The organism is Mucilaginibacter litoreus (assembly GCF_042676805.1).
Lineage (GTDB): Bacteria > Bacteroidota > Bacteroidia > Sphingobacteriales > Sphingobacteriaceae > Mucilaginibacter > Mucilaginibacter litoreus.
This window is the reverse complement of record NZ_JBHTHZ010000002.1, coordinates 288358-403700: the sequence shown is the minus strand read 5'-3', so window position 1 is coordinate 403700 and position 115343 is coordinate 288358. Positions and strand designations below refer to the sequence as shown.

Genomic DNA, 115343 nt, shown 5'->3' with positions numbered 1-115343 from the left:
AAATTGGTTATTAATACTAACATTATTTACACATTAACTGTTATTCAAATATAATTATTATAAAAAACAGTATGCATAAATAATTATTAAAATAATACATATAATTGCAAGTGTTAAAGTAATACGTTAATCTCTTACCGGATATATGTGGACTTTATAACGGTAATAAACTTGCTTGGTTTTTTTGTTTATTCTTTTTTAAGAATAAGTAAGCTTATGAAAAGCCACAGACAGAAGTTTTATATATTGATAATCAACAAATTATACTTTAAAACAAATTAGTGTTTTTTTTACAATAAGTTAATCATACTTTTAAGCCAATTTTAAAAACTTATTTTATGATCATAATTGCTGACGGTGGCTCAACCAAAACCAATTGGTGCTTAGTTACCGAAGAAGGTAAAAAGGTGTATTTTAACACCGAAGGTTACAACCCTTATTTTTCAGGCACCGAATACATCATTCAATCATTAAGTGAAAGCCTGCCTACCGATCTTGAAAAGGAAAACATCACCGAAGTGAATTATTACGGTGCAGGTTGTTCTACCCCAGAAATGCGAAAGATCGTGGAAAATGCCATGCAGGCGGTTTTTACAAAATCAAAAATTTATATTGGGCATGATCTGCTTGCGGCAGCACGAGCATTACTTGGTAACAACGAAGGTTTTGCAGCTATTTTAGGCACAGGCACAAACACCTGCCTGTACGATGGTAGAGACATTACTCATAACATTGATTCTGGTGCTTACATCCTTGGCGATGAAGGAAGCGGTTGTTACATTGGCAAAAAGTTATTGACAGATTATCTGCGCGGTTACATGCCTGAAGCTGTACGTAAAATATTCTGGGAAGAATTTAAACTTACGCCAGATGATATTAATGAAATAGTTTATACACAACCACGCGCCAATCGCTTTTGCGCAAGCTTTAGCAAATTTGTTTATGATAACAACGTAAACATTGAATACTCGCGCAACCTGGTGCGTACATCATTTGAAGATTTCTTTAAAAATCTGGTTACTCATTATCCAAATTACCAAAAATATACATTTAACTGTATCGGCTCGGTAGGCTACAATTTCCGTAACGTGCTGGAAGAAGTAGTAGTTGAAAACGGGATGACCGTTGGCAGCATAATCCGCTCGCCTATAGATAACCTGGTTAAATATCACCTGGAATTAGCTACAAGCCAGTTATAATAAAGCTTAAAGCGCAATTGCAATAAAACAAAAGCCTGAATGATAGTATCATTCAGGCTTTTGTTTTATTTATTAAAGTTTTATATTCAGCTAACTTATAGTTTAGTGTTTAGCCTTACACTTTAACCTTTCAGCTCGAAAATCTAATCCAGGTTCAGTTCGTTTTGAAATATTTTACTGTATTTGCGGCGATCAAATTTATACAGCTTTGCGGCGCGATAAGATACCCCCTTTTGCTTCTCATCAAGTTCTTTTAAAAACCCGTAACTCAACATCTTTTTTCTGAAATTACGCTTGTCCAGCTTTTTATTGAGCACAGCCTCGTAAAGAGATTGCAATTGTGTCAGCGTGAATTTTTCAGGGAGTAACTCAAAGGCAATTGGCTGATAGTTTAATCTGCGGCGGATCTTGTTGAAACCGGTCTGAAATATCTCGCTATGGTCAAAGGCAAGCTTAGGCAAATCATTAACAGGATGCCAGAAAGCGCTTTTAGCATATTGCGTTACCGGTTTTAACTCTTTTTGCCCGTTGATACGGATAAGCGCATAATAAGCCACCGTGATAACCCTTCCCTGCGGGTGGCGGTTTACTTCGCCAAAGGTATGAAACTGCTGCATGTGCAGGTCGCGCAGGCCGGTAAGTTCGTACAATATACGTTCGGCAGCGTCATCAATACTTTCATCCTGTTCAACAATATAACCTGGCAGAGCAAGCCAATCTTTATACGGCTCTTCGTTACGCTCAATAAGCAGTATCTTTAATTCTCCCGCCTCAAATCCAAAAATCACACAGTCGATAGAAAAAACTGAGTTAAATGTAGGTAACTTTACTTCCAAGGTCAGATGTATTTAGGTTAGCTGGTTTAATATTCCTTAAATATAAATCTTAAATTTAATTGTAAAAATAAAAAATAAATTTAATGGTGTAATTTTGACACAGTATATTCGCACCTACAAATTTACTTGTGTAAAGATGCAGAAACTTTCAAAGATAGCAGTTCTTACATCAGGTGGCGACGCCCCGGGCATGAATCCTTGTATAAGGGCTGTAGTACGTACCGCAATTTATAATGGCCTGCAGGTGGCAGGCATCCGTCAGGGTTACCAGGGGCTTATCGATAACAACTTGTATGAAATGAATACAAGATCGGTAAGCAACATTTTAAACCTGGGCGGCACTATATTAAAAACGGCCCGCTGTATTCCTTTCCGTACCGATGAAGGTATGGAAACCGCTTATCAAAACCTAAAAGCAAATGGCATTGAAGGTTTGGTAGTTATTGGCGGCGATGGAACATTTACAGGTGCGCTTCGCTTTTCAAAAAAATATCCTGATATAAAAGTTATAGGCGTTCCGGGTACTATTGATAATGACCTTTACGGCTCTACATATACACTTGGTTTCGATACGGCAACCAACACAGTAATAGAGGCGATAGATAAAATTCGGGATACTGCCGACGCGCATGACCGGCTTTTCTTTATAGAAGTAATGGGCCGCGACTCGGGCGCTATTGCCTTGCGTGCAGGTATCTCCTGCGGGGCTGAAGCCATTTTACTTCCTGAGCGTGATACCGTAATCGGCAATCTGATTGAAAATCTGAAAAAGGGCCAGTACAATAAAAAATCTTCAAGCATTGTAATTGTTGCAGAGGGCGATAAAAGCGGAGGCGCGTATGACCTGGCCGAGGCTGTAAGGCAGCAAATTAAGTTTTACGATATAAAAGTTACTATATTAGGCCACCTGCAACGCGGAGGCAGCCCCTCTGCTTTCGACAGGATATTGGGTAGTCGCCTTGGTTTTGCTGCTGTAAATGCCCTTATAAATGGTGAAACTCAAAAGATGGTAGGTTTGGAAGCCAACCATATCAAACTGACCGACCTTGAAGAAGCCTTAACCCAACATCAGTTTAAGCTGGAGGACGATCTGATGCAGATGGCTGATGTTTTATCGATATAAATGATTGCAGTTGTATATAGTGGATCAAACAATGCCGGCTGGCGATTAGCGTATAAAGGGCGAACAATTGCATCATTTAATACTAATGCCATTAACCCTTATTTTAATGATCAGAAACATATTATACAACTTTTCAACAAAAATATTAACCTTATACATCACGCTGAAGAAATAAAGCGTATTCATTTTTTTGGCGCGGGTTCATCAACGCCCGAGCTCAGGCAAATTGTTTATGATGCTTTTACAGCCTTTTTTAAGTTTGCAAAAGTTACAGTAGGGCATGATATTGAAGGGGCGGCAATTGCCTGCTGCCGTAATGCACCGGGCATAATAAGCATTTGCGGAAGTGGAAGCAATGCAGCCTGGTATGATGGAAAAAAAGTGAAACCAAACAATTACGGTTTGGGTTATATATTGGCAGATGAGGGCTCGGGCAATTGGCTGGGCAGGCAACTAATTAAACGGTTTATGAACGAAACATTACCGGCAAATATCAAGCAAAAATTCATTCAGCGTTATGATGCCGACCGTAAAACACTGCTTGAGAAAGTTTATCGCCAAAAACAGCCGGCTTTGTTTTTAAGTTCTTTCAGCGATTTTTTCCTGGAAAACAAACAGGACCCTTACATACGTAACATTGTTACAACCGGCTTTGATAAACTGCTGGACACTTATGTAGTACCCTTGCAAAGAGAACACCCGGAGGCATCTGTACATTTTGCCGGCTCTGTTGCGTTTAACTTTCAGGATTATTTGCGTGAAGCCGCAGAAAAGAATGGCATTATTATAAATGATATTATTAAAGAACCTATCAACCATTTATTGACATATTATTCAAATAAAAATTAGAAAATCATGAAAATAGGAATCAACGGCTTCGGCCGTATCGGTCGCTTAGCTTTTAGGGCCGCAATTGAAAGACCAGATGTTGAAGTAGTAGGTATCAACGACCTTGTTGAACCTGATTACATGGCTTACATGTTAAAATACGATTCAACCCATGGCCAGTTTAATGGTACAATTGCTGTAGAGGGCGGCCACCTGGTAGTAAATGGTAAAACTATCCGCGTAACAGCAGAAAAAGATCCGGCTAACCTTAAATGGAACGAAGTTGGTGCAGAAGTTATCATTGAGTCTACCGGTTTATTCTTAACTCAGGAAACTGCTCAGAAACATATTGACGCCGGTGCTAAAAAAGTAGTTATGAGCGCACCTGCAAAAGATGATACCCCTACTTTTGTAATGGGTGTTAACCACAAACAATTAAAAGCAGACCAGAACATCGTTTCAAACGCTTCATGTACTACCAACTGTTTAGCGCCTGTTGCTAAAGTGTTAAACGATAAATTTGGTATCGAAGAAGGCTTGATGAGCACTATCCACGCAGTAACTGCTACTCAAAAAACAGTTGACGGCCCATCGGCTAAAGACTGGAGAGGCGGCCGTGGTGCTTACCAAAACATCATCCCTTCATCAACCGGTGCTGCTAAAGCGGTTGGCCTGGTATTACCTGAACTGAAAGGCAAATTAACCGGTATGTCATTCCGTGTTCCGGTTGCCGACGTATCTGTAGTAGATTTAACTGCCCGCTTAAAAACTCCTGCTACTTACGAGCAAATCAAAGCTGCTATGAAAGAAGCATCAGAAGGCGAGCTTAAAGGTATTTTAGGTTACACTGAAGACGAAGTGGTATCTGAAGACTTTAAAGGCGACTCTCGTACATCTATCTTTGATGCTAAAGCAGGTATCGCACTTAGCGAAAACTTTGTTAAAGTAGTATCATGGTACGATAACGAATGGGGTTATTCAAACAAACTGATTGACCTTGTACAGGAAATTGGTAAACTGTAAGCTTAACCACTTATAATCAAAAGCCTGCCGGAATGTTCCGGCAGGCTTTTTTTGTTAATGATGGAAAGCATAATTACAATAAAGTTGATATGATATCCTGTTTTGTTCACGAACACACAGGTGAACAGTGTGAACACTCATAATTGACTAATTATCAAACCTATGACAATTTCGCTGACAAAACACTGTCAGCGAAAGAATAAAGCATCATTGCAATGACTTGACTTATACTGGGTCAGTCTGAGCTTGTCGAAGACTTGTGCGCTTTGTTAATGGTTCGACAGGCTCACCATGACACTTGAGCTAAGATTTCTACAACAACACTTCTAAATCCACCCCTAACTTCTCCAGGGAAGGGAATTTTTACTGCTGCTACTGCAATAAGAAAGAAATAAAAACATCATTGCAATGACTTGACTTACTGGGTCAGTCTGAGCTTGTCAAAGACCTGTGCGCTTGGTTAATGGTTCGACAGGCTCAGCATAACACTTAGCTAAGATTTCTACAACACGGCTAAACCCACCCCTAACCCCTCCCTGGAGGGGAATTCTTACTGCTGCTACTGCAATAAGAAAGGGATAAAACATCATTGCAACGACTTGACTTATACTGGGTCAGTCTGAGCTTGTCGAAGACTTGTGCGCTTGGTAGATAAACTACCATGGTGTTACACCATAATCGCTAAAGTAGCCGCCTGTAGGGCCGTCTTTATCAATCATGGCGTATTCAACAATCGGCGCTGCGCCATCTTCTACGCTTTTATAGCCCTGGTTATGATTAAAATCGGTTTTGGTATAGCCGGGGTTTACCGCATTCACTTTAAACTTGTCTTTTAACTCATAAGCCAAAGCAAGGGTATAATTATTCAACGCGCTCTTGGACGGGCCGTAAGCAGCTGTTTTTACATCATAATGCTTCCAGGTTGGGTCGCTGTGCAGGGTAAGCGAGCCAAGGTCTGATGTAACGTTAACAATACGCGGATTGGGTGCGTTTTGCATAAGCGGTACAAATATTCTGGCCATGCGGGCCACACCTATCAGGTTTACTTCAAATACCTCCCTGAATATCTCGTCGGAGGTAGTCAGTGCTGATTGCATATAGGTGCCAAGTACGCCGGCATTATTGATCAGCACATCCAAATGGCTTATTTTGCCTGATAATTCTTTATAAGCCTGCTGTACCGATTCTTCGCTTACTACATCTAACAATAATAATTCAACATCTGTTAAACCTTCTTTATGCAGTAACGATGCGGCTTCTTCGCCACGTTCTTTATCGCGGCAGCCCAGGTAGACGTAATAGCCGGCCTTGGCCAGCTGACGGGCAGTTTCCAGGCCAATACCTTTATTGGCACCTGTAATTAATACTGTTTGTTTTTCCATAACACAAAGTTATGGAACAGCCCTATTGCTATTACTGTACTTAACAAGGCATTAACTGTACATTTCACGGATTTGCTGGCGATAGCTTACAGGGGTTGTATCGGTAAGTCGCTTAAAAAAACGGTTAAAGTAGGCCGCGTCTTCAAAGCCAAGCTCGTCTGCAATTTGTTTTACAGATAAGTCGGTATGCAGCAACTTACGTTTAGCCTCCACAGCCAGGCGGTTATGGATATGACTAATGGCGGTTTTACCGCTTTGCTGCTTAACAATATCATTTAAATAGCCAGGTGTTATATTCAGCAGGTTTGCATAGGCTGTAACATCATGCAGTTGCTTATGGTGGTCACCTATCAATTCCTGGAAACTTTTAAGCAGGCAGTAGCTTTTAGTAATACAGTGCTCCCCAAACTGTTCGTTATACAACCGGCTCAGGTAAATAACCAAAACACGCAGCCATGATGTAAGCATCTGGTTATGCCAGTCGCCGCCATGTTGTTTTTCGGCAACCATTTTAGCCATCACATCTTTAATATAAGCAATATCCTGCCGATTCAATACAAGCTCGTGGCCGCCCGCCGGGTTTTGTATAATAGGTAACCGTCTTAGCATACGGTTTTCTTCAAGCATCAAAAACTCCTCGGTAAAACTTGCTACAAAGCCTTTAATGGGTTTGCTTTCCTCTTTAAGATGCACCTGATGCGGAACGGTAAAATAAAAATGCCCCGGCTTAATGGTATAAGCCGTAAAGTCGACCCAGTGGCGGCTGTTTCCTTCCTCAACAAATGCAAAAAAATAATAATCCTTTCGGTGTGGTTGTAAAAAAGCGGTATCAATAATTACATCGCGGCCGTTTGCTTCATAAACAACAATTTGTGCAGGGTCACCCTGTAAGGTTGTTAAAGGAAAACGGCGTATATCAACTTTTTCGGCGGCAGCTATAGCGGGCATATTGCAAATTAGCACTTATTTAATGTATATGAAAAGAGCAAGTGCCATTAAAGCGTAATCTCATTTTACTCAAATATATAACCTTACATTAGTTCGCCGTCTTTTTTTACATGGTACGTTTTATAAGCCATATAATAAAGGCCAATTGTTGGTATAAAATAAAATAAAGCCCCGCTGTTATCAATATTAGGGTAAGCGGTTACCGCTGTGTAAATAAGTAACAGCAACGCGATGGTGCCGCCAATTAAGGTATAAATAAAAGAATTTATTACTCATAACTCATCTCTTTTAGCTGCTTCTCCTGCTTTAACTTTGCTTTGCTTTTTTCCTTTAGCTACTGCTTTGGAAACCTTTGTTATAACTGATGGCTCGCGCTTGAAGATTACAGCCGACAACGGTGGGATAGTAATTTCTACCGAGTCGTCGCGGCCTTGCCAGGCTGTTGGTTGGGAAATTAACGCTTGCAGGTTGCCAACGCCGCTACCCCAAAAAGCTTTATCATCAGAGTTAAATACTTCGCACCACTCACCAGCTGCAGGTACGCCTATGCGGTAATTATGATGAGGCACTGGTGTCATGTTAAGCACTACTACCAGGTCGTTAGCGCGGTCAGCCCCTTTTCTTAGGTAAACCAGTACAGACTGCTCCGCATTACCGGCATCTATCCATTCAAAGCCTGTCCAGTCGAAGGATTTTTCATAAAGTGCCGGCTCTGTTTTGTACAGCATATTAAGGGCCTTTATGGTTTCTTTCATGCCAAAATGGCTCTCATGCTCCAGCAGGTGCCAGTCTAACGACTGCTGAAAATTCCACTCGTCGCTTTGCGCAAATTCACTGCCCATAAACAATAGTTTAGTACCCGGGTGGGTATACATATAGCTGTATAACGTGCGCAGATTGGCAAACCTTTGCCAGCCATCGCCGGGCATTTTGCCTATCATGGAGCCTTTGCCATACACCACCTCATCATGCGAAAACGGAAGCATAAAGTTTTCGGTAAAGGCGTATACCAGGCTAAAAGTAAGCTGGTTTTGATGATATTTACGATAAAGCGGATCGCGAGAGAAATAATTAATGGTATCATGCATCCAGCCCATCATCCATTTCATGCCAAAACCAAGGCCGCCTGTATATACCGGCCTGCTTACACCCGGAAATGAGGTCGACTCTTCTGCTATAGTTTGTACATCCGGATAATTGCTGTAAATTGTAGAATTGAATTCCTTAAGAAAATCAACGGCTTCCAGGTTTTGATTACCCCCTAATGCGTTTGGCTCCCATTCGCCATGGTTACGAGAGTAATCAAGGTATAACATGGATGCTACCGCATCAACGCGTAAGCCATCGATATGGTAGCGGTCTAACCAGAACAAGGCGTTGCTGATCAGAAAGGCGCGTACCTCATTGCGGCCGTAATTAAAGATGTATGATTTCCAATCGGGATGAAAGCCTTTGCGCAGGTCCTCATGCTCATACAGGTGCGTGCCGTCAAATTGATATAAGCCATGCACATCGCCCGGGAAGTGCGAGGGTACCCAATCTAAAATAACACCGATGCCCGCCTTATGCAATTCCTCTATCAGGTACATCAGGTCCTGCGGCGTTCCGTACCGCGAACATGCAGCAAAATAGCCTGTTACCTGGTACCCCCAGCTTGGATAATACGGATGTTCCATCAAAGGCATGAACTCCACATGTGTAAAGCCCATTTCCTGCAGGTATGGCACCAGCTTTTCGGCCAGTTGGCGATAGCTTAGGAACTCATCAGGGCTTTCCGGGCTACGGGCCCATGAGCCTACATGCATCTCATACACAGAAAACGGCTTGTTAAGCGCATTATGCTGATAGCGGTTGGCCATCCAGTTACCATCGTTCCATTCATAATAGGTATCGGCCACAATAGAGGCCGTACGGGGCGGCAATTCCCAGCGAAGGGCAAACGGATCGCTCTTTTCAAAATCCTCGCCTGTAGAGGCTTTAATAAAGTATTTATAGGTTTCGCCAACGCCTACATGGGGTATAAAACCTTCCCATATACCAGATGCGTCCCAGCGATAGTTAAGCGAGTGCGAGCCGGCATTCCAGCCATTGAAATTACCTATTACAGCAACATACTGGGCATTAGGCGCCCATACCGCAAAATAGGTACCTGTAACGCCCTTGTATTCCACCACGTGCGAGCCAAGTTTTTCGTACAGCCTGAAATGCTTGCCTGATTTAAAAAGCTCTATATCAAAATCGGTAAAGCGGCTGTAAGGCTCAACAGCTTTTAACTCAGTATTTTCAATAATGTTAATTGATGGAGCACTATTCGTCAGATCCTGATTCTCTGTAAGTGCCTGATTCTTAAGCTTTCTTTTTATCGCAGGCTTTTTAACAGAAATATCCTCCGATTGCGGCCAGGTATCTTCTTTCTTTTTGGTTGTAACCGGCTTTTTTGTTTTTATTGGTTGAGATTCTGTCAGGTCGGCAGATAATTTTTTTGATTGCTTTGCCATAGTATAGCTTTTAGCTTAAGATAATAACGGGTGGTTAAATGTAAGTTTAATAACCCAATATATCATTAAAGAACATACATTGGCTGCAGTTGTTTCTTATTCACAAAAAAAGGCCCTTTCGGGCCTTTCATATTATTTGTAAATCTCTATTTGCTTAAAATTTTTTGTAAACTTAAACTCGTATGTTTTGTCGGCGTTTGAGCTGATGGTTGGTACCTCTTTACCATCGGCTACAATTCTTGACGGTACAAACGGCAGCCCGTTCACTTTAAAATGATAGCCTTCGTAACGCGGGGTATATAAGCCTTCCATAGTTTGTTTGATGGTCAGTTTACGTTCATCGCCCTTTACTACAAATTTCTTTTCCAGGTAGATATCCTGTTCATAAGCAAAGGTTTCGCCATAATCTTCAAACAGGAAGGATTTGACTTCGTAATCGCTGTAATAAATATTCAGCTTAACTTCTTCTATTTCGGTTTCGCCGGTATACTGCATCACCGGGTATTCCGGAATAACCGATCCTGCCTTAACAAATAACGGCATAATATCCAGTGGTGTAGGTACGGTTATTTCCTGCGCTCCCTCTACCATATCCAGTGTCCAGAAATTATACCATTTGCCTTTGGGCAGGTAAACATTGCGCGTTTGCTGGCCTGGGTGTAATACCGGGCAAACCAATATCTTATCGCCATAGGTAAATTCATCCTGCCGAAAGTGGTTCATCAACACATCCTGCTCCTGCATAACCACCGGCCTTAATATCGGGAAACCATAACGGTGATGCTCCCAGAAAGTAGAATACAGGTAAGGTATCAGGCGGTAGCGTAACTCAATAAACCTGCGGTTGATAGATGTAAACGGCTCGCCAAAGCTCCATGGTTCACGCTCTTTGGTATCACCGGCAGAATGCGCCCGCATAAAGGGCGAGAACGTACCCATCTGTATCCAGCGGGTAAACAGCTCACCGTCGGGCTCACCGCTAAACCCGCCAATATCTGTACCGCAAAATGAGATCCCTGATACCGAAAGTCGTTGTAATTGTATATTACCTAGCTTTAAATGCTCCCATGTGGCTACATTATCGCCAGTCCATACCGATGAATAGCGCTGCACGCCAGCGTACCCCGCGCGGGTAATGGTAAACGGCCTTTTGTTTTTAAGCTGCTTGCGCAAGCCCTCATAGGTGGCGCGCACCATTTGCATGCCGTAAACATTGTGCGCCTTACGGTGCGAACCGCGGTACCCATCGTACTGGTGACGAACATCATCCGGAAACGAGCCTGATCCAAAAACGGCAGGTTCATTCATATCGTTCCAAACCCCTGCAACACCGGTTTCTACAAGGCCATCAAACAGGTCGCCCCACCAGGCGCGAACCTCGGGATTGGTAAAATCCGGGAATTGGCAGCGGCCCGGCCAAACGTGGCCCTCCATAAAGTAGTCGTCGCAGCGGCGGCAAAAATATTTCTTTTCCTTGCCTTCCTTAAACACCCAGTAATTATCGTCAACACGTATCCCCGGGTCAATGATAACTACCGTTTTAAAGCCGTTTTCGGCCAGGTCGGCAATCATCTTTTTAGGGTTAGGGAAGTATTTGGGGCTCCAGGTAAAGCAGCGGTAGCCGTCCATGTAATCTATATCCAGGTAGATACCATCGCAGGGTATGCGGTTTTGGCGAAAGCCATTGGCAATCACCCTTACTTTATTTTCAGGGTAATAACTCCAGCGGCACTGATGATAACCTAAAGCCCACAGTGGCGGCATTGGGTGAGTGCCTGTAAGCAGGTGGTAGTTTTTTACCACATCCATCATGTGCGGGCCGTGAATATAGTAATACTGCAACTCGCCGCCATCCGCCCAAAAGCTGGTGCGGTTACGGTCTTCGGCCGCAAAGTCGAAATAAGCTTTAAAAGTGTTATCAAAAAATATCCCGTGCGCTACATTGTCGTTCAAACTGATGTAGAAGGGAATGGACCTGTACAGAGGGTCCTGATTAAAGCTGAAGGAATAGGCGTCGGTATTCCAGTTTTTCAGGCGTTTGCCCCTCAGGTTAAATTCGGTAGCTTTATCGCCCAGGCCAAAAAAGCTCTCCTGCTCCTGGCACGTTTTAGTACAAAAAACGTAGTATCCGCCAAACTGGGTGTTTTCTTCCCAGTGCATCGGTACGGCGTCGCTACTGGTGATCGTATCATTTTTATCAGAAAAAGATATAAAGAAGTCCTGCTTGCGGATGTGGCAATTGATTACAGGTGTAGCTACAATATATTCCTTATCATTCTCCAGCAAGGTAAACTCTACATGCCTTTGCGGAAGCTGCGGAACGGCATAGGAAAACTCCTCTAAGAACACACTGTGCGGCGCCAACCGCACGCGGATGATCTCGTTGGTGACTACCAGTATCTCTACTTTTGCATCCCCATCGCTAAAGAATATCTTATTGCCGGATTGTTCTGAATGATTAGGTGTGCCCAAATATTTTTTTACAATGGGCTTTATGCTTTCAGCAGGATTGTTTAAATGGTGAAATTCTTCCTCATCAACTGCAATTTCCTCCACCTGCAGTAGTTTGGCGGTTAACAGCTCGGGATTTGGGTCAGGTACATTTTCTGCCATACTCATCAAAAATAAATCAATATGCCAGCTGATTTTATGCAGCAGGTCATGATAAAAAATATCAGCTAATTAATTAGTAACAGCTAATAAACGATTAATTATTGACTTTTACCGCTATAATTAAGCCAAAGTTGCGGCGTAGTTAAAGAATTATAATTTTAATAATAATCCGCTCATTGGTTTAATTTTTACAGGAATGCCGGCGCTTACATCTGCCGTAACAATGGTTTCGCCTGTTAACAAATCGGTAAAACTTTGCCCGCCGGCCAAACCAAATTCTGTAAGCAAAGCCCCGGGTATCTGCAGGTTGATATCACGCTCCTCGCGGTTAAAGTTTGTTATCACCACTACCCTTTCAGTATGGGTATAGCGCAGGTATAAATAAAGGCGGGTATCAAACCAGTGCTCATGCTCGTTTGACATCATAAGCTCATAAAACTGTCCGTCGCTTAATGCTTCACTGTTTTTTACAATATTGAGCAATGAGGAGTAAAAACCCCTTAACTCTTGTTGCGACGCGGACAGTTTGCCGCCGTCAAAAACCCCTCCGTTCATCCATTTCTGATGTTCGGGGACGCCCCAGTAATCAAATATTGTGGTGCGCCCATCATCTCCCCTAAAGCCGCAGGCACCAACAGCAGGTTCGCCTACCTCCTGCCCCGAATACACCATTACAGGGCCAACGTTAAGCGTAGCGGTTACAATCATCCCGGGTACGGCCAGCCAGGCATCGCCTGCAAAAAATCTGCTGGCTATGCGTTGCTCGTCATGGTTTTCCATAAAGCGCAGCATGTGCTGGTCTATCCCCCGGGTATGGTGGTTCCAAACGGCATTAATTTCCCAGGTACTGCTGCCCGGCTCGTTGCAGGTAAGCCTGCGGATGGCCTCATAAAGGCCTACCTTATCGTATAAGTAATCAAATCCGCCATCGTTAATGTATCCGGCATATTTACTCTTATCGTAGGCTTCGCCGATGAATATCAGATCGGGATGGGTGGCTTTCAACTTAGGGATGATCCATGCCCAGAATTCAACAGGCACCATCTCTATCATATCACAACGAAAACCATCTACACCCATTTCGCACCAATAGGTTAGTATATGGTGCAGCTTATGCCACAAAGGGGGTACATGGCCCAGGTATGTCTTCCTTCCGTCGAGATAGTAAACACCGTAGTTAAGTTTAACGGTCTCAAACCAGTCGTTTATTGAGGGCGCCTCGTTGAATACGTCGTTACCGGTAGCTTTAGCCGGAAATTCTTCAAACTTTCCATCCTTAAGCGGCGAAATAAATTCATCACCCCCTGGATTATAATCGGCAGGTGCAACAAAATGCTTATCGGGTATATAATAAAAATCATTGGCTATGCCACATGCCAGGTTGGTGTCATCATCCTCTCCAAAATCTTTTACACCGGTTGGGCGGGCATCTGATGCATAGGTACGCGCCACATGATTAGGTATAAAATCCATGATCACCTTTAAGCCGCTGAAATGTGTACGGATAATGAGATCCTGAAATTCATTCAGCCGGTTATTTACGTCAACCGCCAGATCAGGCGCCACATCGTAATAATCCTTAACGGCATAAGGCGACCCCGCCCGGCCTTTTACCACATCAGGATCATCGGGCTTGATACCATAAGCAGAATAATCCGTCATAGTGGCATGTTCCAAAATACCCGTATACCAAACATGTGTAAAGCCCATAGCGCTTATCTCGCTTAGTGCTTTATCGGTAATATCGTTGAATTTGCCTGTACCGTTTTCTTCTACTGAACCATAAAACTTATTTGTAGTATTAGTATTGCCAAAAAGCCGGGGCAGCAGCTGATATATGATCAGCTTGTGTTTGTTGATTTTAAACATCCGTTAATGTAAAGGTTTTATTGGTACAGCGGTTTCCGAAGACGGGGAGATCAAATAGCCATTATCATAAACATTAACGGTTAGCGTTTGATTGGATTGATTTTTAATTAATATTTCATTTTTGCTTACAAGCACCTTTAACGAGATCCCCCTGAAACCTATACGAAACGAAAATGCTTCCCACCCGGCAGGCAAAAGCGGGCTGAATGACAATGCACCGTCCTTAATACGCATACCACCAAAACCCTGAACTACCGACATCCATGTACCAGCCATTGATGTGATATGGCAACCATCCTCGGTGTCGTTATTATAATCGTCAATGTCCAGCCGGGATGTACGCAGATAAAATTCGTAAGCCCTGTCTATATCGCCAAGTTTAGCAGCGATAATGGAGTGCACACATGGCGATAGCGACGACTCGTGCACGGTGCGCGGCTCGTAAAAATCATAATTACGGCGTATGGTTTCCACATCGTAATCATCCTCAAAAAAATACAGCCCCTGCAATACATCTGCCTGCTTAATAAATGGCGACCGTAATATCCTGTCCCAACTCCACTTCTGCACCAGCGGCCGGTCAGTTTCGGGCAGGTCTTTAACCAGTGTCTGCTCCTTATCCAAATACCCATCCTGCTGCAAAAAGATCTGCAGGTTATCATCATAAGGCAGATACAACTTGCTGATGATATCCTTAAACTTTCCGCATTCCTGTTCATCCTGGAAGTTTATTTTACTGGTAAGCGAGTTATACTTACCTGTATCAAGCCTCTTTACATCATCAATAACCTTAAGTGTATATTTAAGGCACCAAACCGCTATGGTGCTGGTATACCAGTTGTTATTTACGTTATTTTCATACTCGTTGGGCCCGGTAACACCCAGCATTACATACTGCTGCCGCTGCGCCGACCAGTTGACCCGCTGCGCCCAAAAACGGGATATGGCTATTAGCACTTCCAACCCATAGTCTGCCAGGTATTGCTCATCGCCGGTATAGCGCACATAATTAAAAATAGCATAGGCTATGGCACCGTTACGGTGGATCTCTTCAAAGGTTATTTCCCACTCGTTGTGGCACTCGGTACCATCCATAGTGACCATTGGATACAGCGCCGCCCCGTTGTTGAAACCCAGCAGCCTGGCATTGTCTATTGCTTTGCCTAATTGCTTGTAGCGATATAAAAGCAGGTTACGAGCTACCTTTTGCTCTGCTGTGGCCAGGTAAAAGGGCACGCAGTAAGCTTCGGTATCCCAATAGGTAGAGCCGCCATATTTTTCGCCTGTGAAGCCCTTAGGCCCAATGTTCAAACGGTCGTCTTCGCCGGTATACGTTTGGTTAAGCTGGAATATATTAAAGCGAATGCCCTGTTGCGCCGCCGCATCGCCTTCAATAACAATGTCATTATGCTTCCATTTTTCGGCCCATGCAGCCGCCTGTTCAGCAAGCATCGTATCAAACCCTTTATGGCAAACGGCATCCAAAACGTTTTTGGTAAGCTCTACCAAATCTTCTTTAGGGTGGTTTTGCGAAGATAGGTTGGCGGCATACTTATACAATGTAATGCGCTGGCCTTCTTCTATGTTCATCCGTATTTCGGCTCCCACATATTTTTCACGAGTTACCGGCTGGGTGTCAATACGTTTGGCCTGGCCATCAAGGGCTACATGATATTTCATCCCGGTAGCCACCTCAAAGCCGGTTTTACGCGTACGCATTTGCAGCACGGCACCATCGTCCCAGGTATTTTTAGCTACCTCATCCCAAAACTTTTCATCATAGTTGGCATCCTTGTTAACCACATCACCATCTACAAAAGGTGTTAACTTGATATACCCTCCAAAATTCAGCGGATTAATACTGTAACAGATCGCACCGGTTTCATCATCAACCAGGCTATTAAAGCGAATGGCCTCTACCTCCACTTCCTTACCTGTGGCTGTACGTGCCCGAAAATTTCGCTTAAGATATCCCTCTTGCATATTTAGTTCGCGACGAAAACCCAACACTTTACATTTAGCCAGGTCCAGCTGTTCACCGTTCAGCGAGATATCAATACCTATCCAGTTAGCCGCGTTAAGCACTTTTGCAAAGTATTCGGGGTAACCGTTTTTCCACCACCCCACACGTGTTTTGTCGGGATAGTAAACACCTGCTACGTAATTGCCCTGCAGCGTATCGCCGCTATAGGCTTCCTCAAAGTTGGCACGCCCACCCATGCGGCCGTTACCCAAACTGAAAACGCTTTCGGCTACCTTATTATGAGCCGGATCAAAGCCTTCTTCAATTACTTTCCATTCGTCAACTTTAAAATACTGTTTCATAGCAGATTTATAGATGCGCTAAAATAAAACAAAAGCGTTACCGGGCTTCATTGTTTTAAAATTTTGAGCGTAAAGCCTTTTATTGACTCACCCCCTTCCCCCTCTCTGCTACGCAAAGAGGGGAGTGTTTTCTTTTTAGTTTTTTCTTCACCGCTGGTAAGTAGCCTCTCCTAAATCCTCTCCGAAGGAGAGGACTTTACAGAACACCCCTCTTTCCGCTTGCGGAGAGAGGGGCGGCGAGCGGTAGCGATGCCGGGGTGAGTCCACTGGCAAATGGCCTCTCCTAAATCCTCTCCGAAAGAGAGGACTTTACAGAACACCCCTCTTTCCGCTTGCGGAGAGAGGGGCGGCGAGCGGTAGCGATGCCGGGGTGAGTCCACTGGCAAATGGCCTCTCCTAAATCCTCTCCTTCGGAGAGGACTTTACAGAACACCCCTCTTTCCGCTTGCGGAGAGAGGACGGCGAGCGGTAGCGATGCCGGGGTGAGTCCGTTCTTGCATCTTACAACTAATAGCTTTACCTTGCATTACCTGTTTATGAAAAATACTGTTCTTATCATTGGGGCCGGGGCCGCTGGTTTAATGGCGGCATATACCTTAAGCAAAGCCGGCAAACACGTTACCGTTTTAGAGGCCCGCAACCGTACAGGTGGGCGCATACACACCCTTAACAAGGAGCTTTTTTTTAAAGAGACCGAACTGGGTGCAGAGTTTATACATGGCGATCTGCCTGTTACCAAACAACTGCTTAAAGACGCTGGCATAAGCGGCCGCAACGCTAATGCCGAGATGTGGAGTTACAAAGATGGTAAGTTTGAGCGCAACAGTATTGTTGCAGGCGACTGGGATGCGCTGACCGAAAAACTTGATTATTTACAGCAGGATATCCCTATCTGGGATTTTCTTTTAAAGGAATTCCCTGGTGATGAGCACGGGGAGCTTCGTAAATCTTTATGGGCTTATGTTTCGGGGTATGACACTGCCGACCCGCGCAAAGCAAGTACTTTTTCTTTACGAAAGGAATGGGAAAATGAGGACCAGGATGCGCAGCAGCGCATTGAGGGCGGCTATTGCGCAGTAATCAACTATTTGGCAGGCGAATGCAAAAACAAAGGAGGCCAGGTATTTTTGAATGCAATTGTAAAGCAGATACAGTGGCAAAAGGGGCTGGTTAAAGCAATAACTGAAGATGGCATGGAATACGAGGCCGAACAACTTGTAATTGCACTGCCTTTAGGTGTTTTAAAGGTTAAAGCAGGTTCCAACGGAGCAGTTGTATTTGATCCACCCATACATCAGCATGCAAAAGCTATACAGCAAATGGGCTTTGGTGCAGTCATTAAAATATTGTTTGAGTTTAACACCCCCTTTTGGCTGGATGAACAAACCAAAAAAATGGCAGGTGATGAAATTGAACAGATGGGTTACCTTTTCAGCGAAGAAGAAATACCCACATGGTGGACACAGGCGCCCAATAAATCGAATGTACTGACCGGTTGGATAGGTGGGCCGGCAGCTGAAGAAAAAGCTGATATACCTGATAAAGAAATATTGGAACAGGGTTTACAATCGCTGGCTAACATTTTCAATAGAGATTATAATGATTTAAAAGGGAAGCTTAATGCTTATCGCATTATGAATTGGACGGCCGACCCTTATACACGTGGTTCTTATGCTTATGATACGGTAGAAGCGCCCCAGGCCAGAACAATTTTGAATACGCCTATAGATAATACCATCTATTTCGCCGGTGAATACTTGTATGAGGGTACGGCTATGGGCACTGTTGAAGCCGCTTTAAGCAGTGGATTGGAAGCGGCTAAGAAAGTGCTGAAATAATTACAATGCTGCCTGAAGGGCTAAGTGAACGAGTTTCCTCGTCGCCCCGTGCTCAAGCCTTTGCCTGCTCACCCGGAATGACAACTTGATTAAGGCATTGTTGTTATTATTATACTGAAGCCACCATTGCATAAACATCCAAACAATCACCCCATGAATTGAGCGGCGTTAAGGCGCTTAAACTTGCGTTCGTTAAATATCCAATTGATGGCTGATAGCAACATGCCCGTAAAGAAACCTACACCATAACACTTTACCATGTAGTTGATCATATCAGAAAATTCTGGAAACTGCCTCCCCTCGGGTGCAGCTTTTGGAAAAAAGCTAAAAGATATGAACAGGAAAATCAAAGAGCCAAGAAATATGCCGCCGTTAAATAAGATATATTTTAACAAGCCGTTATCTTTTTTTTGCTTCCATTCCTGCACGAACTTCATATTACTGATATCTGCAGGTGTGAGGCCACGTTTTTTAAGATCATCATTCTTTTTCGACTCAGCAATTGCATCGTTATAAAATGAAGCTGAGCTTATCAGGATGATTATAGTTGCATATATCAGGAAGCCGGTATTATGCGTGAATGAACCATGAAGGTTATTATAAATAACTAAGCTATGTAATACAGTTAAAACAATTAATGCCGATAGGCAAAGTACAATGTATAATATAGTGGCTTTGGTTTTGCCACAGCTTATCAGCCGCTCTTTTAAAGTATTGTACTTTGACTGTTTCATACCGTTTGCCCAGCCAGCAGGTATAGCACCGCCATACGTATGGCCACACCGTTTTCCACCTGATCCAGTATGATAGATTGCTTGCTATCCGCTACGTCGCTGGTAATTTCCACGCCCCGGTTAATTGGGCCCGGATGCATTACTGTGATCTCTTTATCCAGGCTATCCAGTATCTGTTTGTTAAGGCCAAACATCATGGTATACTCACGTAGCGAAGGAAAGTATTTGATATCCTGCCGCTCTAACTGAATGCGCAGCATATTGGCTACATCGCACCAGTTAAGCGCCTTTATCAGGTTATGCTCAACTTTTACCCCTAACGAGCCGATGTATTTCGGGATTAATGTTGTAGGGCCGCAAACCATTACTTCCGCCCCCAATTGTTTTAGGCAAAGTATGTTTGACAGGGCCACCCGCGAGTGTAATATATCCCCTACTATAACTACTTTTTTACCGGCTACATCGCCATAGCGTTCGCGGATAGAAAAAGCGTCAAGCAGGGCTTGTGTAGGATGCTCATGGGCGCCGTCACCGGCATTAACAATCTGCGCGTTGACGTGTTTGGACAGGAATATGCCTGCGCCGGCATACGGATGGCGCATCACCACCATATCCACCTTCATGGCTAATATGTTATTAACCGTATCTATAAGCGTTTCGCCTTTACTTACTGATGATGATGAAGCCGCAAAATTAACTACATCGGCAGATAGCCTTTTCTCGGCAAGCTCAAAAGATAAACGGGTACGGGTAGAGTTTTCAAAAAATATATTGGCAATGGTAACATCGCGCAACGATGGTACTTTTTTTATCGGCCTGTTAAGCACCGTTTTAAAATTATCGGCGGTTTCAAATATCAGTTCGATATCTGAGCGGTTCAAATCTTTAATTCCTAATAGATGACGTGTGCTTAGTCCTGCCATTATATGTATTGATTTCCTTACTTTTTATTGCGAGCGATAGCGCAGCAATCTCTTAGTATACTTAAACTTTCATGCGTTGTTATGAGATTGCTTCGTTGTACCTCCTCGCAATGACATGATTTTTTGATCCGTAAATCTAAAATTGTAAATCGTAATTACTCCTCTTTTGTCTCCGATACCAAAACGATCTTGTCTTCACTATCGGCTTCTTTCCAGCTTACCACTACTTTTTGCGATGCAATGGAGTCGACCTCGATACCCACATAATCGGCAGATACCGGGATGTGGCGCGAGTAACGCCTGTCTACCAAAGCAAGCAACTCTATCTTTTCGGGGCGGCCAAAGGCTTGCATGGCGTCCATAGCGGCACGAATGGTGCGGCCTGTCCACAGCACATCGTCCATCATCACTACTTTTTTACCTTCGGTAATAAAATCAATTTTAGTTTGATTAGGCACCAGTGGCGAACCCTGCCGGCGAAAATCGTCGCGGTAAAAGGTAATATCCAGGTCGCCCTGTTGTATAGTACTGTCGGGTAATATCTTTCTCAGTTCTTCGGCAACACGTTTAGCCAGGTATATGCCACGTGGTTGGATGCCAATTAAAACAGTATTCGAGAAGTCGTTATGATTTTCAATTAACTGTCTACATAAACGCTGAATAGTGATCTGAAATTTTTGTCCGTCGAGCAGCGTCAGGTTTTGCATCGTTTGGTTGGATTTGGGCAAAGTTAAAAATTTTTAACGAGTAGCAAACAGTTTTAAAGTTTATCTGCCTTGCTGTAACACTACAAACAAAAAGCCCTCCTGGTTTACAGGAGGGCTTATATTTAAAGCTTAATGATGCTTATTCTTCGTCAGCAGAAGCTTCAGACTCGGTTGGTTTAGCGGCAGGTTTTTTTGCTTTATTTTCAGCACCTTCCATTTGCTCTTTTAATTGAGCAAGTACGCTAAGATCACCTAAAGTTGATTTTTCTACAGATTCTTTCACTTTCTTAACCGCGTTGCTGGCAGTTTTTGCCTCTTTTTTACGGTTTTCGAACTCTTGTACACGAGCATCAGCGCGGGCTTCTTCCCATATACGTGAGTGTGAAATCACGATACGTTTGTTCTCTTTGTTAAACTCGATGATCTTGAAATCAGCGGTTTCTTCAGCTTTGATAGATTTGCCGTCTTCTTTAACCAGGTGTTTGGTTGGGCAGAAGCCTTCAACACCGTAAGGTAAAGCAACGATAGCGCCTTTATCAGTTACTTTGATTACTGTACCTTCATGTATCGAATCGATAGTGAAGATAGTTTCGAAAGTATCCCAAGGGTTTTCTTCAAGCTGTTTGTGGCCTAAGCTAAGTTTACGGTTCTCAACGTCAAGTTCTAATACCACTACGTCTAATTTTTCGCCAACCTTAGTGAATTCGTTAGGGTGGTTTACTTTTTTAGACCATGAAAGGTCAGAGATGTGGATCAAACCATCTATACCGTCTTCAAGCTCAACAAACACACCAAAGTTGGTCATGTTTTTAACAGTTGCAACGTGCTGAGTGCCTATAGCATATTTCTCAGAAGCGTTTTGCCATGGGTCTGGCGTTAATTGCTTGATGCCTAATGACATTTTGCGCTCTTCGCGATCTAAAGTTAAAACCTGGGCTTCAACTTCATCACCTACTTTCAGGAATTCCTGAGGGTTACGCAGGTTTTGTGACCACGACATTTCTGATACGTGGATCAAACCTTCAACACCAGGGATGATCTCAAGGAATGCACCGTAATCTGCAACGGTAACAATTTTACCTTTTACTTTAGAACCCACCTGAATGTTTTCGTCAAGCGACTGCCAAGGGTGCGGTGTAAGTTGTTTCAAGCCCAGAGCGATACGTTTTTTCTCGTCATCAAAGTCAAGAACAACAACGTTGATCTTCTGATCCAATGACAGTACTTCGCGCGGATGCTCGATACGGCCCCAAGATATATCAGTAATGTGCAGTAAGCCGTCAACACCGCCAAGATCGATGAATACACCAAAGTCGGTAATGTTTTTAACGGTACCTTCCAATACCTGGCCTTTTTCAAGGCGTGCAACAATTTCAGTTTTCTGGTTTTCAAGATCGTCTTCGATAAGCACTTTGTGCGATACCACAACGTTTTTAAACTCGTGGTTTATCTTAACAACTTTGAATTCCATTGTTTTACCAACGTACACATCGTAATCACGTATAGGTTTGATATCGATCTGTGAACCTGGTAAGAAGGCTTCAACGCCCATAATATCAACAATTAAACCACCTTTAGTTCTGCTTTTAACAAAACCTGTGATGATCTCATCATTATCCAGAGCTGAATTAATGCGCTCCCATGATTTTTGTGTTTTAGCACGTTTGCGTGAAAGTACCAACTGTCCGTTAGCATCTTCCTGCGACTCAACAAATACTTCAACACTATCGCCTACCTTAAGATCAGGCGTATCACGGAATTCAGAAACAGATACCAAACCATCAGATTTAAAGCCGATGTTCAATACCACATCTTTATTATTGATACTTACAACTGTACCGCTGATTATCTCACCTTTATTGATAGAGCTGAAAGTGCCATCATAAAGTTTCTCTAATTGTTCGCGGTCAGTATCGCTGTAGTTACCAAATTTTTTATCATCAGCATCCCAGTCAAAATCAGCCGGAGGTGGAGATGAAAGTTGAGATTTGATGTCTTCAATTGATATTGAATCAGCTTCTGATTCAACCGTTTCTTTTTCAGCAGCTGTTACTGTGTCCAGTTCAGCCTGCTTTGCTTTTAATTCTTTTTCTGCTTCTTGTTTTTTTGCCATTAAAAATTTTTTCTCCTTTTTCCCAATTAATTGGGACTGCAAAGGTACGTATATATTTTTGGTATATAAAAGAAAAATATATGTTAAATATTGGTTTTTAAGCACTTTTGTCTAAAAAACAAATGCATTTCAATAGCTGTTCGGGCTTAAGGCAGCCAATACCCGCGGCATTTTTTTAAAATCGCTCAGTATAATTCTAAATTTCTGTTGCTGTCTGCTTCGAGCTTCAGCGTAATTTCGTCGAAAATCGACATAAAACTATTCATAAGGCTCAGTCGATAGGCAAGCAGTATGCCGGTCATATCCTCCTCCTGCTTTTTGGTAAAAGGATGTTGCCAAACACGCATGCATATCCGTTTAAGCGCATAGGTGATCTGGTCAATGTTAATATAGGTATGCAGGTAACGGCTTTTCCTGAACTCGCTGTAAAACTTAAAAAAAACATCAGGTTGCTTCATGCCGGCAAACACTAAAAATTCGCCTATTATTTTTTCGCTGCAGCTATCCAGGTGTTCATAAAATTGGTTTACACTTATCCCGCCGGTGGTGATAAGCAGGTTATCCAGTATTAGCTCAATAGCAATATGCCCTAAAAAAAATGGCTTTACCGGCGAGCCCTCTATGGCTGGCATCAGGTCCAGTTTTAATTGATGCGAGTGTGTAAGAAAAAAATTGGCCGAATGAAAGTATTTATCAACCAGCAAGTGCTTATTCCATCCGGAAATGACAGCATTGACATGCCTGTCGGAATGGTTTAATTTTTCGGGGTGCAATACTACGTTTTTATCGGCATTTTTCAACAGGTCGGGCAGTACCGTTCCTAAAGTAAAGTAACAGTTAGTGGTATGGCGATCAAAGTAGTAATGTGATAAAAAATTCATAGCTATTCATGCCAATATACCTTTAAACGCCCGGATGTACAAATTTCGATGTGCAGATTTCAGATATGCACATTTCCGGATGAATTTAGAAGTGCAAAATATTGACTGGATTACTTAATGTACTTGCCGGTTCGCTTGTACATCTGCACATTTGAAATCTGCACATCTGCACATCTTTTTAATTTGCATATTTGCACATTCTCATTTTTGCACACTTATTATATATGAACTTTGTTGAAGAACTACGCTGGAGGGGCATGCTGCATGATATTATGCCCGGAACTGAAGATCTACTGAATAAAGGCATGGCTTCGGGATATATAGGTTTTGACCCTACTGCCGACTCACTGCATGTAGGCCACCTTACCCAGATCATGACGCTGATACATTTTCAGCGGGCGGGGCACAAGCCATATGCTTTGGTTGGCGGCGCTACCGGTATGGTGGGCGATCCATCGGGTAAATCTGCGGAGCGTAACCTGCTGTCTGAGGATGTGCTGCAGCACAACCTGGAGTGCGTAAAGGAGCAGCTTAAAAACTTCCTTGATTTTAACAGCGGTGCCAACAGCGCCGAAATGGTAAATAATTATGACTGGTTTAAAAATTTTACCTTCCTGGATTTTATTCGTGATGTAGGTAAGCATATCACAGTGAACTACATGATGGCAAAAGACTCGGTTAAGAAGCGCCTTGAGGGTGATACCGGCATGTCTTTTACAGAATTTACTTATCAGCTGGTGCAAGGCTATGACTTTTACTACCTGTGGAAAAATAACAACTGCGTATTGCAAATGGGCGGCAGCGACCAATGGGGTAACATTGTTACCGGTACAGAGTTTATACGCCGTAAGGATGGTGGCGAAGCTTATGCATTAACTACGCAGCTTATTAAAAAGGCCGATGGCACCAAGTTTGGCAAAACCGAAAGCGGCGCTGTATGGCTTGATCCTGCGCGTACTTCACCATACCAGTTTTACCAGTTTTGGTTAAACACTACTGATGTTGACGCAAAATCATACATACGCATTTTTACACTGTTTGACCGTAACACCATTGAAGCTATGGAGACAGAGCATGATGCTGCCCCACACATGCGTATTTTGCAAAAAGCTTTGGCAAAAGATATTACTATACGTGTACATGGCGAAGCTGAATTTTTAAAGGCCCTTAAATCAACTGAATTTTTATTTGGTAATACCGGCATTGAATTTTTGAATGAGCTAACCGATGCCGAAGTGCTAAGTTTGTTTAGCGGGGTACCTAACTACACCGTTGCTAAAGCAGGGTTTGAAACAGGTATCAACGCTACCGAACTACTTGCGGGTGCAACCAGTGTATTCCCCTCTAAAGGCGAAGCAAAAAAAATGATACAGGGTGGCGGGGTATCTGTAAACCGTATTAAAGTAAATACCCCGGATGATGTTTACCTGGCTGCAAACCTCATTAACGGTAAATTTATGGTAGTACAAAAAGGCAAAAAGAATTATTTTTTAATTATTGCCGAATAATTTGCGAAACCGACATTTTGTATTTATTTTTGGATAAATGTCGTACAAAACAAAACATATCACAAAAAACGAGGTTAATGAACCAATGGCACTATATGTTACCCAAGGTTCAGTAACCCCGTTTTATAATTTGCTTGGCACCAAACCGGCCAGGGCAGCTTCTGAGTTTGATATTATTAAACTTGCGCGGCAGGGTTTTCCTAAAAAAACACTGCTGGCTTTGGCAAAAAAAATATCTTTAAACATCCAGGAGCTGGCCAACATCTTGCATATCTCCGAGCGCACGTTGCAGCGCTATGAAGATGATGCCATTATTAAAACAGAGTACGCAGAAAAAGCCGTTGAGCTTGCCCGCCTTTACACCCGTGGCGAGGAAGTATTTGGTTCGATGGATAAATTTAAGCTTTGGATAAAAACACCAAGCCTGGTATTTAACGGCGAGGCACCTTTAAGCATATTAGATACCTCTGCCGGCTTTGATATGGTTTTTAGGGAGCTTGGGCGCATAGAGCATGGTATTTTTGCCTGATGATACTCTATCGTATTGCTAAATGCAATTATATTAATGATTTAACAGGTACCGGCGCACGCTTATACGGTGGCCGTTGGAATACTGAGGGCAGATCAATGGTATACCTGGCATCTTCAAGGGCGTTAGCTGTATTAGAGGTTTTGGTACATCTGCAGCCCTTATTTACACCCACCGATTTTTGCCTTGCCGAAATTAAGGTACCCGATAATGATATACTGACACTTGACGTAAACTCGCTGCCGCACAACTGGAAAGATATCTCCCCTCCGGCTGCATTGAAACAAATTGGCAACCAGTTTATAAAAGAAACCAAACACCTGATGATGAAAGTGCCCTCTGTTGTTGTGCCACAGGAATTTAACTACCTGCTTAATCCCTGGCATCCTGATATTAAAAAGGTAAGCATTGCAAATATCCAGCCTTTTAACTTTGACGACAGACTGGTATAAGTGTAAATAAAAGGGGAATTATTATTGATGCGAATAATTGAATGATTCGCTGATATATTGCAATCACAAATATAGCTGTAATTAACAGGTATAAGTTATAAGAAAGAAGTTTTAAACTTATAGTACACAAGCAATGTTATTACTATATTAATACAAATATTTTCTTTATAAGAAATTATTTGTATATTTGTATCAATCTACGGTACCAATATAACTACGGTACGAATAAACCTCAGATCTTACAGTCAATCCATTTAAGTATTGTTAAATAAGCCGATGACCCCATCCGCCAACCAGGCGAATACATCAAACTAGTTATCCTCCCGGAAATTTTAAGTACCGTTTTTCAACAGTTCAAATTAAAGTACTAGTGCTTAGGTCAAGATCCAAAATATAACATAAACAATAATCTTCTTTTTAAAATTCTCTTTAATAGCTAATTCAAACGCTTACAGTAGTTTTCAAAAAAACTTTCTAACCACCTGATAATTAATTTTTAGAATCATTTCAATAAGTACTTCGCTGTATTGGTAAACACAGCATAACTTATAATGCTTATAAAAATTTGCAGCACAACTTCGCAACCAGCGTTGTAAAAAACAGAATCACAGCGACCGGCTTATAACGGTAAACGCATCCTCGCTATCACATTTATATTGGATAGTATCTGCTAAAATTCATTTCAATCAAACACTAAATAATAATGAAAAGGTTAATCAATTTTCTTTTAGTACTTTTTATTTTTTCTACATCTATGGCACAGCAAAAGCCCGTTTACGAGCGAAGCAACATAGATCAGGTACTGAGCGATCGAGCTACATGGTCGCAGTCTTTACTGGCCTTACCACATGGGCCTACTCCTTACATTCCGCTTTACGTTCCGGATAGCTTGAAATGCGGAGGTTTGCTATTTTATAAAACAGCACCGGCAGATACATCGGTAGTTATTTACAACTGCAGTACAGGTAACTGGGATAAACTTACAGTTACAGCCGATTTAGTACATAAAGTTGACAGCTTAAGTGCATTGACAGTAAAGCTTGCAGGTACTCAAACAGTATTTGGCTTAAAAAGCTGGTATTCGCCAATACATCAAACCTCTACCATTTTAGATGGTTCGAGAGTCTACTTTTATTCAGACAACCTGGGGAGCGTTGGCTATTTTGGCTTCAATGAGGTCACAGGAAGAATTGAATTTAACTTTCCTGGTAGCAGAATAGCCACAAACAGCCGGATAAGCGGCGCCGACGCTACATCCAGCAATGAATTTACAACTAAAAAACAATTGGACAGCTTGGGTCAAGGTTATGACATGATTGTTATTTTAGGTCAAAGTAATAATGTGGCACCGGGTGACAGTACCCTTTCTGTAAGCGCCCCAATTAACAAGGTAATACAATTTCATGAAGGGATTTTGCAGCCAGTAGACAGGAACGTTGGTGATGGTACGGGTAATTCATGGCCTGCGTTTGCTGCTGAATACTACAAATTAACAGGTAGAAAAATAGTTTTTGTACCAGCAGCAGTTGGCGGTACCGCTTTGCTACAAATAAATGATAGTGGTAATGGTAATTGGTCACCAACAGGTACATTATACTCCGCAAGTTTAGCAAAAATCGATAGTGCAAAAAAGCTGATGACGGTTACAGGCAGGCATATCGACCGCATCATTTTGATGTGGGCACAGGGAGAGCAGGATGCTAATAATGTGTACAACAATGTGCCCGGCTCATCACCGGCTGAATTCAAAGCAGCTTTACAACAACTAATAGCTAATTACCGAACCGCGCTAAACGAACCTGAATTACCTTTTTACATAACAAGATTAGGAAAAAGGCCCGGTTCGCCTGATCGTTGGAAAACAGTTAGAGGAATACAGGTTGATGTAGCAGCATCTGACCCATGGACACAGATCAGCTATTTTGAAACAATGGACTTTTATACAAGGGGCTTATTAAAAGATGATGATTTGCATTATAGCCAAAAAGGGCAGAATTTAAGAGGTTTAAGCGAAGCGCAACAAGTAGTACAGGGAAAAAAATATACTTATATCTATGAGGAAAGTGGCAAGGTAGGTGTAAATATTACCGAGCCCTCTGCTTACTTACATCTGCCTAAAGCTGACACTATTCCGGCGCTTAGGATTGAACCTGGCCTATCAAATTCTATTCAAAAGAACTCAGTAGAAAACAGGGGTGATTATTTATATTATACCGATAGTTTAGCATCTGCAAGACAGGCTATTTTAACCACAACCAATAAGGCAACTATAAGTGGCAAAACGCTAAAAGATATAGTTACGGTAACATCAACATCGGGTTCAGGTTTTAATTTTACCAATACTGCATTAAACGCCAGAACATTTACACTAACCAATACAGGCGATTACTTGCATTTTGGGGGAGCAAACACAAGCACAGCAGGTGTTAGGTTTGGAACTTCTACAAGCGCTTATGCCGCGCGTATAGATTATGGTGCGCCGAATAATTCGTTTGTAGTGCAATCTACCGGAGCAACTGGTTTTGGTGTAAATACCAATACAACCATATATTCCGGAGCATCGATGTTTGCAGGTATCACGCCAAAGATACAGGTTAATTCATCTCCAGCTACCAGTACCGATCCCTGGCAGGACATAGAAATAATGCGTACCCAATTATCTGCTGTTCCTGTAAAAAAAGTACTGGCAAAGGTATTCGCATTTTCAACATCAGAAGCGAATGATACAGAATCAAAGAAAAAAGTTGCGTTTGGTGGCTCAACGGTTATGGCTAATGGCAATCAACCCTATGCTTTTATAGCCACTGCTAATCAGGAGCGGGTTAATATTGATTTTCTTGGACGAATGTATTTAATGAATACAAGGACGGGCACCACAGCTGATAGCGTTATGGTTAAAGATCCTGCAACACATGAGATTAAAGCAGTGCCGTCAACTACTTATACACTAACCTTTTCATCTAATGTGACACTTGCTGCGGATGGCAACACAGCAACCTTTAACATTACATATAACAATCCAGGCTATACACCATCAAACATTGTATGGATACCAACAAGCAGCACTGGTTCTAACGGGTATTACATCACTAACATAAGTAATACCAGTTTCACTGTAAATTTCAACACCCCTCCTGCTGCAGGCACAGCAACTGCAAAATATACCTTAATAAGGTAGCACAAAGCCTTTCATACCTCTATAAGCCCCGTTCAACACTTAACATACCTGCTAAAGAGTATGTATAGGATATGTTGGTTTATTTGTATCCTTATACTGTAATTAACATAGCGGTATTTGAAGTATAATAAATGCAAGAAATGTGTTTCAGCTACGATATTTTTTATGAGTTGGTAGTAAGTACTCTGGCTTAGTTTAGCCCCAATTAGAACCAACAACTATAATTTAAAGGTAGATCTTTTTGCTAATACACTGCTTGCTTTGCAAGTAAAACCACCTAACAATGTATCCATATTCGGGTTAACTATCAACGGCTCAATTCTTATTCTGTGCCATAAGATGATAATTAATAAGTAGATAGAATTACCCATAAAAAAACAAACCCGCAAAAGCGGGTTTGTTTTTTAAAAGTCGCTCAATAGCTCTAATTTCTTCTGATTGTAATCCTCCTGGGAGATCAAACCGTTTTCAAACAAGGTTTTAAGCTTTTTCAGCTTCTCTGTCAATTCGTCTTTTTTGGGTTCTTCAGGAGGGGTAACGACCGGTGCAGGCACAGGAGTAGCAGGCGGTTGCTGAGCTACAGGAGCTGTTGGCTGAAACGCCGACTGTGCCGGATGCTGCTCCATTTGTATTGAGCCAGACTCGGCACGCTTCTCTTCCAGCTCACGCAGGCGGCGCGCCTCGCGCTCTGCTTCTTTGCGTTCCTGGGCATACTGGTACAACTTACGGGCTTGTACCTTGGGCAGATAGTCTACTCCCATCTCGGTACCTATGGTAGTTTTAACGCTAAATACGGCGCCAATAATTTCTTCTTTTGTAAATACGTCAACCACATCTTTCCAAACAAAATCAACAAATTTTATAGAAAGGCCCAGGTTAGCCGGTGTAAAAAACAATACACGTTTATTAGTAATGGCTATACAATCCGGAAAAAGGTTTACCAATGGCTTTTTTTGTACCGCTATGTAAATGATCTCCTCACCGGTGGTGAGCAGATCTATCAAACGCGAATAAACTTTTTCAACTGCTTTAGGGTCTTGTTCTTCCCTTAAAAATTTATCTATCATATTACTGATGTATTGATGGCGGCAAAATTAAGTTATTATAGATGATTCAGCAAAGCAAATATAGTATCGTTATCTTATAAGGGTAACCCAGCCTTTTTTTGTAGTAATGGTTGCATCACCCATAATATAAGTACATACCCAATAATACACGCCGGCAGGCGCAATACTCCCTTTGTAATTACCATCCCAACCGTTAGATGTGCTTTTGGTTTGAAAAATCTGCTGCCCATTACGGTTAAATACTGTCAAAGTATATTTTACAGGATTACTGTCCTGATTGGGGCGGAATACATCGTTCATGCCGTCGCCATTGGGTGTGAAAGTGTTTGGAAAATCAACCGGGTTACATTCGTCCTGATCAATACTTACATCAATTTCATCTAAAACACAATCCTGCTCGCTTAGTATGGTAAAGTGATGCGGGCCTACTGCCAGATCACTTATTTGCTGGCCTATCTTATATACATTGTTTTGAAATAAAATTTTGGCCGCATCTTTAATATCGCCGTTAGGTACAAATTTAACTTTACCGGCAGCAGTACACACCGCATTATTTATAATCACTGATAAGGCCGGTTTAATAATAGGTTTAAAATCTGGTACAATTACTTGTTGCTGATAATTATCCCCACCTGCAGATTGAATTACAAGATTATAGCTACCCGGCAGCAGGTTTGCAAACACACCGCTTGTATTGCTTGTGCCGCCGAGCGTATAAGTATAATTATCGGGATGCGGTTCGGTTAGCACAGTTACGGTTCCTGCCCCATAGTTATCACAGTCGGCAGCAATGTTAATGGCTTTTATCGTTATCGGCGGGCATACCTCTTGAGTTAATGTATAGCTCTTTTCGGCAATTATACAGCCCGCAGTGGTAATTATGTTAAAATCATAATTTCCAGGCAGCAGATTGTTAAACTGATGGCCGTTTTCATAAATGCTATTATTAACTTTAATTTTGTATCCGCTTACTGCTACCTGAAGTTTTACAGAACCTTTCAGATCGCAAACCGGATTTATAACAGTTGCGTTTATTATGGGAACATCCTTACTATAATCAGGCACAATAAAGGTTCTGCTTACTGGCGCCTGTCCGTTGTCGGCTTTTACAGTTACCTGGTACGTACCCGGCGCCAGGTTATCAAATGTGCCTGTCGCATTACTTAAACCATTATTTAGTGTATAGATATATTCACTTGCATGTGCCTTTGTAACTATCTCGGCCATCGCCCGGTTAATTACATCGCAACTGCGGGATACCTTTACATCCAATATTTCAAGTGGTGGCTCAATGCCCGATTCCACCGCACTGCCCGCATCATACACAGTAAATGGTAAAGTGCCTGCGCTGCCTTTCAACAGTCTGTTTTTTAAATCAAGTTCCAGTACGTTGGTACTGAAACCACTCCCTGTAAAGGCGTATGCTTTTATGTTACTGTTTACTGCTGCAGTTGCCAGGCCGTAAATAGATTCGTTTTCAATTTGCACCCACATTTCGGCCTTTGATGGGTCATCCAGCGGAATTTTAACTATCCCGCCGTAGCTCGCCATATAAAGCTCATTATTATAAAAAAGCAGGTCGCCGGAGGGTGCGTACTGCATTATACCAAGGCTGTTACTTATGCCCGTTACCGGATTAACAGCAAACAATTCGGTGCCAGAAACATAATAAATTTTACCGTCCTTATCTACCGTTAACGCGTTCCCATAAGTCTGTGTATTCATGTAGGTACAGTTAGCCAGTGTTGGCGCACCGGTGCCAGCATCTATCAGATCGGCTCGGTAAAGGTTAGATCCATCATTATAATAAAATTTATTATTGTCTACAGCTATTGAAAAAAAGGCCCCAGAGCAGCCGCCTACCTGCTGCGTTTGTAAACCGGTTTGGGTAACGGTTACTTTATATACTGTAGCACTACTATTACACACGTAAAAACTCTGCGCGTAGCAAGTAACACTAACAGTGCAAATAAAGCACAACGCTAAAAGCAGTGCTTTGATGATTAAATTGATATAGGGTTTAGACACAGTATTGTGCCTAAAGGTATATTAATATCAGGATACAAGCAAATTACATCCTCTGATATCCGAATTATCAAATCGCCCGATGATCTCAAAAGAGCCATCCTCGTAAACCCTGCCCAAGTCCTGCGTGGCGATGAACGAACAGGAGTTAATATTTGCCAGATCAATGATATTAACGCCCCCTGTTTTGTTTATCCCGGTTAAACTAAGCGGATCATTGGTATCACGGGTGATGATACGCATCCAGGGTGGACAGTTAAATATTCCTCCGCCCTTTGAATATGCCTGCGATAACAACTCTGTCATCCCATATTCCGAATGAATGTGCGGTACGCCAAAACCGGCACATAGCACGCCATGCAATTCTTCGCGGATCATTTCCTTACGTCGCCCCTTCATGCCGCCGGTTTCCATTACTATCAATTCGGGGAAATCGATCTGGTAATTATCTACAAAATCAAGCAGGGCAAAAGTTACGCCTAACAGCAATGTAGGCTTGTGGATTGCCTTTTGCTGCTGTAATTTCTGATAAAGTTCCTGGTGATTATACAAATAAAACCCACTATCGGCGCATTGCGATCGCTGTATCAGATCCTGCGCCATATAAATCAGCGACGAACCTTCACGTTCCAGATAGGATGGCAATAATGCAAGCACGGTATACCCGGTGATATCTCCATAAAACAGCTTAAACGCCCTGCGAAAACTTTCCTGATACCAGCTTACATCATTTACGTAATGGCTGCTGGTTACCACACCAGTTGTGCCCGAACTGGTAAATACAACCTCAGCTTCGCCATCTGCAGAAACAACGGTGTGCGACTTAAAAAGCTCCACCGGCAAAAAAGGGATTTGCTCAATATTTTCAACTTCATCCGGCTTGATATGCAAGCCTTTGATGAATGCGCCATATATAGGGTTATGCCAGGCTTGGTATCTGAAAGTTTGCAGCGCAGTGTGCTTAAACCCGGCATCATCGGCTATAGAAAATACTTGCTGTTTTAGGGGCTTTATCATAGTTATGGCAAAGATAATAAGTTAGGGCCAAGCATGCGAAAATTGCTTTTTTAGCGTTAATAATTACATTTTCAATACAAACAAACATTCCGGAAAGGAGTTATGAAATTGATATTTATGCCCATACATTAAATTAATTAACAACCCTATGAAAACATTAAAATTTTTGAGCCTGCCGCTTTTGTTAAGCGCATTTATAGTTTTTGCTTCGGCAGTGCCGGTGCAGGACAAAGGTGTAGCCAAAATCAATGAGGCGACAACCGTGTTAAGAGATTTCAGTAAGATGAAAGAAAGCATCCCACACCAACTATTTGAAGAATATGAAGGAGTGGTTATTATCCCGAAACTGATCAACGCGGGTTTTGGTATAGGTGGTAAACGCGGACAAGGTTTAGCTATGGTAAAACTTGGTGACGGCAAATGGAGCGACCCGGTGTTTGTTACCCTTACAGGTGGCAGCATTGGTTTCCAGATAGGCGTACAATCTGTGGATATGGTTCTGGTTTTCCGTAATAAAGGAGTTTTGACCGAAGTTAAAGACGGCGATTTCACCATTGGCGGTGATATATCTGCCGCTGCAGGCCCGGTTGGCCGCAGTTCAACCGCAAGCACCGACTATAAGCTGCAAGCCGAAGTATATTCTTACTCGCGCAGTAAAGGCTTGTTTGCGGGTATCAGCGTAAATGGCTCTAACCTGGCCATCAATAAATCGGCCAATGCAGAGTTTTACGGTGATGATGCCATTGCCGGTGATATTTTTAACAGGGCAACCAGCACAAACGCTGCTGTAGCCAAACTGAAAGCCACATTGGCTTCATTTAAGTAAGAAGGTAGCTCATTTAAGCAAAAAGCCCGGTTGTGTATACAGCCGGGCTTTGTTGTTATAGCAATGTTAGTGACCGCTTACCAATCCATAAGGTAAAAAGATACAATCATGAGGATGAAGCCAACAACAAAAAAAGCAATATGTTGGGCAGTTGTCTTTTTAGGTTTTTCGCCTGCTACTTCTTTGTTTGTATTAATAAAGGCTTTTGTAGAAATTGTTGAACTAACAATAAACAAGACATAACCGAGTATCTTCATAATTTAACCAATGAGGAATTTTTCATTTGTGGGTTGCACCGTTATGGTATTACTACTCATGATATTACTCTGATACTTTATAACTTACCACGAAATAATGTGGCGAGTTTTCAAGCAATTCTTTTGTGGCAGCCTGGTTGTTGGATAAATCCACAGCGCCGCATGACCGCTCAATATCAAATCTTTTATCGTACCATGAGGATGAATAGATCAGCATAGGTGTTTTGGTGTTCAATGCCCAGTTAGTTACGCTATACCTTCTCCACGAATAGAACTGATACTTTCTCTCCGAGTGCTTTTTTAGTTTTATGCCACCAGTAGTATTACCCATTACATTGACCGATAACACAGAAAGGCTGTCGACATCCCGCGATATGAATTTGATCTTGTTGATGTAATCGGCATATTGCTTTTCCCCTTCCCAAAAGAAATAAATATTCTTTTCGTTCGGAGAAACGCTTTTGGTACCAACCATTTTACCGTTTACATATTCGTCAACGTCTATTACCAGTTTATAGCTTTTAGTGAACCGTGGAAGGATATTACAATTAAATACCCTTACTCCTAAACTATTCATGGCGCTTAACAGGTCCAGCTTACTTATTTGCCCTGCCTGGTACTCGTCCATAAAGTCGTCCTTCAGGCTATCCGGCCTCATGTCTTTTTTAAAAGTTTGCGAGTAAGCGTGGAGAGATAGTATCAGAAAAGCTATAAGTAGTGATAGTGTCTTAGTATGATTTGTCATTATATATATTAATCAGTTTATAGTGTAATTGTTGGTGTCAACATATTTTTGTAGGTTTTATAATTCCTTCCTTGGGAGGGGTGAAATTGATACCTTGGTGGCAGGGTAGGTTGTCCGCATTTACGTTAACCTTGATTGCTGATTAACCCCTACCTCCTCCTTCCCCAGGGAAGGAATCGCACAAATTCCTACGCTGTTTTTGCCTCCCCTTTTTCAAATACCCGTTTTACCATCAAGCCTGATAAGGCGGAAAAGCCGCCGGCTATGCCGCCTATTGCTACGGTAACGGCAAGTATCATTTTCCAACCCGACAGATGAAAGATATGGGCTACCCTATCAGCCAGTATGTGATCATTAGGGATGCTTTTTAAAAGCGCTAGTGCCAGCCAGGCTAAACCTATGCCCCCAAAGCCCGACCAGAACGCCTGCGCCGAAGTTTTACCTAAAAATATGGCTGTTATGAACGCCAGGGCACATGCAACCCACCAGGGAATAATGTAGCCGCATACAAAGGCCAATAAAAGTATAATACCGAACAGCATAATGTTATTTGCTAATGGTTAAGGTTGTTTTAATGCGTGGTGATTTCTCTGTTGCCGATTGCAGGTACAATAACTCATGCAGTTTGCCCTGCTGCCAGGTTTTAAGCAGATCGTCGTAGTAAAAGCTGCCGGGATTGCCAGATTGGCCGCCCGGAAGTATACCGTACCCTTTTGGCTTTGGCCCAAGTTGCACCACCATACGCCACGATGGCCCATGCCCGTCTATCAATGCATTAACTGTTGAGCCTGCACCGCCCGACTCAAAGTTACCTGAGCCGAGCCCCGGTACATGACCCAGGTGGGCCACCTCAAATGCTTTTACTTTGCCCCAGCGCCAGTTTACGCCGATGTTGCCATATTGTTTCTGCAATTCGTCAACCGAGGCTGTAAAGGATGCCATCAACACATCAGCAGCGGTCTCGATGGCTGGTGTACGTTTGTTATCAAACCAAACAGAAGAAGGTGTTTTTATCAATAATGCTTCAGTCCTGTCCATTGTAGGAAAATAAAGCAAGGTGTCTTTGTTTTCAAAGTTATCGCGCCAGGTAAAATTGTAGAATTTAGCCCACCATGTTTGGAATATACTTGCGCCAACCGACCTTGCCGTATAATGTTTATCCCATTGTTTAAGCGAATCCAAAGCGGCGGCTTGAGTTTTGTCCAGCTTAGTGGCATCCAGGTATTTTAACATGGTTGGCAATATGTCCTGGGCACGTATACTATAATCGTCCGTCTGCAGTATGCGCATACTATCAACAGTGGCGTTTTTCATAACAGCAAGCCTGTCGTTGATGCGCTTACCGCGTTCATAACCCTCAAACTTCCAGTTGATGTAATACGGATAAGTCTGATCGGTTGAAGACTGGTTTGCAGAGCTAACAAAACCCCTTGCCGGGTTTTTAACCGTTGGGTTATGCGCATAAGGTATCCAGCCATGCCAGTCGTTAACCGGGTCGCTTCCATCCAGAATAAATTTGCCCTGATCTTTATACTTTAAAGGCAGTTTGCCATTAGGTGTGATGGCTACATCATTGTCTGCCGAAGCAAAAACAAAATTTTGGGCGGGGGCAGTATAAAACGTCAAAGCCTTACGGTAGTCATCATAGTTTTTTGCACGGTTAAGCAGGTAGAATGTTTTAAATTCATCGCTTTCGTCATGTGCTATCCATCGCAGCGCATTACCAACAGGTATGTTCGGCCGGCCCTTTTTTGCCATAGCAACATTATCATATACTATCGGGCCATGGTGCGTGTACAATACTGTATCTACAACATCTTTGCTGCCCCTGATCTTTATTATTTCTGTTTTGCGCTCTACTTTGTTCCACTTGCCATTGTACCAGTATTCCTTGCGGGATGCGTCCTTAAATTTCACCTGATACCAGTCTAAAACGTCGGCATCTACATTGGTTACACCCCAGCTTACTTTTTGATTGTAGCCAATAACCACACAGGGGGCTCCCGGCAACGTTACTCCATTTACATTTACACCCGGTGCAACCATTTGCATTTGATACCATATAGATGGCAAAGTAAGGTTAAGATGCGGATCGTTTGCCAATATCGGATAACCCGTAGCCGTTTTTGAACCGCTTATAGCCCAGTTGTTACTGCCAATACCTTCTATCTTCTCCCTGTTCTGCATTCCGGCCAGCAACTGCGCTTTGAAAGCAGCCGGTGGTTGCGGTAAAGGAAGCGGTTTAAAATCCCATTTGGTACCTGCCGGGATGATAGGATCTTCGTGCATAGGGTAATCCGGAAACAGGTCATTGGTTATTTTTGCACCGAATTTGCTGAGCACATTGGTTATGCCCAACTCATTTGAGCCACCTGCCAGCGTTTCAGACATGAGTTTAAGCAAGTAGGCCGAGTTAACCGGCTTCCACTCTTCAGGCTTGTAAGCAAGCAGTTTAAACTCAATAGGGTAGCCTCCGGGCTTTAACTGTTTGATATAGGCGTTAACACCATCGCTGTATGCCTGTATAACCTGGCTCATAACAGGGTCTTTCATTATCCCTTTCAGCGTATTTTCGGCCCCGTAAGTCATGCCCATGCGGCGGTGGTATCGGTCGAGCTCCAAAGCTTTGTCTCCCACCACTTCTGATAGCCTGCCTGCAGCGCTGCGTGTTTGTATATCCATTTGCCACAACCGTGCCTTAGCGGTAAGATAACCTTGAACATAGTAAAGGTCGTGGTCGTTTTTGGCAAATACATGCGGAATACGATTGTCATCATATTGCACAATCACCTCGTTTTGCAGGCCAGGCAATTTCAATTTTTCATTTGATAAGATGTTTTTGCTTTCGGCGTTCTGCCAGAAACCGGTAGAAGGATTTAGAAAGTCGCCCAGGGGCGGCACATCGCCAAATTTAGTTTGTAGTGCCCATATAAGCGCCAAAGTAAACGCAACGGATATAATTGCCTTAAATACTTTCATTTTTGAGTGTGAGTATCTGCAAGCAAGATAAGTAATGTAAGCCGTATTTAAAAAGCGACCGTATCCCGGTGCTTACGGCTGCGGCGCTTTTTATAAGTGCGTTTGGTTTTCCTGCTCTTTTTTTCGGTGCGCTGCTGCTTTTCGCCTTTTCTGAAATTCCATGGCGGTGTTGGGTTGGCGTCCTGCCACAAGCCAAGGCGATTTAAGCGCGCCTGCTGCTCAAGCATAGCCAGTTCCATGCTTTTTGAGTATGCACGGTACTGCCAGGCGTAACCGTTTTTTACCAGTTCTTTATTAACGCTGGTACCATCTTCCAGTTGCACCTCCCCTACTGTGCGGCCGTAACGGTCTTTATTGTTTGCTATTAGCTTTACCATTTTACCAAAGCATAAAGTGCTTGTAAACTGCTTTGCCGATTGCCCAAAGGCCTGGTCTTTCTCTGGGCAATCTACCTCGGCAAGGCGCACCGTCACTGTTTGATTTTCGGGGGACAGCAGCACCATCGTATCACCATCCTTTACACCAACAACCCTATACAAGTCGGTATTGCGGTTACAGGCGATCAACAGACAGAAGATACAGAGATAAAAGATAAAGGACTTTTTAGGCATGTGGCGAAGATAGGAAATGAGGTGTTGATTTTCTGTTCAATAATAACGCAATTAAGAATCGTCATTGCGAGGTACGAAGCAATCTGTTCAGTGCTCCGTTAGGAACGGCTGTACGGTATCATCGTTAGTGGATGTTACTTTCTTTGGCCGTCAAAGAAAGTAACCAAAGAAACCTCGCGGCTGCGCCAGCTTGCTTTGAAAGGCAGTAGTATAGCAGTGCCAGTACTACCCGCAATCTGCCAATGCCGCATTTTAAAAAAGGTGGTGTTAGGTTGTCAGACTCGTTTTTACTTAATTCCATCCACTCAAATATTATCCAAGAGCGGTGGGCCGACGAAAAACCGGGGCCGATGGGTGGGGCTGTGCGGAGGTAGGATTTTTTCGTCTTGAACTTTGCTTCTTTCTTTCAAGAGAAAGAAGTAGCCTCCGCGGCAATGAGCGGAACAAAGTTCACTATAGCACTAACGATAATATTAGTCCTCTGTTAGGAATGGGTGTATTGTATTTATCGTTAGTGAATGTTCATTTCTTTTTTTCCGCAAAAAGAAACGAACCAAAGAACTGAGCGATAGCGAGCTGATTAATACCTTAAAAAACAATAACTTATTAATAAAAACCTCGCGGCTGCGCCAGCTTGCTTTGAAAGGCAGTAGTATAGCAGTGCCAGTACTACCCGCAATCTGCCAATGCCGCATTTTAGGAAGGTGACGTTTGGTTTGTTAGGCAACTAATTATTTGCCATGCAAGCTCCAGGCGTTGCCATCCGGATCTTTTACAGTGGCAAAACGGCCCCAGGGAGTTTGGTCGGCGTTGCCCACTGTTATACCTTTAGCGGTAAGCTCGGCTATAGTGGTATCCAGATCATCGCATTTAATAACATAACCAGCAATGCTGCCAGGCTTAAGCTGTGGAAACCAGTTTACCAGTGTTATAGATGTACCGCCATCGGGTAAACCCATTTGAATCCAGTTCGAGCCGTTTTGAAACGGGTTTTCAACAATCAGTTTAAACCCGAACTTCAGGTAAAATTCCTTTGCTTCCTGCTGGTTGGTTACCGGTATGGATATGATCTCTATAGCTTTCATAGGTTTTTAGGATTTAAATGTTCAGGACGATAGGTTATCAGCTTATCAAAAATAAAGCTGATATTTGTAAGTTCATAGTCCAAGTAAATAAAGAAAAGATGGGTAAGTTTCCTGTTCCGGATAAAGTTTTATTTGTGTGCACCGGTAGCAAATGCAGTAAACGCGGTGGTAAGGATATGTATAAAACCGCAAAGAAATTCGCTAAATACAGCGGGCAAGATATAGAAGTGATACGTATAGAATGCACAGACCGGTGCGATTGGGCACCGGTCTGTACGTTATCTCCGGGTAATATATGGTTGAAAGAATACTCGGAAAAAGATGTTTTAAAGCTGCTGACGGATTAATTAGCTTCGCTGTCGTATTTGATTTTTCCAACGTGCTTGTCAATTTCCCAGCGGCCGGTACCTTCTTCGCCGATAACTTCAAACAGTTCAAGCGCACGGCGTGCTTTGTACTCTTCTTCACGCTGCTCTCTCAGAAACCAGTTTAGAAACTCGTTGGTCACAAAATCCTGCTCTTTTAAGCAACGTGCGTATATGTTTTTGATAGATTGAGTAACACTGATTTCCTGGTCAAGCGCATCCTCAAATACTTCGCGGAATGAATTGTATTCCTGCTTGATACCGGTAACTTCAGGCGAAATAGCGCTTCCGCCCATATCCAGGATATATTTATAAAATTTAAGCTGATGCTCTCTTTCTTCTTCAGCTTGCTTAAAAAAGTATTCGGCTGAGTAATCGAAGCCATTACGGTTGCACCATGATGCCATGGCCAGGTATATAGATGAAGACAAGGCTTCTTTTTTGACTTGCTGATTTAAAAGCGCTTCAACATCGGCCGATAATAAGCTTTTTATGCGGATAAGATCTTTCATTTCTTTGTGTGTATTTTTTAGTTAAAACAGGGCAACAAGCGTGCCGATTTAAATACTCACACAATAATACGACGATAATAAGCCGTTAGTTGAAAATAAAGGCAATATGAATTCAGTCTAAATTACTAATATGCAGTGCGATGCAATGTATCGTGCAATATATTATTTAGCTGTAGCATTACAAATGTGCCTTCCAGTATTTCTTTTAAGGCGATGATTTGCAAAAGGGTGAGGATATAAGTGTGGTCGCAGGCGCAGATAAAAATAATCTCTACATCAGGATCTTTAGATGTATTAAGCAGTTTGGCTTCAATATCTACATTGTAAACCGCGTTTTTAAGCTTCAATAAACAACGGTAATCAAATTTAGCTACTTTACCGGCAAAATCTACGTACCAGCAACGCTCCTGGTCGCATTGGTAAATACCACCATGCTTTGTGTTAAACACATCAACCCAACCAACTAATTCTTCTTTTAACTGCGTAGTAACCATTTGCTTTACAAATGTTGTATTTATTTATAATTAATCCAAATAATGTTTAAAATTATTTACCATGGTTTTAACAAGCAAGCAATACCTTTACAAAATGAATATCAAAGCTTGCATATTTGACCTGGACGGAGTTATTGTTAATACTGCAGTTTATCACTATAAAGCCTGGAAACGGCTTGCTAATGAACTTGGGTTTGATTTTACCGAACATCAGAATGAGCAATTGAAGGGCGTAAGCCGCATGGCCTCGCTTAATTTGATATTAGGCTGGGGAAACATTACAGGTTTAAGCGAGGCACAAAAAAACGAACTGGCCGACCGTAAAAATAACTGGTATGTTGAAATGATCAACCAGATGACCCCTGCCGAGGTCTTGCCCGGCGCCCGCGAATTTGTCCGGGCATGCCGCGACGCTAGTATTAAAACAGCTATTGGATCGGCCAGTAAAAACACACCAACCATATTGAACAGGTTACAGCTTACCCCGCTTTTTGATGCCATAGTTGATGGAAACAGCGTAAACACACCAAAGCCCGACCCGGAGGTGTTTCTGAAAGGCGCTGAACTATTAAGTATAGCCCCAGCAAATTGTGTGGTATTTGAAGATGCGATTGCAGGTATTGAAGCTGCAAAAAGAGGCGGTATGAAAGCCGTGGGCATTGGGTTGGCAGATACTTTAAAACAAGCCGATATGGTGGTAAGTGGCTTAGCACAGATGACTATAGATACACTTTCACACCTGTAAAAAGGCAACGCCCCGCCACCCTCGCGGCACGGGACGTATACACACTCAAATTGAAACTCAAACTTCTGTTATCGGTTTAACTTAGCCCGCTCTTTGATGATAGATTTTACTGCGTGGGCCAGGAAAGCGCTTTGCTCATTGCTAAGTTTATTAATATAGCTTTCGCCGTTAAAACTGTAAACTACGCTGTTATGCACATCACTTTCTGCGCGTAGCTCTTTCCCGTTTTCGTTAAAGTATATGTATCCGTTTTTTGATATATGGGCAATAGCGCTTGAGTCTGCAGTAAACGCTACTTTTCCCCAATATTTTATTTCCTGCTTATAACCATCACTTGTATTAATAATTGTTGTTCCGCGCGTGTTACATGCCGCCAAACCAGTTGCCAGCGCTAATGCATAAACCACCATTTGTATAGCTCTTTTCATCTGTATAAAAATTAATATACAAATATAAACATAACATGGTATCATGCAATACATAGTACTATTAAAATATTTAACGTTCTGTATATCAGAATATTAATTTTACTCGCTTCTCAATGTTTTTACAGGATTTACTAACGCGACCTTTAAAAGCTGAGATATAATGGTGATTAAAGCTATCAGCAGTGCAATAATTACTGCAAGTAAAAAATCCGACCAACCTATCCTGATGCGATATACGTATCCTTGTAACCACTTGTTCATCAGGTACCATGTAACAGGCGCAGCAATTGCAAAACCAATAAGTATCATCCATACAAACTCTTTTGAAAACAGGTAGACAATGCCATTTACAGATGCCCCCAGCACCTTGCGTATGCCTACCTCTTTTATACGCTGAACTGCCATAAATGAAGCCAGGCCATATAAACCCAGGCAACTTAAAAATATGGCTATAACGGCAAAGCATTTATAAATACCAGCCAGTTGGCTTTCCTGCTTATAAAACCCAGCTATCTGCTCATCTAAAAACTTATATTCAAACGCATAATCGGGGTAAACCTCAGTCCATACCTTTTCTATTCCTTTTAAGGCCTGCGTTGCATTTAACATTGATAATTTAATATTGCACAACTCATACCCGGGTTTGTAAGTAGTTAATAATAATGGTGCATAATCATCCTTGAACGACCGGTTATGGTAGTTTTTTAACACACCCGAAATGCGCCCTTTGGCAAACTTGCCTAAGGTTATCTGTTTGTTAATGGCATTCTTCGGATCAGCTATACCCAGCTTTTGAATGAGTGCCTCATTTACCAAAAACTCTTTAACGGTATCTGATGCTGATAAATTTTTACCGGCAACAAGTTGCAATTGATAAGTGGGCTGATACTGCTCATCAACCATTTTGATAATTGAATAAAAATCGACATGCTGGGCTGCGTTTTCAAAAGTGAACATTGTCCAGTTAGCTTGTTCACCTGCCGGGATATTTGAACTTAAACTCACTTGTTGAATGCCATTGATATTATGAAGCCGTTGTTTTAAATAATCGAGCTTACTTATGCTTGCACTGTCCGACGGAAATGGGACATTAACAATGGCATCTTTTACAAAGCCCATATTTTCGCTGGTAAAATAATTCATCTGCTTTACGATGATAAGAGTACAGATGATCAGCCCCTGCGCTATAATAAACTGAAACACAACCAACCACCGCCTTAACGATATCCCTTTGGAAACTTTAAACGCTATTTTACTTTTTAACGCATTAACAGGATTAAAGCCCGCTAATACTATTGAAGGATAAAAACCCGCTACAAGGGTAACCAATATAGTAAGGGTAACAATAAAAAATGCAACGGTGAACTGCCAAAGCATTGCTGCAGATAAGGGCAGTTCCATTATCCGGCCTATTAACGGAATACCAAGGGAACTGATCCCTATTGCAACCGTTACCGATAAAATAACGATAACCAATGTTTCGGTTAAAAACTGCAGCTGAAGCTGGCGCCTGTTACCGCCAAGCACTTTTCGTACACCGACTTCTTTGGCCCTGTTTACAGCCTGAGCGGTAGCCAGGTTAACAAAATTCACGCATGCTATGATGAGGATAAATGCAGCTATCATCCAAAGCATACGTATCATTTGAGGGGTAATGGACATGTTTGAGAAATTGCCCGCCTTACCATCAAAGTGCACATCTTTTAAGGCTTGGGCAACCTCGCTATCCTGGTTGTCCGGCGAGTGGTTCTTTTTTACCAGCGCCCGCAGGTTTGCAGTAAGCTGCGCGTTGCTTAACCCCGGCTGTGTTAACAGGTAACAATTAAAATTTGCGTTTGTACCGTTCCATTCGGTAGATTTAAGCATATCGGCGGTAAAGCCCGTTCCTAATGCCCCCACTATACGTAACTGCATATCGGTATTGGCTGGTATATCGGCCAGTATGCCTGTTACCTTAAGCACATCGCGGTTGTTCCACCTTATTGATTTGCCGACAGCGTTTCGCCAGTCGCCAAAATATTTGTTGGCTACCCGGCGGCTCAAAATCACTTTGTCAGGCCCGTTTAACGCTGTACCCACATCGCCGTCTATTAGCTTAAAATCAAAAATCTTAAAAAAGGAAGGTGTAGTGAAGAAGATGCCTTTTCGTTCTCTGAATTTTTTTAATATCCTACCTTCTGCATCCACTACCTGGAATTGCTCATCGCCCGGGTGGTAAATTGGTGCTACTTCTTCAATACCGGGTATGCTTGTTTTAATTGCACGCGGTATTGCTTGTGATATACCCGACCCATAAAATATTTCCTTTGAATCGGCATGATGGTACTCTGTTAATAATCTATAAATCCGGTCTTTTTTTTCATGAAAATTATCGAAGCTGGTATGAAACCGTATCAGTACAAATATTACCAGGCAAACAGCAATGCCAAAACCCAAACCACCAACGTTGATAATTGTAAATGACTTATGGCGGCGAATATTGCGCCAGGCAGTTTTAAATAAATTTGAAAGCATAACAGGCAATTATTAAGATGTTGACTAATTGCGACAAAGCCGATGCCAGCTGAAAAAACCGCTTAATTGCGGTTTTGATAAGGGTTTGGTCATCAGTAAGTGTACGAAAACGAACATACTACGTACGATTTCGTACGTATGATTTCGTATATCGAAAAAAAACTTTCCTCTAACAATCGGTATATTAAACCATTATTACTATAATTAAGCAGTAAACCAATTCCGTGCCGATGACCTTCAAAAGGTGGATACTGCTTCCTGTTTTCCTTGTGCCACTTATGGCTGTACTTTCCCAGTGTTTAAGTACTTCCAAAGCTAATGATCCAAGAGGTGAAAACTATGCCGGCGCTAAAACCTGTGTCAATTGCCATAGCGATATCAACAACTCATACATCCATACGGCGCACTATCTGGCATCGTCTGCAGCTACTGATAAAACTGTACATGGCAGTTTTTTAGACGGAGCAAATAAGGTTTATTACAATGATCATTCCGATGTATTTATGCGCAAGGTAGATAGCGGCATGTATCAGATCAGTTATATCAACGGCAATAAAACCGACAGCGCCCGCATGGATATTGTAACTGGTGGCATAAAAGGCGAAACCTACCTTTATTGGAAGGAAAATGAGTTGTTTGAGTTACCGGTGTCTTTCGACAATACCAAAAACCGTTGGATAGTAAGCCCAGGCTATGATACTACTATAGCCAGTTACGACAGGATGGTAAACCTGCGCTGTATGGAGTGCCATACCTCATACGCCAAAACAGAACCTGGTAAAGTGCCCAGCTTTTCTGGAGAGACAGTAGGTTTTGACAAAAGCTCGGTAATATTAGGTGTAGATTGCGAACGATGCCATGGACCGGGCAAGCAACACGCCGATTTTCATACCGAAAACCCCTCGGTAAAGCAGGCGCGGTATATAATCGGTATCAGTAAACTTACCCGCGCACAACGTACCGATTTATGCGGCACCTGCCACTCGGGTACGCAAACCGTTAACAGTAAATCTATATTTGATTTTAAACCCGGAGATAAACTTGCCGACTTTAAAAACCGGGCCCCTGAGGCCGGCCCTGTAGACCTTGCACACATCGACGTGCATGGCGACCAGTATGATATGCTTAAAACAAGTAAATGTTACATAAGCAGTAATATGGATTGCTCAAGCTGCCATAAACCGCATCAAAACCAGCGCAATAACCTTTCGGTTTTTGCTAAACAGTGTTTTAGTTGCCATACAGCAGCTAATCATAATAACTGTAAAATGGCAGATGTACTTGACGCAGCTGTTTTAAAAGCCAAATGTGTAGACTGCCACATGCCAGCTTTACCATCAAAGGCAATCATAAACGAGCAGCAATCAGTACTGATACGCACCCATCATATAGCTGTATATCCTAAAGAAACCGATAAAATACTCGCATTCCTGAAAAGGGATAAATAATTGCCCTATTCTATCGCCTAAATTATTTCTTAAAGTTGTTTTCAAGAACTATAAAAGGCAAATGCTCATCCCATGTAGGCGAAAAGTTAGGCTGAAACAAAAAGCCGCTTGCATAGTTGCCCAATAAAATATCAGGTTTGCCATCCTTGTTCCAGTCGCTTACATCCATTGCCAGCCAGCGGCCATACTGGCTTACAGGTACTGCATGTGGCTTAAATTGCATTGGCTTTTGCTGCTCAAAGTAAATAAATTCTTCCGACGGGTTGTTCTTCATATCGGCAAAGAAGGCGATAGTAGCAATGTCCAGGTCACCGTCTGCATCAAAATCAGTTGCTATAGCTTTAGTAGCACCGTTTATAGTATAAAACCACGACTGTTTAAACTTGAAGTTGCCGGTATTTTTGTAGATATACAAACCATGATAAGGTTTCAGTATGCGCGAATCGCGAAAATTGTAGCCACATGTGTATATCAGGTCGGGGTTGCCATCTTTGTCAATATCTGCCAATTGAAAGCTTGATGAACCATACACGGGCGGAAAATGCAGCAGTTCTCGGCTGGTAAAACCACCTTTTTTATCGTTCAAAAATAAGGTAAGCCCTTCATCTCCAATTCCAAACAAAACCATAATATCGGGCCAGCCATCTTTATTGAAATCCTGCGTAATGGCCTGCACTACACCTGGGCGGTCTGTAACGGTAAATTGCTTAACCGCTTTGCCCGCCCCATCTGTTTTCAATAAAAACACACCTCCCTTTGTACCGCCCTGCCCGCATACTACAATTTCGTTTTGGCCATCCTTATCAAAGTCGGCGGCTAACGTTTCTACCGGGCGCGGCATATCCCCGACCACTTCAAGCGGGGCCGTTGCAGCATCGTTAAGGTTTATTTTTACAATTTTCCCATTCGGATAATCAACCGGGTCTATGCGGCCAATGCAACTCAACCATAGCTGGTTTTGATTATCAAATACAGCATTAACCGCGCCGGAAGGCAAACCTGCAACTACCCTGCTGTTAAACTTATTGTCCCACCCGGTAAGGTTGTTCGCAATTAAATCGCTCGTATAAATTTTACCATCTGCAGAATCACCAGCTACCAGGGTAGTAAATGCAATATCACTTATAGCTTTTGGTTTTTTAAGGGTAAAGCCAGCCCAATCAATTGACAAGGGCACCGGGCGTTTGGCCGGCATAAGTGTATCTGGCGCAATTTTGTTATAATAATCAACAATAGCCTGCCAGTGTACAAGCGACATGCCTCCGGTATCTTTTGGATCTTTATAAAAAGAAGGCCCATAGGTAGACAAGCCAAAATAATGGGCCATGGAAGGCAGGGTATGCTGCCTCCAAACACTCTTGGTAAGTGCATCCGCGGGTACCAGCTTATGGCATTTGGCGCAGTTTTGCTTAACCAGAAATTCCCCATCGGCAATAGTATCACCTGTTAACTTGTAATTTTCTGCCGACTGATGCTTACAACCTTCAAAAACAATACTCAGTGATAATAATGCCACAATTGACAGTATAACTGATGTAAATAAAAAAGTGCGTTTTATCTTCATGCCTGATAAGTATTGATCTTAGTTTTGCAGTTTAAGCGTATTCCAGATGTACTCTCCAATTTGCCGGCCTTGTTTTGCGGCCGCATCAACGCTGAACCTGTAATGTATACCTCCATAAAACCGGCTGATAGAAGTTTCGTCTGATGCCTGAAGAAACGATTTAAAATGGCGCTGCATGCCGATATAACGCAGATCGCTGGTATCCTGAAACGCAAAATTATCGCCAAACATGTGTGTGAGGACAACAGCCGATGCCGCACTTATATCGCTATGGCCGCTTGGATACTCGGGGAATGGCGGGGTTTGAAGCATTGGCAACCATTTGGGGTCTATCTTATCGTTTATAACAGTAACAGGGCGTATATATTCGGTAACGTATTTTATCTGCCAGCCGCATATAAATGAGTCATACAAAGCAATAGCGGTCATGGCATAGGCTTGCGCGGTTTTGGCTGCATCGGCCTTTGATTTTTTACAGGCAATGGCAGTTATACCTATCCAATGGCCACCGGGTGTAATTTTTTTATTCACGAACATCATGTGCCCGTTATGCTGTATTACAAAGGGGTTGTCGTCCCAAAATTTCGCTATCTCAATTTGCTCGGGTGTATTTTTCTTACTTTGCTCATATACCTCAACATTTTGCCTGAAGTATTCGCTGTTTTTATCATTACTATAAGGGGTAGGTGGTGGCAACGGAAAATCTGATGATGATCTTACTACAAAGGTTTCCATGGTACCCCAGCAAAATTCAACCCCGTCCAGGTAATCCGGGGCGGTTGGGCGCCATTTACCGTTTTCGTTACTACCCAAAAACCTTGGCTTACCGCGTGTTTTTAAATAATTGTCAAACGCGGCACGGCCTAATACGGCTTTCCCTACAGCTTCACCAAAAGCAACAGATCTTGCATAGGTAGAATCATCCAGGTTAGCTTTATACATGGCATATAGCTTATCTTCATAACGCTGAAGGGTATCTACAGAAAACGTTACCTTATGTGCTACTGTAAAAAGTGCTTTGGTTGCGGCCAGTGCATAATTATAACTAAGTCCTTTTTGCGGCAGTGGCATAGTTTTAAACCCTTTAAGCTGATTGGCTATTGAGTTATATTTAGGGTTTTGAAACCGTATAGCCTCATAGGCTGCAAGCGTGGTATATCCATATATACGGCTTGCTACAGGCGGGCTGAAGGCATCGTATATGATCACCTGCGTTAGCTGATCTACATTTTCGTGGAGTACGTCGGTATCGCTCTTTAACTTTATCTTTTGTTTTTGTTTACATGAAACTGCAAGGAAACATATAAAAACAAGAGCTAAAATATGAATGGCTTTCATTATCGGCTAAAAAATTAGTTTAAAGGTATATCTCTGGTTTGGCCGGCATTGTTGGTTATGGTTACCGATGCCATTGAATCATCAATATTAAAAAATCTGGCCGATTGCGACAAGAAAGAACCTCCGTTATAAAATTCGCGTCTGGCTGTTGTACCGTTTTTATATTTAATGGTACCATACATATCACCAGGTAACAGGCTGATTGCGCGGGCTGCTTTTTTTAGTTGAAATACTTTTAACGGGCCTTTGTGTTGTGTAGCGGCCAGCAAGTAATTGCCTTTAGCACCACGTAGTTTAATGAGTCCTTTACCGTCGCCAGGTATGTAAAGGCCACTTTGCATGATTGTTAAAGGCTTGAAATTACCTTTTCCATCTCCTTTTAATATCAACCCGTTAAAGGCGTCATATCGCCCTGTACTTACTTCTGTACCATAGTCATTACCACTCAGGGCTACATCAAGATTGCCGTCACCGTCAAAATCATCTGCCACAATGCCTGCCAACTGCGATATTTGCGCTTCTATAGGTAATGGTATCAGTGTAAATTTACCATGCCCATCATTACGCATATAGCAAGAGCGTAGTTCATTTGCTTTTAATCTGATTGCGCCTTTACGCATAGCAGGTGTAATAACACTATCCATTGTTGCCACAGCAAAGCTTTTGTAATTCTGAAACTTGATCCTCATGCTGATCATCTGTTTAACGATATCATCACGTGTATGTGCCGGAAATTCTTTCATTTCCCCTTCCCTATCTTTCAAAAACAAAGACGGAAAAGCATCGTAACTATCGTTTCCGTCAAAATCTTTAGCGGTAATAAACATAGGGTACTTATCTGTTGCCTTATAAAAAGTATTTAAACCGGTATTACCCAATATATAATCCGTGTCACCATCGTTGTCAAAATCGCCACCCGCAATGGTGTTCCACCAGCCCAGCTTATTGGCTATACCAGTATTGTTCGTAATGTTTTTAAACACACCATGATCATTTTTTAAAATGGTAACCGGCATCCATTCGCCTGTAATAATAAGGTCGGGCCAGGTGTCGTTGTCATAATCAGTAAAAGATGCATCGCATACCAGCCCCACATTCACAAGGCTTTTAGCCACCATTGGTGTCACATCGGTAAACTTAATTATACCATTTTTGCTGTCGTTACGTAAAATAAAACTTGATACAGGTTTTGGGTAACTCCAGGGTTCCACCCTGCCTGATACAAAAAGGTCGGGTGCGCCATCCTTATTATAATCTATTGATTTAACACATAACTTACTTGTAAAATTAGATGGTAAAGCATTAGGCTGTAACGTAAAATTCCCCTTTCCGTCATTGGCATATATCCTATCCTGGTAAGCAGCCGACTGCGGAGCTTCTTCATAACCACCGCTGGCTGCGTAAAGGTCAAGGTCACCATCGCCATCTGCATCAAATAACAGCAGTCCTTCATCTTTAAACTTATGTACACCAGTTGGCTGGTTCACCAAATTACGCTGAATAAACTTTCCGTTAGGCTGTTGTAAAAGCACCTGTGCCGGATACTTGTAAGTACCGGCAATCACCATATCGTCGTACCCGTTTCCGTCCACATCGCCAGCGGCAATTGCGGGGTTATACTCAGAAAATTTGTGCGGGATTAATTTCTGGATATTAAAATCGGCAAAGTCGTCGTCATGGTGCATGTAATTTACCCCGGTGTTTTTAGTTACTTCTGTAAACAAAGATTGTTGTTTAAGGGGTATACTAAACGAATTCGGTGTGCTAGCATTAGCAATATCAACTGTGAGTAACTGATCGGCCTTTATACTACTAAGCCTTTGTTTTTTACCGTTATACCATTTTATCACTACCGAATCTATCCGGTTAACATTTCCTAAACCAAAGTGGGCAATATTCTGGATGGTTGACAGGTAACCCCGGTAAGGTGTGTTTTCATAAACCTGGTGCTTACCATGGTTGTAATAAATGTCGGCCCATGCACCAATGCCATCTCTGTTTTGAGGATTACCTTTAAATTTTATCTGCAGGTAGTGATTATTGTTCTGATCATTTTCGCGCGAACGGTTCTTGTAGATAAATGCCTCGTCATCAATATTATTGACAACCACATCCATGGCGCCGTCATTATCAAGATCGGCATAAACCGCGCCGTTAGAAAAGGATGGGATATCCATTCCCCATGTTTTGGTTACATCCTCAAATTGCAGCTTGCCATTATTTCTGAAGGCATAGTTTGATATCTTAACAATTGGAATTTGCTCCAGTACCTGTTTTTTTGAAGCTACCGCATAAGAATCGTTACGAAAGGCAATAAAATCATGGTCGGTAACATCGCGGGGATAGCCATTAGTTATGATGATATCCCGAAAACCATCATTATCAAAATCGGTTATCATTGGCCCCCAGCTCCAGTCGGTTTGTGCAACGCCGCTTAAAAAAGCAATTTCACTATACACCGGCGCTCCTACCGAGTCGTTTTGCCCAACTCTGGCACCCTGGTTTAATTGAAGAGTATTGTGGTTATATTGGTATTGATACCCGTATGTATCAAAATTTTGATATAACTGGTAAAAGGTAGCCGGCATAAACATCTTTTTACGGTAGTTATCCTCGGGGTCCATATCCAGTTCAAAAACATCTGCTAAACCGTCGTTATTAATATCCTGAACATCTTGGCCCATGGCGCTGGTGGCCGTATGTTTAAAATATTCCATGGAACGGTCGGTGAAAGTGCCGTCGTGGTTATTGATGTAGAGTATGTTGCTTGGCAAAAAGTCATTGGTTACATAAATATCTTTCCAGCCATCCAGGTTAAAATCGGCAATGCTTGCCGCATGGCCATAGCCTTCAATTAAAATACCCGCTTCTTTAGATACATTTTTATATACAGGATGCTTCAAAACAGGGTCGTAATCATTACGGTATAGCCTGCCGGTATTTGGGCTGCTACCATCTTTTATTATAGGCCTGAAAGAACTCGTATTGTCGGTAGACTGTGCTTCATTTACAGTGAGATACATATCCAGGTCGCCATCGTTATCATAATCAAAAAACGAGGCCATGGTAGAGTGCAGGTTAATATCAAGCCCATAAGCTTTGGCAGATTCTTTAAAATGGGGCACCCCATCTTTATCCATCCCCTGGTTAATATAAAGCAGGTTTAACCTTTTTGTCGCATCATTTAACAATGTGTTACATACGTATATATCCTTTAAGCCATCGTTATTGATATCTACAACGGCTACACCCCTGCCCCAGCCGCCCTTACCCCCAACGCCGGCTTTTTGGGTAACATCATCAAATTTAAAATCGCCTTTGTTAAGGTAAAGTTTGTTAGATACCGCATTACCTATAAAATAAATATCCTGTAACCCATCGTTATTAAAATCGCCTATTCCTACACCACCGCCATTATAAATATTTAGTTTATCAAGCGGGTTAATGGTGTCGTTTTCTACGATCAGATTGTTGAATGTAACGCCCGAATGTGAGGAAGATATCCGCTCGAAAAGCGTATCCTTTTTACAGGAAAATATACAACAGCAGCAAGCAATAATCAACAGATAACTCAGGGGTTTCATATAAACGAGTATAACAAAAATTTAAATAAAAAAAGAGGAGAAGAATAGTTCTCCCCCTCTTTTTGTAATAGCGCAGGCTATTATTTATAACCATCAAGTTGTTTTAGTTGTCCTTTAGACATATCTATCTGTGGTTGAGGTATTGGATACCATTCGTTTTTGTTTTTAGTAAAACGCGCAACCTTCATTACCGCTGATGTGAACTTATCACCAAAATCACGCGTATTTTTCAGGAATTTTTCAATCTCATCACCCATGAAACCGGTTGGCGCAGGGCCTCCGTTTATACCATCCCAACGTGATAGGTCGAAGAAACGATGACCTTCCATACCTAATTCAATTTTTCGCTCAAAATATACTGCACGGCGTGCCCATGCTTTACCGTTAGTGGTAAACTGGCCATTGTACAATCCAACTTTGTAATTAGCTGCAAACTTGGAATTATCAACAACTGGTTTGGTAGCATCAAGTTCTCCTTTGTCGTTTTTACCATAACCAGTTAGTTTACCTTTAACCCAACCACTTTGGTCAGCAGCACGGCTACGTACTTTATTTACAAGCGTTTCAGCATTAGCCAGTGAACCCGTCTCAACCTCACATTCTGCAGCCCACAGTATTACATCTGCATACCGGATAGCGTTGTAGCTGTTAGCTGTTGACTGATTAGCAGCCCAGCCTCCATAAGAATCTGACGTAGTAGACTGCGCAGCTTTATAGTAAACGTTTTTAATTGGCAGGTAAGGGCCGCCATTAGGCTGATCGCGGGCCCATGCAGCACCCGGGCAAATACCCCAGTCTAAATATGGAATACCGCGACGGCCAACAGACCAGTCTAACCTTGCATCAAGCAATTCATCGCCAGGCATATATATTTCTTCTGCTTTAACACCCTGGTCGTTTTTAATGTAGCCGTTCTGATAGGTATCTATTAAAGGCAAACCATTGGCATCAACTTTAAAAGAGTTAACAAAGTCAAATGTAGGCTGGAAGAAACCGCAGCAGCTTGCAGGGCCCGCTGAAGGAAAGTTAAGTACGTTACCGGCATTGCCATTTAACCCGTTAGCACCATCTTTTACTGACGTTTGAACCACAAAAACGCCCTCAGGACCATTCTTTTTCAACGGATTGAAGTTATCTGAATAAGGTTCAAGGGCGTAAGCAGCACCAGAACTTGTTTTACCATTAGCCATGATATCATTCAACAAATCAAGGGCATCGCCATACTTATGCTCAAACATCATAGTTTTTGCAAGGAAAGCCTTAGCAGCCCATTTATTGGCACGGCCAATTTGAGGTTGTGTTTCAGGTAAAACGTCGGCTGCTGCTTTAAAGTCAGCTTCTATTTTATCCCATATCGGGCCATCGTTTGGTATATCAAAGTTATTATTCAGATACGTTACGCTTTCATCCACGTAAGGTACATTCTTCCACAATTTAGCAGCTTCCAAGTGGAAAAAACCACGTAAAAAACGAGCTTCGGCTATAAATTGGGCATTTTGTTCTTCGCTGATTGAACCATCTTTAACGGTTGGCAATACGCGCAAAACATCATTTGCCCGTTGTACCCCTGCATAGCAAACACGCCATTTAGCATCCAGGTAATCATTACTACCGGTTGCGTTAAAAGCTTCAAGGTTGGCAGCAGCCGGCTGGTCGCCGGGGTTAGAGCCTTTAAATGCATCACCGCCTACCACGCTACCATATATCCAGTTGTCGGTACCGGTAAGCCAAGGGTCTCCTTTTTGTCCATCGTACACACCATCTACAACAGAGTATGCTCCAATTAATATCCCATCAACACCGGTGCGGGTTGCAACTACTTCTGGCGTTAAAGCGCCAACAGGCGGCTGATCCAGGAATTTCTTACACGAATATGTTGAGGCAAACAGTACTACTGTTGCTGGTAAAATAAATTTTAATTTAAGATTTTTCATAACTATTAATCTTTATATACAGTTAGGTATAATTAGAATGTAAGGTTAACACCGAATATAAACCTGCGCTCGTTATTCGGGTAGTTACCTAAATCTATACCAGGGCTATTCTGGTCAATTGATTGCAACTCCGGATCTGGTCCTGAATACTTGGTAGCAGTAAATAAGTTTGTACCCTGTACATAAATGTGCAGTTTATCAACACCTACTGCTTTTAAAGCATTAGCACCAAAAGTGTAACCCACCTGTAAAGAGCGCAGTTTCAGGAACGAGCCATTTTCTACATAATAAGAGTTGATGGCATCTGTAGTACTAAAGTTGTTTGCGTTCTCAGCGATCGGGGTTTTTGCGTTGGCGTTTTCTGAAGCTGATTTTGTTGGGCTCCATGCATTGTATAACAGGTCTCGGCTTTTATTACCGGTTTGCGAACCGTAAAAGTTTGTCCAGTATTTAACTGAATTGTAAACATCGTTGCCTTGAGAACCATATAACACAGCGGTAAAGTCAAACCCTTTGTAAGCAGCATTCAAGTTTATGCCATAAGTAAAATCTGGGTTAGGGTTACCAATAAACGTACGGTCAGCATCAGTGATGCGTCCATCGCCATTGATATCCGCATAACGGAAGCGGCCTGGTGCTGCTGCAGTTTGATAATCAGGGCGTGACCCAAATACATCAGGAGTTTGCTGTGCATTCAGTGCATCTATTTCAGCCTGAGAATTCCAGTAGCCTATCACTTTGTAACCATAAAACTGGCCAATACTTGTGCCTACATCATTTTTAACTACACTACCGTTACGCACACCAGTGGTGAAAAAGCTTGAGCCCAGGTTTGTGATAGTATTTTTAACAGTAGTGATGTTAGCACCAATGTTGTAAGTAAACTCGCCAGATTTGCCATGATAGGTAGCTGCGATATCAAAACCCTTATTCTCTACCGAACCCACATTAATGGTTGGCGGAGTTGACGGAGAACCACCTACAGTAGCCAATAAAGGCACCTGCACTAATAAACCATCAACTGTTTTTTTGTAGTATTCAGCAGTAATATCAAAGTGGTTAAATATAGAAGCATCAAACCCTACGTTAAATACTTTATCCTTCTCCCATGTGGTGGCGAGGTTACCTGTTGAATTATTAAAGTAACCGGCTATGATTGAATTGATAGAGCCATCAATAGGATAAGAAGCGCCGCCAGGGCTGGTTCCGTAAGCGGAGTAAGCGCTGTTTCTCCTAACGTTGCCATTGAAACCTGATACACCGTAGCTACCACGAATTTTTAAATCATTTAACCAGTTAACACCTTTCAGGAATTCTTCCTGTGAAGCGCGCCATGCCAGTGATACTGATGGGAAAGTACCCCATTGCTGGCCTTTATAAAATCTTGAGCTACCGTCGCGGCGGATAGTTGCACCTAAAATATATTTGTCAGCATATACATAATCTAAACGGCCAAAGAAAGACATTACTTTGTTTGGATAGTTGGTTGGATTGTTTAGATCGAAGAAACCGCTGTTTGCAGTTGTTGTACTTGCCTGACCCTGAGTGATACTTGCAAAGAAAGGATCAAGAGAGAAAAGGTTTTTAGTTGATGCGTTAATTTCGCGGTGGCTATAGCTTCTGGCTTCGAAACCACCCAAAACATTAAGGCTGTGTTTACCAAACACCTGTTTGTAATTCAATGTATTACTCCAGTTGTAATTGGTTTCATATAATGAACCTTCGTTGTAGCTGTTATTACCGCCATGGGCTTCACCGCTATCATATTGGCGGTAGCCTATGTTATAATAATACCTGTTGGCAACATCGGCACTGAACGCTGAACGTGCAGTAAAATGTTGCAAGAAATCAGCTTCGGCAAAAGCAGTACCCTGCATACCCCACTGATTTGTTTTATTGGTAACCTGGCGCTCTTGCAAACCAACCGCATTAAGCGCGTTACCCAACGCAGCCGGGCCGGCATAAGTACCTCCTAAGTTACCTGCAATATCCCTAACCGGGATAATTGGAAGTGTACGGTAAGTTTCGGAAATTGGGTTACCCTCGTTTTGGTTACCACCGTTTGCTAAACCACCGCCACCGTTAGGCGATTGGATGTAAAAAAAGCTGATATTTTCGCCCACACGCACATGGTTTTTAACACTGAATACGGTGTTTACACGCGCCTGGTAGCGTTTAAAATAAGTATTGATCAGCGTACCCTGCTGGTTGGTATAACCTAACGACATAAAGTAGGTGTTTTTTTCGCTGGCACCACTTGCACTTAAAGAGTGCTGCTGTATTGGCGCTCCTTTAAATACTTCATGATACCAATCTGTACCTGCACCTTTAACAAATTTTTGGATCAGGTAATCCAGGTTTGGATCATTATCCAAATGGTAATTTGGCAGGAATGAATTTGCATTGGCCTGGTTAAATACACCTTTGTTAGAACCTGCTGCTGTACCACTACCAGATTGATAACCGTAATCAGCAATTTTGCCATTAATTAACAGAGCATTACCAGGGTCTACCTGATTAAGCAATTGCTCATACTCATCGGCATTTAAGGTATTGAACACATTGCCGCTAAGTGGGCGGGTTGTGCCATAAAATGCATCATAAGAAATAGTTGTTTTTCCCTGACGACCTTTTTTAGTAGTTACCACAACAACACCATTACCACCGCTAATACCATAGATAGCGGCCGCGCCGGCATCTTTCAATACAGAGATGGATTCGATATCATTAGGGTTGATGTTAGAAATGCTTCCGGTTTGCAAACCATCAACCACATACAATGGTTGCGAGTTACCAAAGTTACTGGTACCACGGATGAAAACCTGTGCACCAGCACCAGGAGCACCTTGTGTAATTACGTTAACACCGGCTGCCTGGCCTTGTAACAAATTTTCGGTACTTACAGTAGGTACCGATTTTGCTGCGCTAACATCTACAGTGGCAACCGAGCCGGAGATATCTTTTTTACGCTGTGCGGTGTAACCGGTTACCACAACTTCGGTAAGTGCATTGGTGCCCGACTGCAAAACAACATTGATGTTGTCGCTTTGCCCCACTGTAATTTCCCTTGCGTTGTAACCAAGATAAGTAACAACAAGAACATCGCCGGGCTTTGCATTAATGCTGAAGTTACCGTTAACGTCTGTTTGTGTACCAATGGTAGTGCCCTTAATAACTACAGAGGCCCCAACTACGGGCAACTTGTCATCGCTGCCTGTAACCTTTCCTGTGTGTTTTGTTTGAGCTGTAACTACCAATGAAGATACCATGCAGCATAATAGCAGGCATAGCGCTCTTCCTTTGAGGAGTAAACTTTTAAACATGAGATTGAGATTTAGTTGATTAATATATTTGATTTAAGATCTTGGTATGCTGATTGGTACGGACGTTTGCTTTTGCGCAATAGTAACCAGGAGAATACTTAAAGAATTCTTTCTTTGAGGAAAAAGCGTCTGCTTTTTTAGGGTGAGATCAAAAAGAAAAAATCGTAAAAGTTTACTCATATAGTTACACTATCCTGTTCATTCAAATTAATTAATTCATAAACATGGTACGGCCTTTTGCAGCACCGGTATAATTTTAATGTTATCTTTCTTTAAAAAGAAATTGGCTATAATGGTAATCCTCTAATATAAATAAGGTGTAATTATTACACAAGCAAGTATCTATGATTTATAATTTATTTATTTTTAAATACCTTATTTTAAATAATTATTACTATTAAACAAATTAATATTATAGTATTATCAACTGTTCAATGTTTTTAATATTAAAATAGCAATTACATATTCCCGTTTTTTACCATATCAGGATATCTATTCAAGAAGATAGCGTTCAAAAATCTCATAATACTTAAAGTTAATGTTAAATTTTAAAAAACTTTTGTAGCTTTTTTAAAAAGTATAATTGAATTAGTAAATCTTTACAAGGCTAACTTTTGGTGTTGCTTATCACTTGTGCAACTTTGTACTGATACACTATACAATCCTATTATTCATTGCTTGTATAAGATAAAACCACTCAAAATAAAAAATATAGAGGTTTTAGTTAACTTTTGTATAAATAATATCAAGGTGTTATTTAGCCCAGGATACCTTCGCTGTCTTTATATCGGCAGAATTGAAACCTATATGGATATAGAAATCGCCTGGTTCCCAGTCGTATTTAAGCTGGCTGTTATAAAATTTAAGCTGTTGCGGTGTAATACTGAACGTTATAGTTTTCTTCTCCCCTGTTTGCAAATTAACTTTTTGAAAACCTTTAAGCTCTTTAACCGGGCGGCTTATACTGGCAACCGGATCTGATATATATAATTGTACAACTTGTTCGCCTGCATAGGGGCCGTTGTTAGTAACTGTTACGGATGCTGTGAGCATTTCACTGCCTTTTAATTGCGATTTACTTAATTGCACATCACTGTAAGTAAATTTGCTATAGCTTAAACCATAACCAAACGGATAAAGCGGATCGTTACTGATATCGAGATAATCTGATTTAAATTTTGTTGGACCGGATGTATACGGGCGGCCTGTATTCAGGTGATTGTAATAAACCGGTATTTGCCCAACGCTTCGCGGGAAGGTAGCAGTTAGTTTGCCAGATGGGTTGTAATTACCAAACAACACATTGGCAATTGCATTACCCGCCTCGGTGCCCGGCGCCCATACATCTAATATAGCTGCGGCGTGCTCATCCTCCCAGGTAAGCGTAAGCGGCCGGCCGTTAAATAATACAATAACAAGTGGTTTGCCTAACTTGGCAAGCTCTTTAAGCATTCTTTGCTGGCTTTGTGGTATGCCAATGTCTGAACGGCTTGATGACTCCCCGCTCATACTTTGCGACTCGCCCACAACAGCTACTATAACGTCTGACTTTTTTGCCGCTTTAACCGCGTCCTCGATCATCTCATCAGGCGATTGCTTATCAAGCGATACCATGCCGGGGCCAAAGTTTAAGCGTTTCATAAACGTGGTATCATCTGTAATGTTACTGCCCTTAGCATAGTTTATCGTAACATTTTCGCCTACCAAATGCTTAATACCTTCCATTACACTTACCGATTTTTCCCACTCGCCACCAATAACCCAGGTGCCAAGCATATCTCTTTTATTATCAGCAAGCGGGCCAACAAGGGCAATAGAACTGCCGGTTTTTTTAAGTGGCAATATCTGGTTTTCATTTTTCAGCAAAACAAATGAATGTTCGGCAGTAGTGCGTGCAGCCTGGCGGTTGGCTTGTGTCATTATCTCAGTCTGCTCGCGTTTTGGGTCAAGTGATTTATACGGATTCTCAAACAGGCCTAACTTATATTTTGCTTCCAGCACAAGCCGGCAGGCGCGGTCTATATCTGCTATAGTGATCTTTTTTTCCTGTAAAGATTTTTTTAATGTTTTTAAATATCCCTCTCCTACCATATCCATATCAAGGCCGGCTTTAATGGCTAAGGCCGATACTGTTTGCAGATCGCCCAGCCCGTGGTTGGTTACTTCATTAAGCGAAGTATAATCAGATACTACAAAGCCCTTAAAGCCCCATTGGCTGCGTAACAAATCGGTAAGCAGCCATTTGTTGACTGTTGACGGAACGCCATCCACTACATTAAATGAGCTCATGATGCTGCCAACACCCGCATCAACGGCGGCTTTATAAGGTGGTAAGTAGTAATTGTACATTGCCAGGCGGCTCATGTCAACCGTATTATATTCACGGCCGGCTTCAGCGCCACCGTAAAGGGCAAAGTGTTTCACACAGGCCATAACCGCGTCGGCGTTTTTCAGGCTGCTGCCCTGGTAACCTTTAACCATGGCCGCCGCAATTTTACCACCAAGATACGGGTCTTCACCGCTTCCCTCGGATATACGGCCCCAACGGGCATCGCGGGCAATATCAACCATTGGAGAAAATACCCAGTTTAATCCTTCGGCCGTTGCTTCTTTGGCAGCAATGTGGGCCGACTGCTCGATGACCCCCAGATCCCAGGTAGCAGACATACCCAGCGGAATCGGAAAAATAGTACGGTGGCCATGTATCACATCCAACCCAAATATTAAAGGTATGTGTAAGCGCGAACCATTAACTGCCGCTTCCTGCATTTTGCGAACATCGGCAGTTCCGTATAAACCAAAGATACCGCCTATTGATCCTTTTTTTACACCTTCACCTATCCCATTATTAGTTACCGAACCTGTAATAGCCATGCCACCGGTTACTAAATTAAGCTGACCAATCTTTTCATCGATCGTCATTTTTTTCATTAAACCGCCTATAAAAGCATTCATTTTTGCTTCTTCTGAATGCTTTTGGGCCATAGCCTTCTTCAGCGGGTGGCAAAATATAATGATAGCGCTAAAAAGAACAGCGCTTTTAAAAGCTAAAGGTTTTTTCATGGAAACACGTTTATAATTGCAGGGCATATTATTACTATGTTAACTCTGCTTTATTAATAACTCTGAAACTTTTAGTATAATTGGTTTTATCAATACACTGTAGTTAAGTGTAATTGGTACACAATTGTAAATATTAAAATCAAACATTCAAAGTGTTTTTTTACAGAAAAGTGTAATGTTAACAAAAGAAGAACTGGAAAAACATTGGACACAGGCAAGTGAAATCTATCTTAACCATGTATCTATTGATTGCGTGGTATTTGGTTTTCATGAAGGCCAGATGAAGGTGCTGATGCTTAAAAGTAATAACGAAAAAGCCTGGTACCTGCCAGGTGGCTTTGTACGTAATGAAGAACCTATTGATGATGCCGCGAACCGCATTTTAAAAGAGCGAACAGGCATCGATAAAATATTTTTAAGGCAGTTTCATGTTTTCGGCGACCCCGACCGCACTAAATTTCATAAAGAAACTTATAAGGACATGCTGCCAAAAGAGCACAATTTTTTTGCTCAGCGCTTTATATCCATCGGTTATTATGCACTGGTTGATTTTATGAACGTAACTCCAACACCAGATGCATTTTCAGAAATATGTACTTGGCGCGATCTGAACGATCTGCCCGAATTTCAATTGGACCACGAACATATCTTTCGTACTGCACTTGATACCCTTCGTTTACAATTAAATTATCAGCCAATTGGTTACAATTTAATGCCCCGGGAGTTTACCATGCCCGAGCTGCAAAAGCTTTACGAAACCATCCTGGACAAGAAGCTGGATCGCCGGAACTTTCAGCGGCGCATATTGGGTTTTGGTATTCTTAACAAGCTTGAGCAAACCCGCAAAGGCGGCGCCCATAAGGCACCTTACCTTTACTCTTTTAACCTTCAAAACTACCAGGCGGCCCTCCGGGAAGGCCTGCAAGGGGGCTGGTAAGCCATTTTTTTGACGAAAAATTAGTATTTTAAGCCACTCTGTTTACTTAATTTCTACTATGAAAATAAAAAACGTACTGGTTGATACTACTTTAATTGTATTTGGCATTCTGGCTGCAGGTTTCGGCTTAAAGGGCTTCCTGCTTTCCAGCCATTTTATTGACGGTGGTGTAACTGGTGTTTCCATGTTGGTTGCCGATCTTTCGCACATACCTTTATCGGTGCTCATATTTGTCATCAACATTCCGTTTTTATTCTTAGGGTACCGTAAACTGGGTTTTACTTTCGCTTTAAAAAGCGCGGTATCAATAGCCGGGCTGTCGCTTTGCCTTGCCTTTGTACATTTTCCGGATGTAACACATGATAAATTGCTTACAGCCATATTCGGCGGTGTGTTTATTGGTGCTGGTATTGGTATGTCTATACGTGGTGGCGCTGTTTTAGATGGTACTGAAATTGCCGCCTTGCTTGTAAGCAAAAAAGCCCAAATAGTACGCGTAAGCGACGTCATACTTATTTTAAACGTAGTTATTTTTACTGCCGCCGTGTTTCAATTAGGGGTTGAGCCTGGCTTGTATTCCATACTTACCTATTTGTCGGCTTCAAAAATGATCGACTTTATACTCAATGGTTTGGAGCAATATACCGGCATAACTGTAGTATCTGCAAAAGGCGAGGAAATACGTGTGGCCATCACCCAGAGCCTTGGCCGGGGCGTTACTGTTTACCAGGGAAAAAGCGGTTATGGTAAGGACGGGCATATCAACTCACCACGAGAGATCATCTTTACTGTTGCTACCCGTTTAGAGGTACCGCTGTTAAAACGTGAGATTTTAAAAATAGATCCAGCCGCATTTATCGTACAAACCAGCGTTGACGATACTACAGGCGGATTATTGAAAAGGAAGAAAGGACATTAAGGCGCCGGCTATTTAAACGCCCCTGCAACTCCTGTCAATAGCTTTACTATCGTTCGCAATAACATGGGAAGCCTATTAATACAAACGGCCGGCGTACTTCGGCTCAATCTTTGCATTCGCAGCATAAATCAATTTTATGCCCGAAGGCCCAAGCATCGTTATTCTGAAAGAAAAGGTACAGCAATTTAAAGGCAAAACCGTAACAGCCGCCAGTTGCAATAATGGTTCGCTTGATGTATCTATACTAATGAACCAACCAATTACCGACTTTAAAAGCTGGGGCAAGCACTTTCTGATATGTTTTCCGGGATTTACGGTGCGTATACACATGATGATGTTTGGCACTTATCGCATTAACGAGCATACAGCCAAGCCGCCGCGGCTGCACCTGCAATTTAACAATGAGGAATTAAATTTTTACGCGTGCCTGTTGCAGTTGATTGAACAACCGCTTAACGAGGTGTATGATTGGGAAGCCGATATAATGAGTGATAGCTGGAACACCAAAAAGGCTATTAAAAAAATGAAAGCTGAACCGAAACTACTGGCCTGCGATGCGCTGATGGATCAGCAGATATTTTCTGGCGTGGGTAACATCATCAAAAACGAGACGTTATTTCGCACGCGGATTCATCCCGAAAGCCTGATTGCAGCCATTCCTCCAAAAAAGCTCAAAGAAATGATAGTGGAAACCATAAAGTACAGCTTTGAGTTTTTGGAGCAGAAAAAGAAAGGCACATTAAAACGTAACTGGCAGGCATATCATAAAAAAGAATGCCCGCGAAATCACGTCCCTTTTATCCGGCGCGATACGGGTCGCTCCCACCGTGCAAGCTTTTACTGTGAAGTATGCCAGGTGCTTTACTCTTAATAATCGTCGTGCTTATCTCAAATCCACCAATTCTGCACCCGGGTGCGCTTTTTTATCATAAACAAAAGCACTCTCGGTTACCTTCACATTTGGTGTGAATGTACGCAGTGTATAGGTGTAAGTACTGCCATTTTTATCAAAAATCTTAGCGCTATACAATTGGTTTTTAGCTTTATCAATCAGCAACCTTACTTTAAAATAATCGGTTTTCTCATCAGTAGATGAAAGGTCAACCACTTGATAGCTTTTGGCGCCAATCTTTTGTAAGCCAGTGTAAATATATTTGTATCCTTTTTCGTAAATGGTAAATAGTTTAGCCGGGTTAAACCCGTCCTCGCTGTTGTCGGCCTTATTTAGCTGTACTTCATTCGCCTCTTTAAGGTAGGTCCATTGGTTTTTTCCATCACTTATGATCTCCTGGGTAATGGCTTTTAAACTTGCAGGTGCATAAAGGGTTACTTTATATTTATTAGTTTTTGTAGCAGATAATAGCGTACCGTTCTGCGTTTGTTTGACCCCTGCCTGCTGATTATCAATGGCGAGGCTAAAATCTGTTTTAACAGAGTTATAGCTGCGATATTGTTTACTTAACTTATTAAGTATGATTTTTGCCTCGGCATCTTTCTGGGCAAGGGCAGCAGATGTCGAGGTTATCGATAATATCAGGTATAAAAATATTTTTTTCATGGATGTCATTTCTAAAACTCACAGGCAATAACCATCAGCGCCTGTAATGGTTTAGAGTGATGGCAGATAAATTGGTTTAATCGCGTGGTTTTTGCAACTCTTCTAAATGGCGCTCCAGGCTGTACTCATCAGGGAACAACACATCACGGGCTTTACTACCCTCAAACGGACCTACTATACCTGCGGCTTCCAACTGATCGATAATGCGCCCGGCACGGTTGTAACCCAGTTTCATTTTACGCTGTATCAACGATGTAGAACCCTGCTGATGCAATACAATAAGTCGCGCGGCGTCCTCAAACATCGGGTCGCGGTCGTCAGGGTCATATTCTTTAGGGCTGCTTCCTGCCTCGCCCTCACCAACATATTCAGGCAGCAACATAGCGGTAGGATATCCACGTTGATTACCTATAAAGTCGGATATTTTTTCTACCTCGGGGGTATCAACAAAAGCGCACTGCAAGCGTATTAAATCGCTGCCTGTCGACAACAGCATATCCCCGCGGCCAATTAGCTGATCTGCCCCGCCGGCATCCAGAATAGTGCGCGAGTCGATTTTTGATAATACCCTGAAAGCAAGCCTCGCCGGGAAGTTAGCCTTAATTGTACCCGTAATAACATTTACCGAAGGCCTTTGCGTTGCAATAACCAGGTGTATACCCACCGCGCGGGCCAGCTGTGCCAAACGGGCAATAGGCTGCTCAACCTCTTTACCGGCCGTCATCATCAAATCGGCAAACTCATCTATTACCAGCACTATAAAGGGCAGGTAGCGGTGTTTTTCGGGGTTGCTTATTTTACGGTTTACAAACTTACCATTATACTCCTTAAGGTTACGCACCTGTGCATCCTTAAGCAGGTCATACCGCTGATCCATCTCGATGCAAAGCGAGTTAAGGGTATTAACCACCTTTTTGGTATCGGTGATAATGGCATCCTCCTCGTCAGGCAGCTTGGCCAGGAAGTGCCTTTCAATTTTGCGGAACAGGGTAAGCTCCACTTTTTTAGGATCAACAAGTACAAACTTCAGCTCGGCCGGATGGCGTTTGTAAAGCAGCGATGCAAGAATAGCGTTGATACCAACAGATTTACCCTGACCGGTAGCACCGGCAACCAGCAAGTGGGGCATTTTGGCCAGGTCGGCAATAAATACCTCGTTGGATATGGTTTTGCCCAATGCAATAGGCAGGTCCATGGTAGTGTTCTGGAACTTCTCTGTTGCCAGTACCGAGCGCATTGAAACCATCTCGGGGTTTTGGTTAGGCACCTCAATACCTATGGTACCCTTACCAGGCATAGGCGCAATGATACGTATACCCAATGCTGCAAGGCTCAGCGCAATATCATCTTCAAGGTTCTTGATCTTAGAAATACGTACACCCGGTGCAGGGATAATCTCATACAGCGTAACCGTGGGGCCTATGGTCGCTTTTATCTTGTCGATCTCGATGTTATAATGGTTGAGGGTTTCAACAATTTTGTTTTTATTGGCCTCAAGCTCCTCGGCGTTTACAGATATTTTAGCGCTGCCATGATTTTCCAGCAGGTCTAAAGGTGGCAGTTGGTATGATGCAAGGTCAAGCTTATGATCGTAAATGCCAAACTGTTCAACCAGGCTGTTGGCTTTAACCTCGTCGGCTTTTTCTATATTCATTACCGGCGTAGGGCGTTCAACATCTATAGTTAACGGAATTTCAGTTTCCTCTTCAGGTTCATGTATAGCAACAGGTTCGGGTTTAAGCACTACAGGCTCGTGCAGCACATTTGCAGCTACAGGCACTACCTGCTGTTGCCTTACCGGCTCGGCAATGGCTTCGCCCGCGGCGCTGGCTGCAAGCATATCTTTCACCTTGTTACCATTGCGCGGCCACTCAACCGGCAGTGAAATTTCTTCATCTTCCAGTTCTACCGGTTCCGGAGATACCTCATCTACGGCCACAGGCTTGATTTTCTGCTTACGCTCGGGTAATTTAAAATCAATGTTATAAGCTATTATAAGCACTGTAAGCGCTAAAAATATCAACAAAAAGCCTGTGCCCGATTGCCCTATCTGCGCTGCCAGCAAACGGTTTGTCCAAAAGCCAAAGTTGCCTTCCAAAAAGTGCGGATAATCAATAATAAAAGCATGTAAAAAGCCAATAGCTACTGATAGAAAAATAATGCTGAAAAAAGTATAAGCCAGCATTTTGCCAACAGAAAACAGCTTTATTTTAAACAGCAAACGGTAACCTACAATAAAAAAGATAAATACAAACAGGAACGAAGCTACACCAAACCACTCAAATATGAACTGATTTGACAGCAACGCGCCGAATTTGCCCAGCCAGTTATCCACCATAGGGTTGGCAACGCCATTTTCTATAAGTTCTTTTGTGGTTTTAAACAGGTTGCCCCAGCCGCCGTTGGCTTTAGAAACATAGCTTTGATCCTGCTGCCAGGTAAACAAATAGGACGTAAAGGCTATCAGGAAAAATACAGAAAGCACCAGGAAAAACAGGCCGATTATCTTTATAGCGCGTCCATCGCGCAGATCAAACAAAGGCAGGCGTTCTACTATAGGTTTGGCCGCCCTGGTACGTTCGGGCTTTGACCCTGGTGTACGGGGTTTATTTTCTTCCTTAAAATTATTTGATCTGAACTGGTTTCCTTTGATCGGCATCCTTACTCCTGGGCGTTTGATTGCAAATATAAAGTTATTAGATAAAACAGATATTTTTTAATAATATTGAGATTAAATGAGCCTTGATAACCTGGAAGAATACATTGCTAATGCTGATGTACAACAGCTTAAGGCCTTGTTGTATGCCAATCCCTCGCTGGCAACTGCTAAAACCAGCCTGAATGTATCGCCTTTAATGCTTTCCTGCTATTATAAAAAGCCCGAAGTTACAGCTGCCTTGTTAAATTATGTAGACGAGCCCGACCTGTTTGAGGCCGCTGCGGCAGGTAAATTTGATGCTGTTGCATACCAGGTGAACCTGCATCCGGAACGTATAGATTATTATACCGAGGATGGATTTACAGCATTGGGACTGGCCAGCTACTTCGGGCATTTTGATATTGCACGTTATCTGATATTAAAGGGTGCTGATGTCAATAAACCATCGGACAACGGGTATATGGTTTACCCGCTACATTCTGCTGCGGCAGGCAACTTTACCAGTACCGCACGCATGCTGATAGAAAATGGAGCTAATGTAAACGTGAGGCAAGTATCCGGGGTAACTCCATTGCACTCTGCGGCCCAAAACGGCAACCTCGACTTACTGATAATCCTTCTGGAGAATGGCGCGCAAGTAGACATACGAATGGAAGGCGGTAAATTACCTGCCGACCTTGCCCGTGAAAAAGGCTTTGAAGAAATTGCAGAAATTCTGAGCTGATAAGTAACAAATAATGTTTTTTATCATCTATTACAAAAATATGTTCCGATGAAAAAAAGCCTTATCGCCCTTACTTTATTATTTGGTGGTATCTACCAACCTATACATGCCCAAACCGTTAATACCGCAAAATTAGACAGCCTTATGGATGTGCTGGCCGCTAACAACAAAAGCATGGGCAGCCTTGCTATTTCGCAAAATGGCCACATCATTTATCAAAAAAGCATAGGTTATGCTGCTATCGACAGCCCGTCAACCATACCCTCAACGGCAAAAACCAGGTATCGGATAGGGTCAATAAGTAAGATGTTTACCGGCGTGATGATATTTCAGTTAATTGAACAGGGAAAGCTGACCTTACAAACCACGCTTGATAAATATTACCCGCAAATACCAAATGCCGGTAAGATAACTGTTGGTATGATGCTGAACCATCATAGCGGTCTGCATAATTTTACAAATGACCCCGCTTATCTGGAATATATGGTAAAACCGCAAACCCACGACCAGATGTTGACGAGGATAGCGGCCATGAAACCCGATTTTGAGCCCGGCGCCAAAGGCGAATATAGCAATACCAACTTTGTATTATTAGGTTATATTGTTGAAAAATTAACCAATAAGCCTTATGCAACAGCAGTAAAATCAATGGTTATTGATAAAGCCGGTTTGAAAGACACCTATTATGGTAAAAACATCAACACAGGTAATAACGAGGCCTTATCTTACACTTATGAAGGTAAATGGAAAAAGTTTGTTGATACCGATATGAGTATCCCGGGCGGTGCTGGCGGCATGGTATCCACCCCGGCTGATCTCGACAAATTTATTGAGGCAATTTTTAACGGCACACTTGTAAAACCTGCAAGCCTGGCCCAAATGGAAACGCTTAGCGACAGGTTTGGAATGGCCATGTTTAAAACACCATTTAATGATAAAACAGGCTATGGGCACGGAGGAGCAATAGACATGTTCCGATCGTTGGTAAGTTACTTCCCTGATCAAAAACTTGCGGTAGCCTACATCGCTAACGGCGGAAGTTACACACCCGAACAGGTACTGGTTGGTGTACTAAGCATTTATTTTAAAACACCTTACAGCATACCAACCTTTGCCGAGGTAAAGGGCGCTGATAAATATGTTGGAGTGTACAGCAGCACTACAATTCCGTTAAAGATCACAATTACTACAGATGGCGCTGCTCTTTTTGCACAGGCTACCGGGCAGTCGTCTTTTCCGTTAGATGCAGCAGGCCAACCCGACGTGTTTAAATTTGACGCGGCAGGTATTGTTATGGAGTTCCATCCTGCAACAAGCAGTTTTACGCTTAAGCAAGGAGGCGCTCAATATGAATTTACAAAGGAACAGAAGTAAGCCCTAAGGTTATTCAAACTGAAGTTCCCATTTATCTTCGCCACCGTCTACCACACGGAAAATGGCTTTTTCTACTGACTTGTTACTGTCTGAAGAATTGATGCGCACAATTTCATGGTCGTGAAATTCTTCTTCAGTTCTTGGAATCATGATGGCGGTAAGTGTTTCAGGATCGCCGGGTACGGTTATAGTTCTCATGGTTAACGAGTTTATTAAATGGTTAACAAAGTAATAGTGGATTAGTTTAAATGTTTGTCATGCTGAATTTGTTTCAGTAACTCACCTGCAAAGCTTCTCATTGCCTAAGAAAACCCGCAATAAATTGGGGATACTAAATCGCTACACCCTTATATAAACCTTATTTTTATCCAATATTTTTCCAACGCACCAGCATAACAACATATAGCTGATGGCAAAAAGCAGCGAACCTATTGCCCCGGGAGCTATCTTTTGGAAGAATACAGAATTTATCCATCCCATGAAATTCTGGTCGCCTATCCGGATCATCCAGAAGATAATTACAAGAACCTCTGACAGGATGTAAATAGCCAGCGGATTTTTACCAACAGTAGTAAAAAAGGACGTCCAGTTTGCTTTATTCCAGTGGCGCACCTCTACCAGATAAATCAGCGCTGATATGATCACCATATCCAAACCAACAGTGAGCAGTGTGAACGGGCTCGACCATAATTTTTTTCCTATCGGGAATGCCATACCCCAGAATAAGGCCAGGAAGATAAATAAGGCGCCCATTAAAGTAAGGCGGGCAATAGTTTCATAGCCTTTACCTTTTTCCTGTATAAACCTGCCGGCATAATACCCGCATATTACATTTACAATTGCAGGCAACGTACTCAATACACCCTCAGGGTCAAAAGCAACGCCTTCGCCATGGTAAAGGTGCGCATCTCCAAACAAGAATTTATCCAGGTAAGTACCCGCGTTGGTAAGCATACCGTAAGGCGCCGCAGGGTCGCCATAAATCAGCAATAGCACCCAATAACCCACCAATAATAACGCACTGATAATAAACACCCAGGTGCGGTTCCTTACAAAATAAATAATTAACGACCCAAAGATATAACAGAGGCCGATGCGCTGCAGTACGCCCATAATACGGGTTTCGCTAAAAGGGCGCATCACCCACCCATCTTTGGTATGATCTGCAAACGGGAACCATGACATCAGATATCCTATCAGAAAAATGATCAAGCCTCGCTTCAGGATGCGGTAAACTACCTGGCCGGTACTTAACGAATCAAACTTTTTCATGGTAAAGCTCATGGCGTTACCAACGGCAAATAAAAAAGATGGAAATACAAGGTCGGTAGGTGTAAATCCAAACCAGGCGGCATGCTCAAGCGGCGAAAATGGCTGCGCACCACTGCCAGGTGTGTTTACAATGATCATGAAACAGATGGTCATTCCACGGAATACATCCAGTGAAAGAAACCTTTCAGACTTTGGGTTCATATATTAGGTGCAATAATTAAATTTTCTGGGGATAAATTCTCACACAATATAGTAATTAAAATTTCTAAAAAGCAAAAAGACTCTTTACTTTATAAATATTTTTAAAAAGTAATTTAAACCGCATCTGTTATCAAATGTTATTATTTTTGAAAACATGCTTACGCTCACTAACCATACACTCGATAAACTTGAAATGCTGTTAAAAACAAGCGGTTATAAGGTTAGATATGAAAAAGGTAATTTTAAAACCGGGGCATGCCTGCTGCAAAACAGTAAAGTTGTTGTGGTTAATAAATTTGCCAACTTAGAAAGCAAAATTGCTGCGGTTGCAGAGCTTGCCCGAACGCTCGAAATGGATTATAACTTGCTTGATGATAAACAGGCTGCATTTTTACACCAATTAAAACAAACCCAACTGCAGCTGTGATCATAACATTTTTAGGAACCGGAACATCACAGGGCGTACCTGTAATTGCATGCGAGTGCGAAGTTTGCACCTCGGCTGATAAGCACGATAAGCGTTTACGCACTTCAATTATGATTGAAGAGAATGGCAAAACCATTGTTATTGATTCAGGCCCCGACTTTCGATACCAGATGTTGCGTGAAAAGGTGATGCACCTGGATGCCATTGTTTTTACGCATGAGCACAAAGACCATGTGGCCGGAATGGATGATATACGCGCCTTTAATTACAAACAGCAGGGGCCGGTTGATATTTATGCCGATAGCCGTGTGCAAGCCGCCCTTCATCGCGAGTTCCCTTATATTTTTGATAATGCCGGTTATCCGGGCATTCCTCAAATTAACTTACACACCATTGATTTGCAGCCATTTGATGTAAGCGGCATTACTTTTACACCAATCGAGGTAATGCACTACAAACTACCCGTAAAAGGTTTCAGGATCAAGGATTTTACGTACATTACTGATGCCAAAACGGTATCAAACCAGGAAAAAGAAAAGATACGCGGCAGCAGGATACTGGTGATTAATGCTTTGCAAAAACAAACGCATATATCTCATTTCACATTGGATGAAGCCATCGCCTTTGCCAGGGATATTGGTGCCGAAAAAACTTACTTTACTCACATCAGCCACCGGCTTGGGAAATATACCGACGTAAACCCCGAACTTCCTGAAGGGATAGAACTGGCTTACGACGGCCTTAAAATTGAAGTTTAGTCTACATTGTTTTCCGGTAGTCCTCTACCGGTTTTGTGTTGAAGCTCGTCTATACGTTTTGAGGCATCTGCTTTAGATAAAGTTTCGTCAAACTCCTCACCCGCCTCGTCAGACAAGGTTTTAAGATACGAATGCTGCGCACCCGTCATAGGTTCCGCACCTGTCGTCCATTCATTCGGGTCTTTAACAGTATTGGAACCATTTATACCGTTAGTGTTTTCTTCTTCCTGGTTGTTATTTAGCTGATTAGTCATAGCGTTTTTATTTTTATATAAAAACGCCGGTCTTAGCTAATTGTTTTAGCAATCACCCTCCTATTTGCGGGGCACTATCCGGAAAAAATGTGGGTTTGGTGGGTGGCGGTATTTGCAGGTTAGGGTTAAAATTGGGCAGTAATCGCTTAAGTACATTACCGGGCATATTGCCAACATCCAAAAAGGTCCAGGTTTTTCCCTGGTCATCACTTACCCCCAACAGGTACGAATGACTGATGTATCGGCCATTGAATACAAACATCACAACGGTTTCGGGCACAAGGCAATGGACCTGGTTACCTGCGGTGTAAAAAGGGCCCGGCTGATTTACCCAACCGTCAAACTTTAATACTCCCCGGCTTTTTAAGGCTTCGGTCCGTTCTGTGATCAGTTTCTGCATAGCTTCCTTACCTCCCGATAATTTTACCAATTCCGGATAGGTTAAATTGACAACAGTTTTGGTATCACCACTAAAAGTAGCTTTAGCCAGTTTGTCGGCTAATTTTTTTACAAAGGTGCTGTCTTGTGCTTTGGCTGAAAGGTATGTTGTAAAGAAAAATATGAAAAGGGCGTACCGCCTCATGCTATAGTACAGGTTTATATTTACTACTGTTTATTACGTTATCTATCGCAAATTTATTGTTATCGGCAAATAAATAAAGTAAAGCGAAATATATACCATAAATCATCTGTGTAAAAACGCTGTTCCATTGCTCCTGCATGCAGGAGCCAAAAATAAGGCATAGGATAATTACAACGCCCAATACATTGGCAAATCGGGTAAATAAACCCAGCATAAGTAAAACACCGGTTAAAAGCTCTAAAAATGGCAGTAAGTAGCTAAATGGCCTTACCAACGCCTCGGGCAACCACGTTTCGCTGAAAGATTTAACCATCCCGGCACTAAATTTCTCCAGCTTTGGTATACGTACCAGGCCGTGCCCAAACATGCTGAAAGCTATTGGTAGGCGTGCAAGAAAGTAAGCTGTGCCTGTGGTTTTCATATTTTACAGTTTTACCGGCGGCTGGGGTTGAGGGATCACCAGGCTATGATTAAATTTCGGGAATATCTGGTCGATAGCATTTATTGAACCTCTATTCAGGTCCAGAAACGACCAGCTTTTGCCGCCGTTACTGCTTACTGCAAGCAAGTTACTTTTGCCGGCAAAACGGCCTTGATTAGTTTTCATCACAATGGTTTCAGGTATAAGGCAATGTATTTCAGTACCGGCTTTATAAAACTTGCCCGGTTCGCCAATGGTTATCTTTTCAAATAAAAAGCCCTGCGCTTTCATCTGATCAAGCCCCTCAGTCATCATTTTAAGCATCTTTGCCTTGCCTCCGCCAATTTCTACTGCTTTGGGATAGGTATTATTTAAAACAGTTTGGTAATCGCCTTTTAACAATGCGCCGGCTATGCCCTGCGCCTGTTTTTTTATCTGCGCTGCATCCTGTGCAAATATGGTTGACGGAAAAGCTAACAGGATAATAATCTTAAAAATCAGTTTCATTTACGCTTATGTTTTTTACTGGTAAGTATTTTACGGGCAAGCTTATCTGTACCGTCTGTTTTGCCTGTGTGTTTGATGCCTAAGATATCGCACACCAGGTTAAATACTTCTACATTTTTGAAAGGTACAATATTTAAATGTTTTTTTAAAGCAGGCCCCCAGGCATAAAAACTGGCATGCATATCTTTAATTACCGCCGGGTCATAGCCATGCCAGCCCGGGTTTATTTTCTTTTTGGTGTTCCAAAGATTGAAAATTTTAGGGTAGTGTGGTATCAGCAGGATATCACCTATACGGTTATGCCAGTCGTCACTGGCGCTATAATGCAAATGCGCCGGGACGTTTGTGCTAAGGTATACATCATAATCCTTCGCCTCTTTTTTCAATGCAGCAAACGTAGCCTGAACATCGCTTTTGTTTTTTGCGTAAAGCTCAACTAAAATACCATCCCCGGATATCACATATTTTGATGTATCGATAGATGCGGGTATGCCAAGCGGGTGCTGGTTATCAACTCTTGTCATGCCGTGATCTGATACAAAAACAAAATTTACATTTTTCAATCCGGTTGCTTTGACAGCCTTGTTCAGCTCGTTAACGGCAGAGTCAATAAAATGCACCTCATGCTCTGTTTCCGGTGATTCCGGACCATAATTATGAGCGGCATGATCTACCTGCGGAAAATAAAAAGTAATTAAATGCGGGCGCTTATCAGCCGGAAGCTTAAGCCAGTTTACCACCGCTTGTATGCGGTTATGGATAGCTATTTTGTCGTTATAAATGTAATAATAAGTTGGGCGCACACCTTGTATAGCCGCCTCTGATGCAACCCAGTAAAAGCTGGCTGATAGCATTTTTTGCTGCTCGGCAAGTACCCATAATGGCGCACCTCCGTACCAGCTGCTATCAGCAACTTTGTCTTTCGCGCTCATGGAGTATTTATCTTTTTTGGTTCTATCGTAAAAAGTGTTGTTTACCAAACCCGAGTGTGAGGGATATAAACCGCTTACAATGGCGTAATGATTTGGGAAAGTAACCGAAGGATAAGAAGGGATCATTGATGATGCGCTTACCCCTTTGCCTGCCAGTCGCAGAATATTGTCGGCATGGTATTTCTTCGCAAAATCGTATCTGAAACCATCTGCGGATATAAGTATAACATAAGGCTTATTTTGCTGGGCAACACTGTTTTCTCGGTCGGCTATCACTTTTTGTACAGTATCAACCGGGGTTTGCGAAAAACCGTTTATCCCTACTGTTAATATACCTATGATCAATAAATAAAATCTTTTCATCATAAAATATTACATGCAAAAGTACCCAATACACATTAAGATAAAGGAATCATAACGTTAATGTTGCAGTTGTGTTACTTTAACACAACCCATCAATTTTTTAACATAGTGAAAAACTCTCCTGCCGGCATTTACATTAATATCAGGGAAAAGTTAAGATCATTAAAGGAATAACTTCAGCGCAGATTTATTATTAACTTTGGAAATATCAACCAAAGACAATAACATGCCTGCCGTTATTCCCAAAAAAATACTTGCCCGCCAGCATGAGATATTGGCCGATTACCTGAGAGAAGTGGATAAGCATCTGGACGATATAATGTATGAGCGCGTGACAGAGATGTTTGAAATACGCGACTTCGCCGAAATTTTGCACATACATCCCACACATCTTACCAATACTATTAAGCTGGTAACCGGTAAATCGCCATGCTACTTTTTTGAGGCAAAGATCATGGAACTGGCCAAAGGCATGCTGCAACAGAACATGCCTATAAAAGAGGTAGCATTTAAGCTGACTTTTGATGCCTCTAACTTCACCAAGTTTTTCAGACGTTTTGAGGGCGTTACGCCCAAGCAGTATAAAGAGCAGTTGTTTGAGTTGGTTTAACTGACTTTTCTGAATGCTCTTCAATGGAGACGACTTAAAAAAGTAAATCTTCTTTCGCTGGCGGCTATTTATTCACCCAGACATCGCTGTCACTCGTCGACCCTTTCTGCTTCGCAAAAAGGGTAAGAATTGAAAGTTAAATTATAGCGTTACTTGTGAGTTGAACGCCCCTGCCCCTCTTTGCGAAGCAGAGTAGCCTCTCCTAAATCCTCTCCGTAGGAAAGGACTTCTGATTCCCTCTTTCCGCAAAGCGGAGAGAGGGCAGACGAGCGACAGCGATGTCGGGGTGAGTAAGTTTGTGAGGCCGATGATTAAAGTCTGGACAAAAACTGTACTGCTCACCATTTTATCTGTAACTGTCACCATTTTTTAGCAACTGTTTATGCCCAACTTTGTATTATTAAAAACATACAACAATGAGCACAAACAAAATTGCATTAATAACAGGCGGAAGCAGGGGCCTTGGTAAAAACGCTGCTTTGAAAATTGCCGCCAAAGGTTTTGATGTTATAATTACTTATCGCAGCAAAAAGGAAGAGGCTGAAGAAGTTGTCAACCAGATTGAACTGGCCGGGCAAACAGCAGCGGCATTGCAGTTAGATACCTCTAAGATTGCCGCCTTTGCCGATTTTAAGCAACAATTAACTAACGTTTTGCAGGAAAAATGGGAGCGCAAAAACTTTGATTTCCTGGTTAATAACGCGGGTATTGATGCAGCATCTCCTTTTGCCCAAACCACCGAAGAAGATTTTGATAATCTTTTTAACGTTCACTTCAAAGGCGTTTATTTTTTAACGCAAACTTTGCTGGATACAATTGCCGATGGCGGCCGCATCATTAACCTTTCAACTGGCCTAACCCGTTTTGCAACGCCTGGCTATGCTGCTTACGCCTCTATGAAAGGCGCTATCGAGGTATTTACAAAATACCTGGCAAAAGAACTGGGCAGCCGTGGTATAGCAGCCAACCTGGTTGCTCCGGGCATAGTGGAAACCGATTTTACCAGGGAAGCCTTTGAAAGCCATCCCAAAATGCATGAATTTATCTCGTCTATCACTGCTTTAGGGCGGCCGGGACAGCCTGATGATATAGGCGGTGTAATCGCATTTTTATGTACAGAAGATGCACGTTGGATAAATGCCCAGCGTATAGAGGCATCCGGCGGCATGTTCTTGTAAGTAGTGAGCAGTAAATGGAAAGTGGTGAACGTTGATCATACATACGAGTAACCGCTTCAAGCTAATTGAAGAAAGGGCCGGTTAGATTGAACCGGCCCTTTTTATTGGCAGTGTGCCGTCCTGAAATAGGTTGACTCCAAATGACCTTAACAATGAAAAAGCAGGAAGAAGCACGCAAGAAACGTACACGGGGGGATTACAGCATGGCCTTTAAATTACAGGTCATCGGTGAAGTAGAAAGGGGGGAATTAAACCAGGATCAGGCTGGCCGGAAATATGGTATACAAGAGAACTCGACCATTTTGCAATGGATAAGAAAACATGGTACCTTAGATTGGAAAGAACTACCCACAGTGTCACACACAAAAACACCGGAGCAAAAGATCAAAGAACTGGAAGCGCTATTGGCCAGGGAAAAGGAAAAGGTACAAGTATTAAATACGGCTATAGATATAGCTGATGAAATACTAAAAACAGATATCCGAAAAAAGTATTTGCCCGAACAGTTCAAAAAGCAAAAGCCCCGCGACTAGGTATCCGGGGTGTTTGTGAATTGCTCGGGTACACCAAACAAGCCTATTATAAACACAAAGCAGATCGCCTGGAAAGAAGAAAAGACCTTATCCAGGTACGAGAGATGGTTATGCGCATCCGCAGTAAAATGCCGCGTTTAGGCACACGTAAGCTGTATTATTTATTAAAGGATGAGCTGGATGCCCGTGATATTAAGATAGGAAGGGACGTGCTTTTCAACTTTCTTCGCGCAGAGCAGTTGTTGATTAGGCCCCGGCACTGTTATACGAAAACCACTGATTCGAAGCACTGGATGAAGAAATACCCTAATCTCATAATTGATATGCAAATCACCCGTCCTGAGCAGGTCTGGGTAAGTGATATAACCTATATAAAAACAGCTTCAGGCAATTCGTATTTAAGCCTGGTTACAGATGCTTATTCTAAAAAAACCATGGGCTATGCATTACTGGAGAACCTAAGCGCAGCCGGACCTTTGAATGCATTAAATATGGCGTTGAAAAATCGAAAATATAAACGAGCTCTCATTCATCATTCTGATAGAGGACTACAGTACTGTTCTGGTGAATATGTACAAAAGCTTAAAGATTATCACATTGATATCAGCATGACTCAGAACGGCGATCCTTATGAGAATGCCATTGCTGAAAGGATAAACGGAATACTGAAATACGAGTTTCTTTGGATCGACGGCTTTAAGAATCATCTGCAAGCGATAGAAGTCATTAAGCAATCTATCGGAATCTATAATCAAGAACGGCCACACTTAAGCTGCCAGATGATGACCCGGAAGCAACACATAATCAACAAAGAATCAAAAGAAAACTGTGGAATAAAAAAGTCCTGAAAGAGTAAACCTAACAGGACTTTATTGAATACTTTTATAAACTAATCAGTCAACTTTTTTCAGGACTAGTCACAGTAATTAGTATATTTCGGCCTAAATAATTGCTTATGGAATTTGGCCGCGTACCCGATCATGAATTGCCGCTGGTAGATTTTACACTCCCGCCTGATACTGCTTTTACTACTGCAACATTGGCGGAGGCTGACAAAACCAAGCCACTGCAGGCACATGTTGGTTGCGCAAAATGGGGGCGCAAAGAATGGGTTGGCCAGATCTACCCGCTCAAGACCAAAGAAGCTAACTTTTTAGATGAGTATGTAAAGCATTTTAACTGCATAGAACTTAATGCCACTTTTTACCAGACCTACGGGCCGGACACTATTGCCAAGTGGAAGCAGAAAGCCGACCCCAATCCTGAGTTTAAATTTTGCCCAAAGTTTTCGCAAAGTATAAGCCATATACGCAGATTAAAGAATGCCGAAGAAATTACTACAACTTACTATGAAGGCATCATGGCGTTTGCCGAAAAACTTGGCCCGCTGTTTTTACAACTGAGCGATAACTTTTCACCTAAAAGCCTGCCGGAGCTAACCGCTTACCTGGAGCACCTGCCTACTGATATACCTGTTTATGTAGAGCTGAGGCATAAAGATTGGTTTGCGGTAGATGAGAACCGCGAGGCTGCATTTAATCTTTTTAAGCGACTTAACATAGGCTCTATAATTACTGATGCCACCGGCCGCCGCGACTGCCTGCACATGATGCTGCCTACCCCGCATGCATTTATACGCTTTGTTGGCAATGGCCTGCATCCAACAGATTATGCACGTTGTGATGAATGGGTTGACAGGATTGCGCAATGGAAAGAGCAGGGTTTACAATCAGTATGGTTTTTTATGCACCAGCACGATGAACGCTACTCGCCGGAGCTATGCGATTATGTTATTGAAAAAATGAACGAACGCTTAGGCACCACCCTGCTGCGCCCGCAGTTTATTGGCAAGGAAAAGGGGTTGTTTGATTGATAACCTCTTAGCACGTGTCATTACGAGGGTACGATTGATAATCTCAGCATGTTCGTTTTGTCCTGTGAGATTGTTTCACTATCGTTCGCAATGACATGTCTTTTTATTAAATTATTCACAATCACATTACAAATCCAGCGCCCGGGTGCGTTTGCGTTTAATGTAGTTACGAATGTCCAGCACTATGCCGGCGAAAAAGTAGAATATCAACGGGAAGCCTACAGCCAGAAATGAAGAGTAAATAAAAAACAACCTGATTTTGGCGATAGATACATTAAAACGTTCGCCAAGATAAGTGCAAACCCCAAAAGAGTAGCGCTCAAAAAAGGTGATAACTCGTTGTAACATATCAGCTGGGTTTTAGTATTTTAATTCCAACGCCGCATTGCAGGCATTTCTTATAATTACAGTAACTGTTTTTTAATTCGATGAAGGCCTGCGATTCAAATGCCGACCTGATGTTTAACCCTAAATTAACAAAATCACTTGTAATATTGTTCTGCTCGGCAGGTATATTTTCCAGTAATTTAAGCGCTCTGCTGGTAAAGTGCTGTAGTTGCAAATGCCTGCCATAACTAAACAGGAACAATACAACCGTATTAAGCAGTATAGTATCAATGGAAGCAGCACCCAGGCTTTTAGCTGATGGTTTGGATTCTTTGTCGAACCGGTAATGAGTTTCCCAGTATTGATTGACTTTAATATCGGCAAACAAGCCGCGAAGCATCTTAACATCTCCGGTTTCCAGAATTTTTGAAAACAAATGATGCGATTGCATGATCAACCCCGCAAATTGGGCCAGCCTTATAGTCGGAAAATTCTGCGGCCGCATCCGCATGAATTTCCATAAGTGGTTTTCTATTGGTGTTAGTTTGTACTTTTTTTGCAGAAAGGCATATTCTTGTTTTAAAGCTAAGGGATAGGCATCAGCAAAATCTTCATTCAAAAAACCTGCCTGGCCAAACACTAAAGCTTCTATCTGCAAAGCGTTATTTTTATGCTTGGCAAGGATATTTTGCGGCAAAGATTTAGCCAGCAGCTCAAAAGGAAGCGCGTTTACTTTGAAACCAAAGTTTGCAGCCAGAAACTGATAAAATGTTTCTTCCCAGTCGCCCCTATTTTGGTTCAAAGCCGTGATGACTACCTCAGATCGCTTTTCGAGCCTTTCTACCAATATTCGTGTTAACCAGTTTTGCATCGTAATACCATCTACCGCAGATATACTGCCTTCGCATGGGATAATGCTTTGGTTGCCAAATACTAATCCATGATAACGGTGGTGCAGATCAGCTGATATACGGTCTTTCAGCTCAAATGTTGGCACGCGTTTGCCGTCGGTACGTAACAAAGGTACATCATCATTATATACCACATGTAATATAACGTTGTCATACGCTCCATCTGCAGTATGGCCATGGCGTTGCCAGTCAGACGAGGCAATGTGTATCTCTGCATTGCCTGCCCAGGTGGTTTCGCCGATACGGATACGCGCGTTCTGAAAATCTGGGCCGGCGTTTTTGTTATGCAAGCCAACGGAATATATCTCCAGTTCTTCCCCTTCTGTAGTACGTAGATTAATGCGATTGAACAACCTGAACTGCCATACATAGTGCAAAAAATCCTCCGTGAAAAGCATGAGGGAAGATAAGCAAATTGTTGAAATCAGGATTTACAGAATTAAAGAATTAACAGAATATATTTTAATTCTTTCCCTGATGAACGAGTAAGCCCGCGCTACTGCACTGCCTTAAACAGAATAAATCTTTATCTTGCAGCTAAATCCTACGGAATATGAATAACACTCCTGCCACTACTCAAAGCCGTATCTGGTCTATCATAGGCGGCTCGCTTGGTAATTTGGTAGAGTGGTACGATTGGTATGTATACTCGGCCTTCTCTTTATATTTTGCCGGGGCTTTTTTTCCTAAAGGCAATCAGACGGCACAATTGCTAAACGCAGCCGGCATTTTTGCCCTTGGTTTTTTAATGCGCCCTATTGGTGGCTGGCTTATGGGAACATTTGCAGATAAACACGGACGAAAAAAAGCGCTTACTTTTTCTGTTTTATTAATGAGCGCCGGCTCGTTGATTATTGCTATAAGCCCCAGTTATAAGCATATAGGTATTGCGGCACCTATATTGTTGGTACTGGCCCGTGTAGTGCAAGGCATTAGCGTTGGCGGTGAATATGGCACCAGCGCCACTTACCTCAGCGAAATGGCCACGAAGAAGCACCGTGGTTTTTATTCCAGCTTCCAGTATGTCACCTTAATTATGGGCCAGTTATTGGCTTTGGGTGTTTTAGTATTGCTGCAACGAGTATTTTTAACACAAGAGCAATTGCATAGCTGGGGTTGGCGCATACCATTTGGCATAGGCGCCATACTGGCTATCGTGGTGATGTACCTGAGGCGCAGCTTGCAGGAATCGGCATCATTTGTTGAGGAACATCAAAAGCCGGAATTACGTGGAACACTTAAAGCCCTTGCCCAACATCCTAAGGCGGTGCTCACTGTAGTTGGGCTTACCCTTGGGGGCACCGTAGCGTTTTACACATTTACCACATACATGCAGAAGTTCCTGGTGAACACCAGCGGCTTTGATAAAAATGAAGCTACGCTGATATCTACGCTTACGCTGATTGTATTTATGTTATTGCAGCCTTTATATGGCTATATAAGCGACAGGATAGGCCGTAAGCCTATGCTTAAAGCCTTTGGTATTTTAGGTATCCTGACTACTATACCTATCCTTACCTTTTTAAGTAACACCATTAATTTTTGGCTGGCTTTCGCCCTGATAATGGTTGCACTGCTGGTAGTAAGTAACTATACATCCATAAACGCGGTAGTAAAAGCTGAGTTGTTTCCGGCGCATATTCGTGCGCTTGGGGTAGGTTTTCCGTACGCTATTGCAGTATCTGTGTTTGGCGGCTCTGCCGAGTATTTTGCCCTGCAATTTAAACAACATAGCCACGAGGAGTGGTTTTACTGGTATGTTACCTTCTGTATAGCTATCTCACTGGCCGTATACTCGCTTATGAACGATACACAAAAGCACTCCAAAATTGAGGATTGAGTGCCTCTCCTAAATCCTCCAAAGGAGATGACTTAAGTCATTGCTTCTTTGAAGCTCTTGATAAGGCTCATACCCTTATTTAGATACCAACCCCGATATTACGTTGATGCTTAACGCTACAATTGCTGTATTGAAGGCAAAGGATATCAGGCCGTGCATCCAGGCCAAGCGGCGTATACGGCGAGAGGTTATCTCAACGTCCGACACCTGGAAGGTCATGCCGATAACAAATGAGAAGTACACAAAATCCATATAATCCGGGTCCTTTGCATCGCCCGGAAATTCAAGCCCGCCAATGGTTTTATTGTGCTCGTCAGTAGAATAAAACAAATGCGCGTAGCGTAAGGTAAAAACGGTATGCACCAGCCACCATGACACTATAACCGCAGCCATGGCTATTATAATATAACCGGCCGCTGAATCCTCTGAGGTGGTTTTAGACGACTTGAGCAGCAAGTAAATGGCCACCAAACTGATTACTGAGGCAGCAAGTACAAACAGAAATATCAACGTGCGACTGGAATCTTCGAGGATGGCTATTTTTCTGATTTCTTTTGGATGGGCACTTAAAATGATGATCCAATCCAGAACAATGATTGTAAGTGCAACGGCTATCCAGGTAACAAGGGTAACCTCCGGGATTGATGGCAATTGCCTGGAAAGTAAAAAAACTGCCACCCCTACCGCCAGGGATATCAATAAACGGTAATGCGCATCAATACGTAAAAGTAAACCTTTGGTGGGTCGTGAAGACATGTTTTCAAATTAATGATTTCAGTGACTCATTAATCTTACTAAGTTAATCTTCTTCTACTATATTAGCAACGCGACCGATCTGACCGTCCTCTAAACGTACTTTTATTCCCCTGGAATGATAAGATGCGCTGGTCAGCAAATCTTTAACTACTCCGCGGGTAAGTTTTCCGCTACGCTGATCTTTTTTGAGGATGATATCAACCTCTAATCCAGGATATATTTCTGCTCTGTTTCGTCCGTGCATAAGTTTAATTTAGTCGGATGCCTGGTAAGACTGAAAGTCCGAAAGTTTTTTATTGAATCAGTACTTATCTTTCGGACTTTCCGACTTCAGACTCACTCTACTTACTTCAACAACCAGCTAATTGCATCTTCAACTTTCTTAAAGTTAAAGCTATCGATAACCTTTTTCATTGCGGCGGTTATCTGCTCATTTTGCAAATTGCCAATACTGCCTTCATGGGTATGGTTGACGGTTTTATCGGGGTTGAAGTTTCCCTGCTCAATTTCTAAGCCTATCTGCTTGTAAGCGTCGCGGAAAGGGGTACCGTTTAACACGGCTTTGTTCACCTCCTCTACGCTGAACAGATAAGCGTATTTAGGGTCGTCCAGTATATTTTTGTTAACGCTGATATTTTGCAACATAAAGGTAGCCATTTGCAGGCAATCCATTAGATCCGTAAACGCCGGGAATAATAATTCTTTAAGCAATTGGAGTTCGCGATGGTAGCCTGATGGCAGGTTGGTAGTCATCAGGGCCACATCATTTGGCAGGGCTTGTAAACGGTTACATTTACCGCGCATTATTTCCCAAACGTCCGGGTTCTTTTTATGTGGCATAATACTGCTGCCGGTGGTCAGGTTTTCGGGATAGCTTACAAAAGCGAAATTCTGGCTTAGATACAGGCACTGGTCCATAGCCATCTTGGCGAGTGTAGCCGCTATTGAAGATAATGCCTGCGCGATGATCCGCTCGGTTTTGCCTCGCCCCATTTGCGCGTAAACCACATTGTAGTTAAGGCTGTCAAATCCCAGCAATTGAGTTGTTAAAGTACGATTGAGCGGAAATGAAGAGCCATAGCCCGCGGCTGAACCTAATGGATTTTTATTGGTGATCTTCCATGCAGCCAGCACCAATTCCAGGTCGTCGGCTAAACTTTCGGCATACGCGCCAAACCACAACCCAAAAGATGATGGCATAGCTACCTGTAAGTGCGTATAGCCGGGCAATAAAACACCCTTATGTTCCTCACTTAGCTCCATCAACTCATTGAAAAGCTTTTCAACCTCATTTACCACCTGTTGCAATTGATGGCGAAAAAATAGTTTCAGGTCTACCAGTACCTGATCGTTACGTGAGCGGCCGCTGTGTATTTTTTTACCGGCATCGCCAATGCGGCGGGTAAGCAGCATTTCAACCTGAGAATGCACATCCTCTACATCATCTTCGATGGTAAAGTCGCCGGTTCCAATTTCGTTATAAATTATTTTTAGCTCGCGCTGAATAAGAGCCAGGTCTTCGCTGCTCATCAGTCCTATCGATTCGAGCATTTTAGTATGAGCCAAAGAACCCAGTACATCAAACGCAGCCATCTGGTTATCCAGCTCACGGTCGCGCCCAACAGTAAAGTTTTCTACGAGTTTATCAACGTTTGTAGTTTTTTGCCAAAGTTTGCTCATCTGTTTTACGATTTTAGATGTACGATTTACGATTTTGACCGCAGCGTATTAATTGCAGCGACAATTATAGAAAGAAGTTCGTTCCCTTCCTTGTAAATAGGTGTGATTTTTTCTTTCAGTTCAGCATTAAGTTCAACTAAGAGTTCCAGGAAAAACATGCTTTCATCAAGCTCTTCTTCCACGATCTTTAATTTGTTAATGAAATCTGCTTTAGACTTAGCCCTGCATGCAGCGCGATAGTTAGCTCCAGTTGAACTTGCACTTCTTGCAAGCTGATCACAATAATTACGATTAACTACGTTCATTGAAATACCAAGAATAAGCTTTGCATTAGCAATTGCATATTGCTTAGTTCTTGAAAGCATATCTTGTTTATTCACTATTCATTAATATAAATAAATCGTAATACGTAATTCGTAACTCATAAATTCACCTAAACTATCTCATTCAGCATCCTGATATACAACTCAATGCCTTCACCGATTTCTTCTACATAAATAAACTCATCAGCCATGTGTGAGCGGGCAGAGTCGCCGGGACCTACTTTAATGGATGGAATATCAAGAAGCGACTGATCGGATGTGGTTGGCGAACCGTAGGTTGTACGGCCTAAAGCGACTCCGGCTTGTACAAAAGGGTGGTTTTTATCTATTGATGATGGTTTAAGGCGTATCGAACGTGGTTTAACATCGCAACTAACATGCTGGCGAATTATCTCAAGCACTTCCTCATTACGGTAAGCATCAGTTACACGCACATCAACCGTAAAGGTACAGGTTGCGGGCACTACGTTGTGCTGTGAACCCGCGTTAATAATAGTAACCGACATTTTAATAGGGCCAAATACTTCCGACTCCTTTGGGAATCTGAAAGTACGGAACCATTCTATATCTGTCAGCGCTTTATAAATGGCATTTTCACCTTCTTCGCGGGCGGCATGGCCTGCCTTACCATAGGCGGTGCAATCCAGCACCATTAAACCACGCTCGGCAATGGCCAGCTGCATTTCTGTTGGTTCGCCTACAATGCCAAATTCCAGCTTCCCAAGCTCCGGAATGATCAGTTCGAGGCCGTTAACACCGGATATCTCTTCTTCTGCAGTAGCAGCTAAACAAAAGTTATACTTAAGATCAGTACGGTTGTAATAGTGCAGGAAAACGTGGATTAGCGATACCAGGCAGCCGCCTGCATCATTACTGCCTAATCCATACAATTTGCCATCTTCAATTTTGGCATCATAAGGGTCGCGGGTATAACCGCTATTGGGTTTAACTGTATCATGATGCGAGTTAAGCAGTATAGTTGGCTTAGCAGCATCAAAATATTTGTTCCAGGCCCAAATGTTGTTCATCTTGCGATGCGTTTCAACTCCATGGGTTTGAAGGGTTTGTTCGATCAGGTCGGCTGTACGGTCCTCTTCCCTGCTGAAGGATTGTATAGAAATTAATTGCTGCAGCAATTGAAGCGCCTGCTGCGACAATGTGGTGATATCTGCCATATAAATCAAGGATTATTCCTTGTAATGAACGGCAAAATTACGCTTTTTGTGCAAAGGGCAAAAAAACCAGCTGTTATGAAAATGTAAAGCAGGGCTTATACCGCTATAGCAAAACGTACCAATTCAATTTTAAAGGCATTGATCCAGGAGTCATACCGTTTTATGTATTCCTTATCAATGTAAGCTAACGTTTCAATTTTTCCTTCAATATAAACTATTTGGTTAGGCTGCAAGTCAATACCCGTATCAGCTAGTATTTTGTCAGAAATTTTTATTTGATGATTTTCTTTGTGAACAACTTGCTGATTACCTTTTTTTATTGTTTCGCTGGTAACTACATTAAAACACAAAAAAGCATCGGTGGTTTTCGGGTTTCTGATAACTGGTTTTGAGATAATTTCGCCTAATAGAAAGACTTTGTTGATTCCTGAATTTGTATGCATATAATGGCTTCGGATGGCATTCACCCAACGGTAAAATTAAGAAGTAATTTATTTCTAAGAAATATTTTTATATAAATTTAATTAAAAATAAAACACAGGCTATTCCAACAGCAAAGCATCATCATCATCAGCAAGGTTAAGCTGTATCATGTCACTGCCTGCTATACCCTCTATAGATCCTTTTATGTGGGCAGCATTCAGCAGCACTTTTTCCAGCTGCTTCTCGCGCGCCTTCCATAGTTTTTCCATAGCGTCCCGTTCCTTCTGGATAGACAGCCGCATGCTCATGTATCCTTCTCTTATAGCTTTCCACTGCTCCGAAAACTCGCTGCTGGTAAGGTAATCGTAAAGCAGGTGCATTTTGTCGCCCTTGTTTTCCTGCGCTTTTGCCATGTTAGAAAGTTTGATCACACCATCGCGCAATATGTAAGACACTGCTTTTACCTCGTCAAAACTACATATCCAAACACCATCGCGTTCACCAAAACAATCCATACCTTTAGGGTAGCACTGGGTTACTATTACAGCCACATCAATACCCATGGCGCGCATATCTTTTTTTAATTTCTCAATCCACTCGTTAGCAAAAGCAGTTGTTCGTTTGCTCTCGTAGATAATACGGCCGCACTCCTGCCCAAACTGGTTACGTACGGTTTGTACGCAATCTGCCCCGCGCACGCCCTTACCTACCTCAGCTATCAAATCAAACGGAAAAAAGTTACGCAATTGTTCTTCCAATATCAGCTCCTGTGCCTCTCCCTGCAATTGCATAGATCCCTGCTCGGCCCGGCGCTTCATTTCATCAGTTAGTTTTTTCTGATCTTCCAAGCGCTTTTCAAGCTCTTTTACTTTAAGCTGGTATTCGGTATCTTTTAATGTTTGTTTTTCGGCTTCCTGCTTACGTACCTGCTCGGCGATATCAGCGCGTTGCTCCTGTAATTTGCGCTGCAGGACAATTTCCATTTCTTCTTCCTTTTGCTTAAGGGCCTGCTCCCGCTGCAGATATTCCAGCTCTTTCTGGCGCGACTCTTTCAGCTTCTCGGCACTCGCGTTAACCGAATTTTGCAGCATGGTTAACTGGGTCTCAAAATCGGCGGTTATGGATTTACGCAGATTTTCCTCAAGTGTAAGCTGAAGCTGTTTCTTTTCACCCGCAAGCCGCTGCTCAAATTCAGTCTGCTGCTGTTTGGCACGGCTGGTAAACTCTTCCTCTTTTTTACGAAACTCTTCTTCTTTCTGGCGGGTATAATCCTGCATCTTAAGCCTTAGCTGCTTTTTATATTCTTCGGCCATAACTTCCTCAATAGGAAAACCATGTCCGCAGCTGGGGCATTTAACTTCTGTAGCCATAAATCAATATTGAAAACCAAAGATAATGATTTTACTCAGCCGGTCATCGCTATCGCTCTACCATCCTCTCTCCGCAAGCGGAAAGAGGGTTTTCAAATCCTCTCCTGGGAGAGGATTTAAGTGAGAGTAATTTCGTGGCAAACCAGAGCAGTGCAGCGCAGTCTGGGTAACTTTTAAAAATCGTGGTAAAGATTCCTGAAGCTGCTTCTAATACCAAAGGTAAAAATAGCCGCGTTATTGGTTCCATCAGCATTTTTTTGATGCCTGTATAATCCACCCAGTTCAAAACGCAGATTGTATTTAGGGTTCATTAAAAATGAAACTGTTCCTTCAGCATAATATAAATTTGTATTTAAACCCTGGCCGATGGTGCTCGTGGTAAACGTAGGGTCGCGCGGTTTGGTTACATCTTTACCGGCATTGGTAGCGCTTGTGGCATCAAGCCCGTATTTGGCATACATCAACTGCCCCTGGAAATCAAAACGCTTGTAAGTGTAGTTAAGTAAACCGGTAACCTCCCTGAAGTTGGCTCCAAACGGATCACCTAATGGTTGGCTGTAGAAACTGTAAGCACTTATAACATCCGGGCTTTGATAAGTATATGGCTTTACTGCATTATATTCCACCAGGTAGTTAAGGTTGGTCACCCCTAACAGGTCAGCGCCGCGCAAACCTAACTGTACGCTGTTCGTATTATCGTTCTTATTACTGTCAAAAAAAGTGCTGCCGTTAAACCTGTCAAACAAAACCTGCCCGTATAAGGCTGTTTTATCAAAAACCTTGTATTTACCTGTAAAGCCAACCAGCGCGTTACCAGGTTGCGACGATGGGCCTAAGCTGCTTGCAAATAAAACAGGGTTGATAAAGTTAATATCGAATCCACGGCGGTTGCCCTGGTTGTCTGCCTCGGGTGCTATATAAGCGTTAAAGAAGCCAAACGACAGGCTGTTGCTCACATTCCAATCCAGGTAGTGAAATAAACCCCATTTACGGCGGTTACTGCCAAAATTGTCGAACTTGGGCAGATTGATATCCTGCAAATAAGCCCACATCATCATGTATTGCACCTTGCCCAAATTAGCTGTCAAACGTAACAAAGGATAATTGGCCGAATAATCTGATAATAGCACAGAGCGGTAGCCATCACCAATAAATGTTTTATCCTGACCAAGTGTAATATTAAGTTGTTTGATAGGTGTGTAAGATAAAATGGCGGTTGAGTAAGAAAAATCAGCATAAGTTTCTGCCCTACGTAAATAAGCCTGCCCCGGTACAAAGCGTATTTTGCGCATGTAAGCAGTATAATAATCTGCGTAGGCCGCCTGATTTTCATACCCACTGGTATAAAAAGAAAATTTAGATCCTATTGTACCCCCAACCTGGAAACCGCGCGTATTACTGCCTATGCGGGTTGTAAAGCCAAAACCCAGGGGTTTAAAATGTACTTCGTTATCAGTTGATTTATCCGCAAAATCATGCCCTATATAATTATCCGGCAAGTAATCTGCGTAAAAGGTGTAATCTTTTGTCCTGATATCAATTAAATGCTCGTTGAATATTTTGCGCAGAAACCAGTTTTTGCGGGTACTGTCTACCCCCATTTGCATCAGCTCATTATACCTGTTGTTAATAGTGCTATCTATTAAAAATGGCCGAAGCGATGTATGCATATTGCTGCTCTTTGAGTATATCTGAGCATTAAACTTTTGGTATAGCTGATAAGATTGCGGCAGATATACTGATTGAGCATTGCCTTTTACAGCAAGCAACATAACCATACCGGAAAGTAAAATGCTCTTAAAAGCAGGCTTAGTATATTTTTTTTGCATACACAACAAAATAAGTGCTATTTATTGTAACATTAAAATTTAAGTACAGCAATATTTAACTCCTGTACCAAAGCGTTAATTTCTGTTAAATTTGTTAAAGTGCCAGCACAACTCAAAAAAACAACTATTAAATAATGATATTTGCCGTGCTTAACTTATTACGTACTGCATGCAATACAATAAAATAAATAATCTATTAGGCTGGCTTTGCTTTGTTATTGCCTCAATAACCTACATCTTAACATTAGAGCCCTCAGTAAGTTTTTGGGATTGCGGCGAATTTATTTCATGCGCCTACCGGCTGCAGGTTTCGCATCAACCGGGTTACCCCATGTTTGCCATGCTGGGCAAGGTATTCTCATTACTTTCATTAGGTAACAATGCCAAAGTACCTTTTTTTACCAATTGTATGGCGGCCCTGGCCAGTGCTGCTACCGTAATGTTTTTGTTCTGGACTATAACCGCAATGGCTAAAAAGCTTGTCGCAAATAAGCAGCAAGTATTTAATAATGCGCAAATTGTGGTAATTATGGGTGCCGGGCTTGTTGGGGCGCTTGCATTTACTTATACCGATACTTTCTGGTTCTCGGCTGTTGAAACTATAGTTTTTGCCTTATCGTCGCTTTGTATCGCTGTAGTGTTTTGGGCAATTTTAAAATGGGAAGCACACGCAGACGAACCAGGGGCTGATAAATGGATTGTACTGATTGCTTATGTCATGGGCCTTTCTATAGGTATACACCTGCTGAACCTGCTTACCATACCTGCTATTGCTTTGGTTTACTATTTCCGCAGATATAAAAACATCACTATTAAAAGCACTTTAATAGCTTTTTTGATAAGCATTGTCATATTAGCTTTTGTGCAGTACGGCATCCGGGGATATACCATAAAGTTCGCCGCGTTTTTCGACCTGTTTTTTGTAAATTCGCTTGGGTTGGGCTTTGGCAGCGGGGCCATTGTTTTTTTCCTGCTGCTAATAGCCATTATTGTTGGCGGTATAATATACAGCATCCGCAAAAACAAACCTGCGCTTAACCTTGCTTTTTTGTGCATTGCCTTTATATATTTTGGTTACGGCTCTTTTGCTTACATCCCTATCAGGGCAACTGCTAATACTAATCTTAATAACTCTCATCCGGACAATGCTTTTACGCTATATGGCTATTTAAACCGCATACAATATGGGGAAACGCCTTTGCTAAGCGGCCCGTACTTTGACGCGCAGATAACCGACCAGGTTGAAGGGAGCACTATTTACCGCAAGGGCGAAAAGAAATATGAGGTTGCAGGGAAGCGTATCGATTACAAATATGACCATACCACCTTATTCCCCCGGATGTACAGCACTGACCCCGGAGACGTTGGTTTTTACCGTGGGTGGGGACAAATACCTGAAGGGCAGTCGCCAAATTTTATAGACAACCTTAAATGGATGGCCAGCTGGCAGGTTTATCAAATGTACTTCAGGTACTTTTTATGGAATTTTGCCGGGCGCTATAACGATAAAGACGGGCAGCAAAGCACCGAAAAGGTTGATGGCAACTGGACCACCGGGATATTTGATAGTGGCCGCCACCTGCCTAAATTTGTGTTAGATGATCCATCATATAGCCCGCTTTATGCCTTACCGCTTCTGTTAGGTTTAACAGGCTTGGTATACCACGTAGAGAAACGTAAAAAAGATGCTTTGATAATTATGCTATTGTGGTTTTTTACCGGCATAGCCATAGTTTTATATGTTAACCAGCCATCAGTACAGCCACGGGAAAGGGATTATTCTTATGTTGGATCATTATATGCATTTGCTATATGGATTGGGTTGGCAGTTGTTGCTATCGCCGATGCTTTAAGAACAAAAATGAATGCGCGTACTGCCGCTTATATTGCTACTGCAGCATGCCTGTTGCTGGCACCGGTGTTAATGGCAAAACAAGAGTGGCGCGGGCACGACCGCTCTACTAAAATGACACCGCATGATATGGCCTATAACTACCTGATATCATGCCCTCCCAACGCCATTTTGTTCACCTATGGTGATAATGATACCTACTCGTTATGGTACGACCAGGAAGTTGAAAATATTCGCCCTGATGTACGCATTGTTAACCTGAGCCTGTTTAGCGGCGATTGGTATATACGTCAAATGCAAAAGAAAATGAATGCTTCTGCCCCGTTGCCTATCACCATGCCTTACGAGAAATACAAAGATGGTATACGGGATGTGATATATTATAGCGATGCCAAAATTGAAGGACCTGTAGAATTAAAGGAAGTTTTTGATTTCATTACCTCTGATGATAAAAACATGCAGGGCCAAAGCCAGGGCGGCAGTTATGTTAACTATCTGCCAACCAAAAACTTCAAGTTAACCGTTAACGCAGATGATGTGATCAAAAACAAAGTAATATCGCCTGAACAAAAAAGCAAACTGGCAGATACTATGGAATGGAAATTTACATCAAACTATGTTACCAAGGATGATCTGGCAATGCTGGATATCCTGGCACATAACAATTGGAAAAGGCCTATCTGCTTTGCAATAACAGTTGGCAGCAGCAACCTTATTGGCCTGCAGCCCTATTTATATAAAGAAGGGTTTGTTTACCATTTAATGCCTCTTAAGGCTGATACAGCCAACCACGATCAGTTGAGTAAAACCAACAGCCTGGTGATGTATGATAATATGATGAACAAGTTTAAGTATGGTAACTTTAAAAACGCACGCTATCTTGACCCTGAATCTACCGGCATGTTTTACCCGGTTATGATGAGTACTTTTCTTGATCTGGCTAATAACCTGTATAAGGAGGGACACCCCGATAAGGCCTTAAAGGTACTTCACAAATGCGATGCTGAAATGCCCGAAAACCTGTACCCGTATGTAGATGTGGCTGGGCGTAAACTATTTTTAGCACAAATGGCCTATGATATGGGCGACACTAAACTGGGTAATAAATTTGTAAGCAGTATTGATAATTATATAACTGACCTGCTTGATTACAACCATCATTTACTGCAGGATAACGCAAGCCAGGTAGATACGCGCGATGTGCAAATAGGCATGCAGATACTTAACGGCATGGTTAATTACACTGAAGAAGCCCATCAAACAACGCTCAACAAAAAATTTGCGGCTCAGCTTAAAGATTACGGCAGTAAGTTTGCACCCATTTTAGGGCAGCCATAAAACTGCTGAACAGAACGCCCTCCTGGTTCAGGAGGGCGTTCTTATTTCTTCCAAAATTAAGGGTGAACAAATACTGCTGTATCACCCAGGCTGCGGTTAATTAATTTTAGCCTTGTTGCAGATATTTCCAATATGCTATCCTTACGATTTTTACCGTCTTTACGATCTATTTTAAGCGTATGGCCCTTGTCTGTAATTTCCCATGTACCGGCATTTGTGCCCTGGGCAGATTGAGATTCATAAGTCTTGTCTTGCCGGAATACTACTCGTAAACCTTTTACCAGGTCCACAATTTCGTCTTTGTGTTCCTCAATTTGTTCGGCGGCATCAGGATTTGTTTCTATTATTTTAGCTATGGTATGCTTAACAGTGGTATTAACCGATGCATCATCAATCTTCCAGGTACCTATAATATCCTTTTCAGGTGTACTTGGAGAGGTAAAGGCCGATAAAGCCAATGTAATAACGCCTGATGTTATAAGTTTAACTTTCATTTAGATTTTTTATATATGTATGCTGATATCTGCCTACAATTTATCAATTTTATTAATTGAATGCTAATCCATTCAAACCTTAGCTACAAGCTAACATTTTGTAACATTAATATCTACATCATGCCCGAATTACCCGATCTTGAAGTTTTCAGCCACAACCTTAACAAAAAGCTTTCCGGCAAAACTGTACACCAGGTAACTGTGCATACTTCAAAAGCCAATGTAAGTGAGAAAGAATTACAGCAAACCTTACACGGTCAAAAATTATCCGCTGTATATCGCGAAGGCAAGGAATTACATTTTGAGTTCAGCAAAAGGGATGTGCTGGCTATGCACCTGATGCTGCACGGTAAGCTGTATTACTTTGAAAAGAAGAACGAACAAAAATATCCGGTAATAGAGTTGCTTTTTAATGATGATACCGGGTTGGTGCTAACCGATTTTCAGAAAGCAGCCACTCCTACCCTTAACCCTGAAAAAAAGGATGCACCCGACGCTTTATCCGCCGAGGCGGATAAAGATTACCTAAAAGGGGTACTGGCAAAAAAACGGACAAATATTAAAACCATTCTTTTAGATCAGAAAATAATACGTGGCATCGGCAATGCCTATGTCGATGAGATACTCTGGCAGGCACGTATATCGCCCTTTTCAGCTGGCAATAAAATTCCGGCAGATAAAGTTAAAGAGCTGATCAGCTCGATTCACTCGGTGCTTAAGGACGCGCAAAAAAATATAATTAAACATAATCCGGATATTATAGCCGGCGAAGTGCGCGACTTTATGCTCATCCACAACCCTAAAAATAAAACCAGCCCCGAGGGGGCAAAAATTCAAGTAGAGAATGGCTCACGCAAAACATACTATACCGACGAGCAGGAATTGTATAAGTAATTACTTCCAATTTTCCACATAGCCTAATTTTCTACACAATTAAAACATTTAACTTGCAGCTTATGTTGAAGGTAATAAATTACAATTACCAACATGGGAACTTTACAACATATACAACACCAGATTTCTGCTTTAAATGATTTGATCAAAATAAATAACGACCGTATCACAGGTTACCAGAAAGCGGTAGACGGGACAGCAGATACCGGCCTTAAAACTGTTTTTGAAGGATACATAGACCAAAGTAAGGGCTATGTGAACGAACTCAACGATTATATACACCAGCTTGGCGGTTCACCTGCAGATGGTACCACACTTTCGGGTAAATTTTATCATGCATGGATGGATGTTAAGTCAGCCTTTACCAAAAAAGATAACCAGTCGGTATTATCTGATTGTGAATATGGTGAAGATGTAGCGAAAAGCGCTTACCGAAAAGCTTTGGATGATAAGGAATTGATATGGGAGGATGAAAAGGTGGTAAGTTTGCTTACCAATCATTTTAATGGCCTAAAAATATCTCATGACGCTATTAAGGCCTTGCGGGATTCTGCCAAACAGGAAGCCTGATTAAAAAAATAAACTTATGCTGTCATTCTGAACGATAGTGAGGAATCTTGTTCGAAAATGTATAAACTTTGCGCATCTAACAAGATTCCTCCTCGTACCTCTTCGGAATGACTAAACTGAAGTTTTTTCAGATACCTTACAAACTTACAAAGTGCTCAGCCAGTGCTGTAAAATCGTCAAACTTCAGGTCGTAATCATCTGTTGTGCCAAAGCCATAACTTACAAACACAAAAGGGATGCCTGCCAGTCGGCTTTGCAAACCGTCTCCTTCGGTATCGCCTACATAAACGGGATTTGTAAGGCCATGTTTATCCATTAGTAATTTGATATTATGGCTTTTAGGCATAAAGTTTACACCGTGGGCAAGTTCATCTTTTATTAATTCATCAATACCTGCCCAGTCAATAAACTGCCTGATGATACCTTTTGCGCAGTTACTTAAAATAAACAGCGGGTATTTTTCTGCCAACAACCGTAGTCCTTCCCTTACTCCGGGGTATAAAATGCCGCCTTTTTCGCGAATCAGGTTGTGGCGCTTATCGTTTACAATGCTGTATATCTCAACCCGCCTGTCATGCTCAAACTCGGGCATCAGTATTTCTATCACCTTTTTTCCTTCCATTCCAACCATCCCCGCCAGCACATCACGACTGATGGTTTTATCAATACCCTGCTCCTTAAAAACAATGTTCCAGGAGTAAGCATAAGTGTCTACAGCATCCCATAGGGTGCCATCCATATCAAAAATAAGGCTGTCGGGCTTTTGCATTTCAAACGTATATTTAAGCGCTTAAGTTAGCCCTTTGGCTTTTAATCGGCAAAATTATTATTTCTCGTTTGCGCAAATTATAAATCAGTAAAAAATACCATAACAACTTACTTATACACCATTGCTCAAGGTAATTGTTGGGTATCTTTGTAATGTAATGGAAAAGGCATTCCCTATATATGATATTTGCTCCCTTGAGGATCATCAGCACAACGATTTGCTGATAAGCCGGTTTGCTCCATACCTGGATAAGCACCAGAATTTAAGCTTACCTCATAAGCATACATTTTATCATGTGGTATTATTTACCAAGGGCGGCGGTAAACATTCAATAGACTTTAAATATTTTGATGTTAAGCCCTACCAGATTTATTTTATGGTACCTGGGCAGGTACACCGCTGGAATTTTGAGGGCCCGGTAGATGGATACATCATCAACTTTTCCGGAGAGTTCTTTCAATCTTTCCTGTTAAGATCTGATTACCTGGAGAGTTTGCCATTTTTTAGCGGCAATGTTGATGACGAGGTGATTGATCTGACAAAAAGTACCGGACATGAAGTTGCTGCATTATTTGAGCAACTCCTTGCCGAAGCGGGTAGCCAAAGCCGCATGCGCTTAGACATGATACGGCTGCTTGTTTTACAAATATTTGTATTAACAGCCCGCGAAAGTGCCGGCATCAACAACCCTGCCCTGCCAAACTATAATTATACTTTGCTGCAAAGCTTTCGTAAACTGGTAGAGAAAAACTTTGCACAGCTACGCTTACCTAAAGATTATGCTGCGCTGCTGTACATCACACCAAACCATTTAAACGCTTTGTGTAATGACATACTGGGCATATCGGCGGGGGAATTGATACGCAACAGGGTGATACTCGAAGCCAAACGCCTGCTGGTAAATCATAGCATGAACATTAGCGAAATATCAGCCAAGCTCAACTTTGCAGATAACTCTTACTTTACCAAATTTTTTAAAAAATATACAGAACTAACTCCTGAAGATTTCAGGAAAAACCCAATAGCACAATGAGCACCGATAAAAAACCCAATGGATATGTACCTATGATGACCGGGCTTGCAAAAGCCAAATGCCCGCGTTGCCGCCGGGGCGATATTTTTGCATCAGGCACATATAGTTTTACAGGCCAAAAAATGCATGAAAAATGTTCGCACTGCGGGCTGTATTATGAGCGTGAGCCGGGTTACTGGTATGTAGCCATGTTTGTGAGCTACGCGCTTAACGTTGCTGAAATGGTTACCGCGGCAGTTGCCTTACATATATTAACAGGATCAGATTCACCATGGGTTTATGTAGGGGTTCTACTTGGAATCATCTTTATTCTATCACCTTTTAATTATCGGTACTCAAGAGTAATATTGCTTTACTGGTTAACACCAGGCCTGCATTATGAGCCTGAACGCGCAAAAGACAAGCATGGCGAACAATCGATAATGTAAATCAGGCAAACAATATTCTTAAAACGGCATTAGTATAGTAGTAAAATACAGATGCCATGAACAAAACTTTAGGAATAATACTCATTGTTATTGGTGCAGCTATGTTGATATGGACAGGTTTCACTTACACCAAAAAAGAAAAAATTGTTGATGCCGGGCCTATTCAGGTATCGGCCGACAAAGAAAAAACAGTTAACTGGCCCCCATATCTTGGCGGCATATTGCTGGTGGGCGGAATTGTAATAGTGGCTACTTCAAAAAAACAGTAAAGCTTGTATATTAGCCGGTATGCAACCGGTATTTTTTAAAACACAGGCCGATTTTCGTGAATGGCTGCAACAAAACGCTGATAAAGAGACTGAGCTGCTTGTTGGTTTTTATAAAACAGGCAGCGGTAAGCCCAGTATTACCTGGCCACAATCGGTAGATGAAGCGCTCTGCTTCGGCTGGATAGACGGCGTGCGCAAATCACTTGACGCAGAAAGCTACACTATCCGATTTACGCCTCGTAAACCAAGCAGTATCTGGAGCAGGGTAAATATCAAAAAAGTTGAGGAGCTTACTCAAAAAGGCCTTATGCAACCGGCCGGAGTGGCAGCTTTTGCAAAGCGGCAGGAAAGCAAATCTGGTATATACAGCTTTGAGAAGGAAGCGGCTGAATTAAAACCCGAATACCTGAAACAGTTAAAAGCCAATGAACGAGCCTGGCAGTTTTTTCAATCACAAGCACCCTGGTATCAAAAAGTTTCCGTTCACAGGATTATGGATGCTAAACAGGAAAAAACGCAGCAAAGCCGGTTAAATAAATTGATAGAATATAGTGAGAAAGGTTTACGCACGCCTTAAATAATACTGTCATCCCGGTTTGTTAGCTACCACCCCGGGACCCCACACCTGTAAACCCAACCTGTCAAAGCTGTATATTGTGTGAAATGCCGCACATTGGCCATCATGCAGCACGACAGATATTTTCAGTTAAACCAACTTTCCGTTTTCAATGGCTTGCTGTAATATGCCGGCTTTAAACCTGGGTTTATAACAACGTACAGCAAGCTTTTTAACCCATGGGCGCTTGTAGCCAAACAATGTTTTTAGCATTCGCACACGCGTAGAACCTTTGGGATAACCATATTTGTACCAGCTGAATTTAGAACGGTCTACATGAAAGTGCTCCGCAAACTCGGCCAAAAATAAATCAATCTCAATATCGTAAATATCCAGGTCAAGATCGATGCTGGTATTGGCATCAATGGCAGAGGTATCAACCGCTTTTACTTTATAACGGTTGCAGTAATCAATAATAAACTCCTTTAACTGGGGTGAAAGTTGATCCATACAATGCCTTAATAGTTCTGTTAAAAAGGACACCGTTATTGGTTCGGCGTTGCAGTATAAATATAGAAAAATTTATAAAACGATGGATATCAGGCCAATTCCTTTTGCAATTTATACATATCTAAAGGCTGTTTTAATACACCAAACCGTTTATCAATAAGCAATGGTAAAACCTCGCCGGTTGGGCTATAGCCCCGCCTGTAGTACCATTGTAAAAGCTCTGCACGCCTGGTGATAACAGTCATGGTTACAGTATTTATGCTGATACTGCGTGCATAATCTTCGGCCGCCTGCAGGAGTTGCCTGCCAATGCCACCGGCCTGCATCTGAGGCGAAACAGTAAGCATACCAACATATAACTCACTGCCTTTATTTTTAAGATACACACAGCCGCTTAAAAAGCCATCGTTGTTTACATACTTCAGAATTACAGCCTCCGGATCATTGATCTGTTCTGTCATGCTTTCAGTATCTATCCGTTGCCCGTCAATCATATCGGCTTCGGTAGTCCACCCTCTTTTTGATGACTCACCCCGATAGGCAGAATTAACAAGCGCTACAAGTTGGTTAACGTCTTGTATGGTTGCTGGTAGTACAGGCATAGGTATTATAGTAGTTTGTAATCCTCGCGGGCTGGGCTAAAAATATCAATTAGTTTACAATCGGTAATGGCAAGGCCGCTATGAGGGGCATTTGAAGGAATAACCGCGAACATTTCTGCATCAAGCACCTGCGGCACACCGTTTACTGTGAGCTCAAACCTGCCCTCTGTTACAAACGAAAGCTGCTCATGCACATGGCTGTGAGTAGGTACACTACAACCGGCCGCCACTTCAATAAAATTGATGGTATTAGTATCGGTATGTATCAGTTTAGAGAAAAAACCCGGCGCTATCTCTTTAGTAGCAATGTCTTTAAAATATTTAAAAACGTTAGTATCCATTGCGCAAGATAGCTAATCAAGCAGGTTTATCCCACAATATATTTACTACCGGGCAGGTATGATAGTAATTTAATAAGCATATAGGTAACTATAAAGGTGCTTACTGCCAATACAGGTATCACCAGCACCGGCTGCCGCAACCAGTTATTTATCAGCGGGAATAACTGTACCAAGATAAGTATATGCGCCAGGTACATACCATATGTCAAACCGGATACTTTGGCTATGAGTTGCTCAAGAGCTGCGCTTCCAATTGTGATCACCCGGAACATCAGGAACAAACCTGTAGCCATCATAGCAACATTTATGGTAGGGAATGACCAGGAAAGCTCCAGTTGGGGGATGTCTTTTGCAACAGGCAATTGGTGTGCAAAAACCGCACGGGTAATTAAGTAACCGGCTATAACGAGCACCAAGCCGATCCAAAAGCCTTTCGCTTTTGAAATAGTTACATGTTCTTTAATATAATTACCCAGTAACAGGTAACCAATGTAGCCAGAAAAATAATATCCGCTATGGTACTTGTTCCAGAAAGCCTCTCCTAAAATCTCCGGAAATACTGTTTTAATGTAAGGGAACAAAAGCGTTATCGTCCATAGCAAAAGAAAAAACAGTTTGAAACGTTTTGATGCCGTTTGTACCCAAGGCGAAAATATTGGCATAAACAGATAAACGCCGATAAACATGTATACAAACCACAAATGCCCGGCGCTGGGTGCAAAGTTTACCGGGATGATAAACAGATCATGCCACATTTGTGCGGTATTGCTTATGCCTATTAAGTAAGGAACAATAGCATAAAGCACGCTCCATACCAGGAAAGGGATCAGCAGGCGCGTAAACCGGCGCTTGTAAAATGTTTTTGCACCCTCTTTAATGGGTAGTAACAAATAACCTGATATCATCACAAACAAAGGCACACACGAGCGCATAAAACTGCCATAATTGTTCACCCAAACATGATACTTACGGATGATTGTATTGCCTTCACCAATGTAAAAGAACTCGCCCGAATGAACGGTGAGTACCATTAAACAGGCAAATATTCTTAATAGATTAAGATAAGCAGTAGGGCTGCTTTTGAAAGTAGCTGGCGGTGCAGGTGCAGTCATTCAGTTTAAATAATAGTTGTCTAAATTATGTAAAAGCCTGATAACCCTCACACTTTTTCCATACTTTAAAGTTGTAGTATTAGTATATTTAACTATGGCATTTATTGATTACTATAACATACTTGGCGTAGATAAAAACGCCTCAGATAAAGACATCAAGAGCGCTTACCGCAAACTGGCCCGCAAATATCATCCGGATGTTAACCCTAACGACCCGGAAGCTGAAAAACAATTTAAGCAGGTTAACGAGGCCAACGAGGTTTTGAGCGACCCGGAAAAACGGGAAAAATACGATAAATACGGTGAAAACTGGCAGCACGGCGAAGCCTATGAACAAGCCCAAAAGCAGCAGCAACAATACGGGCAGTACAGCTACGGCGGCGGTGCACAGGATTTTGGCGGATTTGATTATGGCGGCTCAGAAGGTGGCGGCTTTTCTGACTTTTTTAATTCCATGTTTGGTGGCATGGGTGGTGGCGGCAGCCGGCGGCAATCCTCGTCGCGCTACCGCGGGCAGGACCTAAATGCCGAACTGCACCTGAACCTGCGTGATGTAATGGAATCAAAAAAGCAAACCATAACCGTCAACGGAAAAAATATTCGCCTGACCATTCCGGCCGGTATTGAAAACGGACAAACCATAAAAATAGCAGGGCATGGCGCACCCGGTACCAACGGCGCACCGGCCGGAGATTTATACATTACCTTTGCCATACCTGATGACCCGGAGTTTAAACGCACCGGCAGCGACCTGCATAAAACACTGACCATAGACCTTTACACCGCAGTTTTAGGCGGCGAAATAACCGCAGATACACTTACAGGCAAGGTAAAGCTTAAAGTAGCCCCCGGCACTCAAAACAACACAAAGGTTAAGTTAAAAGGCAAAGGCGTACCTGTTTATAAAAAAGACGGGCACTCTGGCGATTTGTATCTTACCTATAATGTGCAATTACCTACCAATTTAACCGATAAACAGAAAAAATTATTTGAAGAACTGGCCAAATTATAATTCACTATGAAAGCAGATCAAGCAATAAGTGTTGATGATTTTTGCATTTATCATAATGTGCAATACACGTTTATAGACTATCTGGCCGATGCCGGTTTAATTAACGTGACCCAGATAAACAAGGTGCGATGCATTCCTCTTTATGAGATACAAAAACTTGAACGTATGGTACGCCTGCACACTCAGCTGGAAATTAATGAAGCAGGAATTGCTACCATTAGTAATTTACTGGAAAGAATTGAAGGTATGCAACAGGAAATGAAATACTTACGTAGCAGATTACATATATACGAGGATTAACATTCCTAAAAAGAGTAGGTTTTATTTAAACCATGGCTTAGTTATTGGGTCATACCTGCAAATGAAACAATAATTGTAACTAAAATCTACTATTATGAAACTGTTAAAAATTTCAATTATAGCGCTGGTACTTACATTCTCAATGCAGTTGGCAAAAGCGCAGGTAAGCGTAGGCATAGGTGTTAACATTGGTACACCGGTACGCCATGTTTATGTAGAAAGGCCTTACTATTATGACCGTGTAGCTTATTATGAGCGCCCTGTAGTAGTGCGCAGGTATTACGCACGCCCCGTTTATCGCACACACTATTACCGCCGTCCGGCTTACAGGCACGTAGTTTACACAAAACACTACAGCCACGGCCGTGGCCATCATTATGGCAGAAGGTGGTAATATTCAATATATATTTTCCAGGCCTTCCGGTTATCACCGGGAGGCTTTTTTGTTGACTACTTACGCTCAGCTCCTCCTAAATCCTGTTCTATTATCCTTAAACTCCTTTGCGTAGCAGAGAGGGTGGTTGATCGAAAGCGACGTACGGGTGAGTCAGCGCTTCAGAAAACTATTAAGCGCTTGTTGTGTAAATTGTGATAGTACCAGTTCGCCGCTTATGGCTGCCCTTTGCGCCAGCAACTCATTCCAGTTTTCTGTCCCCTCCCAAAGTGTTGCTTTTAGTGCGGTAAGCGCTGCTGGGTTATATGATGCTAATTTTTCGGCTAACGTTGCAACGGCTGTGTCTAAAGCAGTAATATCCTGATGAACCTCGTTATACAATCCTTTTTCTTTTGCCCATTGCGACGGCAGGAATTCGGTTGCGCAGATACTTAAATGCGAAAACGCCGAAACGCCTATTTTACGGCTAACCACAGGGGATATAACAAAGGGCCCTATGCCTATTGTAAGCTCACTTAGTTTAATAGCGGCGGCCTCGGTAGCCAGGCAATAGTCAGCAGCCGCGGCAAGGCCAACTCCACCACCAACAGCCTTACCCTGTACCCTACCAATAATTATTTTTTTACAGGTGCGGCAAGCATTGATAACTTTTGCAAAGCCAAAAAAGAACCTGGCCCCTGCCTCCTTGTCTTTTATCTGCAAAAGCTCTTCAAAACTTGCACCTGCGCAAAACGTACGTTCGCCCAGGCTTTGCAATACAATTACATTTACTCCTTCATTATCGCCAGCTTTTAAAATTTCATCAGCCAGGTTAGCCAACAAACTGGAAGGCAACGAGTTTTGTGCCGGGTGATAAAAGCTAACCCTTGCAATGCCATTTGTAGTTATGCTACAGCTTACGCTTCCTTTATCAGTTGTACTCATATTCCATCACCTTATTTATTGCAATATATAGGCTTATTTTCATTTAACCATATTGCAGGCTTATATCCTGTGGTTGTATTACCACAGTTAATTGCAATATTCATGCAGAACGTTTAATATTGTAACACATAGCAATTGTAAGCATTACCACCTAAGTATTGCATTACATAGTTACTTTCTGCCAATAAATGAGCTATAATCAATTCGGTTCCGCTGATAACGAAAACATTTTCAGGACACTTGTAGAAGAGTCGCCCTCCCCTGTTGGGTTGTATATAGGCCCTCAACTTATAATAAGCCTTGTGAATAAAGCTATTTTAAAAGTATGGGATAAAGATGAATCTGTTTTAGGCAAAACCTTTGGCGAAGCCTTGCCCGAAATGCAGGACCAACCGTTTATTGGCATATTGCAAAATGTTTATAAAACGGGAATCCCTTACGAGGCCTATGCAGAGAAAGTATTTCTTTTTGTTGATGGCCGGCTGCAGACCTTTTATTTTAACTTTAACTATCAGCCTTTAAAAAATGATAAAGGTGAGGTTTGGGGAATATTAAACACCGCATCTGACGTTACCGAGCTTGTACTGACCCGCCAAAAACTTAAAGATGCCGAAGAGCAGGTAAGGTTTGCACTTGATGCGGCCGAGTTAGGCACCTGGGATCTTGATCCGGTAAATGAAACCGTTGCATGGGACGAACGCTGTAAACAACTTTATGGTTTCGATGGCTCAGACGTGGTAAGCTATCAGGATGTGCTTAAGCACATACACCCACAAGACAGGCAGTTTGTAGATAACGCCGTTAGTCAGGCTCTCGACCCTGAAAGAGGTGGATTTTATGATGTAGAATTTCGGACCATAGGAGCCCAGGACAAAACTTTAAGATGGCTGAGATGTAAAGGAAAAGCTTACTTCAATCAACAAGGAAACTGCATAAGGTTTGCGGGCACCGCGCTTGACATCAGCGCAGAGATACATGACCGCGATGAGCAGAAAAGGCTGATAACGCTTATTGATAATACCTCTGATTTCATTAGCCTGTCAGACCCGGATGGTAATGTAACCTATATCAATCGTGCCGGGAAAGAAATGATGGGGCTTTCTGGAGATGATGTGATCAAACATAACTCAGAGTTTGTAATGCCCCAGGAGCTTGGCAAACTAAGGGAAGTTATAAATAAAGGGCTGCTTGAAACTGGCAAATGGAGCGGCCAGGTTACATACCGGCATTTTAAAACTGGCGAACCAATACCTGTGCAGGCAACATCAATAATGATATTTGATGATATGGGAAGGCCGCAGGGGCGTGCATCAGTAGCCCGCGACCTTCGCCGTGAACTGGCGGATAAACAGGCATTAACTGAAAGCGAACACTTGCTGCAAACAATTACCAGCGCCTCGCCGGCTGCGCTGTGGATGTGCGACAAGCATGGTAATATTACTTATGTAAATAAAACCTGGACAGATTGGACAGGGCAAAGTTACAACCGCGTATTAGGATCCGGCTGGTTGTCGGCTATTTTACCCGAAGATCATAACCGTGCCTTCCGTAAATTCATTCATGACCTTAACAGGCAACGCCCCTATGAGGTAGACTTTCGCATAAGGCGGAAAGATGGTGAAATACGCTGGTGCATAGCTACCGGCAACCCGCAGTATGATGCCAACGGAGAGTTTACAGGCTATGTAGGAGCATGTACAGATGTTACTGAAAAAACGATTATCGACATAGAACTACAGCTTAAAAACGGAGCGCTTAACGATCAGATACGGCAGTTTGAATTTGTTACCGATTTTATGCCGGTGCAGCTGTGGACGGCCAGGACCACCGGTGAAATTGACTATGTAAACCGCCAGACACAGCATTTTTTTGGCTTGCCTGCAGAAGACATTATTGGCGACAAATGGTTACAAATGGTGCATCCTGAGGACAGGGACGGTTGTGTAACCGCCTGGAAGGAGGCTTTACAAAATGGCTCTCTATATCAATATGAATTTAGGCTACGGGATAGAAAAGGTGACTATAAATGGCATCTGGCACGTGCGCTACCTTTTATTAATGATGGGCAAATTGTTAAGTGGTTTGGTACCAATACCGATATCAATGAACAAAAGGAAATGCAGCGCCAAAAGGATGAGTTTTTAGGCATAGCCAGCCATGAGCTAAAAACGCCTGTTACCAGTATAAAAGCTTATGCGCAGGTACTTGGCGCTATGCTTAGCCAGGAAGGCGAAGATAAAAAGGCAGCCATGGTCATGAAAATGGACGCTCAGCTAAACCGCTTGACCAATCTTATTGGCGATTTACTGGATGTTACCAAAATTAATTCAGGGAAAATATTATTTAATAAAGTTTGGTTTAATTTAAACGAAGTTATACATGATGTTGTGCTTGATTTGCAGCACACCGCCAACCGCCATATCCTGGTAATGGATTTTGGGGAAACCGGCGATATTTATTCAGATAAAGAGCGCATAGGCCAGGTACTGACCAACCTGGTTACAAATGCCATTAAATATTCGCCGCATGCCAATCGTGTCATCATCAGCACCCGACGGGAAGATGATAGGGTTACCGTAAGCGTACAGGACTTTGGTATAGGTATACCTGAAGATAAAAAAGATAAAGTATTTGAACAGTTTTATCGCGTAAGCGGAACCAAGCAACATACATTCCCCGGTTTGGGGCTTGGATTATACATCTCTAACGAAATTATTCGCCGCGAAGGCGGAAGAATGTGGGTAAACAGCATCGAAGGAAAAGGGTCTACTTTTTGCTTTTCAATTCCTGCTACTTTAAAAAGTTAGCCAATATTAATTGATTTAAAATTAAACCCATTAGCCTCTTTTCAATCAAAACTGGCAGAGGAGTGAGAAATGAGCGAGAGACAGAAACATATTATGATAGCCGATGACGATCCGGGGATTGTTGATGCTGTAGAGATGATACTGGAGTTTGAGGGATATGCTGTAAGTAGTACGGTTGACGGATCAACTGTTTTGGATATGAAACAGGAATTACCCGATCTGTTATTGCTGGATATATGGATGAGTGGGGAAGACGGCCGGGATATATGTCGTAAATTAAAAACAGAACCGGCCACAAAAAACATTCCGGTGATCATGATATCTGCCAGCCGGGATATAGAAAGATCGGCCTTTGATGCAGGCGCCGACGATTTTTTAGCTAAACCTTTTGAAATGGAAGTTTTGCTATCAAAAATAGCCCGTTTTATATAATCAGGTGTAACTATTTTGCACCCTTGCAATTTATATTTAGGTTTGAAGAATATTGCTAAACCCTAATTACCTTTGCAATGAGCGATGAATTGATACTGGAAACCCTAACCGTTACCAAAAACTTTTTCGGCGATAAGTCATCCGGTGTTAATAACATTACACTTTTTATCCCGAAGGGAAAAATCACAGGTATTGTAGGCGAAAGCGGCAGCGGCAAAACCTCGCTGTTAAAACTGCTTTCGGGCCACATGAAACCCGACTCGGGCGAGGTATTTTTTCATGGGCGGCCATTACCGGTTCGTAGTATAAACCCATTGCAGGCACATACCGCGATCAGTATGGTTAGCCAGGATAATTCAGGTATGGACCCAAACGACACCGTTTGGAGCAACATGGTTAACGCGTTACCTTCAGAAGATGCTAATTATGCAATCCAGAAAGTAACCCAGGCGCTAAACCTGCTGGGGATATATGAGCTGCGCGAGCAGCCCTTTGGCAAATTAAGCGGGGGCGAAAAACAACGTGTAACCATAGCAAACGCACTTATTAACCGGCCCGAGGTTTTGATGCTTGACGAGCCTTTTAACCAGGTTGATGCCAACTACCGCGAAGGGCTGCAGCATGACATACGCCAGATTGTAAAGGAATGGGGCGTTACGGTTGTATTGGTATCGCATGACCCTGCCGAGTTGCTATCCATGGCCGATGAGCTTATTGTAATAAAGGAGGGCGAAATTGTAGAACACGGGCATCCCGAGAACCTTTATCACTCGCCTAAACTGCTGTACACAGCCAAAATATTGGTGCGGTGTACCGAGCTTACTGCTGCCCAGGCAAAAATTTGTGGTATCAAATCCAAACGCGCTACGGTAGTGATATATGCCGAGCATGCTGCTGTTTCAGCTATAGGTATAAGTGGTAAATGGGTTGTTAAACAAGTGCTTTTTAAAGGCTTTTACGAAGAGCTGATCGTGGAGCGCAATGAAGTTACGCTACGAGTGCTTAATTATCAACTGCGTAAGTATGCTGTTAACAGTAAAGTAAGCATCAGCATAAAAAAATACTACGAATTTGGTAAATGGCTGGGTTAGCTTTCCAAAACCTTTAAGCCCTCTTCTTTTTCAGTTCTATAACCGTAATCTCTGGCCAGATCCCCAAACGGCCTGAAAAAGCCAGGAAGCCAAAACCACGGTTAACATATAGGTGGCGGTTGTTTTGTTTTACCAAACCTGCCCAGTCAAGGTAACGGTATTGTACAGGGCTCCAGCGAAACCCCGCGGTTTCTACACCGAACTGCGCACCATGCGTATGTCCTGATAATGTTAAATGTATATCCGTTTTATGATAGCGCACCTTTTCTTCCCAGTGTGTGGGGTCATGTGAAAGGAGTACTTTAAAGGCGCCATCATCCACACCCTTAAGCGCCTTATCAAGATCGCCAATCTGAATAAATCCTTTGCCCCAGTTTTGCACACCGATAAGGGATATCTGCTGACCATCTTTCTCCAGGTTTACGTTTTCGTCCAGCAGCAAACGGTAACCCAGCTCAGCGTGGTGACGTTTTAGCTTATCCAGATTATCTTTTTTAGCTTGTTCGCTTTCCCATTGTATATAATCGCCGTAATCGTGGTTACCTAAAATAGAAAACTGCCCAAAGGGCGCTTTAATCTGGCTGAACCTGTCTATATATTGTTCAATCTCCCAGGCGGCATTATTTACCAGATCGCCGGTAAACACAAACAAGTCTGATTTTTGCGCTTTTACCAGATCAATACCACGCTGCATCGCTTCAACATTATCAAAACTACCGGAATGTATATCAGACAATTGAGTAATGGTAAAACCGTCGAAGGCTTCCGGCAGGTCATCAAAATAAAGTGTATGTCTATGAACCTTGTAATCATATTTTCCACGAAACATCGCGTAAAAAAAGGATGTGAAAGGAATGGCGGCAATGAGTATGGCAAGCTCGCTGATAAACTTTCGTCGTGCAGGGAAATACGGTTCGCCCGGCTTTCTCTCAGCCGATAAATTATGTACTATGGCATATAAAAAGCGGCCTAAATCGCCCAGAGATAAAATTATGATGAAGAATATCTTGGTAACAAAGAAAGTGAGGAACAAACTTAGCATCCACTCATGAAAAGGCGTCATACCACGCGAAGTATTTAAACTGTTGAGCCCAAGCAAAAATACTACGGTCACCCCTATGGATACCACCAGGTATCCCCACGGCAAAGCCAGCCTTGCAGCGCGCGATTGCCAGTCGGCGGTTAAAGTGCGTAAACCATTAAATACATACCAATCCATTAATAAAGTTATGGCTGATATAATAAGGAACATTCTGAAAAAACCGCCTCTGTGCATATAGTTGTATTACTAAGCCCGCAAGATATAAAAGTAAAGGTAATTGATTTGTAAAAACACAATCAGCTTACCTTCATCAGCTTACAGGCAGATAATTAACTTTATTGGTTACTCATTGTTTGCTGAGTAACAACAAAGCCCTCGTTTTAAGATACGAGGGCTTTGTTATTTTAATAATGCCTTACAACTACTACTCTTTTTGGATGATGGCGGTAGTAAACCGGCCTTGTAACAACTACCGGCCTGCGGTAATAACGGCGACGGTAGCTACGATCTACCATTACTACCCTGCGGGGTGCCGGGCGATAAGCAGGTTTTACATATACTGCACTTGCATGCACAGCCGGTGTACCAATATGCGCGCTTACCGCAACCTGTGCTTTAGCGCTGTTAAAACCAAACATTGCAATGATGGCTATGGCGAAAATTTTAAGAGTTTTCATATTTATTATTTAAAGGTTTAAAATTTATTTATTGATTGATTTAGATGTTTGTTAGTGATGGTTGTAATAACCATCATGGTGGTCATAACGATCATGGTTGTTATACCTGTTATCGTACCGGTCGCGGTCGTATCTATGGCCGCCCCTGTTGCCTCTGTTTTCTATTGAACAACTTGTTAATGCAGCGGTACTGATTACTATAATGGCCATCAATTTTATTATGTTATTCTTCATGATTAATATCTCCTATTTGTGCTTGTTTAAATATTAAACTGGTAGAAAAGACCATAGTTTAACCGGCTGCAGGCACTATCACATACTTGTTACAAAGCATAAAAGGCCAATTCCTGATGTTATGAGCCCCTTTGATGTAATCATGAGTGTTTAAAACGCACAAAACTGATTACTGCTAATGTGTTTGTTAGGGCCGATAGTGTATATTTACTTTAAACCTTTGTTATGATAGATTCCAAACAAATTAAAAAAGCGCTTTTTGGTGGAGCCTTCGCCATTTTATCATTAGGCATAGCTGCATCGGCACATGCGCAGGCGGTGTTTAACCATACGGCCTTATGCTCTAAAGACCTAAAAAAGAGTAATGAATTTTATACATCCGTATTAAAACTAAAGATAGTACCTAACCCTTTTAAAGATACCGTGCACACCTGGTACAGCATTGCACCTCATATTGCCATGCACGTTATACAAAGCGGTTGCTCGACAACCCCGAAGGTAATTGCAGATCATCTGTGCTTCAGCGTGCCTTCGGTCACTAAATTTGTTGAAATGCTAAAAAGTAAAAATATACCGTATTGCAACTGGAAACAGGTACCCGGGCAAATAGAACACCGTGTAGATGGGGTTCAACAGGTATATATACAAGACCCGGACGGGTACTGGATAGAAGTGAATGATGCCAAGTAGCTTCTCCGACTAACGTCGGGGGCGGTTAAACCTTTGCTTATACTCATGGTCACATAAACAGAAATCACAATTAAATATGTTTAGCCATGAAAAAGTTAATTGAAACCCTTATTACCGACCTTAACCATGTTTTTGTAAAAGGCAATTCTGATAAAGTAGAACAAGCAAGAGTTTTTATATTGTTAGCCATACCGGCTGCGCTGGTTGTTTATACCATGGGGCAATTTCCTGTATATTAATTATTCCTGCTATGAATAAACTCCTATTTTTGCGGCTCAAACACGCAAATGGATAGTTTAAAAGGAAAATTCGACAGTATAATTTTTGATTTGGACGGTACCCTGTGGGATAGTACCGAAACCATTAGCAAGGCCTGGCAAACAGCCCTTAATCAAGTACCTTATGTGGCCGGCGAAGCAATGACGCCCGACCGTGTACGCTCCATTACCGGCATGACGTACGATATGATCTTCGAAAGGTTATTCCCGGGACTGACTACAGAACAGCGCGCCGAAGTGCAGCAACTGTGTTCTGTTGCCGAACTGGATATACTGCATAAACTTGGCGGCGAACTTTATCCTGATCTTGAAGATACACTTACTTATCTTGGTAAGCAGTATAAATTATACATTGTAAGCAATTGCCAAAACGGCTATATCGAGCTTTTTTTAAACCAGCATAATATGCATCAGTACTTTTTAGGGTACCAATGCTATGGCACAAAAGGCAAACCTAAGGCAGATAACATACATGATATCGTAACCGACCATCAATTGAAATCGCCGGTTTATGTTGGAGATACCATGGGCGATTATAATGCAGCTACCAAAGCCGGTGTGCCCTTTATATTTGCCGCTTATGGATTCGGACAGGTAGATAACGGCCAGGTTGCAACTATAAACAACTTTAAGGAGTTAAAACAGCTGCTATAATACAAACCTTTTAACAGGCTAAAAGTTAATTTGTAAATAGCACTGATATGAAAATTTACAAGTACCTGCACTCCTGCCTGGTTTTTGAACAAGATGGTTATAAACTCCTTTTCGATCCGGGGAAATTTACCTTTGCAGAAGGTGAGGTAAAGCCTGAAAACTTTGCTGATGTAAATAGTATTATTATCACTCATATACACCCGGACCATCTGGATTTAGATAATCTTAAACAAATAAAAGCACTTAGCAATGCTGTAATATATACAAACAGCCAGGTTGGCGAGGTTATTGAAAAAGAAGGATTGGATTACAGTCTTATCAATGAAGGTACTTATAATCTTGGCCCTTTTAAACTCCAGGCCTTTGAGGTACAGCACGAGCCTTTGCTTGATGCCCCCATCCCCCAGATGACAGGTTTTATCATTAATGATCATATACTTCACCCGGTTGATTCAATGGAAACCAAGCTAACTGAATTTACGGATATAGAACTGCTGATAATGGTAACTATGGCGCCTTTTGCCAACGAGCTGCGTATTGCCGGCTTTGCCGACCGGGTAAGGCCAAAGCAGATATTACCCGTGCATGATGGTTATGGTAAAGAGTTTTTTGTTAAACAGCGATATGAAAACTATGCCAAACACTTCCAAAAATCCGGCATTAAATTTCATCATATTTACAAAGCGGGAGATAGCATAAGTATTTGATAATAAGCATATAAAACTCTTTAGAGTTAGATATACTTAACTTTAAGTTGAATTCATAAACCTTTGGTATGCTTTTGGGAACATTTTACTCAAAACATACTACTTATGAAAACAATCGTCTTTATACATGGCATGTTCCAAAACCCTGTGAGCTGGGAAAAATGGATTGCTTACTTTAACGAAAAAGGCTATAACTGTTTAGCTCCATCCTGGCCCTTGCATGAGGGCGAACCTGCTAAACTGCGCAACAATCCGCCGCAAGGCTTAGGTGATCTTGAACTAAAAACCATTGCAGATAAAATTGAAAGCGTAATACGCCAGCAACCCGAACCGCCTATACTAATCGGCCACTCGGTTGGCGGCTTGATAGTACAGTTAATGGTAGCTAAAGGCCTTGCAGATATGGGCGTGCCTATTGCTTCTGTTGCACCAAACGCTATGCTTGCCTTTGACTGGGGCTTTATGAAGAACAGCGCCCTGATAACTAATCCATTAAAAGGTAACGAACCTTTCTACATGGATCAGGAAAGCTTTCAAAGCTCTTTCTGCAACACCATGAGTGAAGAAGCCACAAAAATAGCTTATGAAGAAACCGCTACACATGACAGCCGCAATGTTTTGCGCGACTGTATGGGTAGAGATGGCCAAATTGATACCGAAATGCCACATGCGCCATTGTTATTCATAACCGGCGAGAAAGATGAAATTATACCTGCCCAGTTAAACAAGCGCAATGCCGAGGCGTATACCGATGAGGTAAGCATTGCCGACTATAAAGAATTTGCTAACCGCGGGCACTGGATATGCGGCCAGGAAGGCTGGAAAGAAGTTGCTGAGTACATAGCCGAATGGTTACAGGAACATGAAACCAACAAGTACCGCGCCAACCATGTAGAAGCACATTAGTACTTTTAACAGACTAAGATAACCCCTGCAAGCTGGTGTGTAGCGCGCGGGGGCTTTTTATTTACCCAAAAATAACAGGAGTTTGCCTAATAAATAATTGATGCTCAAGCGCGTTTACAACAAACGCGGCAACTGTTCTCCGGCTTATAAGCAACCATGGTTTAGGGATATTATCAATGCTTACCCGGGCGTGCTTTAAGCCAAAGTTAGTTAAGCCTACAGGCCTAATGGCTGTCCAGTCGAGGTTACTATCTTTAAGAAGCCTTTCTTGCTTTTCATGATCCTTATAGGCTGGGCCAATGTTGCTGTTATGGATTAACCACCTAAACCAACCAGGAATTTCTTTACTGCTATCTCCTACACCCCATGCACTTAAAACAATTACTCTTTTAATGCCCAGCACGTTAGCAACAGCAATTATGTTACGGATAGAGGCAGACAGGAAATTAACCGGTGTACGTAAAGCCGACCACGGAAAATCAGTATTACGGGAAATGTTTAAAGCACTTATTATTGCCTGGCAACCACTCATAGCCTCAGTAAGCAGTTGCTTGTTTGCCACATCGCCTTCAAATACAGTCAACAATGCCGATGACAGTTGGATATTTGCTTTATTACGCACCAATGCATTTACAAAATACCCTTTGTCAACCAACTGCTGTAGTATCAGCTTACCTGTGCGGCCCGTAGCACCTAATAACAGTATCTTCATTACTATTTGCAATGACAACAAAATAACTATTTACTTTTGACGCTCTTCCTTATCAAAGTTTTCCATCACCAGCACGGCCGCGCCAATCAGTTCAGCGTCAAAGCCAAGTGATGATATTAAAAGCTCTGTTCCGGCAGAGAGCCGCGGAATACAATATTTATGCAAAGCTTGCTGAATCGGCGCCATTAATATATGGCCTACCTTGGCGCCACGTCCGCTTAAAACAATATTAGCCGGATTCATGATGTGGATAAGTATGGCAAGGGCCTTGCCTATTTTATAGCCCGCTTCGGTCAGTAACTCTATTGCAAACTGGTCGCCGTGGTTAGCCGCTTCCATAAGTGCCTCGCCCATTAATTTGGATTGGCCGTTGTGGGGTTTTAAACTGGTTATGCGCCCATTTTTTATACCCTCCTCGGCCTTTTGAGCTACCACAAGCATACTTGCTTCAGCTTCAAGGCAACCGCGTTTACCGCAAACGCACAGCTCGCCATCATCAGATAATGGAATATGGCTTAACTCGCCGGCAAAACCGTTGTAACCTCTGAATATCTTCCCGTCGATGATCATGCCCAGGCCTATGCCCCAGCCCAGGTTAATAACCATTACTTCCTGCTGGGAGCGGGCAATACCAAACTTTTGTTCGGCCAACGCAATCAGGCTCGAGTCGTTATCAATATAAGTAGTAATACCGGTGGCCCTGCTTAAGTATTTACTTAAACTTTCACCGCCTGCATCAAGGTAAGTATAGTTAATACCTTCAATGGCGTTAATAAACCCAGGCATTCCAATACCCATGCCTGTAATTTTATTTTTTTGTATGCCGCTTTCAGCGATGTATTTGTTAAGCTGTTCAATAAGCTGCGGTAAAGCTTTGTCATTATTAAGTAGCTTAAGTTCAACGCTCACCATATCAGCAACCGGGTTATTGTTCAGATCCAGTAATTGGATGCGCGCCGAAAGCTGGTCCATAGCTACCGCTAAAATAAACATCGCTTCAGCATTAATTGCGTACATTAATGGGCGCCTGCCCCCGCTGGATGGTGCATATCCCTCTTCTATTACAAAGCCTTCCTTTATCAGTTCATTAATGGCTTTTGCAATGGAAGGTATGCTTTTATCAAAAAGCTGACTTAGGCCTGCACAGGACATTGCTTTATCAAAATACAACCGTTTAATGATCATATTTTTTAACCAGCTTCCTCTTAAACCCGTACTTTTTACTTCCATCCGGATATTGCTTTAAATAGTTTAATTTAATTTTGCGGTATAATTTACATACATTTTATAACAGCATGCAAAAAGTCCTCAAACTTTTTAAATATCCTACAAAAAGTCGGGAAATGCAAAAGCCTGTTCTCGAACAGGCTTTAATTTTAGCATAGGATAATTAAACCAGTTGAGGAATAGCAGGCCAATCTACCGGCACCTCTGTTAAGGCGTAAACATAATTGGTAATGGTTTTGTCGCCAACGGCTATTACCACATCTATCAGGCTACCTTTATTGTAACCGGCATTAAAGAATGCTTCTAATAATACTTCATCTGCGTGGCCTTTATTTTCGGT

Annotated in this window: 107 protein-coding genes (1 of these 107 running past the window's edge); 44 read left to right on the top strand and 63 right to left on the bottom strand. The window is 42.3% G+C overall.

What is annotated here, in order from left to right; all coding sequences use genetic code 11:
- The first annotated feature begins 338 nt into the window (after positions 1-338).
- A complete protein-coding gene (locus tag ACFQZX_RS05215) occupies positions 339-1199 on the top strand; it encodes an N-acetylglucosamine kinase (protein WP_377112166.1) in 861 nt (286 codons plus the stop codon).
- Positions 1200-1342: 143 nt separating this feature from the next.
- Here the strand turns inward: ACFQZX_RS05215 and ACFQZX_RS05210 are convergent, their stop codons facing one another.
- Complete coding sequence (locus ACFQZX_RS05210) at positions 1343-2035, bottom strand: NUDIX hydrolase (RefSeq protein ID WP_377112163.1); 693 nt, start codon at positions 2033-2035, stop codon at positions 1343-1345.
- A gap of 136 nt (positions 2036-2171) precedes the next feature.
- Here ACFQZX_RS05210 and pfkA point away from each other — a divergent pair, with 136 nt between their 5' ends.
- The 3 genes from pfkA to gap are packed head-to-tail and all read left to right on the top strand — an operon-like array spanning position 2172 to position 5009.
- On the top strand, positions 2172-3158 hold the full coding sequence (gene pfkA / locus ACFQZX_RS05205; RefSeq protein ID WP_377112161.1) for a 6-phosphofructokinase: 987 nt from the start codon (positions 2172-2174) through the stop codon (positions 3156-3158).
- Complete coding sequence (locus tag ACFQZX_RS05200; RefSeq protein ID WP_377112158.1) at positions 3159-4007, top strand: hypothetical protein; 849 nt, start codon at positions 3159-3161, stop codon at positions 4005-4007. It abuts the gene before it with no gap.
- Positions 4008-4013: 6 nt separating this feature from the next.
- Positions 4014-5009, top strand: a complete 996-nt coding sequence (gene gap, locus ACFQZX_RS05195) for a type I glyceraldehyde-3-phosphate dehydrogenase (RefSeq protein WP_377112156.1) — start codon at positions 4014-4016, stop codon at positions 5007-5009.
- Between the two features lie 656 nt (positions 5010-5665).
- On the opposite strand, the gene ACFQZX_RS05190 is transcribed toward gap, so the two are convergent.
- The 6 genes from ACFQZX_RS05190 to ACFQZX_RS05165 all read right to left on the bottom strand — a co-directional run bounded on the left by ACFQZX_RS05190 (position 5666) and on the right by ACFQZX_RS05165 (position 16644).
- Entirely contained in the window at positions 5666-6391 is a 726-nt protein-coding gene (locus ACFQZX_RS05190; RefSeq protein ID WP_377112154.1) for an SDR family oxidoreductase, read from the bottom strand.
- A 51-nt stretch (positions 6392-6442) separates the two neighbouring features.
- Positions 6443-7339 carry a helix-turn-helix domain-containing protein gene (locus ACFQZX_RS05185; protein ID WP_377112151.1) on the bottom strand — a complete coding sequence of 299 codons (897 nt, stop codon included), beginning with the start codon at positions 7337-7339 and terminating at the stop codon, positions 6443-6445.
- Between the two features lie 272 nt (positions 7340-7611).
- A complete protein-coding gene (glgB, locus tag ACFQZX_RS05180) occupies positions 7612-9837 on the bottom strand; it encodes a 1,4-alpha-glucan branching protein GlgB (RefSeq protein WP_377112148.1) in 2226 nt (741 codons plus the stop codon).
- Positions 9838-9969: 132 nt separating this feature from the next.
- A complete protein-coding gene (locus ACFQZX_RS05175; RefSeq protein ID WP_377112145.1) occupies positions 9970-12450 on the bottom strand; it encodes a glycoside hydrolase family 31 protein in 2481 nt (826 codons plus the stop codon).
- Positions 12451-12600: 150 nt separating this feature from the next.
- Positions 12601-14319 (bottom strand): alpha-amylase family glycosyl hydrolase, encoded by a 1719-nt coding sequence (locus tag ACFQZX_RS05170; RefSeq protein ID WP_377112142.1) that lies wholly within the window; start codon positions 14317-14319, stop codon positions 12601-12603.
- Between the two features lie 3 nt (positions 14320-14322).
- A complete protein-coding gene (locus ACFQZX_RS05165; protein ID WP_377112139.1) occupies positions 14323-16644 on the bottom strand; it encodes a glycoside hydrolase family 65 protein in 2322 nt (773 codons plus the stop codon).
- A 536-nt stretch (positions 16645-17180) separates the two neighbouring features.
- Here ACFQZX_RS05165 and ACFQZX_RS05160 point away from each other — a divergent pair.
- A complete protein-coding gene (locus tag ACFQZX_RS05160; RefSeq protein ID WP_377112136.1) occupies positions 17181-18482 on the top strand; it encodes a flavin monoamine oxidase family protein in 1302 nt (433 codons plus the stop codon).
- A 146-nt stretch (positions 18483-18628) separates the two neighbouring features.
- On the opposite strand, the gene ACFQZX_RS05155 is transcribed toward ACFQZX_RS05160, so the two are convergent.
- From ACFQZX_RS05155 to ACFQZX_RS05135, 5 genes are all read right to left on the bottom strand, one after another.
- Positions 18629-19216, bottom strand: coding sequence for a hypothetical protein (locus tag ACFQZX_RS05155; protein ID WP_377112134.1), 588 nt, complete (start codon positions 19214-19216; stop codon positions 18629-18631).
- Positions 19213-20139 (bottom strand): aspartate carbamoyltransferase catalytic subunit, encoded by a 927-nt coding sequence (locus ACFQZX_RS05150; protein WP_377112132.1) that lies wholly within the window; start codon positions 20137-20139, stop codon positions 19213-19215. Before ACFQZX_RS05150 ends, ACFQZX_RS05155 begins: the two co-directional genes overlap by 4 nt.
- A gap of 155 nt (positions 20140-20294) precedes the next feature.
- Positions 20295-20846, bottom strand: a complete 552-nt coding sequence (gene pyrR, locus ACFQZX_RS05145) for a bifunctional pyr operon transcriptional regulator/uracil phosphoribosyltransferase PyrR (RefSeq protein WP_377112130.1) — start codon at positions 20844-20846, stop codon at positions 20295-20297.
- Positions 20847-20985: 139 nt separating this feature from the next.
- Entirely contained in the window at positions 20986-22959 is a 1974-nt protein-coding gene (gene rpsA / locus ACFQZX_RS05140) for a 30S ribosomal protein S1 (RefSeq protein ID WP_377112128.1), read from the bottom strand.
- Between the two features lie 185 nt (positions 22960-23144).
- Positions 23145-23840, bottom strand: a complete 696-nt coding sequence (locus ACFQZX_RS05135) for a hypothetical protein (RefSeq protein WP_377112125.1) — start codon at positions 23838-23840, stop codon at positions 23145-23147.
- A gap of 224 nt (positions 23841-24064) precedes the next feature.
- Between ACFQZX_RS05135 and tyrS the strand changes: the two genes are divergently transcribed.
- The 4 genes from tyrS (at position 24065) to ACFQZX_RS05115 (ending at position 29507) form a co-directional block, all read left to right on the top strand.
- Positions 24065-25348 (top strand): tyrosine--tRNA ligase, encoded by a 1284-nt coding sequence (gene tyrS / locus ACFQZX_RS05130; RefSeq protein WP_377112122.1) that lies wholly within the window; start codon positions 24065-24067, stop codon positions 25346-25348.
- Positions 25349-25385: 37 nt separating this feature from the next.
- A complete protein-coding gene (gene parS / locus ACFQZX_RS05125) occupies positions 25386-25877 on the top strand; it encodes a type II RES/Xre toxin-antitoxin system antitoxin (protein WP_377112119.1) in 492 nt (163 codons plus the stop codon).
- Positions 25877-26329, top strand: coding sequence for an RES family NAD+ phosphorylase (locus tag ACFQZX_RS05120; RefSeq protein WP_377112117.1), 453 nt, complete (start codon positions 25877-25879; stop codon positions 26327-26329). The genes parS and ACFQZX_RS05120 overlap by 1 nt, the downstream gene beginning before the upstream one ends.
- A gap of 703 nt (positions 26330-27032) precedes the next feature.
- A complete protein-coding gene (locus ACFQZX_RS05115) occupies positions 27033-29507 on the top strand; it encodes a sialate O-acetylesterase (protein ID WP_377112114.1) in 2475 nt (824 codons plus the stop codon).
- A gap of 404 nt (positions 29508-29911) precedes the next feature.
- Here ACFQZX_RS05115 and ACFQZX_RS05110 read toward each other — a convergent pair whose 3' ends face one another.
- The 3 genes from ACFQZX_RS05110 to ACFQZX_RS05100 form a co-directional block, all read right to left on the bottom strand.
- Positions 29912-30574, bottom strand: a complete 663-nt coding sequence (locus tag ACFQZX_RS05110) for a PH domain-containing protein (protein ID WP_377112111.1) — start codon at positions 30572-30574, stop codon at positions 29912-29914.
- Positions 30575-30643: 69 nt separating this feature from the next.
- Complete coding sequence (locus ACFQZX_RS05105; protein ID WP_377112109.1) at positions 30644-32503, bottom strand: gliding motility-associated C-terminal domain-containing protein; 1860 nt, start codon at positions 32501-32503, stop codon at positions 30644-30646.
- A gap of 126 nt (positions 32504-32629) precedes the next feature.
- Entirely contained in the window at positions 32630-33616 is a 987-nt protein-coding gene (locus ACFQZX_RS05100; RefSeq protein WP_377112106.1) for an acyl transferase, read from the bottom strand.
- 148 nt (positions 33617-33764) lie between these two features.
- On the opposite strand from ACFQZX_RS05100, the gene ACFQZX_RS05095 reads away from it, so the two are divergent.
- On the top strand, positions 33765-34442 hold the full coding sequence (locus tag ACFQZX_RS05095) for a lipid-binding SYLF domain-containing protein (protein ID WP_377112103.1): 678 nt from the start codon (positions 33765-33767) through the stop codon (positions 34440-34442).
- 77 nt (positions 34443-34519) lie between these two features.
- Here the strand turns inward: ACFQZX_RS05095 and ACFQZX_RS05090 are convergent, their stop codons facing one another.
- The 6 genes from ACFQZX_RS05090 to ACFQZX_RS05065 form a co-directional block, all read right to left on the bottom strand.
- On the bottom strand, positions 34520-34699 hold the full coding sequence (locus ACFQZX_RS05090) for a hypothetical protein (RefSeq protein ID WP_377112101.1): 180 nt from the start codon (positions 34697-34699) through the stop codon (positions 34520-34522).
- A gap of 64 nt (positions 34700-34763) precedes the next feature.
- Positions 34764-35444 carry a DUF5041 domain-containing protein gene (locus ACFQZX_RS05085; protein WP_377112098.1) on the bottom strand — a complete coding sequence of 227 codons (681 nt, stop codon included), beginning with the start codon at positions 35442-35444 and terminating at the stop codon, positions 34764-34766.
- Positions 35445-35632: 188 nt separating this feature from the next.
- Positions 35633-35986, bottom strand: a complete 354-nt coding sequence (locus tag ACFQZX_RS05080) for a hypothetical protein (RefSeq protein WP_377112095.1) — start codon at positions 35984-35986, stop codon at positions 35633-35635.
- 4 nt (positions 35987-35990) lie between these two features.
- Entirely contained in the window at positions 35991-38423 is a 2433-nt protein-coding gene (locus ACFQZX_RS05075) for a penicillin acylase family protein (RefSeq protein WP_377112093.1), read from the bottom strand.
- 47 nt (positions 38424-38470) lie between these two features.
- Positions 38471-39034 (bottom strand): thermonuclease family protein, encoded by a 564-nt coding sequence (locus ACFQZX_RS05070; RefSeq protein WP_377112090.1) that lies wholly within the window; start codon positions 39032-39034, stop codon positions 38471-38473.
- A 731-nt stretch (positions 39035-39765) separates the two neighbouring features.
- A complete protein-coding gene (locus ACFQZX_RS05065; protein WP_377112088.1) occupies positions 39766-40119 on the bottom strand; it encodes a VOC family protein in 354 nt (117 codons plus the stop codon).
- A gap of 98 nt (positions 40120-40217) precedes the next feature.
- Between ACFQZX_RS05065 and ACFQZX_RS05060 the strand changes: the two genes are divergently transcribed.
- Complete coding sequence (locus ACFQZX_RS05060) at positions 40218-40466, top strand: (2Fe-2S) ferredoxin domain-containing protein (RefSeq protein WP_377112085.1); 249 nt, start codon at positions 40218-40220, stop codon at positions 40464-40466.
- Here the strand turns inward: ACFQZX_RS05060 and ACFQZX_RS05055 are convergent.
- Positions 40463-40996 (bottom strand): ferritin, encoded by a 534-nt coding sequence (locus ACFQZX_RS05055; protein WP_377112082.1) that lies wholly within the window; start codon positions 40994-40996, stop codon positions 40463-40465. The two genes, ACFQZX_RS05060 and ACFQZX_RS05055, sit on opposite strands and share 4 nt — an antisense overlap.
- Before the next feature lie 125 nt (positions 40997-41121).
- Complete coding sequence (locus ACFQZX_RS05050; RefSeq protein WP_377112080.1) at positions 41122-41490, bottom strand: hypothetical protein; 369 nt, start codon at positions 41488-41490, stop codon at positions 41122-41124.
- Between the two features lie 94 nt (positions 41491-41584).
- On the opposite strand from ACFQZX_RS05050, the gene pgmB reads away from it, so the two are divergent.
- Entirely contained in the window at positions 41585-42235 is a 651-nt protein-coding gene (pgmB, locus tag ACFQZX_RS05045; protein ID WP_377112077.1) for a beta-phosphoglucomutase, read from the top strand.
- Positions 42236-42303: 68 nt separating this feature from the next.
- Here pgmB and ACFQZX_RS05040 read toward each other — a convergent pair whose 3' ends face one another.
- Together ACFQZX_RS05040 and ACFQZX_RS05035 are read right to left on the bottom strand one after the other, a co-directional pair.
- A complete protein-coding gene (locus ACFQZX_RS05040; RefSeq protein WP_377112074.1) occupies positions 42304-42663 on the bottom strand; it encodes a hypothetical protein in 360 nt (119 codons plus the stop codon).
- A gap of 99 nt (positions 42664-42762) precedes the next feature.
- Entirely contained in the window at positions 42763-45177 is a 2415-nt protein-coding gene (locus ACFQZX_RS05035) for an ABC transporter permease (protein ID WP_377112071.1), read from the bottom strand.
- 230 nt (positions 45178-45407) lie between these two features.
- Between ACFQZX_RS05035 and ACFQZX_RS05030 the strand changes: the two genes are divergently transcribed.
- Positions 45408-46625 (top strand): multiheme c-type cytochrome, encoded by a 1218-nt coding sequence (locus ACFQZX_RS05030; RefSeq protein ID WP_377112068.1) that lies wholly within the window; start codon positions 45408-45410, stop codon positions 46623-46625.
- Between the two features lie 22 nt (positions 46626-46647).
- Here the strand turns inward: ACFQZX_RS05030 and ACFQZX_RS05025 are convergent, their stop codons facing one another.
- The 6 genes from ACFQZX_RS05025 to bglX all read right to left on the bottom strand — a co-directional run bounded on the left by ACFQZX_RS05025 (position 46648) and on the right by bglX (position 61431).
- Positions 46648-48189: an FG-GAP repeat domain-containing protein gene (locus ACFQZX_RS05025; RefSeq protein WP_377112065.1), complete on the bottom strand. Its 1542-nt coding sequence runs from the start codon at positions 48187-48189 to the stop codon at positions 46648-46650.
- 18 nt (positions 48190-48207) lie between these two features.
- On the bottom strand, positions 48208-49527 hold the full coding sequence (locus ACFQZX_RS05020) for a vanadium-dependent haloperoxidase (RefSeq protein WP_377112062.1): 1320 nt from the start codon (positions 49525-49527) through the stop codon (positions 48208-48210).
- Positions 49528-49541: 14 nt separating this feature from the next.
- The gene (locus ACFQZX_RS05015) at positions 49542-53111 is read right to left on the bottom strand and encodes a VCBS repeat-containing protein (protein WP_377112060.1); all 3570 of its coding nucleotides are present in this window, start codon (positions 53109-53111) and stop codon (positions 49542-49544) included.
- A gap of 80 nt (positions 53112-53191) precedes the next feature.
- Entirely contained in the window at positions 53192-55045 is a 1854-nt protein-coding gene (locus ACFQZX_RS05010) for a RagB/SusD family nutrient uptake outer membrane protein (RefSeq protein ID WP_377112057.1), read from the bottom strand.
- Positions 55046-55077: 32 nt separating this feature from the next.
- Positions 55078-58368 (bottom strand): SusC/RagA family TonB-linked outer membrane protein, encoded by a 3291-nt coding sequence (locus ACFQZX_RS05005; RefSeq protein ID WP_377112054.1) that lies wholly within the window; start codon positions 58366-58368, stop codon positions 55078-55080.
- A 753-nt stretch (positions 58369-59121) separates the two neighbouring features.
- Positions 59122-61431 carry a beta-glucosidase BglX gene (gene bglX / locus ACFQZX_RS05000; RefSeq protein WP_377112052.1) on the bottom strand — a complete coding sequence of 770 codons (2310 nt, stop codon included), beginning with the start codon at positions 61429-61431 and terminating at the stop codon, positions 59122-59124.
- 175 nt (positions 61432-61606) lie between these two features.
- On the opposite strand from bglX, the gene ACFQZX_RS04995 reads away from it, so the two are divergent.
- The 3 genes from ACFQZX_RS04995 to ACFQZX_RS04985 all read left to right on the top strand — a co-directional run bounded on the left by ACFQZX_RS04995 (position 61607) and on the right by ACFQZX_RS04985 (position 64158).
- A complete protein-coding gene (locus ACFQZX_RS04995; protein ID WP_377112050.1) occupies positions 61607-62368 on the top strand; it encodes an NUDIX hydrolase in 762 nt (253 codons plus the stop codon).
- Between the two features lie 58 nt (positions 62369-62426).
- Positions 62427-63287, top strand: a complete 861-nt coding sequence (locus tag ACFQZX_RS04990) for a YitT family protein (protein WP_377112048.1) — start codon at positions 62427-62429, stop codon at positions 63285-63287.
- A gap of 136 nt (positions 63288-63423) precedes the next feature.
- Positions 63424-64158: a DNA-formamidopyrimidine glycosylase family protein gene (locus tag ACFQZX_RS04985; protein ID WP_377112045.1), complete on the top strand. Its 735-nt coding sequence runs from the start codon at positions 63424-63426 to the stop codon at positions 64156-64158.
- Positions 64159-64170: 12 nt separating this feature from the next.
- Here ACFQZX_RS04985 and ACFQZX_RS04980 read toward each other — a convergent pair whose 3' ends face one another.
- The gene (locus ACFQZX_RS04980; RefSeq protein WP_377112042.1) at positions 64171-64845 is read right to left on the bottom strand and encodes a LolA family protein; all 675 of its coding nucleotides are present in this window, start codon (positions 64843-64845) and stop codon (positions 64171-64173) included.
- Positions 64846-64921: 76 nt separating this feature from the next.
- A complete protein-coding gene (locus tag ACFQZX_RS04975; RefSeq protein ID WP_377112040.1) occupies positions 64922-67504 on the bottom strand; it encodes an FtsK/SpoIIIE family DNA translocase in 2583 nt (860 codons plus the stop codon).
- Between the two features lie 76 nt (positions 67505-67580).
- Here ACFQZX_RS04975 and ACFQZX_RS04970 point away from each other — a divergent pair, with 76 nt between their 5' ends.
- Together ACFQZX_RS04970 and ACFQZX_RS04965 are read left to right on the top strand one after the other, a co-directional pair.
- Complete coding sequence (locus ACFQZX_RS04970; protein WP_377112037.1) at positions 67581-68228, top strand: ankyrin repeat domain-containing protein; 648 nt, start codon at positions 67581-67583, stop codon at positions 68226-68228.
- A gap of 48 nt (positions 68229-68276) precedes the next feature.
- A complete protein-coding gene (locus tag ACFQZX_RS04965) occupies positions 68277-69602 on the top strand; it encodes a serine hydrolase domain-containing protein (RefSeq protein ID WP_377112036.1) in 1326 nt (441 codons plus the stop codon).
- Between the two features lie 9 nt (positions 69603-69611).
- Here ACFQZX_RS04965 and ACFQZX_RS04960 read toward each other — a convergent pair whose 3' ends face one another.
- Both ACFQZX_RS04960 and ACFQZX_RS04955 read right to left on the bottom strand, forming a co-directional pair.
- Positions 69612-69800: a hypothetical protein gene (locus ACFQZX_RS04960; RefSeq protein WP_377112033.1), complete on the bottom strand. Its 189-nt coding sequence runs from the start codon at positions 69798-69800 to the stop codon at positions 69612-69614.
- A gap of 141 nt (positions 69801-69941) precedes the next feature.
- Positions 69942-71075, bottom strand: a complete 1134-nt coding sequence (locus tag ACFQZX_RS04955) for an acyltransferase family protein (RefSeq protein WP_377112031.1) — start codon at positions 71073-71075, stop codon at positions 69942-69944.
- 154 nt (positions 71076-71229) lie between these two features.
- Between ACFQZX_RS04955 and ACFQZX_RS04950 the strand changes: the two genes are divergently transcribed.
- Positions 71230-71502, top strand: a complete 273-nt coding sequence (locus ACFQZX_RS04950) for a hypothetical protein (protein WP_377112028.1) — start codon at positions 71230-71232, stop codon at positions 71500-71502.
- Positions 71499-72260: an MBL fold metallo-hydrolase gene (locus ACFQZX_RS04945; protein ID WP_377112025.1), complete on the top strand. Its 762-nt coding sequence runs from the start codon at positions 71499-71501 to the stop codon at positions 72258-72260. The genes ACFQZX_RS04950 and ACFQZX_RS04945 overlap by 4 nt, the downstream gene beginning before the upstream one ends.
- Here ACFQZX_RS04945 and ACFQZX_RS04940 read toward each other — a convergent pair.
- Genes ACFQZX_RS04940 through ACFQZX_RS04920 form a run of 5 tightly spaced genes read right to left on the bottom strand, consistent with a single transcriptional unit; the run spans position 72257 to position 75323 of the window.
- Entirely contained in the window at positions 72257-72514 is a 258-nt protein-coding gene (locus ACFQZX_RS04940) for a DUF3072 domain-containing protein (protein ID WP_377112022.1), read from the bottom strand. The two genes, ACFQZX_RS04945 and ACFQZX_RS04940, sit on opposite strands and share 4 nt — an antisense overlap.
- Positions 72515-72566: 52 nt before the next feature.
- Complete coding sequence (locus tag ACFQZX_RS04935) at positions 72567-73097, bottom strand: hypothetical protein (RefSeq protein WP_377112019.1); 531 nt, start codon at positions 73095-73097, stop codon at positions 72567-72569.
- Between the two features lies 1 nt (position 73098).
- Positions 73099-73518: a DoxX family protein gene (locus ACFQZX_RS04930; protein WP_377112016.1), complete on the bottom strand. Its 420-nt coding sequence runs from the start codon at positions 73516-73518 to the stop codon at positions 73099-73101.
- Positions 73519-73521: 3 nt separating this feature from the next.
- Entirely contained in the window at positions 73522-74025 is a 504-nt protein-coding gene (locus ACFQZX_RS04925; protein ID WP_377112014.1) for a hypothetical protein, read from the bottom strand.
- Positions 74022-75323 (bottom strand): alkaline phosphatase family protein, encoded by a 1302-nt coding sequence (locus ACFQZX_RS04920; RefSeq protein WP_377112012.1) that lies wholly within the window; start codon positions 75321-75323, stop codon positions 74022-74024. Before ACFQZX_RS04920 ends, ACFQZX_RS04925 begins: the two co-directional genes overlap by 4 nt.
- Positions 75324-75519: 196 nt before the next feature.
- Between ACFQZX_RS04920 and ACFQZX_RS04915 the strand changes: the two genes are divergently transcribed.
- From ACFQZX_RS04915 to ACFQZX_RS04895, 5 genes are all read left to right on the top strand, one after another.
- Positions 75520-75930 carry a helix-turn-helix domain-containing protein gene (locus tag ACFQZX_RS04915; protein WP_377112008.1) on the top strand — a complete coding sequence of 137 codons (411 nt, stop codon included), beginning with the start codon at positions 75520-75522 and terminating at the stop codon, positions 75928-75930.
- A 416-nt stretch (positions 75931-76346) separates the two neighbouring features.
- Positions 76347-77108: an SDR family oxidoreductase gene (locus ACFQZX_RS04910; RefSeq protein ID WP_377112005.1), complete on the top strand. Its 762-nt coding sequence runs from the start codon at positions 76347-76349 to the stop codon at positions 77106-77108.
- 152 nt (positions 77109-77260) lie between these two features.
- Positions 77261-77641, top strand: coding sequence for a hypothetical protein (locus ACFQZX_RS04905; RefSeq protein ID WP_377112002.1), 381 nt, complete (start codon positions 77261-77263; stop codon positions 77639-77641).
- Between the two features lie 20 nt (positions 77642-77661).
- Positions 77662-78489, top strand: a complete 828-nt coding sequence (locus ACFQZX_RS04900; protein WP_377112000.1) for an IS3 family transposase — start codon at positions 77662-77664, stop codon at positions 78487-78489.
- Positions 78490-78596: 107 nt separating this feature from the next.
- A complete protein-coding gene (locus ACFQZX_RS04895) occupies positions 78597-79514 on the top strand; it encodes a DUF72 domain-containing protein (protein ID WP_377111997.1) in 918 nt (305 codons plus the stop codon).
- A gap of 126 nt (positions 79515-79640) precedes the next feature.
- On the opposite strand, the gene ACFQZX_RS04890 is transcribed toward ACFQZX_RS04895, so the two are convergent.
- Positions 79641-79862 (bottom strand): PspC domain-containing protein, encoded by a 222-nt coding sequence (locus tag ACFQZX_RS04890; protein ID WP_377111995.1) that lies wholly within the window; start codon positions 79860-79862, stop codon positions 79641-79643.
- Between the two features lies 1 nt (position 79863).
- Entirely contained in the window at positions 79864-81150 is a 1287-nt protein-coding gene (locus ACFQZX_RS04885) for a DUF2851 family protein (RefSeq protein WP_377111992.1), read from the bottom strand.
- Positions 81151-81305: 155 nt separating this feature from the next.
- Here ACFQZX_RS04885 and ACFQZX_RS04880 point away from each other — a divergent pair, with 155 nt between their 5' ends.
- Positions 81306-82592 carry an MFS transporter gene (locus ACFQZX_RS04880; RefSeq protein WP_377111989.1) on the top strand — a complete coding sequence of 429 codons (1287 nt, stop codon included), beginning with the start codon at positions 81306-81308 and terminating at the stop codon, positions 82590-82592.
- A 75-nt stretch (positions 82593-82667) separates the two neighbouring features.
- Here ACFQZX_RS04880 and ACFQZX_RS04875 read toward each other — a convergent pair whose 3' ends face one another.
- The 8 genes from ACFQZX_RS04875 to ACFQZX_RS04840 form a co-directional block, all read right to left on the bottom strand.
- A complete protein-coding gene (locus ACFQZX_RS04875; protein WP_377111987.1) occupies positions 82668-83348 on the bottom strand; it encodes a DUF1345 domain-containing protein in 681 nt (226 codons plus the stop codon).
- Positions 83349-83391: 43 nt separating this feature from the next.
- Positions 83392-83592 (bottom strand): YwbE family protein, encoded by a 201-nt coding sequence (locus tag ACFQZX_RS04870; RefSeq protein ID WP_377111984.1) that lies wholly within the window; start codon positions 83590-83592, stop codon positions 83392-83394.
- 101 nt (positions 83593-83693) lie between these two features.
- Positions 83694-85028: an argininosuccinate lyase gene (gene argH / locus ACFQZX_RS04865; RefSeq protein WP_377111981.1), complete on the bottom strand. Its 1335-nt coding sequence runs from the start codon at positions 85026-85028 to the stop codon at positions 83694-83696.
- Between the two features lie 26 nt (positions 85029-85054).
- On the bottom strand, positions 85055-85408 hold the full coding sequence (locus tag ACFQZX_RS04860) for a four helix bundle protein (RefSeq protein ID WP_377111978.1): 354 nt from the start codon (positions 85406-85408) through the stop codon (positions 85055-85057).
- Positions 85409-85461: 53 nt separating this feature from the next.
- Positions 85462-86526 carry a M20 family metallo-hydrolase gene (locus tag ACFQZX_RS04855; RefSeq protein ID WP_377111976.1) on the bottom strand — a complete coding sequence of 355 codons (1065 nt, stop codon included), beginning with the start codon at positions 86524-86526 and terminating at the stop codon, positions 85462-85464.
- A gap of 95 nt (positions 86527-86621) precedes the next feature.
- Complete coding sequence (locus ACFQZX_RS04850) at positions 86622-86969, bottom strand: single-stranded DNA-binding protein (RefSeq protein ID WP_377111974.1); 348 nt, start codon at positions 86967-86969, stop codon at positions 86622-86624.
- A gap of 99 nt (positions 86970-87068) precedes the next feature.
- A complete protein-coding gene (locus ACFQZX_RS04845) occupies positions 87069-88319 on the bottom strand; it encodes a DUF2130 domain-containing protein (protein WP_377111971.1) in 1251 nt (416 codons plus the stop codon).
- A gap of 173 nt (positions 88320-88492) precedes the next feature.
- On the bottom strand, positions 88493-90097 hold the full coding sequence (locus ACFQZX_RS04840; protein ID WP_377111968.1) for a gliding motility protein RemB: 1605 nt from the start codon (positions 90095-90097) through the stop codon (positions 88493-88495).
- A 220-nt stretch (positions 90098-90317) separates the two neighbouring features.
- Here ACFQZX_RS04840 and ACFQZX_RS04835 point away from each other — a divergent pair, with 220 nt between their 5' ends.
- Entirely contained in the window at positions 90318-93338 is a 3021-nt protein-coding gene (locus ACFQZX_RS04835; RefSeq protein ID WP_377111965.1) for a glycosyltransferase family 117 protein, read from the top strand.
- Positions 93339-93394: 56 nt separating this feature from the next.
- On the opposite strand, the gene ACFQZX_RS04830 is transcribed toward ACFQZX_RS04835, so the two are convergent.
- Entirely contained in the window at positions 93395-93832 is a 438-nt protein-coding gene (locus tag ACFQZX_RS04830) for a lipocalin-like domain-containing protein (RefSeq protein ID WP_377111963.1), read from the bottom strand.
- A gap of 120 nt (positions 93833-93952) precedes the next feature.
- Here ACFQZX_RS04830 and ACFQZX_RS04825 point away from each other — a divergent pair, with 120 nt between their 5' ends.
- Entirely contained in the window at positions 93953-94726 is a 774-nt protein-coding gene (locus tag ACFQZX_RS04825) for a DNA-formamidopyrimidine glycosylase family protein (protein WP_377111960.1), read from the top strand.
- A gap of 93 nt (positions 94727-94819) precedes the next feature.
- A complete protein-coding gene (locus ACFQZX_RS04820) occupies positions 94820-95296 on the top strand; it encodes a ferritin-like domain-containing protein (RefSeq protein ID WP_377111957.1) in 477 nt (158 codons plus the stop codon).
- A gap of 136 nt (positions 95297-95432) precedes the next feature.
- Here ACFQZX_RS04820 and ACFQZX_RS04815 read toward each other — a convergent pair whose 3' ends face one another.
- The gene (locus tag ACFQZX_RS04815) at positions 95433-96065 is read right to left on the bottom strand and encodes an HAD family hydrolase (RefSeq protein WP_377111954.1); all 633 of its coding nucleotides are present in this window, start codon (positions 96063-96065) and stop codon (positions 95433-95435) included.
- 157 nt (positions 96066-96222) lie between these two features.
- Here ACFQZX_RS04815 and ACFQZX_RS04810 point away from each other — a divergent pair, with 157 nt between their 5' ends.
- From ACFQZX_RS04810 to ACFQZX_RS04795, 4 genes are read left to right on the top strand one after another with little or no spacing between them, the layout of a single operon-like run.
- Positions 96223-97098 carry a helix-turn-helix domain-containing protein gene (locus ACFQZX_RS04810; protein WP_377111951.1) on the top strand — a complete coding sequence of 292 codons (876 nt, stop codon included), beginning with the start codon at positions 96223-96225 and terminating at the stop codon, positions 97096-97098.
- Complete coding sequence (locus tag ACFQZX_RS04805) at positions 97095-97526, top strand: DUF983 domain-containing protein (protein ID WP_377111949.1); 432 nt, start codon at positions 97095-97097, stop codon at positions 97524-97526. The genes ACFQZX_RS04810 and ACFQZX_RS04805 overlap by 4 nt, the downstream gene beginning before the upstream one ends.
- A gap of 56 nt (positions 97527-97582) precedes the next feature.
- Positions 97583-97795, top strand: a complete 213-nt coding sequence (locus tag ACFQZX_RS04800; protein ID WP_377111946.1) for a hypothetical protein — start codon at positions 97583-97585, stop codon at positions 97793-97795.
- Positions 97796-97814: 19 nt separating this feature from the next.
- On the top strand, positions 97815-98372 hold the full coding sequence (locus tag ACFQZX_RS04795; RefSeq protein WP_377111943.1) for a YdeI/OmpD-associated family protein: 558 nt from the start codon (positions 97815-97817) through the stop codon (positions 98370-98372).
- Positions 98373-98501: 129 nt separating this feature from the next.
- On the opposite strand, the gene ACFQZX_RS04790 is transcribed toward ACFQZX_RS04795, so the two are convergent.
- The 4 genes from ACFQZX_RS04790 to ACFQZX_RS04775 all read right to left on the bottom strand — a co-directional run bounded on the left by ACFQZX_RS04790 (position 98502) and on the right by ACFQZX_RS04775 (position 100916).
- Positions 98502-98861, bottom strand: a complete 360-nt coding sequence (locus ACFQZX_RS04790) for a DUF1493 family protein (protein ID WP_377111940.1) — start codon at positions 98859-98861, stop codon at positions 98502-98504.
- A gap of 89 nt (positions 98862-98950) precedes the next feature.
- Positions 98951-99463 carry a GNAT family N-acetyltransferase gene (locus tag ACFQZX_RS04785; RefSeq protein WP_377111937.1) on the bottom strand — a complete coding sequence of 171 codons (513 nt, stop codon included), beginning with the start codon at positions 99461-99463 and terminating at the stop codon, positions 98951-98953.
- A gap of 5 nt (positions 99464-99468) precedes the next feature.
- Positions 99469-99804: a cupin domain-containing protein gene (locus tag ACFQZX_RS04780; protein ID WP_377111934.1), complete on the bottom strand. Its 336-nt coding sequence runs from the start codon at positions 99802-99804 to the stop codon at positions 99469-99471.
- 26 nt (positions 99805-99830) lie between these two features.
- The gene (locus ACFQZX_RS04775) at positions 99831-100916 is read right to left on the bottom strand and encodes an acyltransferase (RefSeq protein WP_377111931.1); all 1086 of its coding nucleotides are present in this window, start codon (positions 100914-100916) and stop codon (positions 99831-99833) included.
- 94 nt (positions 100917-101010) lie between these two features.
- Between ACFQZX_RS04775 and ACFQZX_RS04770 the strand changes: the two genes are divergently transcribed.
- From ACFQZX_RS04770 to ACFQZX_RS04760, 3 genes are all read left to right on the top strand, one after another.
- Positions 101011-101928, top strand: a complete 918-nt coding sequence (locus tag ACFQZX_RS04770) for a DnaJ C-terminal domain-containing protein (RefSeq protein WP_377111928.1) — start codon at positions 101011-101013, stop codon at positions 101926-101928.
- A 6-nt stretch (positions 101929-101934) separates the two neighbouring features.
- A complete protein-coding gene (locus tag ACFQZX_RS04765) occupies positions 101935-102228 on the top strand; it encodes a chaperone modulator CbpM (RefSeq protein WP_377111925.1) in 294 nt (97 codons plus the stop codon).
- 94 nt (positions 102229-102322) lie between these two features.
- Positions 102323-102622: a hypothetical protein gene (locus tag ACFQZX_RS04760; RefSeq protein ID WP_377111922.1), complete on the top strand. Its 300-nt coding sequence runs from the start codon at positions 102323-102325 to the stop codon at positions 102620-102622.
- A gap of 153 nt (positions 102623-102775) precedes the next feature.
- On the opposite strand, the gene ACFQZX_RS04755 is transcribed toward ACFQZX_RS04760, so the two are convergent.
- On the bottom strand, positions 102776-103546 hold the full coding sequence (locus ACFQZX_RS04755; RefSeq protein WP_377111919.1) for an enoyl-CoA hydratase/isomerase family protein: 771 nt from the start codon (positions 103544-103546) through the stop codon (positions 102776-102778).
- Positions 103547-103734: 188 nt separating this feature from the next.
- Between ACFQZX_RS04755 and ACFQZX_RS04750 the strand changes: the two genes are divergently transcribed.
- The 3 genes from ACFQZX_RS04750 (at position 103735) to ACFQZX_RS04740 (ending at position 107876) form a co-directional block, all read left to right on the top strand.
- Positions 103735-106353 carry a PAS domain S-box protein gene (locus ACFQZX_RS04750; protein ID WP_377111916.1) on the top strand — a complete coding sequence of 873 codons (2619 nt, stop codon included), beginning with the start codon at positions 103735-103737 and terminating at the stop codon, positions 106351-106353.
- Positions 106354-106422: 69 nt separating this feature from the next.
- A complete protein-coding gene (locus ACFQZX_RS04745) occupies positions 106423-106785 on the top strand; it encodes a response regulator (protein WP_377111913.1) in 363 nt (120 codons plus the stop codon).
- A 77-nt stretch (positions 106786-106862) separates the two neighbouring features.
- Positions 106863-107876, top strand: coding sequence for an ABC transporter ATP-binding protein (locus ACFQZX_RS04740; RefSeq protein ID WP_377111910.1), 1014 nt, complete (start codon positions 106863-106865; stop codon positions 107874-107876).
- 13 nt (positions 107877-107889) lie between these two features.
- Here the strand turns inward: ACFQZX_RS04740 and ACFQZX_RS04735 are convergent, their stop codons facing one another.
- From ACFQZX_RS04735 to ACFQZX_RS04725, 3 genes are all read right to left on the bottom strand, one after another.
- The gene (locus ACFQZX_RS04735; protein ID WP_377111907.1) at positions 107890-109095 is read right to left on the bottom strand and encodes a metallophosphoesterase; all 1206 of its coding nucleotides are present in this window, start codon (positions 109093-109095) and stop codon (positions 107890-107892) included.
- Between the two features lie 227 nt (positions 109096-109322).
- Positions 109323-109595 (bottom strand): hypothetical protein, encoded by a 273-nt coding sequence (locus ACFQZX_RS04730; RefSeq protein WP_377111904.1) that lies wholly within the window; start codon positions 109593-109595, stop codon positions 109323-109325.
- Positions 109596-109646: 51 nt separating this feature from the next.
- A complete protein-coding gene (locus ACFQZX_RS04725) occupies positions 109647-109829 on the bottom strand; it encodes a hypothetical protein (protein ID WP_377111903.1) in 183 nt (60 codons plus the stop codon).
- Between the two features lie 225 nt (positions 109830-110054).
- Between ACFQZX_RS04725 and ACFQZX_RS04720 the strand changes: the two genes are divergently transcribed.
- From ACFQZX_RS04720 to ACFQZX_RS04700, 5 genes are all read left to right on the top strand, one after another.
- Positions 110055-110519: a VOC family protein gene (locus ACFQZX_RS04720; RefSeq protein ID WP_377111900.1), complete on the top strand. Its 465-nt coding sequence runs from the start codon at positions 110055-110057 to the stop codon at positions 110517-110519.
- Between the two features lie 86 nt (positions 110520-110605).
- Entirely contained in the window at positions 110606-110758 is a 153-nt protein-coding gene (locus tag ACFQZX_RS04715; RefSeq protein WP_377111898.1) for a hypothetical protein, read from the top strand.
- A 48-nt stretch (positions 110759-110806) separates the two neighbouring features.
- The gene (locus ACFQZX_RS04710; protein WP_377111896.1) at positions 110807-111451 is read left to right on the top strand and encodes an HAD family hydrolase; all 645 of its coding nucleotides are present in this window, start codon (positions 110807-110809) and stop codon (positions 111449-111451) included.
- A gap of 47 nt (positions 111452-111498) precedes the next feature.
- Positions 111499-112158: an MBL fold metallo-hydrolase gene (locus tag ACFQZX_RS04705; protein WP_377111893.1), complete on the top strand. Its 660-nt coding sequence runs from the start codon at positions 111499-111501 to the stop codon at positions 112156-112158.
- A gap of 105 nt (positions 112159-112263) precedes the next feature.
- Complete coding sequence (locus ACFQZX_RS04700) at positions 112264-113064, top strand: alpha/beta hydrolase (protein ID WP_377111890.1); 801 nt, start codon at positions 112264-112266, stop codon at positions 113062-113064.
- Between the two features lie 61 nt (positions 113065-113125).
- Here ACFQZX_RS04700 and ACFQZX_RS04695 read toward each other — a convergent pair whose 3' ends face one another.
- The 3 genes from ACFQZX_RS04695 to ACFQZX_RS04685 all read right to left on the bottom strand — a co-directional run.
- Entirely contained in the window at positions 113126-113776 is a 651-nt protein-coding gene (locus tag ACFQZX_RS04695; RefSeq protein WP_377111887.1) for an NAD(P)-dependent oxidoreductase, read from the bottom strand.
- Positions 113777-113806: 30 nt separating this feature from the next.
- Complete coding sequence (locus tag ACFQZX_RS04690; protein ID WP_377111885.1) at positions 113807-115006, bottom strand: ROK family protein; 1200 nt, start codon at positions 115004-115006, stop codon at positions 113807-113809.
- A 160-nt stretch (positions 115007-115166) separates the two neighbouring features.
- On the bottom strand, positions 115167-115343 hold the end of the coding sequence (locus ACFQZX_RS04685; protein ID WP_377111882.1) for a carboxymuconolactone decarboxylase family protein. Its footprint extends 360 nt past the window's final position; only the last 177 of its 537 coding nucleotides appear in the window; its start codon lies beyond the right edge, outside the window; its stop codon occupies positions 115167-115169.

Bases quoted from the DNA above. Each gene is read 5' to 3' on its own strand.
- ACFQZX_RS05215 (WP_377112166.1), top strand. From the start codon at position 339: ATGATCATAATTGCTGACGGTGGCTCAACCAAAACCAATTGGTGCTTA.
- pfkA (WP_377112161.1), top strand. From the start codon at position 2,172: ATGCAGAAACTTTCAAAGATAGCAGTTCTTACATCAGGTGGCGACGCC.
- ACFQZX_RS05200 (WP_377112158.1), top strand. From the start codon at position 3,159: ATGATTGCAGTTGTATATAGTGGATCAAACAATGCCGGCTGGCGATTA.
- gap (WP_377112156.1), top strand. From the start codon at position 4,014: ATGAAAATAGGAATCAACGGCTTCGGCCGTATCGGTCGCTTAGCTTTT.
- ACFQZX_RS05190 (WP_377112154.1), bottom strand. From the start codon at position 6,391: ATGGAAAAACAAACAGTATTAATTACAGGTGCCAATAAAGGTATTGGC.
- ACFQZX_RS05185 (WP_377112151.1), bottom strand. From the start codon at position 7,339: ATGCCCGCTATAGCTGCCGCCGAAAAAGTTGATATACGCCGTTTTCCT.
- glgB (WP_377112148.1), bottom strand. From the start codon at position 9,837: ATGGCAAAGCAATCAAAAAAATTATCTGCCGACCTGACAGAATCTCAA.
- ACFQZX_RS05175 (WP_377112145.1), bottom strand. From the start codon at position 12,450: ATGGCAGAAAATGTACCTGACCCAAATCCCGAGCTGTTAACCGCCAAA.
- ACFQZX_RS05170 (WP_377112142.1), bottom strand. From the start codon at position 14,319: ATGTTTAAAATCAACAAACACAAGCTGATCATATATCAGCTGCTGCCC.
- ACFQZX_RS05165 (WP_377112139.1), bottom strand. From the start codon at position 16,644: ATGAAACAGTATTTTAAAGTTGACGAATGGAAAGTAATTGAAGAAGGC.
- ACFQZX_RS05160 (WP_377112136.1), top strand. From the start codon at position 17,181: ATGAAAAATACTGTTCTTATCATTGGGGCCGGGGCCGCTGGTTTAATG.
- ACFQZX_RS05155 (WP_377112134.1), bottom strand. From the start codon at position 19,216: ATGAAACAGTCAAAGTACAATACTTTAAAAGAGCGGCTGATAAGCTGT.
- ACFQZX_RS05150 (WP_377112132.1), bottom strand. From the start codon at position 20,139: ATGGCAGGACTAAGCACACGTCATCTATTAGGAATTAAAGATTTGAAC.
- pyrR (WP_377112130.1), bottom strand. From the start codon at position 20,846: ATGCAAAACCTGACGCTGCTCGACGGACAAAAATTTCAGATCACTATT.
- rpsA (WP_377112128.1), bottom strand. From the start codon at position 22,959: ATGGCAAAAAAACAAGAAGCAGAAAAAGAATTAAAAGCAAAGCAGGCT.
- ACFQZX_RS05135 (WP_377112125.1), bottom strand. From the start codon at position 23,840: ATGAATTTTTTATCACATTACTACTTTGATCGCCATACCACTAACTGT.
- tyrS (WP_377112122.1), top strand. From the start codon at position 24,065: ATGAACTTTGTTGAAGAACTACGCTGGAGGGGCATGCTGCATGATATT.
- parS (WP_377112119.1), top strand. From the start codon at position 25,386: ATGTCGTACAAAACAAAACATATCACAAAAAACGAGGTTAATGAACCA.
- ACFQZX_RS05120 (WP_377112117.1), top strand. From the start codon at position 25,877: ATGATACTCTATCGTATTGCTAAATGCAATTATATTAATGATTTAACA.
- ACFQZX_RS05115 (WP_377112114.1), top strand. From the start codon at position 27,033: ATGAAAAGGTTAATCAATTTTCTTTTAGTACTTTTTATTTTTTCTACA.
- ACFQZX_RS05110 (WP_377112111.1), bottom strand. From the start codon at position 30,574: ATGATAGATAAATTTTTAAGGGAAGAACAAGACCCTAAAGCAGTTGAA.
- ACFQZX_RS05100 (WP_377112106.1), bottom strand. From the start codon at position 33,616: ATGATAAAGCCCCTAAAACAGCAAGTATTTTCTATAGCCGATGATGCC.
- ACFQZX_RS05095 (WP_377112103.1), top strand. From the start codon at position 33,765: ATGAAAACATTAAAATTTTTGAGCCTGCCGCTTTTGTTAAGCGCATTT.
- ACFQZX_RS05090 (WP_377112101.1), bottom strand. From the start codon at position 34,699: ATGAAGATACTCGGTTATGTCTTGTTTATTGTTAGTTCAACAATTTCT.
- ACFQZX_RS05085 (WP_377112098.1), bottom strand. From the start codon at position 35,444: ATGACAAATCATACTAAGACACTATCACTACTTATAGCTTTTCTGATA.
- ACFQZX_RS05080 (WP_377112095.1), bottom strand. From the start codon at position 35,986: ATGCTGTTCGGTATTATACTTTTATTGGCCTTTGTATGCGGCTACATT.
- ACFQZX_RS05075 (WP_377112093.1), bottom strand. From the start codon at position 38,423: ATGAAAGTATTTAAGGCAATTATATCCGTTGCGTTTACTTTGGCGCTT.
- ACFQZX_RS05070 (WP_377112090.1), bottom strand. From the start codon at position 39,034: ATGCCTAAAAAGTCCTTTATCTTTTATCTCTGTATCTTCTGTCTGTTG.
- ACFQZX_RS05065 (WP_377112088.1), bottom strand. From the start codon at position 40,119: ATGAAAGCTATAGAGATCATATCCATACCGGTAACCAACCAGCAGGAA.
- ACFQZX_RS05060 (WP_377112085.1), top strand. From the start codon at position 40,218: ATGGGTAAGTTTCCTGTTCCGGATAAAGTTTTATTTGTGTGCACCGGT.
- ACFQZX_RS05055 (WP_377112082.1), bottom strand. From the start codon at position 40,996: ATGAAAGATCTTATCCGCATAAAAAGCTTATTATCGGCCGATGTTGAA.
- ACFQZX_RS05050 (WP_377112080.1), bottom strand. From the start codon at position 41,490: ATGGTTACTACGCAGTTAAAAGAAGAATTAGTTGGTTGGGTTGATGTG.
- pgmB (WP_377112077.1), top strand. From the start codon at position 41,585: ATGAATATCAAAGCTTGCATATTTGACCTGGACGGAGTTATTGTTAAT.
- ACFQZX_RS05040 (WP_377112074.1), bottom strand. From the start codon at position 42,663: ATGAAAAGAGCTATACAAATGGTGGTTTATGCATTAGCGCTGGCAACT.
- ACFQZX_RS05035 (WP_377112071.1), bottom strand. From the start codon at position 45,177: ATGCTTTCAAATTTATTTAAAACTGCCTGGCGCAATATTCGCCGCCAT.
- ACFQZX_RS05030 (WP_377112068.1), top strand. From the start codon at position 45,408: ATGACCTTCAAAAGGTGGATACTGCTTCCTGTTTTCCTTGTGCCACTT.
- ACFQZX_RS05025 (WP_377112065.1), bottom strand. From the start codon at position 48,189: ATGAAGATAAAACGCACTTTTTTATTTACATCAGTTATACTGTCAATT.
- ACFQZX_RS05020 (WP_377112062.1), bottom strand. From the start codon at position 49,527: ATGAAAGCCATTCATATTTTAGCTCTTGTTTTTATATGTTTCCTTGCA.
- ACFQZX_RS05015 (WP_377112060.1), bottom strand. From the start codon at position 53,111: ATGAAACCCCTGAGTTATCTGTTGATTATTGCTTGCTGCTGTTGTATA.
- ACFQZX_RS05010 (WP_377112057.1), bottom strand. From the start codon at position 55,045: ATGAAAAATCTTAAATTAAAATTTATTTTACCAGCAACAGTAGTACTG.
- ACFQZX_RS05005 (WP_377112054.1), bottom strand. From the start codon at position 58,368: ATGTTTAAAAGTTTACTCCTCAAAGGAAGAGCGCTATGCCTGCTATTA.
- bglX (WP_377112052.1), bottom strand. From the start codon at position 61,431: ATGAAAAAACCTTTAGCTTTTAAAAGCGCTGTTCTTTTTAGCGCTATC.
- ACFQZX_RS04995 (WP_377112050.1), top strand. From the start codon at position 61,607: ATGTTAACAAAAGAAGAACTGGAAAAACATTGGACACAGGCAAGTGAA.
- ACFQZX_RS04990 (WP_377112048.1), top strand. From the start codon at position 62,427: ATGAAAATAAAAAACGTACTGGTTGATACTACTTTAATTGTATTTGGC.
- ACFQZX_RS04985 (WP_377112045.1), top strand. From the start codon at position 63,424: ATGCCCGAAGGCCCAAGCATCGTTATTCTGAAAGAAAAGGTACAGCAA.
- ACFQZX_RS04980 (WP_377112042.1), bottom strand. From the start codon at position 64,845: ATGAAAAAAATATTTTTATACCTGATATTATCGATAACCTCGACATCT.
- ACFQZX_RS04975 (WP_377112040.1), bottom strand. From the start codon at position 67,504: ATGCCGATCAAAGGAAACCAGTTCAGATCAAATAATTTTAAGGAAGAA.
- ACFQZX_RS04970 (WP_377112037.1), top strand. From the start codon at position 67,581: ATGAGCCTTGATAACCTGGAAGAATACATTGCTAATGCTGATGTACAA.
- ACFQZX_RS04965 (WP_377112036.1), top strand. From the start codon at position 68,277: ATGAAAAAAAGCCTTATCGCCCTTACTTTATTATTTGGTGGTATCTAC.
- ACFQZX_RS04960 (WP_377112033.1), bottom strand. From the start codon at position 69,800: ATGAGAACTATAACCGTACCCGGCGATCCTGAAACACTTACCGCCATC.
- ACFQZX_RS04955 (WP_377112031.1), bottom strand. From the start codon at position 71,075: ATGAACCCAAAGTCTGAAAGGTTTCTTTCACTGGATGTATTCCGTGGA.
- ACFQZX_RS04950 (WP_377112028.1), top strand. From the start codon at position 71,230: ATGCTTACGCTCACTAACCATACACTCGATAAACTTGAAATGCTGTTA.
- ACFQZX_RS04940 (WP_377112022.1), bottom strand. From the start codon at position 72,514: ATGACTAATCAGCTAAATAACAACCAGGAAGAAGAAAACACTAACGGT.
- ACFQZX_RS04935 (WP_377112019.1), bottom strand. From the start codon at position 73,097: ATGAGGCGGTACGCCCTTTTCATATTTTTCTTTACAACATACCTTTCA.
- ACFQZX_RS04930 (WP_377112016.1), bottom strand. From the start codon at position 73,518: ATGAAAACCACAGGCACAGCTTACTTTCTTGCACGCCTACCAATAGCT.
- ACFQZX_RS04925 (WP_377112014.1), bottom strand. From the start codon at position 74,025: ATGAAACTGATTTTTAAGATTATTATCCTGTTAGCTTTTCCGTCAACC.
- ACFQZX_RS04920 (WP_377112012.1), bottom strand. From the start codon at position 75,323: ATGATGAAAAGATTTTATTTATTGATCATAGGTATATTAACAGTAGGG.
- ACFQZX_RS04910 (WP_377112005.1), top strand. From the start codon at position 76,347: ATGAGCACAAACAAAATTGCATTAATAACAGGCGGAAGCAGGGGCCTT.
- ACFQZX_RS04905 (WP_377112002.1), top strand. From the start codon at position 77,261: ATGAAAAAGCAGGAAGAAGCACGCAAGAAACGTACACGGGGGGATTAC.
- ACFQZX_RS04895 (WP_377111997.1), top strand. From the start codon at position 78,597: ATGGAATTTGGCCGCGTACCCGATCATGAATTGCCGCTGGTAGATTTT.
- ACFQZX_RS04890 (WP_377111995.1), bottom strand. From the start codon at position 79,862: ATGTTACAACGAGTTATCACCTTTTTTGAGCGCTACTCTTTTGGGGTT.
- ACFQZX_RS04885 (WP_377111992.1), bottom strand. From the start codon at position 81,150: ATGCTTTTCACGGAGGATTTTTTGCACTATGTATGGCAGTTCAGGTTG.
- ACFQZX_RS04880 (WP_377111989.1), top strand. From the start codon at position 81,306: ATGAATAACACTCCTGCCACTACTCAAAGCCGTATCTGGTCTATCATA.
- ACFQZX_RS04875 (WP_377111987.1), bottom strand. From the start codon at position 83,348: ATGTCTTCACGACCCACCAAAGGTTTACTTTTACGTATTGATGCGCAT.
- ACFQZX_RS04870 (WP_377111984.1), bottom strand. From the start codon at position 83,592: ATGCACGGACGAAACAGAGCAGAAATATATCCTGGATTAGAGGTTGAT.
- argH (WP_377111981.1), bottom strand. From the start codon at position 85,028: ATGAGCAAACTTTGGCAAAAAACTACAAACGTTGATAAACTCGTAGAA.
- ACFQZX_RS04855 (WP_377111976.1), bottom strand. From the start codon at position 86,526: ATGGCAGATATCACCACATTGTCGCAGCAGGCGCTTCAATTGCTGCAG.
- ACFQZX_RS04850 (WP_377111974.1), bottom strand. From the start codon at position 86,969: ATGCATACAAATTCAGGAATCAACAAAGTCTTTCTATTAGGCGAAATT.
- ACFQZX_RS04845 (WP_377111971.1), bottom strand. From the start codon at position 88,319: ATGGCTACAGAAGTTAAATGCCCCAGCTGCGGACATGGTTTTCCTATT.
- ACFQZX_RS04840 (WP_377111968.1), bottom strand. From the start codon at position 90,097: ATGGTTATGTTGCTTGCTGTAAAAGGCAATGCTCAATCAGTATATCTG.
- ACFQZX_RS04835 (WP_377111965.1), top strand. From the start codon at position 90,318: ATGCAATACAATAAAATAAATAATCTATTAGGCTGGCTTTGCTTTGTT.
- ACFQZX_RS04830 (WP_377111963.1), bottom strand. From the start codon at position 93,832: ATGAAAGTTAAACTTATAACATCAGGCGTTATTACATTGGCTTTATCG.
- ACFQZX_RS04825 (WP_377111960.1), top strand. From the start codon at position 93,953: ATGCCCGAATTACCCGATCTTGAAGTTTTCAGCCACAACCTTAACAAA.
- ACFQZX_RS04820 (WP_377111957.1), top strand. From the start codon at position 94,820: ATGGGAACTTTACAACATATACAACACCAGATTTCTGCTTTAAATGAT.
- ACFQZX_RS04815 (WP_377111954.1), bottom strand. From the start codon at position 96,065: ATGCAAAAGCCCGACAGCCTTATTTTTGATATGGATGGCACCCTATGG.
- ACFQZX_RS04810 (WP_377111951.1), top strand. From the start codon at position 96,223: ATGGAAAAGGCATTCCCTATATATGATATTTGCTCCCTTGAGGATCAT.
- ACFQZX_RS04805 (WP_377111949.1), top strand. From the start codon at position 97,095: ATGAGCACCGATAAAAAACCCAATGGATATGTACCTATGATGACCGGG.
- ACFQZX_RS04800 (WP_377111946.1), top strand. From the start codon at position 97,583: ATGAACAAAACTTTAGGAATAATACTCATTGTTATTGGTGCAGCTATG.
- ACFQZX_RS04795 (WP_377111943.1), top strand. From the start codon at position 97,815: ATGCAACCGGTATTTTTTAAAACACAGGCCGATTTTCGTGAATGGCTG.
- ACFQZX_RS04790 (WP_377111940.1), bottom strand. From the start codon at position 98,861: ATGGATCAACTTTCACCCCAGTTAAAGGAGTTTATTATTGATTACTGC.
- ACFQZX_RS04785 (WP_377111937.1), bottom strand. From the start codon at position 99,463: ATGCCTGTACTACCAGCAACCATACAAGACGTTAACCAACTTGTAGCG.
- ACFQZX_RS04780 (WP_377111934.1), bottom strand. From the start codon at position 99,804: ATGGATACTAACGTTTTTAAATATTTTAAAGACATTGCTACTAAAGAG.
- ACFQZX_RS04775 (WP_377111931.1), bottom strand. From the start codon at position 100,916: ATGACTGCACCTGCACCGCCAGCTACTTTCAAAAGCAGCCCTACTGCT.
- ACFQZX_RS04770 (WP_377111928.1), top strand. From the start codon at position 101,011: ATGGCATTTATTGATTACTATAACATACTTGGCGTAGATAAAAACGCC.
- ACFQZX_RS04765 (WP_377111925.1), top strand. From the start codon at position 101,935: ATGAAAGCAGATCAAGCAATAAGTGTTGATGATTTTTGCATTTATCAT.
- ACFQZX_RS04760 (WP_377111922.1), top strand. From the start codon at position 102,323: ATGAAACTGTTAAAAATTTCAATTATAGCGCTGGTACTTACATTCTCA.
- ACFQZX_RS04755 (WP_377111919.1), bottom strand. From the start codon at position 103,546: ATGAGTACAACTGATAAAGGAAGCGTAAGCTGTAGCATAACTACAAAT.
- ACFQZX_RS04750 (WP_377111916.1), top strand. From the start codon at position 103,735: ATGAGCTATAATCAATTCGGTTCCGCTGATAACGAAAACATTTTCAGG.
- ACFQZX_RS04745 (WP_377111913.1), top strand. From the start codon at position 106,423: ATGAGCGAGAGACAGAAACATATTATGATAGCCGATGACGATCCGGGG.
- ACFQZX_RS04740 (WP_377111910.1), top strand. From the start codon at position 106,863: ATGAGCGATGAATTGATACTGGAAACCCTAACCGTTACCAAAAACTTT.
- ACFQZX_RS04735 (WP_377111907.1), bottom strand. From the start codon at position 109,095: ATGGATTGGTATGTATTTAATGGTTTACGCACTTTAACCGCCGACTGG.
- ACFQZX_RS04730 (WP_377111904.1), bottom strand. From the start codon at position 109,595: ATGAAAACTCTTAAAATTTTCGCCATAGCCATCATTGCAATGTTTGGT.
- ACFQZX_RS04725 (WP_377111903.1), bottom strand. From the start codon at position 109,829: ATGAAGAATAACATAATAAAATTGATGGCCATTATAGTAATCAGTACC.
- ACFQZX_RS04720 (WP_377111900.1), top strand. From the start codon at position 110,055: ATGATAGATTCCAAACAAATTAAAAAAGCGCTTTTTGGTGGAGCCTTC.
- ACFQZX_RS04715 (WP_377111898.1), top strand. From the start codon at position 110,606: ATGAAAAAGTTAATTGAAACCCTTATTACCGACCTTAACCATGTTTTT.
- ACFQZX_RS04710 (WP_377111896.1), top strand. From the start codon at position 110,807: ATGGATAGTTTAAAAGGAAAATTCGACAGTATAATTTTTGATTTGGAC.
- ACFQZX_RS04705 (WP_377111893.1), top strand. From the start codon at position 111,499: ATGAAAATTTACAAGTACCTGCACTCCTGCCTGGTTTTTGAACAAGAT.
- ACFQZX_RS04700 (WP_377111890.1), top strand. From the start codon at position 112,264: ATGAAAACAATCGTCTTTATACATGGCATGTTCCAAAACCCTGTGAGC.
- ACFQZX_RS04695 (WP_377111887.1), bottom strand. From the start codon at position 113,776: ATGAAGATACTGTTATTAGGTGCTACGGGCCGCACAGGTAAGCTGATA.
- ACFQZX_RS04690 (WP_377111885.1), bottom strand. From the start codon at position 115,006: ATGGAAGTAAAAAGTACGGGTTTAAGAGGAAGCTGGTTAAAAAATATG.